We start from the raw sequence: 113,682 nt of genomic DNA, 5'->3' as shown, positions 1-113,682 counted from the left end.
AGAATGGCCTGGGCGATCGGGGTGGAGCAGATGGCGCGCCGGCACGCCCCGGCTGGTCAGGGCATCCGTTCCCGCGCAGAGAGCCGCAAGGGGCCCGGGGGACTGGGAGAGGTGGCTGATGGCGGTGCTGAAACGGCTTTGGGCCTCGATCAGCAGGCCATCGCCAGGCTTTAGCGTGGCCAGCAAGTGTGCTTCCTGGGCAGGTAGTGCACCAGCTTGGCGCCAATCCGGCTGGTGGCCATGCCCATGATACGAAACGGGGTGATAGTTGCCCTAAGACGCGCCGCTCAGCTGGGATCTCGCTGGGCGAACCGGGCGTCGATGGACGGCTTGGCTGGGCCGTGTGACATCAGCTAAAGCAGCCCAGGTGCCGCGGGTGGCGCCGAGAAAGACGAATAGCTGGATCGCCATGCTGCGCGTGTGACCCACTGCGGCGCTTCGACATGGACAATGGCGCGATGGCTCCCAAGACAAGCTCCGTTTCCCCGCTCACCGGCACCGCGTTTGCCATCCTGCTGCTGATCGCTTTCATGATGGGAGCCAATCACGTGGCGGCGCGGCTGGCGTTTGATCATGGCGTGGATGTGGCCACGGCGGTGGCGTTTCGCAGCGGTGCGACCGTGCTGGCGGTGGGCCTGCTGCTTCGGATGTACCGCGTTCCGCTGCGCATCGGGCCGCGGCAGCGCAGGGCTTTGCCGGCGATAGGTGTGCTGGTGGCGGTGCAAAGCCTGTGCCTGTATTCCTCGGTTGCGCGCCTGCCGGTGGCGCTGGCCTTGCTGGCCTTCAACACCTACCCGCTGTGGACAGCGCTGTGGGCGCGCGTGTTGTACCAGCACCGGCCGGCACCGCAAGTGTTGCGCGCCATGCCGGTGATTCTGGTGGGACTGACGCTGGCGCTCGATGTGTTCGGCGCCGCCTCTGGTCTGCAGGCTTCGGCGCACTGGGCACAGATTGGTGTGGGCGTTGCGTTTGCCCTCGCGGCGGCGGCCACCTTTGGCCTGGCGCTGGTGCTGACCCAGCACGAGGCGGGCGACATTGACGGCCGCTGGCGCACCTTCACCACACTGTCCATCGTGGCCGTGCTCGCAATGCTGGGGGTGGCCACCCAGGGCGGCTTTCAGCTGCCGCAGGCGCCGCTGGGCTGGGTCGGACTGCTCGGACTGACGGCGCTGTACGGCACCGCGTTCACCATCATGTTCACCGTGTTGCCGCGCCTGGGCGTGGTGGGCAACTCGGCCATCATGAACGTGGAGCCGATTTTTGCGCTGGTGTTGGCGTGGTTGCTGCTGGGGCAAACGATTGCACCGGTGCAGGTGGCCGGTGGCCTGCTGGTGGTGGCCACCGTGATGTGGCTGGGCACACGGCGCAATTGAGACTTGACCGGTTCAGTCGTCGATTGACGCGCTCCAGCGATCGTTCCAGCCACCGGGTTCGCGCAGGCCTTGCAGGTCGCGCCGATCGCGCTTGGTGGGGCGCCCTTGTACCAGGCTGAGTGCGGGTTCTGGCGCCAGCCGGCGTTGCTCGGCCAGTACCAGCCGCTCGGCAATGGATTCGGGCGTTTCCTCAAAGAGGCCGGCGGCCACCGTGGCCGATCCACGTGTGCTGCTCAGTGCCTTGACCACCACGGTGCGCACCACGGTGCCGGTGTGCAGCTCCAGACGGTCGCCGGGTTTGACGTCGCGAGATGGCTTGGCGGGCTGGCCATTGAGCCGCACGCGGCCCTTGTCGATGGCCTCGGTGCTCAGGCTGCGCGTCTTGTAAAAGCGCGCAGCCCAGAGCCATTTGTCCAGGCGGACCTTGTCGGTGGCGGCGGGTGGGTTCATGACGGAGTCGAGGATGGATTGGCCTGTGGGGTGGAAGGGGCGTTGAGTGCCAGGGGCAGTTGCACACGGGCGTCAAGGCCGTTGGTGTGACCTTGCGAGAGGCGGTTGTCCAGCGAAATGCGCCCCCCCAGCGACTGCACGATCCCGTGGCAGATGGTGAGTCCCAGTCCCACGCTGCCCGAAGCGCTGTCACCAGTTTCGGTGGCAAACGGCTGGAACAGGCGATCGCGCAGGGCCGCCGATACCCCGGGACCGCTGTCGCTCACGGTCAGCGTGCCCTCGACCGAGGTAGCGTGCAGCACAACCGTCAGTGGCGCACCAGGTGGTGAGTGCTTGATCGCGTTGTGCACCAGGTTGCGGCAGAGCTCTCGCAGCGCCCAGGGGTGGGCATGCACGGGAGCCGGCCGACTCTCCAGCGAAAAATCGAGAGATCGTTCTGCGATCAGGGGCGCCAGGTCGAGTGCCACCTGGCGCAGCACATCGTCCCAGTCGGTCACGGGTGGGTCGCGGTCCTCTCGCAGCTGCTCGACCTTGGCCAGTGCCAGCATCTGGTTGGCAAGCTCGGTGGCACGCTCCACCGTGTTTGCGATCTCGTCGAGCGCTTGCGCTGGCTCAACGTCGCCGCGGCGCGCCGACTGCAGCTGGGTCTTGAGTACGGCCAACGGGGTGCGCAGCTGGTGCGAGGTGTCGCGCACAAAACGCTTCTGGTGGTCAAGCAGTTGCGACAAGCGCGCCATGTGCTGGTTGGTCGCTTCCACCAGCGGCAGCAGTTCGCGAGGCGCGTCGGCCACGGGCAGCGGCGACAAATCGTTTTCGCTGCGCGCGGCAAGCGACCGGCTCAGCGCTCGCACCGGCTGGGTGGCGCGCTGAACCACCAGCACCACAACGCCCACAATGACCAGCACCAGCGCCGCCTGGCGCCACAGCGTGTCGACCAGAATCTGGCGCGCCAGTGTCTGCCTCAGTTCCAGGGTTTCGGCCACCTGGATGGTCGCCATGCCCTGGCCCGCCGCGCCGGCCACCGGTTGCAGCAACACCGCCATGCGCACCGGCGTGCCGCGGTAGTCTTCGTCGTAGAAGTGCACCAGCGCGGCGTAGATGTTTTGCTCGGGTAGGCTCGCGCGAGGCGCAGGGAGGTCTTCGAAGCCGGACACCATGTCGCCCGAAAAGCCGTTCACCCGGTAAAACAGCCGGCTGCGGTTGTCGGCCTCAAACGCTTCGAGGGCCGAGTAGAGCAGGGATGACTGAACCTGCGGCGCTTGCGCCGTGCCCACTACCTGCAGCTGTTCGCCCAGCGACTTCGCAGTCGCCAGAAGGGTGCGGTCGTAGGCCGTGTCGGCGGCGATCAGCGCCTGGCGGTACAAGACCGCCGTGTTGATCAGCAGAAAGCCCAGCACCGGCATCAGAATGCCGAGCAGCAGCGTTCGGCGCAGCGACAGCGGGCGGGCGTCGGTGCGCGTCAAGCGGCGGTCCAGCCAGATGGGTGGAGATTCATGCCGGACCGGCCTTGAGCAGGTAACCCAGTCCGCGCAGGGTGACGAGCTGCACGCCTGTGTCGGCAAGCTTCTTGCGCAGCCTGTAGGCGACCACTTCGATGGCCTCGGGCTGGGCTGTGGTGTCGCCCGGAAACACGGCCTCGAACAAGCGCTCCTTGGCGATCGCATGGCCAGGTCGCTGCAGCAAGGCGCGCAGCAAAGCCAGCTCGCGCGGCGGCAGTTCCAGCGGCAGACCCTCTGCATAGACGGCGCCGCTGTCGTGATCCACCCGCAAACCACACCAGTCGACCGACACGGCCAGTGGGTCGCGCGAAGCCTCGTTGGCGCTGGCACTCCGGCGAACCAGGGCGCGAACCCGCGCTTCCAGTTCGTCAAGATCGAACGGTTTGGGGAGGTAGTCGTCGGCCCCGGTGTTCAGCCCGATGATGCGGTCGCCCACGGTGCCGCGGGCCGTGAGGATGATGACAGGCGTGGTGAGGCCAGCGGCGCGCGCATCGCCCAGCACCTGCAACCCGTCGCGACCGGGCAGGCTGAGATCGAGCAGCACCGCATCGGGCAGACAGGCATGCCACACGGCCAGCGCCTTGGCGCCATCGCCACAGGACAGCACCTGCATGCCCCGGCGCTCAAAGCTGCGCTGCAGCGTGGCCTGCATGGTGGGGTTGTCTTCGATGAGGAGCAGTTTCATCCGGTGGTCATTATCGTGAGCGCCGGACGCTTCGTGGTCAGTGGCAACCCGGCCCATGCTTTGTCCATCCGTCCGCTCAGGTGCGAAGCATGGGGAGGTCGGAGCACTAGGGTTTGTCCGTAGCGCACGGACAGCTGTTTGACAGGGCCAGCACGCATCATTCAGGCGCAGACCTCAACACAAGGAGACAGCCATGCGTCGCGACACCTTCCTCAAATCTCTGGCCGCCCTGGCCGCTGCTGGTGCCATGCCCTCCGTGGCCTGGGCCAACGGCAACCTCAAGATGATGATCCCCGCCAACCCGGGCGGTGGCTGGGATAGCACCGGCCGCGCGCTGGGCAAGGCCTTGCAGGACGCCGGTGCAGCGTCTTCGGTGACCTTCGAGAACAAGGGCGGCGCTGCGGGCGCGATTGGCCTGGCGCAGTTCTACAACGCCAGCAAGGGCGATCCGAACGCGCTGATGGTCATGGGCGCCGTCATGTTGGGCGGCATCATCACCGGCAAGCCGCCGGTCTCGGTGACGCAACTCACCCCGATTGCGCGTCTCACCACCGAGTACAACGTGTTCGTGCTGCCGGCCGACTCCCCATTCAAGTCGATGAAGGACGTGGTGGACCAGCTCAAGAAAGATCCGGGCAGCGTGAAATGGGGCGGCGGCTCGCGCGGCTCCACCGAGCACATCGCGGCGGCGCAGATCGCGCAGGCGGTGGGCGTGCAGGCCTCCAAAATCAATTACGTGCCGTTCCGGGGCGGTGGCGAAGCCACGGCAGCCATTCTGGGTGGCAACGTCACCGTGGGCGGCAGCGGTTACAGCGAGTTCCAGCAATACATCGAATCCGGCAAGATGCGCGCCATCGCCGTCACCTCGGCGCAGCGGCTGCCAGGCATCAACATCCCCACGCTGAAAGAGCAGGGCATCAATGTGGAGATCGGCAACTGGCGCGGCGTGTTCGGCGCCGCAGGCATCTCGGCAGCTCAGCGCGATGCACTGACCGCGCTGGTGGTGCGCGCAACCAAGAGCCCGAGCTGGACCGAGTCGCTGACCAAGAACAACTGGACCGCCGCTTTGCTCACCGGCAAGTCGTTCGACGAATTCGTGGATCGCGACTTCTCGTCGCTTCGCGCGACCATGGTGCGCGCGGGCATGGTCTGACCTTGTCCCGCCGCAGGCCCGTTCGCTGACGCGTACCGGGCCCCTTTTTTGTACTGCTGGCTCGCCGGTGCGATCGAGGCGCCGGGTACGGCTGCCGCATGGACTCTTCACATGAATTCCTCACGCCCTCTCGAACCCTCCTCGCCGGGGGCCAGTGAGCCCCCCGTCGCCACGCGAGGCGCGGGTCAGCTGCTGGTGGGTCTGGGCGCGCTGGGGTTGGCCGCGGTGCTGGCGTATGGCGCCACATCCATCTCGTCCGAAGCCGGTTACGCGGGCGTCGGGCCCAACTTCCTGCCCTGGGTCATCAGCGCGGCCATGGCCATTTGTGGCAGCCTGCTGATCTTCGAAGCGCTGACCGGCGGCTATCGACAAATGGAGACGCCCTCTGGCGCACCGCGCGGCGACTGGGTTGCGCTGGCCTGGGTGTCGGCCGGCGTGTTGCTCAACGCCACGCTCATCACCACCATCGGCTTCATCCTGAGCTGTGCTCTGTGCTTCACGCTGGCGGTGCGCGGCCTTCGTGCCAGCGAAGGCAAGCCAGCTGGCAACCTGCGCCAGACGCTGATCGACGCTGTCACCGGCATGCTGATCGCCGCGCCGGTGTACTGGCTGTTCACCAAGCTGCTGGCGGTGAATCTGCCGGGCATCTCCAGCAGCGGCTGGATCTGACGCCATGACCGACATCCTCACCCAACTGCTTGGCGGCTTCGCCACCGCTGCCACGCCGGTCAACTTGCTGTGGGCGCTGGCGGGTTGCGCGCTGGGTACGGCCATTGGAGTGTTGCCGGGCCTGGGTCCGGCGGTGACAGTGGCGATGCTGCTGCCCATCACCGGGCAGGTCGAACCCACCGCGTCGATGATCTTTTTTGCTGGTATCTACTACGGTGCCATGTACGGTGGATCGACCACGTCCATCCTGCTCAACACGCCCGGCGAGACCGGCACCATGGTGACCGCGCTCGAGGGCTTCAAGATGGCCAAACATGGCCGCGCTGGCGCCGCGCTGGCCACGTCGGCCATCGGCTCGTTTGTGGCCGGCAGCATCGCCACGGTGCTGGTCACGCTGTTTGCGCCCATCCTGGCCAAGTTCGCGGTGCAGCTGGGCCCACCGGAGTATTTCTGTCTGATGCTGCTGGCCTTCACCACGGTCAGCGCGGTGCTGGGCAAGAGCACGTTGCGCGGTCTGACCGCGCTGTTCTTCGGCCTGGCACTGGGCCTGGTGGGCATCGACCAGATCACCGCGCAGGTGCGCTACACCGGCGGCGTGATGGAGTTCATGGACGGCGTCGAGGTGGTGCTGGTGGCCGTGGGCCTGTTTGCAGTGGCCGAGGCGCTGTACAACGCGCTCTACGAGGGCCGCAGCGCCAACGACATGAACAAGCTCAACAAGGTGCACATGACACGCACCGAGTGGCGCCGCTCCTGGCCTGCTTGGCTGCGCGGTACCGCCATCGGTTTTCCATTTGGCACCATTCCCGCGGGCGGCTCGGAGATCCCGACCTTCCTCAGCTACGCGGCTGAGCGCAAGCTGGCCAAACCCGAGCACCAGGCCGAGTTCGGCACCACCGGCGCCATCGAAGGCGTGGCCGGCCCCGAGGCGGCGAACAACGCCGCGGTCACCGCCACGCTCGTGCCCCTGCTGACGCTGGGCATTCCGACCTCGGTCACCGCCGCCATCCTGCTCAGCGCCCTGCAGAACTACGGCATCAACGCCGGCCCGCAGCTGTTCCAGACCTCGGGCGACCTGGTCTGGGCGCTGATCGCCTCGCTCTACATCGGCAACGTGATGCTGCTGGTGCTCAACCTGCCGCTGGTGGGCCTGTGGGTCAAGCTGCTCAAGATTCCCAAACCTCAGCTCTACGCCGGTATCCTGATCTTCGCCACCGTGGGCGTGTACGGCATGCGCCAGAGCGCATTTGACCTCTACCTTATGTATGGCCTGGGCATGCTCGGCGTGCTGATGCGGCGCTACGACTTCCCCACCGCACCCGTCATCGTCGGCCTCATCCTCGGGCCACTGGCCGAAGCGCAAATGCGCAACGCCTTGTCGATCGGGGAAGGCAGCTGGCTCGTGTTTGTACAGCGCCCGATGTCGGCCACGCTGCTGGCGGTGGTGGTGCTGGTGCTGGTCACGCCGCGCCTGCTGGCCTGGCACCGACGCGCCTGAGCGCAGGGTTGTCCGGCGCCGCGCGGTTACCATGCCGCCATGACACGGGACGACCGCCTGCCGCGCGACGCACAAAGCATTCTTGAACTCGCTGCCAGGTCGATGTTCGACCTGTTTGCGAACGCCAGCGAGGGCATGATGCTGGTGGACCGCCTGGGCCGCGTGGTCTGGATCAACGACCAGTACCGTCGCTTCCTGCCTGCCCTGGGCTTCGAGCGTGAGAGCGACTTTGTCGGTCATCCGGTCTCCAGCGTGGTGCAGAACACCCAGATGCACCAGGTGCTGGCCACCGGCAAACCGATTCTGATCGACTTGCTGACCAACAAGGCCGGTACGTTTGTGGTCAGCCGCATTCCCTTGCGCGACGAGTCGGGCGACGTGATCGGTGTGCTGGGCATCGTGCTGTTCGACCACCCCGAGACCACGCTGCAACCGCTCATCAGCAAGTTTGCGCGGCTGGAGCAAGACCTGAACGACGCCCGGCGCGAGCTGGCGAATCAGCGCCGCAGCAAATACACCTTTGCCAGCTTCGTCGGCACCTCGGCCGGCGCGCTGGAGGTCAAGCGCCAGGCGCGTCGCGCGGCGCAGTCGAGCAGCCCGGTGCTGCTGCTGGGTGAGACCGGCACCGGCAAGGAGCTGCTGGCCCATGCCATCCACGCCGCTTCGCCGCGCGCCGGGCGGGCGTTCGTCAGCGTGAACATGGCGGCCGTGCCCGACACCTTGCTGGAGGCCGAGTTTTTCGGCGTGGCGCCAGGGGCCTACACCGGGGCCGACAAGAAGGGGCGCGATGGCAAGTTCAAGCTGGCCGACGGCGGCACGCTGTTTCTGGACGAGCTGGGGGACATGCCGCCTTCGGTGCAGGTCAAGCTGCTGCGCGCCTTGCAGGAGGGCGAGGTGGAGCCGCTGGGCTCGAACAAGCTGGTGAGCGTGGATGTGCGCGTGGTTGCCGCCACCTCACGCGACCTGGCGCAGATGGTGCGCGATGGTGACTTCCGGGAAGACCTGTTCTACCGCCTCAATGTGCTGCCGATCAGGGTGCCGCCCTTGCGGGACCGCCAGGGCGACATCACCCTGCTCACCGAAACCCTGTGCGAAGACATCGCGGTGCGCGGAGCGGGTGAGCACATGGAGCTCAGCGCGCCTGCCCTGTCGCTGTTGGCCGCTCAGCCCTGGCGCGGCAACATCCGCGAACTGCGCAACGTGCTGGAGCAGCTGGCCTTGCGCAGCGATTCGGCGCAGATCGACGTCGACCAGGTGCGCACGGTGCTGGCTGCGTCCGGCCAGGTGGCGCCTGCGCCCGCGTTGGTGGCCGAGGCGCCGCGTGATGGGGGCGCGTCGCCGACCGGTAGCACTTCGATCCAGCCGCTGGCCGACCGCATCGCCGCGCTCGAGCAGGCGGCCATCGCCGAGGCATTGGCACACACCGGCGGCAACCGCGCGGCCGCCGCGCGACTGCTGGGGATATCGCGCGCCAGCCTGTACGATCGGTTGGCCCAAACGCCTGAAAAACAGACAGATGTCTGAAAAATAGACATTTTTATCGATGGATGTGTCTGAATTTCAGGCGAGCGACAAGGTGTTGCTTCAAAAAAACCTTTGAAATCAAGGCGCGCGTGTCTGGCATGAAGCCTGCGTAGCTCATGGCACGGCCACCGTGCGGTGACCCATTCAACCAGGAGACAAGACATGACCCAGACCACCCGCCGCTTTGCGGTGATTGCCCTTGCCTGTTCGGCCGCCCTTGCATCCACGGCGGCCCTGGCCCAGGCCGGCGGCGAGATCCGCATCGCCCACGTGCACAGCCTCACCGGTCCCCTGGAGGCCTATGGCAAGCAGACCACCACCGGCTTCCGCATGGGTCTGGAGTACGCGACCGGCGGCACGATGATGGTGGCGGGCAAAAAACTGGTGGTGATCGAGAAAGACGACCAGGGCAAGCCCGATCTGGGCCGCAGCCTGCTGGCCACCGCCTACTCGGACGACAAGGCCGACATCGCCGTGGGCCCCACGTCGTCGGGCGTGGCGCTGGCCATGCTGCCGGTGGCCGAGGAATACAAGAAGATCCTGGTCGTCGAGCCCGCCGTGGCCGATTCGATCACTGGTGAGAAGTGGAACAAATACATCTTCCGCACCGGGCGCAACAGCAGCCAGGACGCGATCTCCAACGCCGTGGCGCTCGACAAGGCCGGCGTGAGCGTGGCCACGCTGGCGCAGGACTACGCGTTTGGTCGTGACGGAGTGAAGGCGTTCAAGGACGCGATCAAAACCGCCAAGATCGTGCACGAGGAGTACCTGCCGACCAGCACGACCGACTTCACGGCCGGTGCCCAGCGCCTGATCGACAAACTCAAGGACCAGCCTGGTCGCAAGGTGATCTTCATCATCTGGGCCGGCGCGGGCAATCCGTTCAAGATCGCCGACCTGGACCTGAAGCGCTACGGCATCGAGATCGCGACGGGCGGCAACATCCTGCCCGCGATGGCGGCGTACAAGAACTTTCCCGGCATGGAAGGCGCGACCTACTACTACTTCGGCCTCCCGAAGAACCCGGTGAACGAGGCCCTGGTCGCCCAGCATTACAAGGAATTCAAGAGCCCACCCGATTTCTTCACCGCGGGTGGCTTCTCGGCGGCAATGGCGGTGGTGACGGCGCTCAAGAAGAGCAACGGCGACACCAACACCAACAAGCTCATCAAGACCATGGAGGGCATGAGCTTCGAGACGCCCAAGGGCACCATGACCTTCCGCAAGGAAGACCATCAGGCGATGCAGAGCATGTACCACTTCAAGATCAAGGTCGATCCGGCGTTTGCCTGGGGTGTGCCTGAGCTGGTGCGCGAGATCAAGCCGGCCGAGATGGACGTGCCGATTCGCAACAAGCGCTGAACTGGGCTACCCCCTGCGCCGCTGACGCAGCTTCCCCCTGGAAGGGGGACCATGCCTGTGGCCTGGCAAAGCCAGATCCTCTGCATGTCTGGTGGGTCGTCGCGCTGCGACGACTGCTTGGGCACTTGCGCTGCGCTCTGTTGGTGTGGCGCTCGGAGACTTCATGCTTGAAACTTCTGATCTCACGGCCCGCTTTGGCGGGCACGTGGCGGTGAATGCCGTGTCCTGCGCGTTCGAGCCGGGCACGCTGACCGCTATCGTGGGCCCCAACGGGGCGGGCAAGACCACGTACTTCAACCTCATCTCGGGCCAGATCAAGGCGTCGGCCGGAAAGGTGAAGCTCAATGGCGTCGACATCTCGACCCTGAGCGCGCCCGCACGCGCCCAGGCCGGTCTGGGCCGGGCGTTCCAGCTCACCAACCTGTTTCCGAATTTGACGGTGCGCGAAAACGTGCGGCTCGCGGTGCAGGCTCGAGCCGGCGCGGGGTTGAATCTCTGGCGCATCTGGAGCGACCGTCGCGACCTCGTGGTGCGGGCCGACGAGGTGCTGGAAGCCGTGGCGCTGGCGGAGAAGGGCGATCAGCTCGCCAGCAGCCTGCCGCACGGCGACCAGCGCAAGCTGGAGGTCGGCATCCTGATGGCACTGGAGCCGCAGGTCTTCATGTTCGACGAACCCACGGCGGGCATGAGCGTCGATGAAGCGCCGGTGATCCTCAACCTCATCCGCAACCTCAAGGCCGACCGGACCAAGACCATTCTGCTGGTGGAACACAAGATGGACGTGGTGCGCGAACTCTCGGACCGCATCATCGTGCTGCACAACGGCGAACTGGTGGCCGATGGCGAGCCCGCGGCTGTGATCGCTTCCCCGGTGGTGCAGCAGGCCTATCTGGGCATCAACCCGGAAGAGGTGGACGCATGAGTGCTCCGTTGCTGACGCTAGAAGGTGTGCACACGCACATCGGCGCGTACCACATCCTGCATGGGGTGGACCTGGTGGTGCCGCAGGGTGAACTCACGCTGCTGCTGGGCCGCAATGGCGCGGGCAAGACCACCACGCTGCGCACCATCATGGGCCTGTGGCAGGCCAGTCAGGGCCGGGTGGTGCTCGACGGACAAGACATCACACACCGCCCGACGCCCGACATCGCACAAGGGGGTGTGGCCTACGTGCCCGAGAGCATGGGCATTTTTTCCGACCTCTCGGTGAGGGAAAACATGCTGTTGGCGGCGCGCGGGGCGAGAACGCTGGACGACATCGACACCACGAGGCTGGAATGGATCTTCGGCCTGTTCCCGGCCATGAAGAAATTCTGGAACCACCCGGCAGGCAAGCTCAGCGGCGGACAGAAGCAGATGCTGGCGGTCTCGCGCGCCATCGTCGAGCCGCGCCAGCTGCTGCTCATCGACGAGCCTAGCAAGGGCCTGGCGCCCGCCATCGTCCAGAACATGATCGAGGCTTTCCGGCAGCTCAAGGCGGCCCAGACCACCATCCTGCTCGTGGAGCAGAACTTCAACTTCGCCAAGCAGCTGGGCGACTCCATGGCGGTGATGGACGACGGCCGCGTGGTTCACAGCGGCTCCATGGCCGAGCTGGCGGCCGACGAATCGATGCAGTCCAGGCTGCTTGGCCTTTCACTGGGAGCGCATCCATGACACCGCACGCCCGTCACGTCGTGATTTCGCGGCCCTTCCAAACCAGGCAGGTCGTCCTCGGGATGGCCCGGTGGGAGACACACGCATGATCACACTCAAAGAACTTGACTGGAAACCGATGGCGCTGGTGCCGGCGCTGGCACTGATCGCCTTGCCGCTGACGGGCAGCGCCTCGACCTGGCTCACGCTGACGGTGGCCGGCCTGGCCATGGGCATGATCATCTTCATCATCGCCTCGGGCCTCACCCTGGTGTTCGGCCTGATGGACGTGCTTAACTTCGGCCACGGCGTGTTCATCGCGCTGGGAGCGTTCGTGGCCACCACGGTGCTGGGCAGCATGGGCAGTTACACCACCGCCGACAGTCTCTGGCTCAACCTCGTGGCGCTGTTTCCCGCCATGCTGGCGGCGATGGCGGTGGCGGGCGCGCTGGGCCTGGTGTTTGAACGGCTGATCATCAGACCGGTGTACGGCATGCACCTCAAGCAGATCCTGATCACCATGGGCGGAATGATCATTGGCGAGGAGCTGATCAAGGTGATCTGGGGTCCGCAGCAGATCCCGCTGCCCCTGCCCGAAGCGCTGCGCGGCTCGTTGATCTTTGGCGACGCGGCGGTGGAGAAATACCGCATCCTGGCCGTGCTGGTCGGCACCGCGGTGTTTGCGGCCATGGTGTGGACGTTGAACCGCACCAAGGTCGGCCTGCTGATCCGCGCCGGCGTGCAGGACCGCGAGATGGTCGAGTCGCTGGGCTACCGCATCAAGCGACTGTTTGTCGGTGTGTTCGTGGCCGGCAGCGCGCTGGCCGGTCTGGGTGGCGTGATGTGGGGCCTGTACCAGCAGAGCGTGATTCCGCAGATGGGGGCGCAGGTCAATGTGCTGATCTTCATCGTCATTATCATCGGTGGCCTGGGCTCCACGCTGGGGGCGCTGATCGGTGCCTTGCTGGTGGGGCTGATGGCGAACTACACCGGTTTCCTGGTGCCTAAGGTCGCGCTGTTTTCCAACATCGCGCTCATGGTCGCCATCTTGCTGTGGCGCCCACAAGGCGTTTATCCGGTGACCTCCAGATGACCCCGCGCGCCGCCTTCGGCGTCATCCCCCTCCAGGAGGGCACAGCCAGTGGCCCGGCGAAGCCGGTTCCACGGCTGCTGCTGCGTGACTTCGATGCATGCCTGCTGCAAGGGCGGAGCGCAGGCATCGCCCTCCCAACCGAGAGACCTTGCCCATGATCCGAAGACTCCTCTCCAACGACCTGCCGCGCAGCCGCTGGCTTGCGTCTTTGCTGGTGGTGCTTTTTCTCGGGCTGGCGTTTGCGCCCTTCCTGTTTCCCGGGGTCAAGGCGCTCAACGTGGCGGCCAAGGTGCTGATCTTCGTGGCGCTGGTGGCCAGCTTCGATCTGCTGCTGGGCTACACCGGCATCGTGAGCTTCGCCCACACCATGTTCTTTGGCATCGGCGCCTACGGCGTGGCGATTTCGCTGTCGTCCACCGAAGAGCCGGGCTGGGGGGTGCTGGCGCTGGGCGTGGGTGCGGCGCTGGTGGCCTCGCTGCTGCTCTCTTTGCTGATCGGCCTCTTTTCGCTTCGGGTGAGGGCCATCTTCTTTGCCATGATCACCTTGGCCGTGGCGTCGGCATTTCTCACGCTGGCCTCGCAGCTTTCGGAATTCACCGGGGGCGAAGACGGGCTGAGTTTTGGTGTGCCCGAGCTGCTCTCGCCCGGGTTCGAGCTCCTTGAAGAACCGTTGAACACGCCGCTGGGCGAGGTCTACCTGGACGGGCGACTGATCAGCTACTACCTGCTGTTTCTGGCCACCTGCGGCATTTTCCTGACCATCCTGCGCATCGTGAATTCGCCGTTTGGCCGGGTGCTGCAGGCGATCCGGGAAAACGACTTCCGCGCTGAGGCGCTGGGTTACCGCACCGTGGTCTACCGCACGCTATCCAACGTGCTGTCGGCGCTGTTCGCCACGCTGGCGGGTTGCCTGCTCGCGCTCTGGCTGCGCTACAACGGGCCCGATACTTCGCTGTCGTTTGAGATCATGCTCGACGTGCTGCTCATCGTCGTGATCGGCGGCATGGGCACGGTCTACGGCGCGCTGATCGGCAGCGTGGTGTTCGTGCTGGCGCAGAGCTACCTGCAAGACCTGCTGCGCGCTGCAGGTCAGGCCGCGGAGGGCATCCCGCTGCTGCCGGCGCTGCTCACGCCCGATCGCTGGCTGCTCTGGCTGGGCCTGCTGTTTGTACTCTCCGTGTACTACTTCCCCAGCGGGGTGGTGGGCAAGCTGCGCGAGCGTGCGGTGCTGGCCCGTCTGAGGAGGCTGTCGTGAGCGACGACCGCGCCCCGGGCGTGCCACGCTCCCGCTACCTGGTCTGTGCGGACCGTGAGATCCACTGCATGGACTGGTCACCCGCGCCGGGAGCGGCAGTGCGTGGCGCCGTCGTCGCGTGGCACGGCCTGGCGCGCACCGGCCGCGACATGGACGCGCTGGCCGCCTACCTGTCAGGCCAGGGCTACCGCGTGCTCTGTCCCGACACCATCGGCCGCGGCCTGTCGCAGTGGAGCCCGTCGCCCGAGGCCGAGTACTGCCTGGCGTTTTACGCGAGGCTGGCGAGCGACCTGGTCGATCAGCTGGGGCTTGACCGCTTCCACTGGGTCGGCACCTCCATGGGCGGCGCCATCGGCATGGTGTGTGCCGCCGGTGCGCTGCAGGGCCGCATCCAGCGGCTGGTGCTCAACGACATCGGCCCGCAGCTGGCCGCACCCGCGGTGGAGCGCATCCGATCCTACGCGGGCAATCCAGCCTCGTTCGCCACGGTGGGCGAGCTGGAGCGCTACTTTCGCACCGTCTACAAGCCCTACGGTCATCTGTCGGATGCGCAGTGGACGCTGCTCACCGAAAGCTCCACGCGCCGCCTGCCCAATGGCCGGGTCACGCCGCACTACGACCCGGCCATGGTGATGCAGTTCATCCACCACCCAGCCGATTACGAGCTTTGGGACGCGTACGATCGCATCGACGCGCCGGTGCTGTGTCTGCGCGGTGCCGAGTCCGACCTGCTGCTGGCCGACACGGCCGAGGCCATGCGCGACCGCGGGCCGCGCGCCCTGGTGGTGACCATCGAAGGCTGCGGCCATGCGCCAGCCCTCAACGTGCCCGAGCAGCTCGATCTGGTGGAGCGTTTTCTGTCCAGGGGCGCGTGACAGGTCGCCTCGGCTGGCCACCGAGAGCGCGACGCTTGCGGCGCTGCACGCTCAGGGGCTGGTCTTGATCGAATCGGATTGCCGCTGGTAGGTGCTGTAAGGCGTGTCGGCCGCATCGAGGCAGCGGCGGCGCTCCTGGGCATCGGCGATCTGCAGGCACTGGCTGCGCTGCCAGGCCTGCGCGCTTGCATAACCCTGCTGCGCGCTGCAGCCGGTGAGCATACCGGCGCAGACCACTCCCATGGCCACCACGCAGTGCCTGGCCCCTGCGGTCATCGCCTCAGTTTTTGGCGCCCAGCGCCAGCGCGCGGTCCCGGCTGGCTTTGAGTTCCATCGGGTCGTCGGCCACCATCGTGGGCCAGCCTTGCAGGTGGCGCTCGGTGAGATCGGTCAGGGCGCGGATCCAGTCGGGGCTGTCGTTCAGGCATTCGATGTACTGAAACTGCTCGCCGCCGGCGTGCATGAAAGCCTCGCGCGCTTCCATGTTGATCTCTTCCAGGGTTTCCAGGCAGTCGCTGGTGAAGCCGGGGCAGACCACGTCCACGCTTTTGGTGCCGGCCTGGGCCAGTGCGATCAGCGAGGGCTCGGTGTAGGGCTCCAGCCACTTGGCCTTGCCAAAGCGCGACTGGAAGGTGACCTTGTAGCGGTCCTTAGAAAGCCCCAGGTGTTCCGCGAGCAGGCGGCCGGTCTTGTGGCATTCGCAGTGGTAGGGGTCACCCAGGTCCAGTGTGCGTTCGGGCACGCCGTGAAAGCTCATCACCAACTGTTCGCTCTGGCCGTGGTGCATCCAGTGGGCGCGGATCTTCTTGGCCAACGCCTCGATGTAGCCGCGCTCGTCGTGGTACCTGTTGATGAAGCGCAGCTCGGGCAACTGGCGGGTGTTGAGGGCCCAGACCGCGACGGCGTCGAACACGCTGGCGGTGGTGGTGCCGCTGTACTGCGGGTAGGCCGAGGCGATCAGGATGCGGGTCACACCCTGGGCCTTGAGCTCGTCGAGCACCTCGGGAATAGACGGGTTGCCGTAGCGCATCGCATAGCGCACCGTGACCTGGTGACCCCGCTCGCCGAGGTAGCCGCGCAGCAGCAAGGCCTGTTTTTCGGTCCAGACCTTGAGCGGCGAGCCCTCCGACGTCCAGACGCTGGCGTACTTGGCAGCCGATTTCTTGGGTCGCACGCGAAGGATGATGCCGTGCAGGATCAGCCACCACAGGGCTTTGGGGATCTCCACCACCCGGTGGTCGCCCAGGAATTCGGCCAGGTAACGGCGCAGGGCCGGTGCGGTGGGCTCGTCGGGCGTGCCGAGGTTGCAGTACACCACGGCCGTGCGCGGCGGCTGGCCATGGGAATAGGGCGGTTCTTTTTGGAAAGGCATGCGCTATTCTCCCGCAGACATGAACATCCCCAACAACACCGCTTTGTCAGGCATGGCACCGACCTCGGAATTTGATCCGCAGCGGGTGCGCGCCATCACCCTGGATCTGGACGACACGCTTTGGCCGATCTGGCCCACCATCACCCGCGCCGAGGGCGTGTTGCAGCAATGGCTGGACGACCATGTGCCGGCCACCGGTGCCCTGGGCCGCGACAAGGGCACGCTGCGCGAGGTGCGCAACCAGATGCAGACCCTGCGCCCTGACCTGGCGCACGACCTGAGCGCGCTGCGCAGGGAATCGATCCGCCTGCTGCTGCAGCGCGCCGGCGACGACCCGGCGCTGGCCGAAACCGCGTTCGAGGTGTTTTTTGCCGAGCGTCAGCGCGTCGAGCTGTTTGACGACGCCTTGCCCGCGCTCACCTTCCTGAGCAGCCGGTTTCCGGTGGTGGCCTTGTCCAACGGCAACGCCGACGTGCGCCGGGTCGGCCTGGGCGAACATTTCCGCGCCAGCATCAGCGCGCGCGAGTTCGGCGTGGGCAAACCCGATGTGCGCATCTTCCACGCCGCTGCCGCTGCGGCCGGCGTGAGCGCAGAGCAGGTGCTGCACATCGGCGACGATGCGCACCTGGATGGCGTGGGGGCGCTCAACGCCGGTATGCAGCTGGCCTGGGTCAACCGCGCGGATCACCCCTGGGAGCATGCGCCGCTGCAGCCCCACCTCACCGTGTCGGACCTGATGGCGCTGTGCCAGGCGTTCGGCTGAATCTACTTCCCATACGTTCATGAGTCTCACCATCTACGGCATTCCCGCTTCGCGCGCCGTGCGCCCCTTGTGGGCCGCGACCGAGCTGGGGCTGACCTTCGAACACGTCAACCTCCCCTACCAGGGTGGCGCCACGCGCAGCCCGGATTTCCTGGCGCTCAATGCCAACGGTCATATTCCGGTGGTCGTGGACCGTCGCGCACCGGGGAAGGAGGTGGTGGTCTGGGAAAGCATGGCCTGTGCGCTCTACATCGCGCGCCACCACGGCCAGCCCGACGGCCGCAGCATCACGCCGGTCGATGCGGGTGAAGACGCAGACGCCTTGCGCTGGAGTTTCTGGGCCGTGACCGAAACCGAGTCCGATGCGCTCACGGTGCTGATGCACCGTATGGTCATGCCGGCCGAGCGGCGAAAACCCGAACTGGCCGAGGCGGCCGAGAGGCGCTTGGCCGCGCCGCTGCGCGTGATCGAGCAGCACCTGAGCCGGCAGAGAGAACAGGGGCATAGCCACCTGGCGGCTGCGCGCTTCACGGTGGCCGATCTTTGTGTGGCCAGTGTGCTGAACTGGGCGCGGCCGGCGCACGAGCTGATGGCGGCGCACCCGCTGACGCACGACTGGATCGTGCGCTGCATCGAGCGGCCCGCCCACGTGGCGGTCAAGGCCAGGGGCATCTGACCGTCAGGGCCTGCAGCACCAGCACGGGCTCACCAGCCCCAGAGCAGCTTCTTGGAGATCCAGCCGCTCTTGCCCTCGTTGCGCTCCACGCGCACCCAGCCGTCACGCTTCTCTCGCGTGCGCATCAACTCGCCGTAGGTCGCCTTGCTCACGATGCGGTGCTGCGTACCGGGCCCGCTGCGCACGTTGGCGTTGTTGACCTTCACGATGTGGTGTGGCGTTCGTCCTGTGAGCGAGGCGGCGACCCAGCCCGAATCGCCCTCGAAGTCTTTCACCTTGAGCCAGCGGTTCTTGCGCTGGGTCACTTGCAGCGGGTAGCCTTTTTGCAGCTCCCACAGAATGGTGTTCTGAGTGCCCGGACCCGATCGCATGTTCAGGATACTGCCCTTGACACTGACCATCTGGCTGGCTGGCTGCGCCTGAGCCAGCGTGGACGCCAGGGCGATGGTGCACCAGGCCAGCAGGGTCGCGATCGTTTGGGTGTGGGCTTTCCTTGTCATCCGCTGAGGTTCCTTTCGATGAAGTGTGTGGGTGTCTTGTGTGGAGTGAGCGACTTTGAGGGCGGTGGTTCCCTTGAGGCAGCGAAGTGGGCGGGCGTTTTCAGCGTGGTCAGCCACTGGCCGCAATCTCGATGGTACTGGCCTCGCTCCGGCGGTCAGGGCAAGTGCCGGCGTAATCGGGGCAGGCCAGCCATGCGCTGATACGCCCGACGGTACACCCGAAGGCTGCGCTCGGCCTGTCCGAGCACGCTCTCGGGCGCATAGCCAGGCCCCTCCTGTCCGCTCGATGGCAGACCAGAGGCTTGCCCGGTGAGCAGCGCCAGGCCGTCGCTGATGTGTGCCGCGGTGTGGATGTGAAACCGGCCCTGCTGCACGGCAGCGACCACGGCCTGATCAAGCATCAGGTGGCGGCGATTGCGCTCGGGGATCAGCACACCTTGCTCACCGTTCAGCCCGGCGACCTCGCAGACGCGGAACCAGCCTTCGATTTTTTCGTTGATGCCGCCCACCGGCAGCACCTCGCCGTGCTGGTTGAGGGCGCCGGTCACCGCGATGCCTTGCCGGAGGGGTACACCCGCCAGCGCTGACAGCACGGCATACAGCTCGGCGCAGGAGGCGGAATCCCCCTCGACACCGTGATACTCCTGCTCGAAGACCAGGGCGGCATTGAGCGCCAGTGGCGCGAGGTGGGCGAACAAATGGGTCAGGTAACTGTGCAGGATCAGCACGCCCTTGTCGTGGATCGGGCCAGACATCGCCACCTCACGCTCGATGTTGAGCAGCCCCTGAGAGCCGGCGTGGGTGTGTGCGGTCACGCGAACCGGCAAGCCGAAGCGCCAGTCCCCCAGATCGATCTGGGTCAAGCCGTTGATCTGGCCGACACGCGCGCCGCGCACATCGATGAGGCGCTCCCTTTCAATGATCGATTCGCGCAGGCGCTGCTCGGGGTAATCGTGACGCAGCCGGTGGGCATCCAGCGCCGAGGCCACATCCACCGCCTCCACGAGGCCGCCGCCGCGCGCATCGCACGCCGCCGCGCTCTCGGACACCAGCGCCTCGATATGGCCAAAGATGGCACTCTGGCGGGACTGGTCGTCGACGCGACGGTGTGCGTCTTCCAGCACGCGCGCGACGGCGGCTGCGCTGAGGTGGCGCAGGCCCAGCTTGCGGCAGGTCTGGGCCACAAACAGGGCGGTGGCCGCGCGCGTGTCTGCGGTGGCAACAAAGCTTTCGGCGAAATCGACCTTGGCGCGGAAGTGTCGTGCGAACTCGGGATCGACTTCCTGCAGCGCGTAGTACTCCTCGGTGGAGCCGATCAGGATGATCTTGGTGTGGACGTCCACCCCCTGTGGCTGCAACGAAACTGCCGTCATCGGCATCAGCATGTTGCTCGGCTCTTCGATCTGCACCTTGCCCGAGCGCATGAAGCGACGCAGCTTTTCCCAGACCAGCGGGTCGGCGACCAGATCGCGCAGGTGCAGCAGCAAAAAGCCACCGTGCGCGCGGATCAGGCTGCCGGCCCGCACGCGGGAGAAGTCGGTCAGAAGCACGTCTTCTTCGGCCTGGTACTCGATGCGCCCGAACAGCGAGTGGTAGACCGGGTTGTCTTCAACGATTACTGGCGCACCGGCGAGTTCGGCGTTGTCCACCACCAGATTGACCCGATAGCCCAGCAGCAGCTGAGACAAGGCTTCCTGGCGCTCAGCATCATCGTCGTCCTGCGGCAGGAAAAGTTCCAGGTGCTCGAGCACATCCTGTGCCACCTGATCGAGGTAGCTGCCGAGCTTGACCGCGTCCTTGATCTGTTTTTTCAGAGGATTGCGAATTGCCTGCAGCTCGTGGTCGATCAGCGGCCTGACGACCTGCCGCCTGAGCGCGGCGAGGCCTTCGTTCATAGTGCGCAGCAGCGGCCGTGTGGTCTCCAGGAACTGCGCTATCTCTTCCCGCAAGGCCTGCTCGGCCTGATCCACCTGGGCGCGGCGTTCCTTGGGCAGGGCACGGGCCTCGTTTTCGGTCAGGGCTCCGCCCTTGGCACCGCGCAGCGTGAACACCAGTCGACCCGATTCCCGGTACAGGTTGAAGCCATGCGCATCGGCGAAGGCGTCGAGCTTGGCATAGGCCTTGGTCTCTTCGGTCTTGTAGACGTTCTCGATGCGTTCGCTGTCGGTCTTGAAGTCCTCGCTGTCCAGGCGCGCCGGGATTTCGTCTTGCAGAAAGCGGACAAAACGCACCATCAGCTGCCGAAGCACGCGCCCTTGCCCGGCCGGCATGCGCAGCGCGCGTGGCCGATCAGGTGACTTGAAGTTGTGCAGGTAACACAGGTCGGGCGGCACGGCCCGCTCGGCAGCGACGGCCTGGGTCAGCTGATGCAACAGCGAAGCGCGTCCGCTGCCCACCTCGCCCAGCACGAACAGGTTGTAGTCTGGCTGCTCCATGGCGAGGCCAAAGCGCGCGGCCTGTTCGGCACGCTCCTGGCCAATCCAGGGCAAGTTGGGTACCTGCAGGTCGGCGGTGGAGGCAAATCCCAGGGAGGATGGGTCAATCTGCAAACGCAGTTGATCAGGGAACAGGGTTTTGGCGGGCATGGTGTGAACGGATACGAGTCACCACCATCATGCGCACATCATCCGAATGCGCAAGCCCCGAAATCAAAGGCGGGTCACAGCATCCAGCCCGCTGCGCACCGCACCTTCCAGCGTGGCGGGGTAAGGGCCTGCCACATAGTCACCCGCTGCCCAGAGGCCGGGTGCGATCGAGGCTTCGGGGCGCTGCAGACCGGGCGTGCAGGCGAAGGTCGCGCGTTTTTCCACCACGGTCTGGATGGCCTGCAGCTGGTGAAGGCCCAGTTGATCACGCGCTTGCTGCAGCACGGACCGCTCCAGGGCCTCGCGCTCACCGCTGCTCGCGCTGATCACAAACGCCAGCACACCTTGCGCGCTCGGGTCAGCCGGATTGAGCTGACCGCGGTCGAACACGAACTGAGCCGGGGCACCGGCCTGACTGCGCAGCGCGAGCATGGCCTGTGTCAGCCGCACGCCGGGGCCCCAGGCGTACACCGTGGTGATGGCGGTGAACTCGAGCGCCGCGGCGGTGGTGGCCCAGGTGTGCAGTGCGCTTGCGGTGGCCTCCGGTGAGCGATCGGAGGCATCTTGCATGGCTCGGCTTGCTGCTGCGGCGCCGGTCGCCCAGATGACCGCATCGAAGGTCCGATCGAATGTCTCACCGTCGCGCTGGCCCATCAGGCGCCAGCCGCTGACCATCGGCTGCAGGGTGGTCACCCTGGCGCCGGTGAGCACCCGGCCAGACGCTGGATGGGTCGTGGCCAGCCAACGCGCCGCTGCGTCTGGAAACAGCGCGCTGAGGTCCAGCCGCGGCAGCAGCAGGCTGGAGGCCGACCATGGCCCCGCCTGCGCGCCGAAGAGCGCATCGCGCATCACCCGCAGGAAGACCTCGGCGCTGGCCTGGCTGGCGGGCAGGTTGAGCGCCGAAACGCACAGGGGCTCGACCAGCTCGTCCATCACCCGCTGAGGCAGACGGCTGCACAAGCCGCTGACGGTGAGCGAAGGGGCACAGGCAAAGCCTGACCGTTGCCAGGCCAGCGACGCCCGCACCAGTGCCAGCCGCTCGCCCCAGGTCCATCCGCGGGCGGTGGCGATGGCGACCAGCGCATCCAGCGGCGCGGGCAGACGGCTTGCCCAGCCGGGCGTCTGCAGTCCCTGGCCATCGGGGTAGGGCAGTGCCAGCGGCAGCGCGGCCAGCACCTTCGGCAGGTCGAGACCAACGCGCCGCATCAGGGCCAGGCTCTGGCTGTAGGCCCCGATCAGAATGTGCTGACCGTTGTCGAGCTGAAGCGCCACGCCGTCGGGCCGGGTGGCGGACATCGCGCGCGCTCGCCCGCCGAGCTGGCGGGTGGCCTCCAGGACTGTGACGTCATTGCCCGCATCCGCTGCCGCCACGGCAGCCGCCATGCCAGCCCAGCCGCCGCCGACGATGGCCACGGTCGTCTTCACAAACGGCCCAGTGCCTGAACCTTCCAAGCCAGCCAGAACTTGCGCAGCGGCGTGAGGCTCACGCGGCGTGTCAGCACCAGCAGGGGGTCGGTGGCGATTTCCTGGAGCAGGGTGCGGTAGATGCTGGCCATCATCAGGCCCGGCTTCTGGCTGCGCCGGTCGACTTCGGGCAGAAGGGCCAGGGCGTCGGCGTAGGTGCTCATGGCGCGTTCACACTGGAAGCGCATCAGGGCCTGGAAGCGCCGTTCGAAGTCGGCCCTGTCCATGCCGGGCGCTTCGCCTCGTTTGAGCAGTTCGTGGGCCTTGACGTCAAAGCGCTGCAGTTCGTTGACCGGCAGGTAGATCCGGCCACGCACCGCGTCTTCACCCACATCGCGCACGATGTTGGTGAGCTGAAAAGCCAGCCCGAGGCGATGGGCGTAAGCGGTGGTCTGGTGATCGGTCTGGCCAAAGATGCGGGCCGCAACCTCGCCCACCACGCCGGCCACCAGATGGCAATACTGCTGAAGGTTGGCGAAGTCGAGGTAGCGGTTCTGCTCCAGATCCATCTGGCAGCCATCGATCACGGCGAGCAGGTGCCGCGCTTCGATGTCGAAACGCTCGGTGTGCGGCATCAGAGCCTGCATCACCGGGTGGTTATTCTCGCCAGCGTAGGCCTGGGCCACCTCGCTGCGCCACCAGGCCAGCTTGGTCTGCGCAATGCCCACATCGGTCACCTCATCCACCACATCGTCCACCTCACGGCAAAAAGCGTAGAAGGCGGTGATGGCGGCGCGGCGCTCAGGGGGCAGGAAAAGAAAGGCGTAGTAAAAGCTGCTGCCCGAAGCGGCGGCTTTTTGCTGAACGTAGTCTTGGGGGGTCATGGCGGCGGCGGGTTGCGCTGAGTGTAAACAGGCCCCGCGGAGGCCCTGCAGGGGCGTGTCGCTGGCGGTCTTTCCATGTCAGCGGGCAAAGCCTGAATGCGGTAATAGGTGACTGGGCCGCTCAAGCTTGTGATTTGTCAGTTTTTCTTAAGACGGGTCGCGGGACAATCAGCGAGCAGTTTCTCATCCACCCTTAAAAGGCTATCCATGTCCGTTTCCAATCGCCGTGTTTTCATGATGCAAGTCGCCGCTGGCGGCGCTGCTTTGGCGGCAGCCAGCGCCCATGCGCAAGCTGCGCCCCTGGTCAACGAGAAAGACGCCCAGGCGATGTCGCTGGGTTATGCCGCCGACAGCACCAAGGTGGACGCCAAGAAGTTCCCCAAGCACACCGCCACCCAGTTGTGCAGCAACTGTGCGCTTTACACCGGCAAGGCCGGTGAGGCATCGGGTCCATGCGGTATTTTCCCCGGCAAGCACGTGGCCGCCAAGGGCTGGTGCTCGGCCTACGCCAAGAAGGCCTGATGCCTTCAGCGCGGCCGTACCGCTCTGCGGTCGGCCGCTTGGCGCCACCTTGACCAGAGGTCGGCGCCATGCAATGCGCCTGAGAGCGCCAGCCACAGGGCAGGCATGGCCCAGCCGGTATCGGCCAGGGTACTGCGCAGGGCGAAGATCAGGCACAGGCCGGAGCCCAGATTGAGCAGGTAGGCGCGAAACCAGAGGTGGCGCCCAGTCATCTGCACCATCCAGGCCACGATCAGCACCTCGGCCAGCACGATGGCCAAGGCCAGATCGATCCAGCGGCCACTGTCCCAGAGCGCCTGCATGGTGGCCATCTCGATCACACCCGGGCCAGTCCGAGCAGGTGGCTCAGGTCTTTGAAGAAGATGCGCACGTGTGCCATCGGTTTCTTGCGGGTCAGGCGCTTGTTCATGTACGAATCGAAGGTCAGCTGCTGCACGTCACGGTCTTCGCAGATCTTCACAAAGCGCTCGCGCCGCTTTTCGCTGCCGTACCAGAACCATTGCAGGATGCCCAGCACCCAGAACACCTGGCCGTGCAGCTTCATGAAGCGCTTGCGCGCCAGCCGCAGTGCCTGGACATCGCCCGTCTTCAGCAAGGCATGCACCGATTCAGCGGCCAGCTGCCCACCCACCATCGCGTAATAAATGCCTTCGCCCGAGGCTGGCGCCACGACACCCGCAGCGTCGCCGGCCAGCACCAGATCGCGTCCGTTGTCCCAGCGCGGCAGCGGTTTCATGGGGATGGGTGCGCCTTCGCGCCTCAGGGTCTCCGCGCCCGCCAGGCCACTGGTCTCGCGCATGCGTTGCACCGAACCCTTGAGCGAGAAGCCCTTGTCGGCACTGCCCGTACCCACGCTCAGCGTGTCGCCGTGCGGGAACACCCAGCCGTAGAAATCGGGTGAAAAACGCCCCTGGTAGTACACATCGCAGCGCGCGTCGTCGTAGCCTGCCGGGCGCTGCGCGCCTTCGGGTGCGCGCACGATCTCGTGGTACGCAAAGACATAGCGCGTGCGTTCAGCGCTGGGCACGCCACCCTGCCGAGCGACACCCGAGCGAGCGCCGTCGGCACCGATGATGCTGCGTGCCCGCACCTGGGCCGGCACGCTCGCGCTGCCGCGCTTTCCCGCGCGCACGTGGTAGTGCACCACGCTCACGCCATCGCTGTCGCGGCTGAGCGAATCGAAGTGACCGGTGCGGCGCACCGCGCCCGCGTGCTCGGCGCGTTCGCGCAACCACTCGTCAAAGGCCTCGCGGTTGACCATGCCGACAAAACCGTTGTCGATTGGAATGTCCACGTGTTTGGAAGAGGGCGCGATCATGCGGGCGCAGCGCGCTTTGGCGACCAGCAGCGCGTCGGGAATCTCGAAGTCCTGGATCAGGCGCGGGGGGATGGCGCCACCGCAGGGTTTGATTCGGCCGCCCCGGTCGAGCAGCAGCACCGAGTGGCCTTGCTTGGCGAGTTCATGGGCAGCCGTGGCTCCGGACGGGCCGCCGCCGACCACCACCACATCGAAGGTTTCCAGAGTGTTCATGACAATTGCCTCGGGTGAAGACCGCCGCTCAGGGACTGGCCGGGGTGGGAAACTGCATGCGCGTGCGCGCTGCTTGCGGGGAGGGCGTGGTCGAGATGCGCCAGGCGAGCACGGCTGACAGCAGGAAGGCAGCACTTTCGAGTGCAAACACCGTGGCGTAAGCGCTGCCAGGCAGCGCGAGCAGGTGGTGCGCCAGATCACTGGCACCGGTGCCGATGAGCCCACCAATGCCGAAGGCCATCGCTTGTGCCGCGCCCCACAGGCCCATGCGGATACCGGCGCGTGCGGGGCCACCTTCGTGAGCCAGGCGCATCATCGAGCCGATGGCACCAATAGAAAACGCGCCGTTGGCCACGCCCAGCGCCAACACGTTGAGCTTGAGCGGCCAGCCGGCACCGTGCAAACCCGCCAGCATCAGGCCCAGCAGCGCGAGCGCCGAGGCGATACAGCCCCCCACCGTCCAGGCCCGCAGGGAGCCGATGTGGCGCAGCACAGGGTGCGCGGCCCAGCGAGCGGCGATGGCGCCCGCGATCGCCACCATCAGCATGCCGGCCAGCACGCCCGCATGCTGCACGCCCGCCAGCTGCGTGGACGCGCCTGGGGTGTAGCCATGTACCGCGCCGGCAAACGGCTCCAGGATCAGGTCCTGCGCGCTGTAGGCCAGCATAGAGATGAACACAAAGATGGTGAAGCGCCGGGCCACAGGTTCGGCCCAGACCTGCGCCAGGGCTTCGCGGAAGCGGGGCTTGTGTGCTGCGGGGCTGGGGATCAGCGCTGCAGAGCCAGTCGTTTCGTGGCCCTCCAGGCCGTGCACCGCCAGCAAGGAAATGATCCACGCCGCGACCGACACGGTGGAAGTCACCAGCAGCAGGCGCTCGGGCGAATACGGGTCGAGGAAGTGGCCAGCGAGCCCCGCGGTGAGCGCAAAGCCAGCGATCATCATCATCCAGACCATGGTCGCGGCGCCGCCGCGCCGGCTCTCGGGCACGCGCTTGGCCAGCAACACCAGCAGCGAGGTGCCGCTGGCGCTCACGCCCAAGCCCACGAGTGAAAAGCCCAGCACCGCTAGCGCCAGGCCGGCGCCAGGCTCACTGGCCATCCAGACCGTGGCCAACGCCGACAGCACGCCGCCCAGCGCCAGCACCGCCATGCCGCCGATGATCCAGGGCGTGCGCCGCCCGCCAACGTCAGAGCCGTGGCCCATGCGTGGGCGTGCGATCTGCACCGCGTAGTGCAGCGCCACCAGCAGACCGGGCAGCAGTGCGGGCAGGGCCAGCTCCACCACCATCACCCTGTTCAGGGTGGACGTGGTCAGCACCACGATCGCGCCCAGGCAGGCCTGCACCACACCCAGGCGGGCCACGCTGCCCCAGCCGAAGGGCCTCATGCGCCAGACCCCAGGCCGCGCAGGGCGAACGCGCTGACCATCATGCCGGCCACGAACAGGGGCACGCCAAAGCCGCTGTACCAGAGCGCACGCGCCGTCGGATCAACCAGGAAGCGTCGCATCATCGCGCCTTGCGCCACCAGCAAGACCGCCACCGCGAACGCGTGCCATGGCTGTCCCCAGGACAGCAGCAGCGCGATCACCGCAAGTTGCGGCAGCGCCATGAACCAGCAGGCCACGCGTGCGGCGCGGTCCACACCGAGCTGCACCGGCAAAGAGCGCACGCCCATCTGGCGATCACCGGCCACGGCCTTGAAGTCGTTGAGCGTCATGATGCCGTGAGTGCCTGCGCTGTAGAGCGCAGCCAGCACCAGCGATTCACCACCTGGCATGGCGCCACCGGCCATGACCGCCGCCCCGGTGACCCAGGCAATGCCTTCGTAGCTGATGCCGCAGGCTGCATTGCCCCACCAGCCGTTTTCCTTCAGTCGCACGGGCGGTGCGCTGTAAGCCCAGGCCAGCAGCAAACCAAGCGCGGCGGCGCCAAAGCCCCAGGGCCCGAGCACTGTGGCCACGGCCAGCGAAACGGCGGTCCAGAGAATGGCGAGGTACAGGCCCCACTGGCCGGGCATGCGGCCCGAGGGAATGGGGCGTTGGGGTTCATTGATGGCGTCGACATGGCGGTCGAACCAGTCGTTTACCGCTTGGCTGGTGGCGCAGACCAGTGGACCAGCCAGTGCAATGCCCACGATGGCCAACAGCCAGCGCCCGTCCATCGAGACGCCTGAGGCCACGACGCCACAGGCAAAGGCCCACATGGGTGGAAACCAGGTGATGGGTTTGAACAGCTCGGTGACGGCTGACAGCGCTGGGCGGGCCATGCGAAGGGTTGTACACCTTACACATGATAGTGTCAATTAAAGATGACAGTTGCTGTCGGCGTGCCAGGGGCTTTCACGTGCATGCCAGCGATCCACTCGCGGAACCCGCGCAGGATGGTTTCGCCAGACAAGCTGGCGGGAGGCTTTGGGTTAGGCGATTGAGCCGATCGAGCGGCTCAGTGCACGTCTTCGCTCGTGCCTTCGAGGATGCCGAAACGGCGCAACTTGATGTAGAGGCTCTGGCGCGACAGACCGAGCATCTCAGCCGCCGAGGCGCGGTTGTCGCCAGTGAGCTCAAGGGCCGCTTCGATGCACAGCTGCTCGATCAGGTCGGTGGTCTCGCGCACGATGTCCTTGAGCGGCAGTCGGCCGACCAACTCGGTCATCTGGCTGGCTGAGCGCGGCAACTCCTTGGCCGAACGGCCTTCGTTGACCAGCCGACGCCCCATGTCGCGGATGGTGAAGCCCAGGCAGCGCTGGCTGCCAGCGTTCACTGCCACCGCGGAGATTTCCACCTCCACCGTCGAGCCATACTCCCCGCGCAGTTGCGTTGCGAACAGTCGAACCACCCCGTGCTGACGCAGGTTGGACAGCAGCACCCGGAAATCCACCCCGGTACGCCCCAGCCACTTGTCGAGCAGCTCACCTCGCGCCTGGTCTTCGCTGCCAAGCTGGCCCAGATCGAGAAACGCACGGTTGGCGCTGAGTACGCGGCCTTCGGGGTCGGTGACCACCAGCGCGTCCGGCGCGCCTTCCATCACCTGGAGCAGCAGTTGGCGGGCGCGCGAGGCACTGATGGCGGTGGCATCCTGGGGCTTGGAGAAGCGCAGCAGGAAATGCTGGGAGTTTTCCTGCCGGAACTGCGAGGCCGACAGGATCAGGTCCTCCGCTCCATCCACCAGGCGGACCATGACGGGTTCGGCCCGGCCGCTGGCACGCAGTCGATCCAGCAAGTCGCGCACCACCTGCTGGCTGGCGGGGTCGAGGCTCTGGTTCAACGTCCAACCCGACACCTGCGCGCGCTCGCCGAAGAGCTCGTAGGCCGCTGGGTTGGCTTCTTCCAGCTTGTCAATCGAGCCCTCGAGGATGAGCACCGGCTCGGAGGCCATCTGGAACAGCAGGCGGTAGCGGGTCTCGACCTGACGGAGCCGCCAGTAATCGCGTTCCATGGACTGCTGGGCATTGACCAGACGCTGCTGCAGCACCACTTGCGGCCGCAAGTCCCGGCCAAACGCCACCGAGTGGCTGGCCTGCCCACCATCGTCTGCGCGGTTGACCGGCACCAGGGCATAAGACAGAGGCAGTTCGCCGCCGTCGCTGAGGATGTGGTTCACATGGCGCCACCGCACACCATCGCTGGTCGGCTCCCCGCGGCTCTTGAGCAGGGCTTCAATCTTGGCGTGGCTCTCGGTGTTGACGGTATCGGTCCAGCGCTGACCCACCCACGCCTCGCACCCGGCGGTCACAAGCTCTTCGTTGGAGAGCGAGATGTCCCGGATGACGCCTTCGGCGTCCAGGATCAACACCACATCAGCCGATGCGGTGATCAGTTCAGCAGCAACATCGGCGCTCAACTGACCAAGGAACTGCCCAGGCATGTCGAAACGCCGCTGGACTGAGACGGGCAGAGCCTGCGTCATGGAGTGCTTTCTGGGTTTGGGCGTGGTCTGGTGGGTGTCAGCAGAACGAACTTTCTATGCTTATATACGTAAATGACCGTCTGTGACCAGCTTTTCCGCCTGTGCCGGCGCCCGAGGACCATCGGTGATGATCGCGTCGGCCGGCACCGTCGTCCCCACTTCCGGCTGCAGGATGAACGCAGGGCCGCCGCAGATTATAGAGATCTGGGGATTGGCGCTGACCTCGCGCACGAGGCGAATGGCGGCCGACAACTTGGGCGCGCCGGCCACGGCGCCGAGGGAAAAGCCAACCACGTCGTACCAGTCTTTCTTCACCATGATGGCCGCGGCATCGGTGGCGAGAAAGCTGGTCACCACGTCCCAGCCAGCGCGGTGAAAAAACTCCGCCACCAGCGACAGGCCAAAGGTGTGCTGCTCGCCCGGGCAAGGCATCAACAGAATGCGTCGGCCTGCTTCTCCTTGGTGCGAGCCATTGAACTGGCCAAAGGACGCGCTGTTTTCACGCAGCACCTTCTGCAGCCGGCCCAGGCCCACCGTCACCTCGGTGAACGTGCAGAGGTCGCGCTCCCACATTTCTCCCAGGTGTCGAGCCACCGGCGCCAGCAGGTCAAGGAAGATGGCCTCGACCGGCACACCGCGGTCGCGCAGTGCGATCACGCAGTCGCGCACCACGTTGTCTTCCTCGTGTAGCACCAGCTCGGCAAACAGGGCCACATCTTCCGGCGTCACGCGCTGGTGGCTGGTCAGGGGGTGTTCGGCGCATTCCTGAGGCACTCGGTGAGCCAGCATCAGGCGCGGGATGATTTCGTATTCGACCGCCTTGGCCAGCAATACGGCGCGCAGGCCGTCGTCGTTGGAGGCCTCCTCGTCCCCGGTTCGAAGCAAGTCACCGATGACGGGCACACCGCCTGGGTCGATGCCGTCGCCAGCCCGCTCGTTCATGGGGGGGGCTAGCGGTATTTCCTCGGGTTGGGGTGAGGAATGCCTTGAAGTAGAGCCCATGTTCCGTGTCTCCTCTGCGCTTTTGCGCGGGTGCCGATTCACGCAGGGGCCACGGTCATTGCCGGTGCTTTCTTACGCCATCAGGTGGTTTGCGTAATGAAATTCTAGGGGCTCAAAGCTGACGGATCTTGTCCGAATCGCATTTGGACCTGCCTGGGTTGTACCTGTGTCAAGCGCAACCGTCAAAACCTATCGGGTATCCCGTACAAAAAACTTTACTATGGTGGCTGAGAATGTCAATAAAAATATACGTCAATAAAAGTTGACACTTTCGTTGGGAAGCTCTAAATTGGGCTCCAGCAAGAACGAAGGAGACCCGTCCGATGCATTCCGAAACGCCGCACACCCCGGTTGTGCGCCCGCTTTACACCCCGCAGGAGCGACAGCGTCGCGACGCCACGGTGTGGACGCTGGTGCAAGGTGTGCTGGCGCCCGTGCAGTTCTTGATCTTCCTGGTCAGCCTCGTCCTGGTGCTGCGGTTTCTGCTGACGGGTGAAGGGCAGGGCGCTGCCATCGCATCGGTGGTGGTCAAGACCCTGGCGCTCTACGCCATCATGGTCACCGGTTGCATCTGGGAAAAGGTGGTGTTCGGCCGCTACCTGTTCGCGCCCGCCTTCTACTGGGAAGATGTCTTCAGCATGGCGGTGCTGGCCTTGCACAGCGCCTACCTGCTGTCGTTGTGGCTGGGGCTGCTTTCGCCGCAGGGCCTGATGCTGCTGGCTCTGGCCGCCTACGCCGCCTACGTGATCAACGCAGCGCAGTTTCTGCTCAAGCTGCGCGCGGCGCGCCTGCAGCAAAGCGATGACATTCGGGCACATGGACCTTCTGGAGCCGCGGCATGAATGCGGTGATCCCGATCCAGCCAGCCCTACCCGGTTGCGCCGACGCGCCGGTGCTGCGCGAGCGTGGTCAGCGTGAGGTGTTCTGCGGACTCACCGGCATCATCTGGCTGCACCGAAAGATCCAGGACGCGTTCTTCCTCGTGGTCGGTTCGCGCACCTGCGCTCATCTGATCCAGAGCGCAGCCGGCGTGATGATCTTTGCCGAGCCGCGTTTTGCCACTGCCATCATCGACGAACGCGACCTCGCCGGCCTGGCCGACTGCAACGACGAACTCGACCGCGTGGTCACGCGCCTGCTGGCGCGGCGCCCTGAAATCAAGCTGCTGTTTCTGGTCGGATCCTGCCCGTCGGAAGTGATCAAACTGGATCTGTCGCGCGCGGCGCAGCGCCTGTCCGGGCGGTTCCTGCCCGATGTGCGCGTGCTGAACTACTCGGGCAGCGGCATCGAAACCACCTTCACCCAGGGCGAAGACGCCTGTCTGGCCTCGATGGTGCCCAGCCTGCCCCCTGCAAAAGCCGAAGCCGCACCAGCGCTGATGGTCGTGGGCGCGCTGGCCGACGTGGTCGAGGACCAGTTCACGCGCCTGTTCCAGGCCATGGGTCTGGGCCCAGTGGCATTTTTCCCGCCGCGCCAGGCCGACCGTCTGCCGGCCGTCGGGCCCAACACCCGCTTCCTGCTGGCCCAACCGTTCCTGGCCGACACCGCCGCTGCGCTGGAGGCACGCGGTGCCGAGCGGCTGGTCGCGCCATTCCCGCTTGGCGTGGAGGGCACAACCGCCTGGCTGCAAGCCGCGGCCAACGCGTTTGGCATTTCTGAATCGTTGTTTCAGGCTGCCATTGGACCCGCGCGCGAGCGCGCCACCGCAGCGCTGTCGAGGCAGCGCACGCAACTGGCTGGCAAGCAGATCTTTTTCTTTCCCGATTCCCAGCTGGAGATTCCGCTGGCGCGGTTTCTGTCGCGCGAACTCGGCATGGTGCTCACCGAAGTCGGCACGCCCTACCTGCACCGCCAGCACATGGCGCCTGAGCTGGCGCTTCTGCCGGCGGGCACGCTGCTGTCCGAAGGCCAGCATGTTGAAAACCAGCTGGACCGCTGCCGCGCCGCCCGGCCTGACATCGTCGTCTGTGGCCTTGGCCTGGCGAACCCGCTGGAAGCCGAAGGCATGACCACCAAGTGGGCCATCGAACTGGTGTTCACGCCCATCCATGGCTACGAGCAGGCCGCCGATCTCGCGGAGTTGTTCTGCCGTCCGTTGCTGCGTCGGCAAAGAATCAACCCTGTGCCAGCTCCGCTGACCCTGGGCGACACGCTGGCAGCCAGCGCGGCGGGAGGCTGACCATGCAACTGACGCTCTGGACTTACGAAGGCCCGCCCCATGTGGGAGCCATGCGGATCGCAACCGCCATGCAAGGTGTGCACTACGTGCTGCATGCACCTCAAGGTGACACCTACGCCGACCTGCTGTTCACCATGATCCAGCGCGACGCCCAGCGTCCGCCAGTGACCTACACCACCTTCCAGGCGCGCGACCTCGGTGGCGACACGGCCGAGCTGTTCAAGACCGCGGCGCGCGAGGCCTTCGAGCGATTCCACCCGCAGGCGATGATGGTCGGCGCCTCGTGTACCGCCGAGCTGATCCAGGACGATCCGGGTGGCCTGTGCAAGGCGCTGGACCTGCCGGTTCCGGTGGTGGCACTGGAGTTGCCGTCGTACCAGCGCAAGGAAAATTGGGGCGCTGCTGAAACCTTCTACCAGATGGTCCGTCACCTCGTTGACACCTCGGTAAGGCGTGCGCCACGTGAACCCGGTCAGCGCGCCCGTTGCAACATCCTGGGGCCGACCGCGCTGGGCTTTCGCCACCGCGACGATCTGCGCGAGATCAGCGACTTGCTCACCCAGATGGGCATTGACATCAATGTCACGGCACCGCAAGGTGCCACACCAGCCGATCTGGCCCGTCTGGGCGATGCGGACTTCAACGTCGTGCTCTACCCCGAGATAGCCAGCGTGGCGGCGGGCTGGCTGCAAAGAACCTTTGGTCAACCGGCCACCACCATCGTGCCGATTGGCTCGGGCGCCACGCGCGATTTCATCCGCGAAGTCTCTGCGCTCGCCGCCGTGGATCCAGCGCCGGTGTTGGCCAATGCGGACGCCCGTGCGCCCTGGTACGCCCGCTCGGTGGACTCCACCTATCTGACGAGCAAGCGGGTGTTCGTGTTTGGCGACGCCACCCACGTGGTCGCCGCAGCGCGCATCGCGCAGGACGAGATGGGCTTCACCGTGGTCGGTCTCGGCACCTACAGCCGCGAGTTTGCGCGCGAAGTGCGCGAAGCGGCCAAGCTGTATGGCGTTGACGCTCTGATCTGCGACGACTACCTGGATGTGGAAGCCCGCATCGCCGAACTGCAGCCCGAGCTGGTGCTCGGCACCCAGATGGAGCGCCACATCGCCAAGCGTCTGGGTATTCCTTGTGCGGTGATTTCGGCGCCAGTGCATGTGCAGGATTTCCCCGCCCGTTACTCGCCCCAGATGGGCTTCGAGGGCGCCAACGTGCTGTTCGATACCTGGGTCCACCCGCTCATGATGGGTCTGGAAGAGCACCTCATCGGCATGTTCCGGGGTGATGCCGAGTTCCATGAAAACGCCGCACCCTCGCACCTTGGTGGCGCGGTGTCGCGCCCCATCACAAGCGGTCAGGCAACGGTGGATGAACCCGCCGACGCGCCAGACGAACTGGCCACCGCAGAAGCCGAACAGGCCATTGCCGCAGCGGCCAGCAGCTCGGCTCAAGCGGTCGCCACCTGGTCGGCCGATGCCGAAAAAGAGCTGCGCAAGATTCCGTTTTTTGTGCGCGGCAAGGCCCGCCGCAACACCGAGCTGTTTGCACGCGACAAAGGTCTGCAGCTCATCACCCTTGAGACACTCTACGATGCCAAAGCCCACTTCAGCCGCTGAAGACCGGGCCACGGCCCTGCGGGTCGTCCTGGTCACCATGGACAGCCACCTGGCGAGTGCCGCGGCGCGTGCGCACCGCCAGCTGGCGCGGGCGATCCCTGGTCTGTCGTTGAGCGTGCACGCCGCCGCTGAATGGACCGACGAGCCCGAGGCGCTGCGCCGCTGTATCGACGACATCGCGCGTGGCGACATCGTGATCTGCACCATGCTGTTCATGGAAGACCACTTCCTACCAGTGCTGCCCGCGCTGCAAGCGCGGCGTGACCAGTGCGACGCCATGGCCTGCCTGATGTCGGCCACCGAGGTCACGCGCCTCACGCGGATGGGCCGCTTCGACATGAGCGGCCCGGTGAGCGCCCCCATGGCCTTCCTGAAAAAGCTGCGCGGCAAGGGCACGGCTGATGCCAACACTTCGCCCGAGGACAAGAGCAGCGCTGGTGCGCGTCAGATGCGCATGCTGCGCCGCCTGCCCAAGATCCTGCGCTTCATACCCGGTACGGCGCAGGACGTGCGCGCCTATTTCCTCGCCATGCAGTACTGGCTGGCTGGCTCCGAGCAGAACATGGTCAGCCTGGTGCAGTTCCTGGTTTCGCGGTACGCCGACGGCCCGCGCCGCGTACTGCGCGAGCGCTGCCAGGTGACTGCACCGATCGACTACCCTGAGGTAGGCGTGTACCACCCGCGCATGGCAGCGCGCCTGTCGTCCGACGTCGCTCACCTGCCCAGCGTCGCCACGACCGGACGCCGCGGCACGGTGGGCCTGCTGGTGATGCGCTCGTACCTGCTGGCCGGCAACACCGGCCACTACGATGGCGTGATCACCGCGCTGGAGGCGCGCGGCCTGCGCGTGATCCCGGCTTTTGCCACCGGGCTCGACAATCGCCCCGCCATCGATGGCTACTTCCTGAAAGAGGGTCGGCCGGTGATCGATGCCCTGGTGTCGCTGACCGGTTTTTCGCTGATTGGCGGCCCGGCTTACAACGACGCCCACGCCGCCGAGGCAGTGCTCGCCAAGCTCGACGTGCCCTACCTCGCGGTGACGCCGGTGGAGTTCCAGACGCTGGACCACTGGGGCGCATCGGCGCGCGGCCTGCTGCCGGTGGAATCCACCATGATGGTAGCCATCCCCGAACTCGATGGCGCCACCGGTTCCATGGTCTATGGCGGTCGTGGCGGTGCGGCGCAAGTGCAGTGCAGCGGCTGCAGCAAAGGCTGCCATTTCGACAACCCGCAGGACGTGCACGACATGCAGACCTGCAGCGAGCGTGCGGACGCCCTGGCCGCGCGCGTGGGCCGCCTTATTGACCTGCGCCGCTCCGAGCGCGCCGAGCGCAAGGTGGCCGCAGTCATTTTCAATTTCCCGCCCAACGCCGGCAATACCGGCACCGCCGCCCACCTCGCGGTGTTCGAGTCGCTTTACAACACGCTGGCAGCGATGCAGCGCGAGGGCTACACGGTGGAACTGCCCGAGAACGTGGACACGCTGCGGGAACGACTCATCGGCGGCAACGCAGCGCAGTACGGTGCGCCGGCCAATGTGCACGCGCTCATCGGCGTGGACGACCACGTGCGGCGCGAGCGCTACCTGCGTGACATCGAGGCCCAGTGGGGACCGGCGCCGGGCCAGCAGCTCAGCGATGGCAGCCGCATCTTCGTGATGGGCGAGCGCTTCGGCAACGTTTTCGTGGGCATCCAGCCCGGCATGGGCTACGAGGGCGATCCGATGCGCCTGCTGTTCGAGCAAGGGTTCGCGCCGACCCACGCGTTTTCCGCCTTTTACCGCTGGATCCGGGAAGACTTCGGCGCCCACGCCGCGCTGCACTTCGGCACCCACGGCGCATTGGAGTTCATGCCCGGCAAACAGAACGGCCTGAGCGCCCTGTGCTGGCCCGATCGCCTGATCGGCGACCTGCCCAACATGTACCTCTATGCGTCGAATAACCCCTCGGAAGGCACAATCGCCAAACGCCGGGCCGCAGCGACGCTCATCAGCTACCTCACGCCACCGGTGGCACAGGCAGGGCTCTACCAGGGTCTGCTCGAAATCAAGGATTTGCTGGAGCGCTTTCGCAGCCTGGAACCCGAGGCCGCCGACGAACGCGACGAGCTGGCCGAACTCATTCATGCGCAAGCGAAGGCGATGGACCTGTGCGGTGAGAACGACGCCTGGGTCAGCGACCGAGACGCCTGCCTGGTGCGGCTCAATGCCGCCGTGCTGGAGCTGGAGTACACGCTCATTCCCTGCGGTCTGCATGTGGTCGGACAGGCGCCGAGTTCGACCGAGCGGGTTGATATGTTGATCTCCTGCGCCGAAGCCAGCCATGGCCTGATAGGTCAGAGCAGCGCGCTGCGCGAAGGCGTGCAGCGGCTGGTGGGTGGCGAAAGCGCCGAGCAGGCGGCCGGGCATACGCTGTCCTGTCTGCAGTCCGCCGGTTCGATGCCTGTTGACGCTGCCACCGTATCGACTCTGATGAGCGAACTCGCCCGCATCGACGGCATGCTGGTGCAGGACCACGAAATCGAGGGCATTCTTCGCGCGCTGGACGGTCGTTTCCTGCGGCCAGCGCCCGGCGGTGACTTGCTGCGCACGCCGGCCATCCTGCCCACAGGCCGCAATGTGCACGGCTTCGACCCATTTCGCATTCCCAGCGCTTACGCTGTCAAGGATGGCGCACGCCAGGCAGAGCGACTGCTGGCTCGTCACATGGCCGACGGCAATGCCTTCCCCGAGTCCATCGCGATGGTGCTCTGGGGCACCGACAACCTCAAGAGCGAGGGCGGTCCGATCGGCCAGGCCTTGGCCCTCATGGGCGCGCGCCCGCGCTTCGACAGCTACGGCCGCCTGGCTGGCGCGGAGCTGATTTCGCTGGCCGAGCTGGGTCGCCCGCGGGTGGATGTGGTGATCTCCCTCTCGGGCATTTTCCGCGACCTGCTGCCGCTGCAGATCCGCCTGCTGGCCGAGGCCGCGTTTCTCGCCGCCAGTGCCGAGGAGCCGCTGGAACACAATGCGATCCGCCGGCACGCTCTGGCCTACCAGAAAGAACACGGCGTTGACCTGGAAACCGCTTCGCTGCGCGTGTTCGGCAATGCCGAAGGTGCCTACGGCTCCAACGTCAACAGCCTGATCGACAACAGCCGCTGGGAAGACCCCGACGAACTGGCCGAAACCTACAGCCGCCGCAAGGGTTTTGCTTATGGCCGCGGTGGCCGCCCGGTGCAGCACAGCCAGCTGCTCAGCAGTGTGCTGGCCGATGTGAACCTGGCTTACCAGAACCTCGATTCGGTGGAGCTGGGCGTGACAACGGTTGACACCTACTTCGACACCCTGGGCGGCGTGAGCCGCGCCATCCAGCGCGCCAAGACGCGCACGCACGGCAGCGCCGCCAGCGTGGCGCCGGTCTACATCGGCGACCAGACGCGCGACAGCCACGGCGGTGGCACGGTGCGCACCCTGGGCGAGCAGGTGGCGCTCGAAACCCGTACCCGAATGCTCAATCCCAAGTGGACCGAAGGCATGCTCAAGCACGGCTTCGAGGGCGTGCGCCAGATCGAGGTGCACCTGACCAACACCATGGGTTGGTCGGCCACCACAGGCCAGGTCCAGCCCTGGGTCTACGAACAGCTGACGCAGGCTTTCGTGCTCGACCCCGCCATGCGCGAGCGCCTGGCCAAGCTCAACCCCACCGCGTCCGCGCGTGTGGCCAGCCGCCTGATCGAGGCGTCGGAGCGCCAGTTCTGGCAACCCGACCCCGAGGTGCTGAAAGCGCTTCGGTTGGCAAGCGAAGAGCTGGAAGACCGGCTAGAAGGCATCTTTGAAGGAGCGCCCGCATGATCACCGAATCCACTGTCCCGCTGACCGACCTGAGGCGCGCCAGCGGCCGCTCGAGTCGAACCGATGGTGAGGGCAGCCTGCAGGTGCAGCTCGACCCCTCGGTCAAGATCGGCAACGCCAAGGTATTTGCCATCTACGGCAAGGGCGGCATCGGCAAGAGCACCACCAGCTCCAACTTGTCCGCGGCATTTTCCCACCTGGGCAAGCGGGTGCTGCAGATCGGATGCGACCCCAAGCACGACAGCACCTTCACCCTGACCAAGAAGATGCTGCCGACCGTGATCGACGTGCTGGAAACGGTGGATTTCCACGCCGAAGAACTGCGCGTAGAAGACTTTGTATTCCCGGGCTACAACGGCGTGATGTGCGTGGAGGCGGGTGGCCCGCCGGCCGGCACCGGTTGCGGCGGCTACGTGGTCGGTCAGACCGTCAAGCTGCTCAAGGAACACCACTTGCTGGAGGACACCGACGTGGTGATCTTTGATGTGCTGGGTGATGTGGTGTGCGGCGGTTTTGCCGCGCCGCTGCAACACGCCGACCGCGCGCTCATCGTGACCGCCAACGACTTCGACTCCATTTTCGCAATGAACCGCATCGTGCAGGCGATCGGCGCCAAGGCCAAGAACTACAACGTCCGCCTGGGCGGCGTGATCGCCAACCGCAGTGCGGGCACCGACCAGATCGACAAGTACAACGACCAGATCGGCCTCAAGCTTGCCGCCCACTTCCCGGATCTGGACGTGATCCGCCGCAGTCGCCTGAAAAAGTCGACCTTGTTCGAGATGGAGACCTCGCCCGAACTCGAAGCGGTGAAGCAGGAATACATGCGCCTGGCTGCGTCGCTCTGGGCTGGCGTGGAGCCGCTGGCGGCTGTGCCCATGAAGGACCGCGACATCTTCGATCTGCTGGGTTTTGACTGAGTCCGAGGCGTGTTGCCTTCCATCCCGAACTGAAGCCATGACCACCCGCACCTACATCACTCGCCGAGGCGAACTCGAGACGTACTTCGACCGCACTGCGGCCGAAGCCTGGGCCCGGTTGACATCCACCGCGCCCGTCGGTCGTGTTCGCGCCACGGTGCGGGCCGGGCGTGATCGCATGCGCAGCACCTTGTTGTCTTGGTTGCCGCAAGACCTGAGGGGTCAACGCATCCTCGACGCCGGATGTGGCACAGGTGCGCTGGCGGTTGAGGCCGCTCGGCGCGGCGCCCATGTGGTGGCCATTGACCTCTCGACTACCTTGGTCGACCTGGCTCGCGAGCGCCTGCCCGAGTCGCTGCTCAGTTCCCCTGGCTGGGGAGCGATCGACTTCCGCAGTGGCGACATGCTGGACCCCGGCCTCGGAGCGTTTGACCACGTGGTAGCGATGGACTCGCTGATCCATTACCGGGATACCGACATCGTGTCTTCGCTGGCGCGCTTGGCCGCACGCACCCGCCATTCGATGGTCTTCACCGCCGCACCGCGTACGCCGGGCAGCCTGCTGATGCTGGGCATCGGTCGCCTGTTTCCCAAAGGGGATCGCTCGCCAGCCATCGAACCGGTGTCGCCACAGGTGCTGCACAGGCTGATGGCCCAAGACCCGGCTTTTGAAGGCTGGAGTCCTGGGCGCTTTGAGCTGGTGACCGGTGGTTTCTACAAGAGCCAGGCCTTGGAGTGGAGGCGGACATGACGGCCAAACTCATCGGCAAGATGGCGCGGTCCCTGCCCGCAGAATGGCTGCCGTTTGCCGACGTGGCCAGTGCCGGTTTGCCGATGTCGCGCCTGCTGCGTCTTTCGCTCTTCAAGGTGACGATGGGTATGACCACCGCGCTGATGGTGGGCACCTTGAATCGCGTGATGATTGTGGAGCTCGGCGTCGCTGCCTGGCTGGTGTCTCTGATGGTCGCCCTGCCGATGTTGGTGGCACCGTTTCGTGCGGTCACCGGGTACCAGTCCGACACCCACCGCTCGGCCTTTGGGTGGCGGCGGGTGCCGTTCATGTGGGGCGGCACGCTGGTGCAATTCTTCGGCCTGGCCGTGATGCCCTTTGCCTTGCTGGTGATGTCGGGTGGCAATGCTGTGGCGGTGCCCGAATGGTTCGGTCCGACTGCTGCTGCTGTCTCCTTCCTGATGGTGGGCGCGGGGCTTCAGACCTCGCAGACGGCTGGCCTTGCTCTGGCCACCGACCAGGCCAGCGAAGAGACCCGGCCGCGCGTGGTGGCGCTGATGTACATCATGCTGTTGCTCGGCGCGGTGGGCGGCAGTCTGGTCTTCAGCTTCTTGCTGGCCGAGTTTTCGCCGCAACGGCTGGTCCAGACCGTGCAGGGTTTTGCGCTGGTCGTGCTGGCGCTCAACTGCGTTGCGCTCTGGAAGCAGGAGCCGCGCGATGTTGTGCGGGCGGCGGCCATGAAGAAGCAGGCACCACCTGCACCATTCCTGGTCGCATGGCGTCAGTTCATCACCCACCAGCGGGCGCGCCGTTTCCTGTGGGCCACCGGGCTGGGCACGATGGCGTTCCAAATGCAGGACATCATCCTTGAGCCTTACGGCGGCGAGATTCTGCATTTGAGCGTGGGAGCCACCAGTGCGCTGACGGCCCTGATGTCTGGTGGTGCACTCATCGGATTCGTGCTGGCAGGACGCCAACTGGCTCGCGGGGCAGATCCCATGCGCCTGGCGGCTTACGGCGCATTGGCAGGGCTGCCAGCCTTTTCGGCAGTTATTTTTGCCGCTCCCCTGGACGCAGCCTGGTTGTTTCGGTCAGGTGCCTGGGGCATAGGCTTCGGTGGCGGGCTGTTTGCGGTGGGCACGTTGTCCGCCGCCATGCGAATGGAAGAGGGGCGCTATATCGGCATGGCTCTGGGCGCCTGGGGCGCAGTGCAGGCCGCCGGTGCCGGCTTAGCCACTTTTTTTGGTGGAGGCTTGCGCGATCTCGTCTCGACCCTCGCAAATCAGGGCACTCTGGGCCTGGCGCTGGCCAACCCAGTCACTGGATACAGCTTTGTGTACCACCTCGAACTGTTGCTGTTGTTCTTGACGCTGGCGGTCATTGGTCCTCTCGTGGGCCGCCGTTCACAAGCCCTGCATCCCCCTCGCAAGTTCGGCCTAGCCGAACTCCCGAGTTAGACCTTCCTCAATAGATTTCCCGACCTTCACCCCAAGAAAGGAGCGTTCCCCATGGAATTCGGCGCCATCACCGGATATGTCGACCTGGCACAGATTCTTCTGTACGTGTTCTGGTTGTTCTTTGCCGGTTTGATCTACTACCTCGTTCGAGAAGGCCATCGAGAGGGCTACCCGATGCAAACTGATGGGCTCAGCCTGGAAGTCAAGGGCTGGCCTGTGCCTTCACCCAAGACCTTCAAGACCGTGCATGGCGATGTGGTCGTGCCCGACCTCAAACGCGGTGAACCCGACTACGCAGCCGCCGGGACCTATGCTTCGCCTGGTTCGCCCATTGAGCCAACTGGCGACCCGCTGCTGGCTGGTGTGGGCGCAGGTGCCTGGTCCAACCGCGCCGACGTGCCCGACATGATGCACGCCGGTGGCCCCAAGATCATTCCGCTGCGGGTAGCCCAGGCTTACAGCATCAGCAAGAACGACACAGACCCCCGCGGCCTGGAAGTCATTGCCGGTGACTTCAAGAGTGCCGGCAAGGTGGTGGACGTCTGGCTCGACCAGGCCGAGATGCTGTTCCGATTCCTGGAGGTGGAAACACCGACCGCGAGCGGGCCGCGTCGCGTGATGGTGCCGATCCCGTTCACGCGCATCGGCAGTGCCAGCGTTCAGGTGTTGTCCCTCTTCTCCCACCAGTTCGCCGATGTGCCGGGTCTGAAGAACCCGGACCAGGTGACCTTCCTGGAAGAGGAGCGCATCAGTGCGTACTTTGGCGCTGGCACCTTGTACGCCGAGCCCAGCCGGGGCGACCCCTGGATCTGAGCGCCGACAGAAAGCTCACAGACGCACATCGCCTGAAGCCCGTTTCTCCATCTCACCAGAGAGCACACCATGCCGATCAAAAGCCACGGCCACGAACATGAGTTTGAACCGCAGTATGGCCTGCCCGAGCTGTTGCCGGCCAACGAAAAAATCCTCTGGCAGGGGTCACCCGACTTCCGTGAGGTGGCGCTGCGCATCTTCCACCTGCGCAAGGTGGCGGTGTACTTCGCGCTGATGCTGGCCTGGAACGTCGCCAGCACCATGGGTGATGGCGGCTCGTTCGCCGATGGCTTGAAGTCGATCGCGTTGCTGGGCTTTCTGTCCGTGATGGGCTTCGCCGCGCTCGCCGGCCTGGCCTGGGCCACAGCGCGCACAGCGGTCTACACACTCACCGACAAACGCATCGTCATGCGGATCGGCATCGCGCTCACGCTGACCTTCAACCTGCCGCTGTGCCTGGTGAAATCGGCCAGCCTGCGCCAGCACAAGGACGGTTGTGGCGACATCCTCATTGCCATGGGCGGTGAGGACCACATTGCCTGGCTGCACCTGTGGCCGCACGTGCGCCCCTGGGTGCTGGCCCGCCCGGAGCCGATGTTGCGCGCGGTGCCGAACGCAGAACATGTGGCAGCGCTCTTGTCCCAGGCCTGGTTTGCCAGCACGGGCGCGACAGTGGCCGCAGAGGCTCCCACCACCGGCGTTGCTGCTGCGCCTGAATTGGCATCCACTGCGCCTGGCCATCGCTGGCAAGTCGGTCTCACCTGAACACCCACTGGGCACACCGCACCATGAACAACGCCGCTCAAGCTACTCAGGCCCAACTTCCCTCAAACGGCCAACCGCTGGCGCCCGACAGCTTCCCGCGCTGGGTGCTGTTGTGTGCAGGCGGTGTCATCGCCTTTTCTTTGATCAGTGTCGGTCTGGTGCGCATCACCGGCAATGGCCCCGACCAGAAGCCGCAGCCCGGCACCATGGAGCGCGCTCTGCGCTTTGTGGACCAACCCGATGGTGGCATCGCCGTCATCGATGGCCGCACCGGCGAGCTGGTGCGCTCGTTCCAGGGTGAGCAGGGCTTTCTGCGTGGCACCTTGCGCGCACTCGCGCGTGAGCGCAAGTCGCGTGGCCTGGGCTCGGAGCAACCCTTTCAGCTGATCGCTCGCACCGATGGCGGGCTGACACTGTTCGATCCGCTGACTCAGCAGCGGGTGGATCTGGAGTCGTTCGGTCCGACGAATGCTGCCGCCTTTGCACCCTTGCTCACCGCGAGCCCGGTGAATGTGCCCAACGTCGTCTCCCATCCCGCCAAGCCCTGAACTTGAAGGACACCATCATGCAAGCCGCCCATTCCGTCACCGCCACCGTTGGTCATGCACCATCAGTTGAAGGTATCCATAGCTCAGATGACGCTGCGCGTAAGGCCAAGTCTGAATCGCTGTTGAGCCCGCGCTTCTACACCACCGACTTCAAGGCCATGGACGCCATCGACGTCTCGCCGTTGCGCGCCGAGTGGGACGCCATGATGGCCGAGTACGAAGGCGACAACAACCATGATCACTTCCAGCGCACGCCGGAGTTCGCCGCGGAAGTGGCGCAGGTATTTTCAAGGGTGTCGCCCGAGCTGCGCGAAGAGTTCCTGGACTTTCTGATCAGCAGCGTGACCAGCGAGTTCAGCGGCTGCATCCTGTACAACGAAATCCAGAAGAACATCACCAATCCCGACATCAAGGCGCTCATGCGCTACATGGCGCGCGACGAGTCGCGCCATGCCGGCTTCATCAACCAGAGCCTGCGCGATTTCGGTATCGGTCTGGACCTGGGCGACCTCAAGCGCACCAAGGCCTACACCTACTTCAAGCCCAAGTACATTTTCTACGCCACCTACCTCAGCGAAAAGATTGGCTACGCGCGCTACATCACCATCTTCCGCCAGCTCGAACGCCATCCCGAGAAGCGCTTTCACCCCATCTTCCGGTGGTTCGAGCGTTGGTGCAATGATGAATTCCGGCACGGCGAGAGCTTCGCGCTGATCATGCGCACCCAGCCGCACCTGCTCAAAGGCGGCAACCTGCTGTGGATCCGCTTCTTTCTGTTGGCGGTGTACGCCACGATGTACGTGCGCGACCACACCCGACCGATGTTGAAAGCAGCGATGGGCCTGGACCCAACGTCCTACGACTACGAGGTGTTTCGCATCACCACCGAAATCACCAAGCAGGTGTTCCCGATTTCTCTGGACACCGACAACCCGGCCTTCCGCGCCGGGTTGGCCAGGCTGTTCATGATCCAGAGCAAGATGGATGCAGCCAAACAGCGCGGCGGCATCGTCGGCAAGCTCCAGCAGCTTTCTTGCGCGGTCGCCGGTGCAGCCACCTTCGCGCGCCTGTACCTGATGCCGGTTCACCGGCACGAGCTGCCGGTGAACGTGCGCGTGGCGCCGAGCTGGTAGACGGTGTTGTTCGAGCCGCGTCCCTTGAGGTCAAGTCCCCACAGGCAAGCGATCCATGTCTGACATCGCCCTGGCCGCGCTGTTCGCCGTATTCATCTGGTGGTTCAGCACGGGCATCGTGCTGTTGCTCAATGGCATGCAAAGACGCGCCTACAAGCTCAGCCTGTTTGCATCCACGGCCCTGGCCGTGGCGGCGCTGGTGGCGTTGAACCACACTGCCGATCTGACCAACACCGCGGCCATCTACTGCGCGTTCACCAGCGCGCTGCTGATCTGGGGCTGGCACGAACTCAGCTTCCTCACCGGCTGGATCACCGGGCCGCGCACCACCGCGCTCCCGGCTGCCTATGCCCAGGGCAGGGAAGGGCGGCGCTTCATCGAGTCGGTGCGCGCCATCCTCTGGCATGAGCTGGGCATTCTGTTGGTGGGTGTGCTGCTCATCGCCATGACCTGGGGCGCGCCCAACCAGGTCGGCACATGGACTTTTGTGGTGCTGTGGTCCATGCGCACCAGCGCCAAGCTCAATCTTTTCCTGGGCGTGCGAAACCTGAGCGAAGAGTTCTTGCCACCGCACCTGGTCTATCTCAGCAGCTTTTTCCGTCGTCGTGCCATGAACCTGCTGTTTCCGTTCGTGGTGGTCGGCGCCAGTCTGGTGCTGGGCTGGATGGTGATGCGCGCGCTGGACCCTGCGGCCGATGCAGCCACCGTGCTGGGTCTGACGTTGGTCGGCACCATGCTGGCGCTGGCCATCATTGAGCACGGGATGCTGGTGCTGCCCGTGTCCACCACAGCGCTGTGGCGCTGGGCCCTGTCCAAACGACAGCCCGCAGCGGGCAGCCTGGCGCCCACGGTTCCTAGCGCAGCCGCCCAAGCACAAACCACCCACGACGGCACAACGGCCGACAGCCATGAACAGCTACTTCACGCCCGCTGATGGCGTCCCGCCCCTGTTCGCCACGGGCACCGGCGCCGGACCGAGGGGTGGGCCGCGTGCGCTCGTCATCGGCAGCGGCTTTGGCGGTCTGGCCGCCGCCATTCGCCTGGCGCTTCGCGGCTGGCGCGTGGAGGTGCTGGAGAAGCTCGACGCCGCCGGGGGCCGCGCCTACGTCTGGCGCCAGGACGGCTACACCTTCGACGCCGGTCCCACCATCATCACCGCGCCGTTCATGTTCGACGAGTTGTGGGCGCTGGCCGGGAAAACCTTCAGCGACGACGTCGAGCTGCGGGCGATGGACCCGTACTACCGGATTCGCTTCGACGACGGCACCTGGTTCGACTACACCGGCGACGCCGAGCGCATGCGCGCCGAAGTGGCCCGCTTCAGCCCCGAAGACCTGGAGAGCTACGAGCGGTTTCTGGAAGAAGCCGCCGTCTGCTACCAGAAGGGATTCATCGAGCTCGGTGGCATTGCCTACAACACGGTCGGTGACCTGCTGCGCGCGGTGCCCAAGATGCTGCAGATGCGCGGCTGGCGCAGCATCCACCAGATGGTGTGCAGCTATTTCAAGAACCCCAAGTTGCGCATCGTGTTCAGTTTTCACCCCTTGCTGATCGGTGGCAATCCGCTGTCGGTGACCTGCATCTACAGCCTCATCAACACGCTGGAACGTCGCTACGGCGTGCACTCGGCCATGGGCGGCACTGGGGCCATCATCACCGCCATGGTCAAGCTGCTCGAGAGCCTGGGCGGGCGCATCCGCTACAACGCGGAGGTCGCGCGTATCGATGTGGAACCGGCCCCGGCGGGCAGCGACAAGCTCGGCCGCACGAACGGCGTCACCTTGGCGGGCGGCGAAAAGGTCAAGGCCGACATCGTGGTCTCCAACGCCGACACCATGTGGACCTACCGCCACCTGATCGAGCCCCAGTACCGTCGCCGCTGGTCCAACCAGCGCATCGAAAACAGCCGCCATTCCATGAGTCTGTTTGTCTGGTACTTCGGCACCAGCAAGCGCTACGACGACGTGCCTCACCACATGATGGTGCTGGGGCCGCGCTACGACGAACTGCTGAAAGACATCTTCAAGCGGCACAAGCTGGCCAAAGACTTCAGCCTCTACCTGCACCGGCCCACCGCCACCGATCCTTCGTTGGCGCCCGCCGGTTGTGATGCCTTCTACGTGCTGAGCCCTGTGCCCCACCTGGCCAGCGGCACCGACTGGGCGGCCCACGCCGAGCCCTACCGCCAGGCTGTGGCCGAGGCGCTGGAGCGCACGGTGCTGCCGGGCCTGCGCCAGCACGTCACCACCTCCCGCGTGACGACGCCGCAAGACTTTCAAGACCGCTTGCTGTCGTATCAGGGCGCGGCCTTTGGGCAAGAGCCCTTGCTGCTGCAAAGCGCGTGGTTCCGCGCGCACAACCGCAGCGAAGACATCGAGAACCTTTTCATGGTGGGTGCAGGCACCCACCCCGGTGCGGGAATCCCAGGTGTGCTCATGTCTGCCAAGACGCTTGAACAGGTGCTCCCCAATGTCAAAGCCTTTGCTTGAAGCCACCCCATCCTCAGCCGACCGTTCTGCGGGCCCGAACGAGGCGCCCGCCCAGATCGGCTACGACCTCGCGGCTTGCCGCGCGCTCATGCGCGGCGGCTCGAAGTCCTTTTTCGCCGCTTCGCTCATGCTGCCTGCGCGCGTGCGTGCGCCCGCCAGTGCGCTGTACGCGTACTGTCGTCTGGCCGACGACGCCATCGACCTGGGCAGCGATCCCTTCGCCGCCATGGCCACTTTACGGGGCAAGCTCGATGCCATCTACGACGGGCGCCCTGGTCCGGACGTCGAAGACCGGGCGCTGTGCCAGGTGGTGCACCGCTTCGCCATTCCACGCGTGTTGCTCGACGCCCTGCTGGAAGGCTTTTTGTGGGACGCACAGGGCCGCCGCTACGAGACCCTGGCCGATGTGCAGGACTATGGCGCCCGCGTGGCGGGTGCCGTCGGCGCCATGATGGCACTGGTGATGGGCGCGAAAGGTGAGCAAGCGCTGGCCCGCGCCTGCGAACTGGGTGTGGCCATGCAGCTGACCAACATCGCCCGCGATGTGGGGGAAGACGCCCGCAACGGCCGCCTGTACCTGCCGCGCGAATGGCTGCGCGAAGCGGGCGTGGACGCGGACGCCTGGTTGCGCGCGCCGGTGTTCAGTCCCGCCATTGCGCAGGTCACCCAGCGCCTGTTGGACGCTGCCGAGGTGCTGTACCTGCGGGCCGAGCAGGGCATTGCCGCGCTGCCGCGCGACTGCCGCCCCGCCATCCACGCGGCGCGGCTGGTGTACGCCGAGATCGGCGAACAGTTGTCGCGCAGCGGGCTGGACTCGATCACCCAGCGAACCGTGGTGCCACCCAGCCGCAAGCTGGCGTTGCTGGCTCGCGCCGCCGGCGCGGCCTTTGTCGCACCGGCGGGTCAGACCCAGGCGATGGCACCGCTGCCCGCGATTGCCTACCTGGTGGAGGCCGCTGAAGCGCCACTGGCCCCTGAGCTGGTGGGTAAGGAGAGCACCGTCTGGCAGCGCTTTGATGAACGCATGGCCCGCCTGATGGAGATGCACGCCCGCCTGGTCGAGCATGACCGCCTCACCCGTTGAGGGTGGATGAAGCGTTTGGCAAACCTGGCCGCCGACCATGTCTCCCAGCCACTGGATCAAGCTGCTGGAGGTGGGCGGGTTGCTGCTGGCGCTGGGCCTTTTTGTTTGGTGGCAGTTTCGCGATCTGGAGCGCGCCCGCCAGGCCACCGCTCGCCAGCGAGCGCTTGAAGCGGCGCAGGCCGCTGACAACGAGACGCCCGAAACAACCGCCACCGATCTGAGAACGCCCCCACCATGAGCACCACGCTCAAGACCATCCACATCCTGAGTGCTTGCCTGTTTCTGGGCAATGTCATCGTCAGTGGCACCTGGGCGGCGCTGGCCGAGCGCACGCGCAACCACCAGATCATCCAGTTCAGCAACCACATGGTGTTGCTCACCGACCTACTGTTCACCGTCACCGGCGCCTTGGGGGTGGTGATCACCGGGCACCTGATGTCGGTTCGGTTCGGTGGCAGTGAGAGCCACAGCTGGATCAGCTGGTCCTACATGCTGTTCGGCCTGTCGGGCCTGATCTGGTTGCTGGTGCTGGTGCCGATTCAGCTCAAGCAACGCCAGCTGCTGCGCCAGTGCGACCACATCACCTCGGAATACCTGCGCCTGTCGCGCATCTGGCAGATTTCGGGCGCGGTGGCCACGGTGCTGCCGCTGCCCATCCTGTACCTGATGATCAACAAGATCGGCTGACAGCCTGGCGCTCATGGCCATTCGTCCTCCGCCCTTGCGCGGTCAAGTCGTCCTGATCACCGGCGCAGGCTCCGGCATTGGTGCGGCGGCCGCCACCGAACTGCAGCGCCGGGGCGCACGGCCCGTCCTGGTGGACTGCAACACCGAGAACGTCCAAGCCGTGGCACGCAGCCTGGGCAATGATGTGCTGGCGCTGACCGCCGATGTGACTTCAATGGAGCAGTGTGAGGCGGCCGTTGCCGCGACCCTTTCCCGCCACGGTCGCATCGACGTCGTCTGGGCCAACGCTGGCATGGCTTCTTTCGGGCCGCTTTCCCACACCGACCCGCAGGCCTGGAAGCGCTGCATGGACATCAACATCCATGGCACGTTCAACACCGTGCGCAGCGCATTGCCCGCGGTGATGGCTGCGCGGGGCTATCTGCTGGCCACCGCCTCGGTGGCGAGCTTTGGACACGCTCCTTTCATGTCGGCCTATGCGGGCTCCAAGGCCGCCATCGAGGCCATGTGCGATGCCTGGCGCATCGAGTTGGCCTCGCACGGTGTCGGGGTCGGCGTCATTCATCCCACCTGGGTGAGCACGCCGCTGGTCACAGAAGGTGTGTTGCACCCGAGCTTTGTGCGCTTGCGCGCCACCATGCCCGGTCCACTGGGCCGCGAGATGCCGGCTGCCCGCGCCGCCACCCTGATGGTCGATGGCATCGAGCGACGCGACCGGCGCCTTTGGGTACCCGGCTGGGTGCGCGTGCTGCATTGGCTGCGCGCGCTGCTGCACACGCCGATGGCCGAACGAGAATTGCTGCGGGCAGTGCCTGAGATGGAGAAGCGCTATGTGGAAGGCTTGGCGCAGGTCGGAGCGCTGGCCTCATCGCTGGGGCCGCGTGATTTGGCGCGGATCCTGGAGCAACCGACCGAATAGTGCGCTGCGGATCAAAGAAGGGCTGTGCGCAAGGCGCGAGACGCGGCTGGGGCATCCCGAGGGCAAGGCCGCACACAGTCTTTTCTTGCGGTAACCCTTAGACGAGCCTTTCGAGGCTATCTTCGTGTGGAGTGCAAGCCCGGACGGCTTTTCCAGACCCGCGTGATCCCCCGGGTTGATCGCAGCAGGGCCGCGATCGTGGCTGCAGCAATGCCGTGTTGGTTGCTGTGGGGCCGAGGCCTTGCGCGGTCAATCGATAAGGCCCAGGCCGCTTTCGGAGGCGGGCGAAGCTGATGACGGTCGTGCTGCCTTCGGTCTTGGGTGAATCTGCCCATTCATTTCATGGGAAGCACTGTAGACGAGGCGATGGTAAGCAGCGATCTCTTGTTGAGCGCACCGACCGACGGGTGAGTGAGCTGGATGCTCGATCGTTTGAGCGGCTCGAAGCGCAGAGACTCGCACAGCGCGAAAGCGTGCAGCGAGTCCACCCTCGGCTGTCTCACTGAGCCTGCGTCCCTTCAGCGCTTGGGGTACACGCAGCGAAAGCCGATATACACCGCGGCGAAGTCGGCGTCTTTCCAGGCGCTGACCTCGGCGCGCATTTGGGAGGCGCCGTACCACCACGAACCGCCCAGCGTGCGCCGCTCGGCGCCGCGCGCATCACTTGCCCATTCCCACGTGTTGGCGCCCATGTCGAGCAGGCCGTTGACGCCGGGTGCGGTGGCACCTGCCGGCGCTGCGCGGGGCCAGGCGTCGTTTGCGCTGGTGTTGGCGCCTTGCGGGTTGTCGCCGGTGGGGTACTCGTAGGTCTTGCCGCGCTGCCAGGGCGATGGCGGTGACGCTCGCTGTTCGGTGAAAGCCGCGCTCAACCACTCGGCGGCGGTCGGCAGTCGCCCGCTCGCCCACTGGCAATAGGCATGCGCCTCGCCGTGCGTGAGGTGCACTGCCGGCAGCTGATCGCTCGCGGTTGTGCTGCCGTCGGGCGTGCGCCAGGTCCAGCCGGCACGTTGTTGCCAGCCGCCCACGTATTCAAAACCACCTCCGTCGCGCTCGGCTCGCGTGCGCAGGCCGGTGGCGGCGGCAAAGCGGGCGAACTGGGCGATCGTGACCTCGGTGCGGTCGATGTCGAATTCGGGCAAGGTCACGCGGTCGACGGGCTGCGCAGCGGCACCGCAGACGGCCGAGAACCACGCAAGCGCCAGTGTTCGTCGAAAAAAGGCGTCGAAAAAAGACATGGCCGTATCGTGCCGCGATCTGATTTTCCTCGCAGCTGCCGAGGTCAAGGACGGCGTGTGGCCATGCACCTGGCCGTGGGCAAGGTCTTGGGCATTGGGGCAACATCGCTGAATGGCTGTGCTCCAACCCGCTCCCCTCACCGTCTACTTTGATGGCAGCTGTCCGCTGTGCCAGCGCGAGATCGGCTTCTATCGCCGCATGCCCGCGGCGCAGGCGCTGGGCTGGGTGGATGTGAGCCAGCCGGCCGAGCTGGGAGCGGGCCTGGACTGTCGATCGGCCATGGCGCGCTTTCATGTGCGCGACGCCCAGGGCCAGCTGTTCAGCGGCGCAGCGGCGTTTTCGCAACTTTGGCGGCAGCTGCCCGGCTGGCGCTGGCTGGGCTGGTTGTCAGCGGCGCCGCCGGTGTCGTGGCTGGCCGAACTCGCCTACCGCGCTTTCTTGCCGGTGCGTCCCTGGATCCAGCGCGGCTTGAACCGCTGGCTTGGTGCAAGCGCTCATGGCCGCTGAAGGCGATCACGATCATTTCGTCGGTGGCGACGAGCTGCGCCAGCGACTTTGGCAGGAGCTGACGCGAGCGACGGTGGACCGACACCACGCGTGGCGCACGCCGGCGCTGGCCACCACGGGCCTTGACGGGCTGGCTCAGGTGCGCACGGTGGTGTTGCGCGAAGTCCGGCAGGCACAAGCGGAGTTGCTGATCTACACCGATGCGCGCAGTCCCAAGGTGGCGGAACTGCTGGCGCAGCCCGTCGCCAGTCTGCTGTGCTGGAGTTCGCGTCTGAGCTGGCAGCTGCGCGTGCAGCTGCGCTTTGCGGTGTTGCAGAACGACGAGGAAGCCAACGCTGCATGGGAACGGGTGCGCCAGTCGCCCTCCGCCAACGACTACCTCGCCGCGCGCGCACCCGGCAGCGCCTTGGCCGTAGCGCATGAGGCCTTGCTGGACACGCCGCAGATCGCGGTGTTGCGAGGTCACGTGATCGCCATGGACTGGCTGGAACTCGCTCGCGCCGGCCACCGCCGCGCTCGTCTGGACGAACAGCGCGTCGAGTGGCTGGTGCCCTGACCGGACTCAGGTGGCCGACGTCAGACCCAGCCCTGGCGCCAGCGACTCGGATCTTTGAGTTCGCGCCATGCGATGCGGTGCAGCGCGCGCGACATCACCGCTTCAATCTCCACCCATTCGATGGCGTCGGCCGGTTGCTCGGGTTTCACCACCACGGTGACGAGAAAGTGCTTGTCCTTGTGCAACGGGGTGACCGCAGTCCATTTGCTCAGCAGCAGTTTCTTGGGATGGATGCGGTTCATGCAGGCGATTGTCCTGCACGCACCGTCATCCACGCCTGGGCATGCGCCATGGCAGCATGGCCTGAACTACGGGTGAGACCAAGCGCGGCACGTGCAGGGTTTCGTGGAAGCTGGTGACGGTCTCGCCCAGCAGTTGCTGGCGCAGCATGGCGCGCTGGTAGAACGGCGTGTCTTCCAGCTGCTCGATGATCTGCGGCGGCGAGTCGCTGCGCTGCCGGCGCGCGATGCGCCAAGCGGTGCGGGGCAGGGCGTGCTGCGGCGGCGCTTCGAACGGCGTGACCTGGCCGTCGCGCTGGAAGCGCAGCGCCAGCAGGCGGCCATGGTCCTGTTCGGGCTCCACGTCATACAGCACGGCGGTGCTGCCGTCGGCGAGGCGGGCGCGTGACCAGTCCCATTCGGTGAAGGCGCGTTCCACCGGCTCATCGCCCTCGTTGCTGTCCAGGTAGGCCGAGCCGCTCCAGCGCTGGGCCGGGTGCTGCAGCTCCACCTCCACGCGTGCCTGCGGCGCCAGTGGCCCCCAGCGGTGGCGGCCGTTGGTGTCCAGCGCGGTGCTGAAACCGAACAGTTGCTCAGGAAACAGGCGGATGCGGCCTTTGATACGCCGTGGGATGGGCGCACCAACTTCGTCGATGTGGATGTCCAGCGAGCTGCCGTTCCAGTGCAGCTGGCTGGGGCCGATGGTGAAGAGAGCGCGTTCGCGGTGGTTGTGGCGCTCACCGCGTTCGGTCATGCTCCAGCGCCTCGCGTGACGGCTGTAGAGCGCGACGTTGAGCGCGCAGTGGTTGTCGGGCCGGGTGGCGGCGCCACCGCGCCGGGCCCAGGCGTAGTAGGGCGAGAAGACACTGCCGACGAAGGCGATCAGGCTCAGGCCGTGCGTGCCGTCGTCGCTGAGGGCGTCGATGTACCACCAGAGGTAGCCGCCGCTGGGCACCGCCTGGTCAAAGCGGGGCTCGCCATCACGGCCGCGGCCGCCAGCTGGCCCGACAGCGCCGCCATCGGCACCCCCGGCCCCGGGTGCACGCTGCCCCCCGCCAGAAACAGCCCCGGCACCGGGCTGCTCGCCCCCGAGCGCGCGAAGGCCGACATCCAGCCGTGGCTGGCCTGACCGTAAAGTGCTCCGCCCGTCGCGGGAAACAGGCGATGAAAGTCCACGGGGGTGGTGCGTATCGGCGTCGTGTGGCCGGGCGTGATCGTCAGGCCACAGCGGCGCAAGAGGTTGAAGCTGCTGGTCTCGCATGTTTCGATGTCCTTGGCGGTGAGGGTTTCGCCGTCGCCGCTGGCGGGGGCGTTGACCAGGCACAGCAGGCGCTCCGGCCCAGTGGGTGTGTGGCCGCTGCCGCGGTCCTGGGCGCAAACGTAGACGGTGGGCGCTTGCGGCAGCTGGTTCCGTTGAAAGATATCGGTGAATTCGCTGGCGTAATCGCGCTGGAAAAACACGTTGTGCCGGTCGAGCGCGAGTCCTTGCGTGGGTGCGTGCATCGACCAGGTGATGGCCGAGAGTGAGCGCGGTGGGGCGCTGGTGGATACCGCGCGCTTCGCGGGTGCGCCGAGCAGTCCGGTGCGCAGTGCAGCGGCATCACCGTTGAACACCACGGCCTCGGCACTCAGGCGCTCGCCGCCCGCCAGCCGAACGCCCACCGCCTGGCCGTTGTGCATTTCGATGGTTTCGCAAGCCGTTTCGTAGCGAAAGCGCGCGCCGCGTGCGATGGCCAGGCGTTCCAGGCAGCGCGCCAGGGCGTGCATGCCGCCGTCGATGGTCCACACGCCCTCGAGTTCCACCTGCGCGATCAGCATCAGGGTGGCGGGCGCCTGCCAGGGGGAGGATCCGGTGTAGGTGGCGTAGCGGCCGAACAGCTGGCGCATGCGTGGGTCGCGGAAATGGCGACCCAGCGTGTACCAGAGGCTGCGCATGGGGCCGAGCTGGGCGAGCGTGGTGAGGCCACCCACGCCGAGTGCGCGGGTCAGGCCCCAGAAGTCCGGTGCGGGTCCGCGGATGTAGTGCGGCTCCAGCGTTCGGTAGACGGTCGCCGCTTCAACGCAGAAAGCGCGGAAGCGGTGTGCCTCGTCGAGCCCAGCAAAATTCGCCACCGCATCAAACGAGCGCGCCGGGTCGGCGTAGAGGTTAAGCGCGGAACCGTCGTCCCACCAATGGCGGGCGAGCACCTCCAGTGGCCGGATGGTGAGCTCGGCTTCCAGCGTGGTACCGACCGAGGCGAGGACCTGGTCGAACACCCAGCGCATGGTGAACACCGTGGGGCCGCTGTCGATGGCGGCGTCGCCCACCGCGAGCTGGCGCAGCTTGCCACCAGGTGCGGCGGCGCTGTCGACCACGGTGACGTCCACACCCTGCTGCGCGAGCTGCAAGGCCGAGACCAGACCACCCATGCCCGCGCCCACCACGACCACCCGGTGCGGCGTCATGGGGGAGGCCCCGGCATCAGCGCCGGCGCAGGACCTTGCTGTGGGTCTTCCGGTGGATTGGCGATCTGGGCTGCGGCTTGCGTCGCAGGGGAAGGCCACTGTCCTTGCTGTTCCAGCAGGCGCATACGCACAAACATCGATTCGGAAAAGTAGTGGTGGCGGTAGGCGGCCTCGATCGCCGCCTGGTGCGCGCCCTGGTGGGCATAGGCCAGCATCGAGGGCGTGTCGTCCCAGACGCTGAAAGTGCATTGCCGGATCAGGGGCGCCTCGCCCAGGCCCACAGCCAGCGAACAGCCTTTGGCGTGCTGCATGGCGTTTTGTGCTGCCGGCGCATTGCGCCAGAAGGCCATGGCCTTGGCGGGCCGGATGCTGGCGCGGGTGAGCGCGGCAAGCGGGCGGGGTGGCTCGGCGTCGTTGGCGGCGCAGGCGTGTGAGCCGAGCTGTGTGGCCGGCGTGGTGCCCCAGGCCTGGCCGTCCCATTGGCCGCGGGCCGAGACCACTTCGAGCATGCCGCTCCAGAATTCGGCGGCGCGTTCCCGGTAGGTATTCGTCAGCGGGCTGGCGAGAAAGGCGCGAGCCTGGTCGGCATGGTCAAAGACCGTGATCAGGCCCTGGTGGGTCGCGCTGGGCCGCAGGCCAAAGCCGCCTTCGTGTCCGCTTCCCATGACCTTGGCGAAGATCAGCCCCGGGGTATCCTTGAGAGCGCCAGGACCCTGCGCCAGCCGCATCCAGGCCCAGGTCTGGTGCTCGCGCAACGTGTTGACCAGTATCACCACCACCACGCCCGAAAGCGTGATGAGGTCGGGATTGGAGGGGCCCATCCGGTGGTGCCTCAGTTGACAGGCTCGCTGATCTCGCCCGGCAGGCGGAATCTGACGTCTTCCTGCACCCCGGGCAGCTGGAGCACTGGCGTTACCGGACCGTTGTGCCGGGACTGAAGAGAATGGACCACTTGCTGCACCAGCAGATCCGGCGTGGAGGCGCCTGACGTCACGCCGATGCGGGCAGCGTCTGAAAGCCACTCGCTACGAATCTCGGTGGCGTCCTGCACCAGGTGGGCGGGAACGCCTGCACGCTCGGCCACCTCCCGCAGGCGATTCGAGTTGGAACTGTTGCGCGCCCCGACCACCAGCACCAGATCAACTTGAGCGGCCAGCGCTCGCACGGCGATCTGGCGGTTTTGCGTGGCGTAGCAGATGTCGTCGACATCGGGGCCAACCAGGTTCACAAAACGCTGCGCAAGGGCATCGATGATGTCGCGCGTGTCGTCGATGCTCAGGGTGGTCTGCGTCACATAGGCCACCGGGGCGTCGGCGGGTAGGCGCAGGGCGCGCGCATCGGCGACGCTGCTAATCAGGTGCACCGGGGTGTTGACTCGACCGATCGTGCCTTGCACTTCCTCGTGCCCGGCGTGGCCGATCATCACCAGCACATGGCCCATGCGCACGAAACGCTGCGCCTGCTGATGCACCTTGCTCACCAGTGGGCAGGTGGCATCGATGATGTTCAGACCGAGCCGCCGCGCCTGCGCCACCACCTGGATGGATACGCCATGGGCACTGAAGACCACGGTGCCACCGACCGGTACGTGTTCGATGCTGTCCACAAACACCGCGCCGCGGGCACGCAGATCGCTCACCACCCACTGGTTGTGAACGATCTCGTGGAACACGTGGACCGGTGCCCCATGCAGGGCGAGTGCGCGCTCAACGATCTCGATTGCGCGCGTCACTCCAGCGCAGAAGCCGCGCGGCTGTGCGAGGACGATTTGATCGGGAAACACATCGGTTGCCTATGCCAGTGGCGCTCAGGGGGTCACTGGGTTGATCTCGACGCGGCGTGCGTCGGCGTCGATACCGCCCACCACAAACTCGGGCTTCTTGAGCTCGATGCGGTCTTCGGCGACACCGGCGGTCTTGAGGGCATCTCGCACCGCAAAGGCGCGCTGCTTGGCGAGCTCCAGATTTTTGTCGGGGTTGCCGGTCTTGTCGGCAAAGCCCGAGAGGCTGATCTTGGTTCCAGGTTGCTCCACCAGCAGCTTGGCTGCGTCGGCAATCACCTGGCGGGCTGCGTCGGTAAGGCCATCCTGGCCCACCTCAAACAGCACCTTGCCGGGCAAGGCTGGCGCGCCCGCGGCTGTCGCCGGCTCTACCACCGCAGGCGCCTTCTTTGCAAAGGCCGCGCGCAAGGTGGCCAGCTCAGGGTGGTCTTTGAGCATAGCGGCCCCGTAAAGGGGCTTTTGCACGCCCTGATGGCAAGTTGCACAGCTCACCTTGGCCACATCGCCATGCACACCTTTTCGGTTGTCAGGGAAGGTGTCGGTCAACGGCAACAAGTACTCGTTGTTGAGGTCGCGCGCCATCCGAATTCCGTGCCAAGCTGTGACGCGTTGCGGCGGTGCATTTGTCCACTCCTGGAAGTTTCGGGTGTTGTGGCAAGTTGTGCAGTTGGCGCCCAGGCTTTGTGACATATGAATCATCAAGGCATAGGTGTGTTCGGCTTGTTTGGTGCTCGTGTTGTTGGCAGCTGCCCCCGTGAACTTGAGCGCCTCATTGCCGTTGACACGGATCGGCTTGTCCTCAAGAAGATAAGGCGTCAGTGGGTCAAATGGCAATGACGACAACCCCACAGACTTTGAGGCCAGATTCTGTCCAGCCAAGTCGCCCATGATCGAGTTCTCGGTGTACTTGCGGTCTCCCGGTTTGAACCAAACAAAGGACGGCACTGGTTCGCCCCTGTGGCAGGTGTAGCAGGTGACGCCGGTCTGGCCGACGTGGCTTTGCCACTTGCTGTTGATGGTTTGTGTCATCTGCACCATCTTGCGCGCTACGACTTTGGTATAGAGGCTGTCGTCGGCGAAGTTGCCGCCCGCGTGGCAGTAAGCACAGCCTTGTTCGGGCGAGACCCAGGCTGTCATGGACACCATCAGGCGGGTGAACTCTCCCACGCTCAAGTCGCCCAGAACCTTGACGTTCTGGTACACCTCGCCAGCTTTGGGTCCATCTGGTGAAGCGGGTGGCTGCGCCTCCGGTGGCTGATTGGCCGCAACTTTCAGCGCCTCAAGGCGGGGATTGATGTTCTGCTCCATGCCCGTGCCGCGATAGCCAAGCTGCTTGGTCACAATAGGTGGCCTCTCACCGCAGCTCGCGAGGACCGTGGCCGCCAGTGCTACAGCTAAGACACGCACGGTGGGCCAGATGAAGTTCATTTGGCGGCTCATGGCTTGGCTCCCAACAAAGCGGGGTCGATGCTCACTGGGAACACCTGCGGGTAAGCAGGCACCACATGGTGTTTCATGGACCAGAGGTACCAGTTGTCGACCACCGGCCCGGTCAACAGAATGCCGATGCCGCCCACCAATGGACACAGCACCGCGAACCACCATGCCCAACGGTGGATGGACTCCATCGTGGCGTTAAAGCCCATGGTCCAACGCCAGAACAGTGCTGCGCGTTCGCTGGCTGTGCCGCGGTCGACGATCTGCTCGATCTCCCGTTCTCCACCGTAGCGGCCCACCGCCAGGATGGTGGCGCCGTGCATCGCGAACAACAGCACCGAGCCGTACAGGAACACGATCGACAGGGCGTGGAACGGGTTGTAGAACAGGTTGCCGTGTCGCAGTGAGAGGGCTGATACCCAGTCCAGGTGCGGGAAGATGCCGAAGGGCACCGCCTCCGACCAGCTGCCCATCATGATGGGACGGAAGAATCCGCACACCAGGTAGAGCCAGATCGCTGCGGCAAAGGCCCAGGCCACGTGGGTACCCATGCCCAGTTGTCTTGCCCGCCGATAGGTGCGAACCCACCACAGCAGGATGGATACGGTCAGCAGAAAACCCACGATCAACCACCAGCCTCCTTGGGCCAGTGGCGGGATGCTCAGACCGTAGGCGGGCGGCGGTGGCTCCAGCGCCAGCCAGAACAACTGTCGGATCAGCTGCATCGGGCTCCAGTCCACCGATGCCAGCATGTTGAATCCGATGATGTTGAAGGCCAGGGTGCCGAACAACAGCGAAGCCACACCCAGGCTGCCCAGGTAGACAGGACCGATCTGCGCATTGCCGAGCCGACCGAGCAGATGGAACAGAAACGGCTTCCCACTGCGCCGCCAGTCGGTGCTGGGCAACGCAGGGCCGTCGTGCATCGGTCCCACGGGTTGCACCGCGGTCAACAGGTTCTGGTTCTCAAGGGAGAACAGGGGTTTGAATTGCGCCATGTTGTGTCTCCAGCGTTCTTGTTACATCCAGACCGGCAGGTTCAGCCACCAGCCCCACCATTCAGGCCAGCCTCTGGTCCAGAACGGGCCGCTGATGACGATGCACAGCGCGGCGAACCAGACCGCCGCCAACGCCAGGAACAAACCCAAGCGGTGAATGCCCAGTGTGCCAACCGAATAGCCGATGAAGTCGCGGAAAAAGGTGTCTTCGTGTTCGGGTGTCTTGACGACTTCGCCCTTCTTGGGATTCACCGCAGAGAGCACCAGACCGCCGTGCATGGACAAGGCCAGCACGGTGGCAAAGAACAGGCTGGCGGCAATCATGTGCGCCGGGTTGTAGTGGAAATGCAGGTACTGGTAGGCGACGTTGCTGACCCAGTCCAGGTGGGAATAAATGCCATAGGGAAAGGCATGCCCCCAGCCGCCCAGCAGGACCGGCCGAATGATTTGTAGCGTCACGTAGGCCAGGATCGCGAACGAAAAGGCGAAGGGCACGTGCAGACCCATACCGAGTTTTCTGCAGATTTCGACCTCGCGCAGCGCCCAGGAGACAAAAGCTCCGAGCGCACAGACCGTGATGATTTGCCACAGCCCACCTTCCATCATCGGCGCCATGCTTAAGCCGTAAGAGAGGTCGGGCGGTGCGACGTTGATTTGCCAGAGGTTCCAGGTCGGACCCATGGCAGCCGACCACACGATCATGGCCGTGCCCAGCAGCGAGAAGAAGGCGGTCGTCACGCCAAAGAACCCGACGTAGAACGGCCCGACCCAGAAATCGAAGAGGTCGCCCCCGATCAAGGTACCTCCCCGCACGCGGTACTTGCGCTCAAAACTTAGCATGGCCATGTGGTTCTCCTCCGTCTGGCTGGCGCGCGGCCAGCGATGTCTGCGGTTTGGATTCTGAAATTGGGATGCGAGATGCAGAAGTGGCAGGCGTACCGTTTCAACGGATACCGGTACGCCTGCCTGCAGAGACGGCCGAGGCCGTTACTTGGGGTTCGGCGCGTTTTGCGCCATCTTGGCTGCGGCCGCCTTCGCGGTGTCGGGATGCCAAGAGTTGATGTTGTATCGGTCGCCACTGACCTGAATCAGATGGATGCTGGTCGACACGAATGCGATCAACAGACCTACGCCAATGATCGCCTTGCGGGGATCGACAATGCGCCAATAACGCCACATGTTGCTTTCCTTTGCATTAACTTAGTTGGGAAATTACGGTGTAGACGGCAGTTCTCACGCCATCCCACATCGACCTCGCACCTTCTGCCCCTGGCAGTAAGTTGCGCCAGTTCTGCGCACACAGCGTCGAAGCCATGGCCAGGCCCAGAAACAACACGAAGAGCACGATGAAGATTCCCTTGAAGCCCTCGAGAGAGCCCTCGCGGTGAAACGTACTCATGCCAGCAGATTCATGTGCCATGGTTAGCCTCTCAGTCGTGTCTTAGAACCAGGGACGCCAGATCCAAACCAGGCTGTGCGCGAAGAACGCCCCAGCAGCCCACAGCAAGTACCCCTGGATGAAGTACTTGTGGAACTCCTGACACTCCTCGTCTGTCAGTCCTGATGGATTCACGTTGGAATTCATAGGTCAAACTCCTTCAGATAACGCCTTGCGGCAGAGTCCGCAACCAAAGTTGCGGGATGGACCATCGTCGCTGTTGATGGCAACGGTGGACAGGCGCTCACAGTTCCTGAGCGCTTGTTCGGCGTAGTTCGACGCGCCATGCATTCATGCCGCGTCGCTCCCCTATTGGTGATTCTTGGAAGAAAATTGATGCCGCTCATGCCGGCTCCTTTTGCGCTGCGGTCATGCCGAGTGCTGCGCCTGCGTCTGCAACGTGGGTGGCCTGCACGGCAGCTGCGCCGGCCTTGCGGGCCTGCTGTTCGGCCGCATCGCGCAGGCGCTTGGCCGCCGAAATCTGCACGAGCACCGGCTGACCGGCGATGAGTGCGTGCAACCGGAGCTGCGCCTCGTCGTCCCAGGGCGTGGCGGCAGTGCTCGTGCCGCGGGCCAGGGTCGGGTCGACCTTGTCCATGTCAGTGCCCAGGGGGAGGATGTGGAACAGCGCGTCAAACAGCGCGTTGCACACTTCCTGAATCAAGTAGGTGGCACCGCTGTAGCCCATGAAGGGAGTGCCGGTGTGGCGTCGGATGATCGCGCCGGGGAACGAGGCCGGAATGAAGGCCGCGCGCATCGGGCCCGTGCTACCGGCTTCGGCCAGGTACATGCGCTCGTTGTAGCTGCCGAACAGGATCAGCGGCGTCTGCGTCTTCACCAGCTCGCGCACTGCCGCGTTGTCGGTTTTCTCACCGGACTTGCGCGAAACGGCGAACTTGCAGGGAAGGCCCATCTCGGTTTCCAGAAAATGCTGCAGGCCGCGGGCGTAGGTTTCGGTAGCCACCACTGCAAAGCTGGCGGTGGCGAAGAAGTCTTGCGTGACCGAGCGCCACAGGTCCCACACCGGTTTGATGGTGGTGTGCTTCTCGCGCTCGATGAAGGGCTCGGGGTCCAATCCCAGCAGCTCGCCCAGCTTGCGCAGAAACTTGGTCGTGCTGTGCAGGCCGATCGGCGCTTGCAGGTACGGCCGGTCCAGCGCTTCGCACAGCATGCGACCGAATTCGCGGTACATGCAGATGTTCACATCGGCTTCCACCAGGCGCGACACCTCTGAGAGGTGCGAGCCGAGCGGGAACACCAGGTTGATTTCGGCGCCGATGCCTTGCACCAGGCGGCGAATTTCGGCGAGGTCGCTCGGGCTGTTGAAGGTGCCGTAGCTCGGACCGATGATGTTGACGCGCGGCTTTTCACCAGCCGGTCGCTCGCTCATGGGTTTGCGGGCCGGCACGGTCTTCATGCCGTACTCGCTCCAGAGCCAGAACATGGCGCGGTTGGCGCACTGCCACTGGTCTTCGTCGATGGTGCGCGGTAGAAAGCGCATCAGGTTGGTGCCCTCGGGCGTCACGCCGCCGCCGATCATCTCGGCAATCGATCCGGTGACCACCACCGCGGGCAGTTCAGGGTCCAGCACCGCATGGGCACGCTTCATCGCACCCTCGGTGCCTTCACGACCGAGCTGTTCTTCCGCCAGCCCGGTGACCACGATGGGCAGCTCGTGCGGGGGCAGGGCGTCGGTGTAGTGCAGCACGCTGGTCACCGGCAGGTTTTCGCAGCCCACCGGGCCGTCGATCACGACCTGCAGGCCTTTGATGGCGGTGAACACATACACGGCACCCCAGTAGCCACCGGCGCGATCGTGGTCTAGAACCAGCATGTCGGCACCTCCATCGGGAGAGTGGAAGTGGTCCAGCACACGCCGCGGAACTGGCTTTGCCAGGCCGCTGGCGTGGCCCCCTCGAGGGGGTGGCGACCGCAGGTCGACGCGAGGGTGGACAGTGCTTTCATGTGCCGATCGCCTCACGCTTCTTCGCTGCTTTTTCGTTCTGCCGCCGCATTTCCTTGCGGAAGTTCGGGAAGGCCTTGGGCACGCCTTCCCACACGCCGGCGCCGTCGCCCTGGCCAACGCCGCCGAAGAAGTCTTTCATCGCGTTGAAACGCGCCTGGTTGCCCATGGCGCCGTTGATCACCTGGATCAGAGAGCCGGCGCCAGCCACACCCATCAGGGGGCGCGCGGAAATGAGGTTGGTGTAGTACAGGGCCGGCACGCGGGCTTCCTTGGCGGCTTGCACCACCGGCGTGGTGCCAATCGCCAGCTGCGGCTGATATTCGTGCAACGCATCGAGGTCGTTTTCAAGCGAGGCGCGGAACTGCACCTGCACACCCTTGGCGCGGAGCCATTCGGCATCCAACGCATTCCACGGCGTGGCCGGGCAGGCCGAGCCGACATAGCGCAGGTCGGCGCCGCACTCCACCAGCAGGCGCCCGACCAGCAACTCCGAGCCTTCGTAACCGCTGAGCGTGATGCGCCCGTTGATCTTCTGCTGTGAGAGCACACCGCGGATCGCACCCAGCGCAGCGTTGCGCGCAGCATCGATGCGATTCTGTGGCACACCCGTGGCCTGTCCGATGGCACCCAGCCAGTCGTGCGTCCCTTCGACGCCCACCGGCGCGGAGCCCACGATGGGCCGGCCGGCAGCCTCGAACTCGCGGATGCTGGCGGTGTAGAAGGGGTGGATGGCGGCCACAGCGCTACCGTCCAGCGCGGCGTACAGCTCGCGCCATTCTCGGGTGGGCGCGACCGTTCCAACGGCCAAGTCCATGGGCGCGATCATTTGAGCGATCAGCATCGGATCGGCTGGGAACATCTCGCCTAAAAGCGTGATGGTGGGCTTGTCGCTGCGGGCTTGGCGCGGTGCGGGCACCGGACCGGCCATGATTTCCTGGCGTGCGTACTTCAGCATCGCGCCGGTGAGCACGTCCTTGGCTTCGGCGTGGGTTGGTACACCGAATCCGGGCACGTCGATGCCGATGATGCGCACACCATTGATGGCGGCAGGCAGCAGCTGCAGAGGCACGCCGCTGGCCGTGGGCACGCACAGGTTGATGATGACGATGGCGTCGAGCTGGCTCGGATCAGCCTGGGCGTGCACCGCCTCGCGGATGTCTTCGAACAGCTTGCCGGTGACCAGCGTCTCGCTGTTGAAAGGCACATAGCCCACGCTGCGGCGAGCACCGTAGAAGTGGCTGGTGAAGGTGAGACCGTAGACGCAGCAGGCCGAGCCGGACAGGATGGTGGCGGTGCGGCGCATGCGCAGACCGACGCGCAGCGAGCCAAACGCGGGGCACATGCTTTGCGGCTGGTCGTGAGGTCCGTTCGCCTCTCGCTTGGGATAGTCACGGGCGTACTGGGCCAGCACCTCGCTCTTGCCAGCAGACTTCGCCGCCGAGAGCAGTGCCTCACCACCTGAATGGCAGCCCATGCCATCGCTGTCGATGGCCTTGGGCACCTTCAGCGGGACGATGGGAATGGTGGTGCCGATCATGGCTCAGACCTCGTCGTAGACCACTTCGAGGGAGGGCTTGGTGGATTCGGTGCGACCACACATGTCGAACTGCGTGGCGGGCTCCAGCACCACGTCTCGACCGACCGAGGCCGCTGAAAACAGGGCGAGCAAATCGTCTTGCGACAGCGGGTTGGGCCTTCTGGGGGTGGACTCGCCGACGTTGAGCGCCAGCTCGGCGAACATCGGGCCCCAGACCGAGTCGGGCCGGCCAATGATTTCGTAGCTGGCGCTCTTGCGGCGGATGTCGTCGTCGGCCGGAATCACCGACAGCACCGGGATACCGACCTGTTCGGCAAAGGCCTTGGCCTCGCCGGTGCCGTCGTCGCGGTTGATCACCATGCCGGCCACGCCGACATTGCCACCGAGCTTGCGGAAGTACTCGACCGCGCTGCACACGTTGTTGGCCACGTACAGGCTCTGCAGGTCGTTGCTCGCCACCACGATCACCTTCTGGCACATGTCGCGGGCGATCGGCAGGCCAAAGCCGCCGCAGACCACGTCGCCCAGGAAGTCGAGCAGCACGTAGTCGAACCCCCACTCGTGGAAGCCCAGTTTTTCCAGCAGCTCGAAGCCGTGGATGATGCCGCGACCGCCGCAGCCGCGGCCCACTTCGGGCCCGCCGAGCTCCATGGCGTAGACGCCGTCACGCTTGAAGCAGACGTCGCCGATGGCCACCGTTTCACCGGCCAGCTTTTTCTTGCTGCTGGTTTCGATGATGGTGGGGCAGGCGCGGCCCCCGAACAGCAGGCTGGTGGTGTCGCTCTTGGGGTCGCAGCCGATCAGCAGAACCTTCTTGCCCTGCTGGGCCATCATGTAGCTGAGGTTGGCCAGCGTGAAGCTTTTGCCGATGCCGCCTTTGCCGTAGATCGCGATGATCTGCGTTTCTTTCTTGACCTCGCCCGTGTGCACCGGATCGGGCTCAATGGCCGCTTCCTGGCGCAACTGGGCCTGGAAGTTGACCGGGTGACTCTTGATTTCGGGTGCGTTCATCAGTGTCTCCAGTCGAGGATCATCTTCAGACAGTCGGAGTCCGCAAAGGCGGTTTCGTAGGCCTGGGCTGCGTGGTCCGGGGTTTGCGAGTGAGTGATCAGGCCGTCGAGCGACAGGCGACCGCTTTGCACCAGCTGGGTCACCGCCAGCAGGTCGGCACGCTTCCATTCGGCGGCAATGCGGATCTGCGCCTCGCGCATGAATGCGGGGGCGTACGCGAACGAGATGTCTTGTTTGTAGAAGCCGGCCAGCACGACCTCGCCGCCTTTGGCCAGACGCGGGATCACGCGGTGCAGGATGGTGGCGTCGCCACTCACGTCGTAGATGGCGCGGTAGTCCTTGCGGTCGTCGTCATCGGGGGCGAGCACGCTGTAACCGTCGGCACCACCCTGGCGCCGAGACTGTGTTTCCCAAACCACTGGTGCAGGCGCGCCAGCGGCGACAGTGAGGCGGGCCAGCAGGCGACCCATGACGCCATGGCCGACGATGAGGTCAGGTGGGGCAGCTGGATCGCGTGCGCCGCCGCAGGCCACGGTGTGGTACGCGGTGGCGGCCAGGGCGAGCAGCACGGCGTCGGCGCCGAGGTCTCGCTCCAGTCGCACCGCACGATCGTGGGGCACGATCAACCGCGAGCCGGCGCCGCCGAACAGGTTGTGCACGCCTTCAAAGCTGTAGGAGCCGGGCACAAACACCCAGTCTCCGACGCGGATGCGACTTTGGCCTTGCCCACAGTTGCCCTGGGTGCTCATCACCCGACCCACGGTTTCGTAGCCGGGAACCAGCGGGTAGCCCATGCCGGGAAAGGGGGGCATGCTGCCGTCCCAGAGAAGGCGCTCGGTGCCAGTGCTGATGCCGCTGTGGCTCACTTCGACTTCCACGTCACCGTCCACCATGGCGCGCAGCGGCAGACTGCGGACCGAGAGCTGGCAAGGCTGCTGGAAAACGATGGCTTCGGCGTTCATGAAATGTATTAAAGAACTGACACTACCAACTGTCAATCTAAATTGACGCTTTCATCTGAATCAGAGGGTAAACCCCTAGATTTGCGGCCCACCAGCAGCTGTGCGTGCAGCGGCATGGGGTTGGGCACCAGTTCGATGTGGGTGAAGCCGGCCTCGCTCATCAGCGCGTTCAGCGCCTGGGGTGTGCGCAGCTGACCAGAGCCCATCGCCATCAGGTAGAAGTGGTAGTAGGGGTCACTGCTGGAGGGCTGGCCATCGCTTTGCGCCATTGGCTCGGCCAGCAACAGGGTGCCTCCCAGCGGCAAGGCCTGGTGGATGGCGCGCAACACGGTGAGTACGGTGCGGTCGTCGTGGTCGTGGGCGACGCGCACCAGGGTGGCGAGATCGGCGCCTCTTGGCAATGCGTCGGTGGTGAAGCTGCCGCCAAAGGTGGTGATGCGCTCGGCCAGGCCCCGGCTGGCAATTTGCGCCTGGGCCAGGGCGGCCACCGGCGGCAGATCGAACAGCTGCAGCGACAGCTGCGGATGGCGCTCTGCCAGCGCGCTGACCCAGCCGCCCATGCCCCCGCCGACATCGAGCACCCGCTGGTGGTGGGCAAACGGGTAGGCTGCGAGCAGCTCGTCGATCACGAAGCGCTGCGAGGTCGCCATCAGTGATGAATAGCGCGCGAATTGCGCTTCGGGAGCGGCCGGTTGGGCTTGTCCCGCCCGTTCGCCAACCTGGTGCTCGGTGTAGGGCCAGTAGCGGTGCATGTGTGCGCCGTCGGGGTCGCGCAGCAGGGCCAGCGGATCGCGCAGGTCTTCGTAGAGCGTGGCATTGTGTTCGACCATGTCGCGGATGCCGGCGTGAGTGGCCACCGGCGCGCCCAGGGCGCCCAGGCCATAGCGCCCCCCGCTGCGTTGGTCGAGCAGCCGCATGGAGACGGCCGACGCAAGCAGGCGCTGCAGGCCGGCGGCGGGCAGCTTGGTGAGGCGGGCCAACTCGTCAAGGCTTCGAGGTTGCTCTCGTACCGATTCCAGCAGGCGCAGTCGCACGCAGGCCAGCAAGACCTGCGAATGCACGAAACCTGCCATGAGTTCGAACAGCTGGGCTGAGCGGCGACGCACCAGCCAGCGGGTGAACGGGTTGTGCTGGGCCCAGCGGTGCAGAGCGGGCCGGGTCATCCAGTCATCCACCTGTGACGCCCAGCGCTCGCGCCAGGACGGTGCGCTGAGCAGGCGGGGCAAAGGCTCGGGGGTGTGCAGTGTGGACATGGGCGGCGTGCTCAGGCGGCGATTCGAAGGGGCGCTGGGGCACTGGCGATGCGGCCTTCGAGCACTGCGCGCTCGCAGGTGCTCTGGGGCATCAGGCGCTCGGATTCGCGCAGGACGATCTGGCGCATGGCGGTGCGGCTGGGACAGTCGGGCACGGAGTCGATGGCGTTCTGCATCAGCCGTCGAAACAGGTGAATGGCATCGGCCAGGCCGAGATCGTGCGCGGCGCTGGGCCGGCCGTGTTGCACGTCCTGGCCGGCGGGCTTGCCCAGCTGGTCCGACTGCAAGAGCACATCGCGGATATCGTCGGCAACTTGGTAGGCCTCACCCAGGCATTCGCCCAGGCCGCGCCAGGGCATGGGGTCCGCCCCAGCCGCCTGCGCGCCTGCGCAGGTGGAAGCGACGAAAAGGGCGCCGGTTTTGGCGCGCTGGTACTGGCTGAGCGAGACCTTGGTTTCGCATTCCCAGGCCTGCCCGGCCACGATGCCGTCGGGTGCGCCCACCCCATCGCTGATGGTTTGCAGCAGACCGGCCAGGCGTGTCGGGTGCGCGCTGCCCGCGCGCGCCAGCACCTGGTAGGCGAGGACGATGAGGGCGTCGCCGGTCAGCAGAGCAAGTGGCTCGCCGTAGACCGCATGCACCGCGGCCTGGCCGCGGCGGGTGGCGGCGTCGTCGAAGCAGGGCATGTCGTCGTGCACCAGCGAGGCGCAGTGCAACAACTCGATGGCACTGGCGGCGGCGTTGGTCAGTTCGGGCGCATCTTCACCGCAGGCCTGGGCAACTGCCAGACACAGCTGGGGCCGGATGCGTGCGCCGCCGGGAAACACGGCGTGGCGCATGGCGGCGATCAATCGAGGCGGGGCGGAGGCGGCGCCGGCTCGCTGGAGCTGGTCGTCGAGCGCTTGCTGGATGCGTGACATCATGACGTGGGTTCCCTCACCGGCCGGTGTGACGTCATCAAAATGTGACATGCACAAGTGTCAATTTAACATGACACATGGCTTTGTCAACGAACTTTTGGGTCGTAGACATGCCGCGGCATCCCTGCAGCAAGGAAGGGAAGGCGCCATTTGGAGGAGAGCCGGTGCCTGCAAAAGGCGGGTCGGCGCAGAGGGGGGAAGTCAGTCCGCCGAGGTTGCCGGTGGTGCTGCGGTGGAAGGGAGGGGACGGGCGCGACTGGCTAGCCCGTAGGGCCGTACCAGGTGCACCACATGCTCGGGCACCATGGTCTTGAGGCGGGCAGGCGATTCGCGTTCCAGATGCACCACCGTCTCGACCGCCTTCATCTCTACCCGGGCACGCGCGAACTCCAGCCCGCGTGGCCCCAATCGCGGCATCAGCCAGCCCACGATGGGGCGCAGCCAGTCGGGCATGCGCCGCAGTGGCAGTCCGCCGGCGGCGCGTTCCACGTTGTTCAGGAACCCTTTCACGGCCCCGGCGCGCTGTCCTGCGGTGGTGGGTGGCTGGGTCACCACGTCGTCGCCAAGGGTTTCCAGCAGCGCTTGTCCGCGCGCATTGCGCACCAGCAACCACTGATCGCCGCGTCCACCCATGTAGCCCACGGTGATGTCCGACAACGCGTTGGTGTAATCCACACAGGTGCGGCAGGTCATGGGGAAAAAATCGGGCGGCAGGGTCGAGAGCGGCAGCTGCAGAAACGGGATGGTGCGAACGGCGCCGCTTTTCATGCGGATTTCAACGTGGTAATCGGCACGAAACTCCAGGTAAGTCACGTCTTCTGGCTTGGGCGATACCAGCGCCAGAAACTGGTGGAAGCGTTCGGTGGTGGTGTTATCGGAGCAGGGCGTGCCGATCACCAGCAGTTTTTCCAGGCCGTGCTCGCGTTCCAGCTGGGGCTGAATCGCGCGCAACGCGTAGATCTGGCACGGGATCCCGATCACGGCCAGCCGCTTGTGGCCTTGTGCCAGAGCGGGCTCCACCAGCGCCACCAGCGGCGCGTAGCCCATGCGCATGCCACGGCAGCGCGCCATGTCCTCCGCGCGCGTCACCACCACCGGAAGAGGGCGCCAGGGGTCGTCCGGGTGTGGCGCCATGGCGATCACCGCATCGACTTCGCCGCGCGCCAACAGCCGCTCGGCGATTCGGGTGGTGATGCCGGTCCACTGCGCACCCACCAGCGGCGTTTTCAGCCGCGCTTGCAGCATCTGCTGGTGTGGTCCGAAGAACAGCTCGTCGTCCGCCGCGCCATCGGCCCCAGACAGTCGCCGCGCGCGGCCATGCACCTGCTGCTCCAGGCGCGGGTAGTCGGGCGCGATGAACTGACAAGCCTGGCCGCAGCGCTTGGGTTCTTGTGTGCGCGAGAGGCCGCAGTCGGTGCAGAAATGGCGCGGTGGTGCGTCGGGCAGCGCAGGTGTCCAGGGCTCGCGAGCAGAGGTCATGCTACCTGCTCCGCGTCCAGCAGGTCGTCGGCCACACGCGCCGGATCTTCTTCGTGCGCCAGGTGACCCAGCCGGTCGAGCACAGTCAGGTGGCCGCGCGCTGCAGCGCTCAGGCGAGCCCACACGCGCTGCGCCTGCTCCGGCGGTACGGTGCGGTCCCACGAGCCCACCAGCAGATCAAGCGGCACCGCCAGGCGCGGCAGGTCGGTGGCCAGCGTGGGCAGGTCCCAGTTGGCCATCATGCCGAGCGCGCCGGTGGCGTGCGCCGGGCAGGTGACCAGGCGCCGGTACAGCGCGGTGCCTGCGGGATCGAGGGTGGAGCCGGTGCTTTGCAGCAGGCGCTGCAGCACGGCCGGCTCGCCCGCGCGCCAGGCAAACAGGCGCGGCACCATCGGCACCGATGCCATCAGCTTGGCGGCTGGCGAGAACACCGCACCCGCCAGTCCGCCCAGCGGCAGCAGCGCGGCGTTCAGCCCGCTCAGGCGCTGCGGGTGGATGAGTCCGTCGAGACACATGCGCACCGCGATCGCCGCGCCTGCTGAATGACCCACCACGCGGGCTGGCTGCTGGCCTAGGGCTTGCAGCAAACCCTTTAGCGCAGCGGCCATACCGGGCAAAGTGAGCTGGGGCGAGCCCACCCCGCCGGGTGGCAGGCCGGTGAAGGCGTGGCCGGGCAGATCGGGTGCGATGACCTGATAGCGCTTGGCCAGCAGCGGTGCCAGGTCCCGCCAGGAGTGCGTGGAGGCGCCGGTGCCGTGCAAAAGCAGCATGCAGGGCGCATCAGGCGCTGGTCCGGTGAAATGCTGCACGTGCCAGCGCAGGCCGGCTGCCTGAACAAACCGGCTGTGCTGTGCGTGCGGCCAGTCCGGGCCGTCGCGCGCCCAGTCCAGCGCGACCGATCTGCTCACCGCACCGCCGCCGGCGAGGCCGCCAGCGACACCACTTGGTTCAGGCCCTGGGCGCCGGCATGCGGCAGGGGCACATACGAAGCGCCCATTTCAAGCGACAGCAGGCGCGCGGCGTCACTGGGTTGGGGTGAGGTGTCGATCAGGAGGGTGCTGAGCGCCTGCATCCTGAATTCGGCCGCCGCCTGCAGCGCATCGGCTGCAGCCTGGGTCCGGCCAGGCGTGCCGTCGGCGGCGATGTTGGCGCGGCCGTCAGTGAGAAACACCACCAGTGGCGAATCACCTTGCCGCGCCAGCTGCTCAGCCAGTTCGCGCGCGGCGCGAATGCCTGCGGCCAGCGGTGTACCACCGCCACCGGGCAGGGCGGCCAGCGAGCGTTTGGCGCGCGCCAGTGAGCGCGTGGGCGGCAGCAGCAGTTCCACGCCCGAGCCTCGAAATGCCAGCACCGCGACCCGGTCGCGCCTCACATAACACTCGGCCAGCAGCAGCTCCACCGCGCCCTTGGCCTCGGCCAGCCGGTGCAGTGCTGCAGAGCCGGAAGCGTCGACCACAAACACGGTGGTGGTCGGGCGGTGCTGTCGGAACCGCCGCACATGAAAGTCCTGGCGCCGCACCTCGATGCGCTTCGCCGGTGTGTCGGCCCGGCGCCGCAGGCGTTGCCAGGGCGCGGCAGCGCGCAGCGTGTCGAGCACATGCAGCCGTGCCCCGTGGCGCGGTTCGCCTCGTCGCGTGCCCACCGGGCGACCGCGGTGCGCGTGCTTTTGCTGAGCACCTGCGGTACCGGCGGTTTTGGCTTGGGCCTGGCGCTGCTGGCCCAGCTGCAGCGCGGCGAGCAGGCCGGGCGGCAGGGCGGCCTGCATGGCTTCGATGAGCTTGTCCTCCAGCGCCTGGGGCTCGGGTGGCGGTGGCGTTTCGGCGTCGTCTTCAGCCGCAGGCGGATCGTCGGCCGGTGGATCCTGATCGGGTGGGCTTTCAGCCTCTGGCGGCTCCTGAGCTGGCTCGGGCGCTTCGTCCGACGACGGCAAGCGGGTGGCCCGAGGCGCCAGCACCAGGCGAGCGGCCAGGGTCGCGTGGTCTTCGTTGGCTTCACTCAAGCCTGCCAGTGCGGCCAGCGCGCGGGCGGCGCGAACCGCCATCACGGGCGCGCGCATCGATGGCACCCCCCAGGCCATGGCGGCGGCGCACAAGGCCTGCACCAGCGTATCGGGCACGGTGATGCTGGGCCATGCGGCGCGGGCGGCGGTGATGTCGGCAAGGTCGAACACTGGCGCATCCTGTTGCTCGCTCACCGACGCGAGCGACAGCCAGAATGCGAGTCGGTCCAGCAGGGTGGCGGGGAGGCGCTCGTCGTCTGCCTGTCCTTCGTCCAGTGCGATCAACGCGAGCCGCGCTGGCGCGGCATGCGACAGTCCATCGCGCTGCAGATGCACTTCGTGTTGATCCAGTGCGGCGCTCAGGTGGGCGGCGACACCGGGGCCGCAGCGCTCGGCCATGGCCAGCAGCAGCACCCCGCCATCGGCCCGCGCCAGCAGCCCGGGCAGGGCCACCGGCCGACCCGCGCTCAAGGTGGCAGCCAGATCGAGTCCACCCAGCAAGGCGCTGTCGCTGGCGTGGTGTGGCACGCGCAGCCAGGGTGTCGACGTGGGCAACAAGGATTTGGCCAAGGCCAGCCAGTCGCTGCGCAGCTCGCTGGCCGGCGCCCGAAGCGCCACGCCGCCCAGACCCACCGGGTCCACCGCGAGCAGCGCCGCGGCGATCACCGCGTCAGGTGCCAGCGCGGGACGCTGGCTCATGCTCATGCCGGCAGCAGCTCGGCCACGGCCCGTTCCACGCGGGTGGACGAGCCGGCGTTGTCCAGCGGGTTACGGCGCAGGCGGTGGCGCAGGGCGGGTGCGGCGATGCGGCGGATGTGCTCGTCGGCGACGGCCTTGGCACCATCCAGCGCGGCCAGCGCGCGCGCCGCTCGCAACAAGGTGAGGTCGCCGCGCAAGCCGTCGGTGCCCAGGGTGGCGCACAGGCTGGAAATGCGCTCGCGCACGCCGTCGCTCACGCTCACCGCCGGCAGGCGCTTGCGGGCCGCGACGATCTGCTTGCGGATGCGCTCATCCTCGGGTTGCCACTGCGCGATGAAGGCGCCGCGGTCTTGCTCGAAGGCGTCCCTTCGCTTGACGACTTCCACCCGATCGGCCAGCTGGTCGGGCGTTTTCACCTCGACGGACAGGCCAAACCTGTCCAGCAACTGGGGCCGCAGTTCGCCTTCTTCCGGGTTGCCGCTGCCCACCAGCACAAAGCGCGCCGGGTGCCGCACCGAAAGGCCCTCGCGCTCGACCACGTTTTCGCCCGAGGCGGCCACGTCGATCAGCAGGTCGACCAGATGGTCCTCCAGCAAGTTCACTTCATCGATGTAGAGAAAACCGCGGTGCGCCTGGGCCAGCAGGCCGGGCTCAAATGCCTTCACGCCTTGCGACAGGGCGCGCTCCAGATCCAGCGCACCGACCACGCGGTCTTCGGTGGCGCCCAGCGGCAGGTCGACCACGGGGACCGGGATGAGGTGGGTCTTGGGTGTGCTGCCCGTGGGCCGAAGGGTGGCGCATTCGGTGCAGCCGCCAGCCGCTTCGGCTGGGTCGCAGCCGTAGCGGCAGCCTTGCACCGCCTTCATCTTGGGCAACAGCGCGGCCAGTGCGCGCACCGCGGTCGATTTTCCGGTTCCCCGGTCGCCCAGCACCAGGATGCCACCGATGCTCGAGTCAATCGCGGCGATCAGGATCGCCGTCTTCATTTCTTCCTGGCCGACGATGGCCGAAAAGGGGAATGCCTGTGCCATGGATCTTTGCGTTGTCTGCGTTGAAATTCAGTATGGCACAGCCCGGGCGCATTCCCTCAGGATGACAATTCGCGATGTCTAGGTTCCGGTACACATTCTGCCGGATCACGTGTTCCTCAGCGCATCCAGAGCGCGCGCCAAAGCAGCACTGGCACATCCCAGACCCGCAGGCGTGGTCGTACCTTCCAGCTTCGGTGGCCGCAGTCGGCCAGCTTTTCCAATGTCCGCAGTCCGCCCTGAACCACCAGGCGCAGCTCCCAGCCAGCTCGGCCTGGTACGCGTCGGGCCAGCGGCGCGCCTTCCAGCATCAGCCCGTGCGCCTGCAGACACAGCGCGGCCACGGCACGCGCCATGCGCACCTGGGTCGCTGGTTCGGGCTGGGCATCGGCGGCGAAGTCGACCAGCTGGACACCGTGGCGGGCCAGCGCATCGGTCGGCAGGTAGTGGCGACCCCGCGCATGGTCGACCCGGATGTCTTGCCAGAAGTTGATCAGTTGCAGGGCGCTGCAAATCTGGTCGCTTCGCTTCAAGGACGCTGCATCGCTGACACCGTACAGGTGCAGCAGCAGGCGACCCACCGGGTTGGCCGAGCGGCGCGCGTAGTCGAGCAGCTCGGTGGTGTCGGCATAGCGATGGCCGCTAGCGGTATGACGCACATCTTGCTCAAAGGCGCTGATGAGGTCATGCAGCAGCGGGCCGGGTAGGTGGTGCTGCGTGACCGCGGCGCGCAGCGGCTTGAAGATGCCCGGCCAGCGGGTGTCAACCGGCGGGTTGCCGGTCAGGCAGCGGTCCAGCTCATGTCGGTAGGTGTCCAGGTCCAACAGTCGCTGCTCCGCGGCCGCGTCGCCCTCGTCGGCGAGGTCATCGGCGGTGCGGGCGAAGTGGTACAGGGCCTGCACGGCGGAGCGCAGCGCGGGCGGGCACAGCCAGGATGCGACGGGAAAGTTCTCGTAATGCCCGACGCCCGCACTCGGAGAAGGCAAGGACGCATCGGTGTTGGGGTTGGGGGCGGTCATCAGCAGATCCGATGGCGGGGGACCTTGAAGCGAGACGCGCCTGTCAGCCTTGCCAGCGCTAGCCCCTGCGGTCGGATGCGTGCGTGCGACAGTGCGCCCCATGCAGGCCAGTTGGCTTCTGGCGATTGCACTACAATTTTGCTTACTAACCGGTCAGTCATTAATTTTCTGGTTGCTGATTTGACTTCCATCCCGCCGCACCCGCTGCCGCGGCGGCTTCCCCAGACCCTCGATGCCCATGAGAACTTTGCCCATTGTCTTCGCCTTCTCGGTCGCCCTGGCGCTGGGAGCCTGCAGCAAGCCCGAGCCACCGATGGAACCCATTCGCTCGGTGAAGTTGCTCACGGTGCAGGCCGATGGCCTCAACCTGTCCTCCGAATATGCGGGTGAGGTGCGGGCGCGGGTGGAATCGCGGTTGGGCTTTCGGGTCGGCGGCAAGCTGCTGCAGCGCCCGGCCGAGGTCGGCCAGCGCGTGAAAGCAGGACAGCTGCTGGCCGAACTGGATGCGAAAGATCTGAACCTGGCGAGCCAGGCGGCGCAGGCGCAGGTAGCCTCTGCGCGCACGCAGCGCGATCTGGCGGCCGCCGATCTCAGGCGCTTCACCGATTTGCAGACGCAGGGTTTTGTCAGCGGCGCCGAAATTGAACGCCGCCAGGCCACGTTGCAGGCAGCCGAAGCCAGTCTGAATCAGGCCATGGCGCAGGGCTCCGTGCAGGGCAATCAGGCAGGTTACGCGCGGCTGCTGGCCGATGGCCCCGGCGTGGTGCTGGCGGTCGAGGCCGAGGTGGGGCAGGTGGTGGCTGCCGGCGCGCCAGTGGTGCGCGTTGCCCGCGATGGCGCGCGCGACGTGGTGTTTGCTGTGCCCGAAGACCGGCTGGCGCAGTTGCGCGTGGGCTTGACCGCGCAAGTGCGTTTGTGGGCGACCACAGGCGCAGCGTCAGCCCCCGCGCTGAGCGGTACGGTCCGTGAAGTCGCTGCGGCCGCCGACCCGCAGACCCGCACCTACCAGGTGCGCCTGGCCTTGCCCGATGACGCGCCCGTATCCCTGGGCGCGACGGCCTACGTGACGCTGCCGGCGCCCGCAGGGGCCGTCGCCCAGGCAATCAAGTTGCCCACCAGTGCACTCATGAGCGACGCGGCCAAGGGGCCCTCAGCCAGCGCTGTGTGGGTTTTCGACGCCGCCAGCGGCACGGTGCAGTCGCGTCCCGTGGTGGTGGCAGGTGCAGACGGCAACTTGGCAGTGATTGCCGATGGGCTGAAGCCGGGCGAAGAGGTGGTGGCCACTGGCGTGCATGTGCTGTCTCCGGGGCAGCAGGTGGTTCGCTTTGCCACTCCCTCGCAGTGAGGTCGGCATGAACCCACATTCCCCCGAAGAAGCATCGTCATGGGTGTCGCGGTTCAACCTGTCGCAATGGGCGCTGAACCACCAGGCCTTCACCCGCTACCTGATGATCGTGCTCATGCTGCTGGGCGCGGCTGCGTACTTTCAGCTCGGTCAGGATGAAGATCCACCGTTCACTTTTCGCGCCATGGTGGTGCGTGTTTTCTGGCCGGGCGCCACGGCGCAGCAGATGGCCGAGCAGGTCACCGACCGCATCGAGAAGACGCTGCAGGAAGTGCCTTACGCCGACAAGATCCGCAGCTACTCCAAGCCGGGTGAGTCGCTGATCATTTTCCAGCTCAAGGACTCATCACCACCGGGCGAGGTGCCACAGATCTGGTACACCGTGCGCAAGAAAGTGGGCGACATGCGCGGCACCCTGCCGCAGGGAGTGGTCGGGCCGTTTTTCAACGACGAGTTCGGCGATGTGTACGGCGTCATCTACGCGCTGCAGGGTGAAGGTTTTACGCCCGCCGACAAGAAGCAGGTCGCGGATGACGTGCGCCAGCAGCTGCTGCGCGTGAAAGATGTGAACAAGGTCGAGCTGTTTGGCGCGCAGGACCAGAAGCTGTACATCGAAATCTCGCAAAGGCGCCTTGCGGTGCTGGGACTGGACCTCCAGCAAGTCTTGGCCTCACTCGGTCAGCAGAACGCAGTCGAGTCGGCCGGCACGGTGCAGACGCCGCTGGATGCGGTGCAAGTGCGCGTGGCCGGTGCCTTCAACGATGTGGAGCAGTTGCGCGCGATGCCGATCCGTGCCGCCAACGGCCGACAGATCCGCCTGGGTGACATCGCCGAGATCGGCCTGGGCTACGCCGATCCGCCGCAGGTGCAGGTGCGGCACAACGGTTTGGAGAGCATCGCCCTGGGCATTTCCATGGCCAAGGGCGGCGACATCATCGCGCTGGGCAAGGCGCTCGAGGTGGCCGTGGCGGGAATCGAGCGCGACCTGCCTGCGGGCATGCAGCTGGTGCAGGTGCAGGACCAGCCGAGTGCGGTGACGAAGTCGGTCAACGAATTCGTCAAGGTGCTGATCGAAGCGGTGGTGATCGTGCTGGCGGTGAGCTTTCTGGCGCTGGGCCTGCACCGACGCGAAGGCGGTCGAGGTTTCAAGCGCTATGTGCTCGACATCCGACCCGGGCTGGTGGTGTTTGTCACCATTCCGCTTGTGCTGGCCATGACCTTTCTGGCCATGCAGTACTGGGGTATCGGCCTGCACAAGATTTCGCTCGGCTCGCTCATCATCGCGCTCGGGCTGCTGGTGGACGACGCCATCATTGCGGTGGAGATGATGGTGCGCAAGCTCGAAGAGGGCTACACCATGATGCGCGCGGCCACCTTCACCTGGGACGCCACCGCCATGCCCATGCTCACCGGCACTCTGATCACGGCCGCCGGCTTCCTGCCCATCGGGCTGGCCAACTCGACCGTGGGCGAATACACCTTTGCCATTTTCGCGGTGACGGTCATCGCGCTGGTGCTGTCCTGGATCGTGGCAGTGATGTTTGTGCCTTACCTGGGCGTCAAGCTGCTCAAGGTGAAGCCGCATGTGGGACAGGTGCATGAGGTGTTCGACGGGCCGTTTTACGTGCGCTTTCGTTCCCTGGTGAATTGGTGTGTGCTGCACCGCTGGATCACCATCGGCCTGACCATCGCCACCTTTGTGCTGGGCATCGTCGGCATGGGCAAGGTGCAGCAGCAGTTCTTTCCCGACTCCAGCCGCCCTGAAATACTGGTCGACATCTGGCTGCCCGAAGGCGCCAGCTTTGCGGCCACGGATGCCATCAGCCGGCAGGTGGAGGCGCGGTTGGCCAAAGAAGATGGTGTGACCAGCGTGAGCACCTGGGTCGGCTCAGGCGTGCCGCGGTTCTACCTGCCGCTGGACCAGATCTTTCCGCAGACCAACGTGTCGCAATTCATCGTCTTACCGCAAGACCTCAAGACACGCGAGTCGCTGCGCAAACGGCTGCCGGCCTTGCTGGCGACCGAGTTTCCCGAGGTGCGTGGCCGCGTCAAGCTGCTGCCCAACGGACCACCGGTGCCGTACCCGGTGCAGTTCCGCGTGGTGGGAGACGACCCGGTGGTACTTCGCGGGCTGGCCGACGAGGTCAAGACCACGATGCGCCAGAGCCCGAACACCCGAGGTGTGAACGACAACTGGAACGAATCGGTCAAGGTGCTGCGCCTGGAAGTGGACCAGGCCAAGGCGCGCGCGCTCGGGGTGTCCAGCCAGTCGATATCCCAGGCCGCGCGCACCATCCTGGTGGGCAGCACGGTGGGGCAATACCGCGAGGGTGACCGACTGATCGACATCGTGCTGCGCCAGCCGCTGGCCGAACGCGACGCGATCAGCAGCCTGCGCAACGCCTACCTGCCCACGGCCAGCGGCCAGAGCATTCCGCTGGCGCAGATTGCGCGCCCGGTGTTCGACTGGGAGCCAGGCGTGATCTGGCGCGAAAACCGCAATTTCGCCATCACAGTGCAAAGCGATGTCGTCGAAGGTCTGCAGGGCGCTACCGTCACCGCCGAGCTGTTGCCAGCCATGAACGCGATCAGCGCGGGCTGGGCCGCCCGGGGGCTGTCGGGCTACCGGGTGGAAGTGGCGGGCGCGGTGGAGGAAAGCAGCAAGGGCTCGTCGTCGATCGCCGCCGGCGTGCCGCTGATGTTGTTCATCACCTTCACCCTGCTGATGATCCAGTTGCAGAGTTTCAGCCGGTCCTTGCTCGTGTTCCTGACCGGACCGCTGGGCCTGGCTGGCGTGGCCGCGGCGCTGCTGCTGCTGAACCGACCCTTTGGCTTTGTGGCGCTGCTGGGCGTGATCGCGCTCATGGGCATGATCATGCGCAACTCGGTGATCCTGATCGATCAAATCGAGCAGGATCGGCGCCGGGGGATACCAGCATGGGATGCGATCGTGGAGTCGGCCGTGCGACGCATGCGGCCGATCGTGCTCACCGCGGCGGCTGCGGTGTTGGCCATGATCCCACTGTCTCGCAGCGTGTTCTGGGGCCCGATGGCGGTGGCCATCATGGGCGGCCTGATCGTTGCCACGGTGCTCACGCTGCTCGCGTTGCCGGCGATGTATGCCGCCTGGTTCAGGGTTCAGCGGGAGCCGACGCCCAGCTGATTCGGCGCAGCGAACAGCTGGACATGAAACAGATGAATCACTAGAATGTTAATGATTCATCTGTTTCATTTCCTCGCCGCTTGCCCTACCGCCACCTCACCCAGCTGCTGGACGCGCGCTTTGCCGCGCTGAGCCCTGAGCTTCAGCGCGCCGCGCGCTGGGTGCGCGAGCATCCGGCCGAGCTCGGTCTTCAGTCCATGCGCCAGTCGGCCCGATCGGCTGGCGTGGCCCCGGCCACCATGACGCGCCTAGCGCAGGCCCTGGGCCTGGACGGCTTTGACGCGATGCGCCGCCCCGCCATCGCTGCGCTGGCGAGATCGGCGGCCCAGGCCGGCACTGAAAAGGCCTCACCCGGTGTTGCGCCCATCAGCGCACTGCAGCAGGCCCAGTCTCTCAACGTCACCTCGGTGGCGTTGCGCAACAACACCGACCAGCTGCAGGCCGCGGCGATGGCCATCTTGGCAGCACGCCAGGTGGCCTTTCTGGGGCAACGCGCCAGCTTCGGCATTGCCCACCACCTGCGCTACACCTGCGACTGGCTGAGAGCAGGCACCCAGCTGGTGACCAATCTGGCCGGCGCAGGCAGCGATGAACTGGCCGAGCTGACGCAGGCTGACCTGCTGGTGGCGGTCAGCCAGGCGCCCTACAGCGTGCAGACAGTGCAGTGCGCGCAGCAGTCGCAGTCGCGCGGTGTGCCGGTGCTGGCACTGACCGACAGCGCGCTTTCGCCACTGGCCCGCACGGCCTCGATCGTGTTGCTGTTTGACGCGGCCTCACCTTCTTTTTTCCATTCCATGACCGGCGTCCAGGCGCTGGCCGAAATCCTGATGGCCACCGTGGCCGAGCAGGGAGGATCTGCTGTGGTCAAGCGCCTCGGCGATCGCCAGCAGCGGCTGCAAAGCGACCGCGTGTACTGGGACAAGCCCAACCGCCAGCGCCGTGCCACTGCCTGAGCTACGCACTTTTCTTTTCTCTTTAAGCCGACTCCAGCAAGGACCACCCATGAACGCCCGACTCCCCGCCGCGATACCCCAGGACACGACCCATGTGTTCCACCGACAGCTGCACCATGACCTGCCGATGGCGGTGAGCGGGCAGGGCATCACAATCACCGACGCCGCGGGCAAGACCTACCTCGATGCGTCGGGTGGCGCGGCGGTGTCCTGCCTGGGCCACGGCCACCCCGACGTGATCGCCGCGATGCACGCGCAGATCGACCGCCTGGCCTACGCCCACACCAGTTTCTTCACCACCGAAGTGGCCGAGGAACTGGCCGATGTGTTGATCCAGACTGCGCCTGCTGGCATGAGCCACGTGTATTTCGTCAGTGGCGGCTCTGAGGCGATGGAGGCCGCGCTCAAGATGGCGCGCCAGTACTTCGTGGAAATCGGCCAGTCGCAGCGCCGCCATTTCATCGCACGCCACCAGAGTTACCACGGCAACACGCTGGGCGCGCTGGCGGTTGGCGGCAATGCCTGGCGCCGCGAGCAGTTCAAACCGCTTTTGATCGATGTGACCCACGTGTCGCCCTGCTACGCCTACCGCCATCAGCGCGACGCTGAAACCCCCGAACAGTACGGTCAGCGGCTTGTGCAGGAACTGGCCGACACCATCGAGCAACTGGGTGGCGAAAACGTGATGGCGTTTGTGGCCGAGACCATTGGTGGCGCCACCGCTGGCGTGCTCACGCCGGTACCCGGCTACTTCAAGGGTGTGCGCGAGCTGTGTGACCGCCACGGCATCCTGCTCATCCTCGACGAGGTGATGTGCGGCATGGGCCGCTGCGGGACGTTGCACGCCTGCGAAGCCGAAGGCGTGGTGCCCGATCTGCTGGCGATCGCCAAGGGCCTGGGCGGCGGCTACCAGCCGATTGGCGCGGTGCTGGCGCAGGGCAAGCTGGTCGACGCCTTTCGCCAGGGCAGCGGGTTGTTCCAGCATGGCCACACCTACCTTGGCCATGCGGTGGCCTGCGCGGCGGCGCTGGCGGTGCAGCGCGTGATCGTGCGCGACGACCTGCTGGCGCAGGTGCAGTCGCGCGGGCGCTTTCTGCAGTCTGTGTTGACACAGACCTTTGGGGAGCACCCTCATGTGGGTGACATCCGCGGCCGCGGCCTGTTCTGGGGCATCGAGCTGGTGGCCGATCGCGCGAGCAAGCAGTGGTTCGACCCGGCCCGGAAGTTGCATGCCAAGATCAAGCGGGCGGCCATGGCCGAGGGAGTCATGGTCTATCCCATGGGGGGCACCGTGGACGGGCGCAGCGGCGACCATGTGCTGCTGGCACCACCCTTCATCAGCAGCGAAGACGAGTTGAGTCAGATGGTGGCGCGCCTGGGACGTGCGATCGGCGTGGCGCTGAGCAATTGATCTTGCAGCACTGTCTTGGAATTCGGTGACCGAAGTCAGGCTCGGGTAAGTACGTAGGACCCCGAATCAATTGACCTGCCGATTTCCAGTAGGATAAAAAGTTACCTAATTGGCCCACAAGGCTTGTGTCGACAGTCCTCAAAAGCAGGACCCAACCAGGAGATTCCATGAAGAAGTTGTCTGCTTGCATCACCGCCATCGCTGCGGCCACCGCCATGCTCGCGCCGGTCACCAGCGTCCAGGCCCAGCAAAAATTCATGACCATCGGCACCGGTGGCGTGACGGGCGTGTACTACGCGGCCGGCGGCTCCATCTGCCGCCTCGTGAACAAGGACCGCGCCAAACATGGCTTCCGCTGCACGGTGGAGTCCACTGGCGGCTCGGTGGCCAACATCAACACCATCAAGGCCGGCGATCTCGATTTTGGCGTGGCCCAGTCCGACTGGAACTACCACGGTTACAAAGGCACCAAGGCTTTCGAAAGCAGCGGCCCCTTCACCGACCTGCGCTCGGTGTTTTCCATCCACCCCGAGCCCTTCACCGTGTTGGCGCGCGCCGATGCCAACATCAAGACCTTCGCTGACCTTAAAGGCAAGCGTGTCAACGTGGGCAATCCCGGTTCGGGCACTCGCGCCTCCATGGATGAGCTGTTGGCCGCCCAGGGCATGAAGCTGTCCGACTTCGGTCTGGCCTCGGAGCTCAAGGCCGACGAACATGGCGCGGCACTGTGCGACAACAAGATCGACGCATTCTTCTACGGCGTGGGTCACCCCAGTGCCAACATCCAGGACCCGGTGACCACCTGCGGTGCCAAGCTGGTGAGCATCACCGGCCCAGCCGTTGACAAGCTGGTGGCAGCCAACTCTTATTACGCCAAGGCCAACATCCCGGGCGGTCTGTACAAGGGCAACGATGCCCCAACACCCACCTACGGCGTGCTGGCCACCTTCGTCACCTCGGCCAAGGCTTCGGACGACATGGTCTACACCCTGGTGAAGGCGGTGTTCGAGAACTTTGACGATTTCAAGAAGTTGCACCCAGCGTTCGCCAACCTGAACCCCGAGAACATGGTGAAGGATGGCTTGTCGGCACCCCTGCACAACGGCGCCGCCAAGTACTACAAGGAAAAGGGCTGGATCAAGTAAACCGATCCCCCCGCCTGATCGACCACCCCATGCGCGGCCAGTCCGCCCATGGGGTGTTTTGATTCAGGCATTTGATTTTCGCTTGTCAGGCGGGCCGAACACGTCCGCGGAAACATGGAGTTGCCCTCATGAGCACAGACAATCCAAAAATTTCACCGGCTGAGGTCGACGTCAACCAATTGGTGGCCGACAACGATTCGGGCGGACGCCAGCCGGGCCCGTTGGTGGCCAGGCTGCTCCTTTTGGTAGCAGTAGCCTGGTCGCTGTTCCAGCTCTGGATCGCCTCGCCACTGCCGTTCAGCCTGGGCATTTTTGTGCTCAACGACACCGAGAGCCGTGCGATCCACCTCGCGTTCGCGGTGTTCCTTGGCTACATGGCCTACCCGGCCAGCAAGCGTTCGCCGCGCGACCGGGTGCCGATCACAGACTGGCTGCTGGCATTGGTCGGCGCCTATTGCGCGGCCTACCTGTTCATCTTCTACCGCGAACTGGCCACCCGACCGGGACAACCCACACCCATGGACGTGTGGACCGCCGCCGTCGGCATCCTGCTGCTGCTGGAGGCCACGCGCCGGGTGCTGGGCCTGCCCATGGTCATCGTGGCCGTGGTGTTCCTGATCTACACCTTCGCCGGCCCCTACATGCCCGAGCTGGTGGCGCACCGCGGGGCTTCGCTGGACCGAGCCATGACCCACCAGTGGCTGACCACGGAGGGTGTCTTTGGTGTCGCGCTGGGGGTTTCCAGCGGATTCATTTTTCTGTTCGTGCTGTTTGGCTCGCTGCTCGACAAGGCGGGTGCGGGCAACTACTTCATCAAGTCGGCGTTTGCGCTCCTGGGTCACATGCGCGGTGGCCCGGCCAAGGCGGCCGTGGTGGCCTCGGCCGCTACCGGCATCATCTCCGGCTCGTCGATCGCCAACGTGGTCACCACCGGCACCTTCACCATCCCGCTCATGAAGCGCGTGGGCTATCGAGGTGACCAGGCCGGCGCGGTCGAGGTCTCGTCGTCCGTCAACGGGCAGATCATGCCGCCCGTGATGGGTGCGGCGGCTTTCCTCATGGTCGAGTACGTCGGCATTCCCTACATTGAGGTCATGAAGCACGCCTTCCTGCCAGCGATCATTTCCTACATCGCGCTGTTCTACATCGTTCACCTCGAAGCCCTCAAGGCCGACATGCAAGGCCTGCCGCGGCGCGTGCAGTCCACGGGCATGCAGCGACTGATCTCGTTCGTGACCACGGTCACGGGTTTCATCGTGCTTGCCGGCATCACCTACTACACGATCAGCTTCATCAAGGCCTCGCTCGGTGCAGCGGCCATTCCGACCATTGGCGTGCTGCTGATGGCAGCCTACCTTGGCTTGCTGTGGGTGAGCTCGCGCCAGCCCGAGCTGCAGCTGGATGACCCCAACGCTCCCGTCTTTGAGTTGCCGGAAACCGGGCCCACTGTGCGCTCGGGCCTGCATTACCTGCTGGCCGTGGTGGTGCTGGTGTGGTGCCTGATGGTGGAGCAGCTGTCGCCTGCGCTGTCGGCGTTCTGGGCGACCATGTTCATGGTCTTCATCATCCTCACGCAAAAACCCATCATCGGCGTGATGCGCGGCGCGCACAACATCGCGGCCGACCTCAAGGCCGGCGTTGCCGACCTGATTTCGGGCCTGGAGACTGGCGCGCGCAACATGATCGGCATTGGCGTGGCCACGGCGGCGGCGGGCATCATCGTCGGCACGGTCTCGCTCACCGGCGTTGGCCTGGTCATGACCGAGATCGTGGAGATTCTCTCGGGCGGCAACCTCATGCTGATGCTGGTGCTGGTGGCGGTGATCAGTCTGATCCTGGGCATGGGCCTGCCGACCACGGCCAATTACATCGTCGTGTCCACGTTGATGGCGCCGGTGGTGGTGGAGCTGGGCGCGCAGAGCGGCCTGATCGTGCCGCTGATCGCGGTGCATCTTTTCGTTTTCTACTTCGGCCTCATGGCCGACGTGACGCCGCCAGTGGGGCTGGCCTCGTTCGCTGCCGCTGCCATCGCGCGCCACGACCCGATCCAGACCGGTGTCACTGCCTTTTTCTACAGCATGCGCACCGCCATCCTGCCGTTCCTGTTCATCTTCAACACCCAGTTGCTGCTGATCGGGCTGGACGGGCCCCTGCACCTGATCATGACCGTTGGAACAGCGGTGATCGCGATGCTGGTCTTTGCGGCGGCCACGCAAGGTTTCTTCATCGTCAAGAGCCGCTGGTACGAGAGCGTGGCCATGTTGCTGGTGTGTTTCACGCTGTTTCGCCCCGGATTCTGGATGGACATGGTTCAGCCACCATTTGACGAGATCAAGGGCGAGCAGATGTCTCAGATCATTGCCGAGGCGCCCGCTGGCACCAGCAAGCGCGTCTGGATCGAGGGGCTGAACCTCAATGGCGATGAGATCCGCAAGGGGGTTTTGCTGCCGCTGGGTGACGTGGCCGATGCCAAGACGCGCCTGGGTACCGCAGGGCTGACGGTGATGGCCGATGGCGACGCGCTCATGGTCGCCGCAGTGAAGTTTGGCAGCCAGGCGGAAAAGCTCGGCATTGAGCAGAGCTTCCGCATCACCGCGATCGAGGTGCCAGCCGATCGTCCCGCCAAGGAATGGCTGTTCTTGCCGGCGTTTGTGCTGCTGGGGCTGGTGGTCTGGCTGCAGCGGACTCGTCGTCCAGCGTCTAAGTTGACACCCGCGTGAACCGATCTGCCCCATCAGCGCCACCGCGCGTGGCGCTGATCCACGCGCTGTCGCATTCGGTGGACCCGATCAACCAGGCGCTGCAGAGCACCTGGCCGCAGGCGATCCGCATGAACCTGCTGGACGACAGCCTGTCGGCCGATCTTGCACGCAGCGGCGCGGGCCTGGACGCGGCCATGCACCATCGCTTCGAATCGCTGGCGGCTTACGCTGAAGGCACGGGTGTGCAAGCCATTCTGTTCACCTGCTCGGCTTTCGGTGCCTGTATCGAGGCAGTGGCGACCCGGCGCCCGCACATGCCGGTGCTCAAGCCCAACGAGGCCATGGTGGTCGAGGCGGTGGCGCTTTCGGGGCCGAAGGGGCGCATCGGTCTGATCGCGTCGTTTGCACCCACTCTGGCATCCATGCCGGCCGAGTTTCCTGGCGGTGTGGATCTGCTCACCGAGCTGGCCGACGGCGCCCTTGAGGCGCTGAACGCAGGCGATGAAGGGCAGCACGACGCGATGGTGGTGGAGGCGGCCACGAAGCTGAAGGGCCAGGGTTGCGGTGTGATCGCCCTGGCCCAGTTCAGCATGGCGCGGTCGCGTCGCGCCGTTGCGGAGGCGACAGACCTGCCGGTGCTGACCACGCCCGAGAGCGCGGTGCGCTTGCTGCGTCGCCGGCTCGGCGCCTGAGCGGGGCCGCACCACTTGCTCGCCCTGAACAGGCGAGTCAATGCCAGCGGCTACAATTGAAGGTTGCCGTGAAGCGGGTCGAATTCGCATGAACACCTTGTGTGCAGCGCCTCGACCCGACGTGTCGGGCGCGCGGGTGGCGAAATTGGTAGACGCACCAGGTTTAGGTCCTGACGCCAGCAATGGTGTGGGGGTTCGAGTCCCCCCCCGCGCACCACAACAATGCACAGATTCATCCCCCGTTGGCCGGAATGGCTGGCTGACGGCCCATCTTCTGGAGAATGCCATGACCGTGACCGTTGAAACCCTGGAAAAGCTCGAACGCAAGATCACGCTGACCTTGCCTGCCGATGTGATCCAGAACGAAGTGACCCGCCGCCTCAAAGACGTGGCACGCAAGGTCAAGATGGACGGTTTCCGTCCCGGCAAGGTGCCGCTGAACGTGGTGGCACAGCAGTACGGCTATTCGGTGCACTACGAGGTGATGAACGACAAGGTCGGTGAGGCCTTTTCCATGGCGGCCAACGAAGCCAAGTTGCGCGTGGCCGGTCAGCCCAAGATCACCGAAAAGGAAGGTGCACCCGAAGGCCAGATCGCCTTTGACGCGGTTTTTGAGGTCTACCCGGAGGTCAAGCTCGGCGATCTGAGCACGGCCGAGATCGAAAAAGCGTCTACCGAAGTCAGCGACGCGGCCATCGACCGCACACTGGACATCCTGCGCAAGCAGCGTCGTACCTTCGCCCAGCGAGCCCAGGACCAGGCCGCGGTGGACGGCGACCGCGTCACCATCGATTTCGCCGGGAAAATCGATGGCGAGCCCTTTGAAGGTGGCAAGGCCGAGGCTTTCCAGTTCATCGTGGGCGACGGCCAGATGCTCAAGGAATTCGAAGACGCGGTGCGCGGCATGAAGTCGGGTGAGTCCAAGACCTTTCCGCTGGCCTTTCCGGCCGACTACCACGGCAAGGACGTAGCCGGGAAGACCGCCGACTTCTTGGTCACGGTCAACAAGATCGAAGCGGCGCACCTGCCCGAGGTGGACGGTGCGCTGGCCAAATCGCTCGGCATCGCCGAAGGCACGGTGGAGGGCCTGCGTGCCGACATCAAGAAGAACCTGGAGCGCGAAGTGAAGTTCCGCGTGCAGGCGCGCAACAAGCAGGCCGCCATGGATGCGCTAGCCGCCAAGGCCGAACTCGACCTGCCGAAGTCGGTGGTGCAGGCCGAGCTGGAGCGCTTGGTTGAGGGCGCCCGCGCCGATCTGAAGCAGCGCGGTGTCAAGGACGCCGACAAGGCACCGATCCCCGACGACCTGTTTCGGCCTCAAGCCGAACGCCGCGTGCGTCTGGGCCTGGTGGTGGCCGAGCTGGTTCGTGAGAAGTCGCTGCAAGCCAAGCCCGAACAGATCAAGGCACACATCGAGGAGCTGTCGGCGTCGTACGAGAAGCCGGCCGACGTGGTGCGCTGGTACACCGGCGACAACCGCCGCATGGCCGAGGTAGAGGCCATCGTGATCGAAAACAATGTCACCGAGTACGTACTGGCGCAAGCCAAGGTCACGGAGAAGGCGATTGACTTCGACGAACTGATGGGCCAGTCCTGATCATCTTGCTTCGCAGGATCGAAGAGGGCGGAGCAATCCGCCCTTTTTTTTGTGGCGCAGACCTTGCCTTTGGCGGCAAGCGCGCCATATCCCCCAGAGCGCCATGTCCTCCCGCGCTGATTGGCAAGGCAGGTTGGTTACAGTAAGGGCATGGCGCACACACCACCCTCGCGCCACCACACGGAGAACCGCATGAGCGTAATGGACATTCAAGGCCTGGGCATGGTGCCCATGGTGATCGAACAATCTGGCCGCGGCGAGCGCGCCTACGACATTTATTCGCGCCTGCTCAAAGAGCGCGTCATCTTTCTGGTCGGTGAAGTCAACGACCATTCGGCCAATCTGCTTGTGGCGCAGCTGCTCTTTCTGGAGAGCGAGAACCCCGACAAAGACATCTCCTTCTACATCAACTCGCCTGGAGGTTCAGTCACGGCGGGCATGGCGATTTTTGACACGATGAACTTCATCAAGCCCGATGTATCGACCCTTTGCGTGGGTTTTGCCGCCAGCATGGGCGCTTTCCTTTTGGCTGCCGGCGCCAAAGGCAAGCGTTTCTCGCTGCCCAACTCCAAGATCATGATCCACCAGCCCTCGGGCGGAAGCCGGGGCCAGGCCACCGAGATCGAGATCCAGGCGCGCGAGATCCTCAAGACCCGCGAACAGCTCAACAAGATCCTGGCCGAGCGCACCGGGCAGCCCCTGGAGCGCATTGCCCGCGACACCGAGCGCGACTACTACATGACGGCAGCCGAGTCGGCGGAGTACGGCCTGATCGACAAGGTGATCGACAAGCGCCCCTCGACAGCCTGATGGCGCGGTTTTGCACAAAAAAGCCACCTCAAACCCAGTAAAGAGTGCTGAATCTGCCCAAATCCAGCGCTTTTCCCGGGTATGGGCGCATCCTCGCTTGAACTATCATCAACGTCACGGCATCAACTCGTTACAACTGAACCACGCAACCCATGGCCGATAAAAAAGCCGCCTCTGGCGAAAAAGCGCTCTACTGCTCCTTCTGCGGTAAGAGCCAGCACGAGGTCAAGAAGCTGATTGCCGGTCCGTCGGTGTTCATCTGCGACGAGTGCATCGAGCTCTGTAACGACATCATCCGCGACGAGTTGCCTGGTCTCGAATCGGTCAAGCCCTCGGGAGACGAGGTGCCCACGCCAGCCGAGCTCAAGGCGAACCTGGACCAGTATGTGATCGGACAGGACACCGCCAAGCGGGCCCTGGCGGTGGCCGTCTACAACCACTACAAGCGCCTTCGCCACAAGCAGACAGCCCGCAAGGACGAAGTGGAGCTGGCCAAGAGCAACATCCTGCTGCTCGGACCCACCGGCTCGGGCAAGACCCTGCTGGCGCAGACCATGGCGCGCATGCTCAATGTGCCGTTTGTGATGGCCGACGCCACCACGCTGACCGAAGCCGGCTACGTGGGCGAGGATGTGGAAAACATCGTGGCCAAGTTGCTGCAGAGCTGCAATTACGATGTGGAGCGCGCCCAGCAGGGCATCGTCTACATCGACGAGATCGACAAGATCACCCGCAAGTCGGACAACCCGTCCATCACCCGCGACGTGTCGGGCGAAGGAGTGCAACAAGCGCTGCTCAAGCTGATCGAAGGCACCATGGCGAGCGTTCCGCCCCAGGGCGGTCGCAAACACCCCAATCAGGACTTCCTGCAGGTCGATACGACCAACATCCTGTTCATCTGCGGCGGCGCATTCGCGGGGCTGGAGAAGATCATCGAGAACCGCACCGAGGCCTCGGGCATGGGGTTCGGCGCGGTGGTCAAGAGCAAGAAGCAGCGCAGCCTGACCGATGCCTTCAAGGAAATCGAACCCGAAGACCTGATCAAGTTTGGTCTTATCCCCGAGTTGGTGGGTCGCGTACCGGTGATTGCCGCGCTGTCGGAGCTGAGCGAAGACGCCCTGGTCGAAATTCTGACCGCGCCCAAGAATGCCGTGGTCAAGCAGTTCTCCCGCCTGCTGTCGATGGAAGGCGCTGAGCTGGAGGTGCGCCCGGCCGCACTCAAGGCCATCGCCCGCAAGGCGCTGGCGCGCAAGACCGGAGCGCGCGGACTGCGCTCGATTCTGGAAAACGCGCTGATCGATACCATGTTCGATTTGCCCGGTATGAGCAACGTGGAGAAGGTCGTGGTGGATGAGTCCACAATCGACGAGAACAAGCCGCCTCTGCTCGTTTACCGCGAAGCGGCCAAGCAGGCTTGAACGACCCTGGCGCGGTACCTGAGCCGCGCACCGAGAATGACGTGCGTCCGGTTGAATTCGCCCGCATCCGCCCCACCTGTCCATTTTGTTGAGGTTCAGAAATGTCCGGACAAACCCCTTTGCCAAGTACCCCCGTGGAACTGCCCCTGTTGCCCTTGCGCGATGTGGTGGTGTTCCCGCACATGGTCATTCCGCTTTTCGTCGGCCGTCCCAAGAGCATCAAAGCCCTGGAGTCCGCGATGGAGTCTGAGCGCCGCATCATGCTGGTGGCGCAAAAGGCTGCGGCCAAAGACGAGCCGTCGACCGATGACATGTTTGAGATGGGTTGCGTGGCCACCATCCTGCAAATGCTCAAGCTGCCCGATGGCACCGTGAAGGTGCTGGTCGAAGGCGTGCAGCGAGCCAAGGTCTTGTCCGTCACCGAAGGTGAAAGCCATTTTGTGGCCAGTGTGAGCCCGGTGGATCCGGCGGTCGAGCGTGCCGAAATGCTGTCGACCGAGCTCGAAGCGCTGCGCCGCGCGGTGATGCAGCAGTTTGACCAGTACGTCAAACTCAACAAGAAAATTCCCTCAGAAATCCTGACCTCGATTTCCAGCATCGACGATCCTGGCCGGCTGGCCGACACCATCGCGGCGCACCTGCCGCTCAAGCTCGAGTCCAAGCAGGTCGTGCTCGATCTCGATCCGGTCAACAAGCGGCTAGAAAACCTGTTCGAGCAACTGGAACGCGAAGTCGACATCCTGAACGTCGACAAGAAAATCCGGGGCCGCGTGAAGCGGCAGATGGAAAAGAACCAGCGCGACTTTTACCTGAACGAGCAGGTCAAGGCCATCCAGAAGGAGCTGGGCGAAGGCGAAGAGGGCGCCGACATCGAAGAGATCGAAAAGAAGATCAAGGCAGCCCGCATGCCGGCCGAGGCGCGCAAGAAGGCCGAAGCCGAGTTCAAGAAACTCAAGCTGATGTCACCCATGTCGGCCGAAGCCACTGTGGTGCGCAATTACATCGATGCGTTGGTCGCCTTGCCCTGGAGCAAGAAGACCAAGATCAAGCACGACCTGTCTTACGCCGAGGCCGTGCTCAATGAGGATCACTACGGGCTTGAGAAGGTCAAGGACCGGATTCTTGAGTACCTCGCAGTGCAGCAGCGCGTGGACAAGGTCAAGGCGCCCATCCTGTGTCTGGTAGGCCCGCCGGGCGTGGGCAAGACCTCGCTCGGTCAGTCGGTCGCCAAGGCTACCGGCCGCAAGTACGTGCGCATGGCCCTGGGTGGCATGCGCGACGAAGCCGAGATCCGTGGCCACCGCCGCACCTACATCGGCGCCATGCCGGGCAAGGTGCTGCAAAGCCTGTCCAAGATCGGCACCCGCAATCCGCTGTTCCTGCTCGACGAGATCGACAAGCTGGGTACCGATTTCCGCGGCGACCCTTCCAGTGCGCTGCTGGAGGTGCTGGACCCGGAGCAGAACCACACCTTTGGCGACCACTACGTCGAGGTGGACTTCGACCTCTCTGACGTGATGTTCGTCGCCACGTCAAACTCGATGAACATCCCGCCGGCACTGCTGGACCGCATGGAGGTGATTCGCCTCTCGGGTTATACGGAAGAAGAGAAAACCAACATTGCCATCCGTTATTTGTTGCCCAAGCAGCTGAAGAACAACGGCATCCTGGAAGCTGAACTGGAGGTGAAGGAGTCGGCGGTGCGCGACATCGTGCGCTACTACACCCGTGAGGCCGGCGTGCGCTCGCTGGAACGCGAGCTTTCCAAGATCTGCCGCAAGGTGGTCAAGGGCCTGCTGCTGAAGAAGTACACGCCGACGGTGGTCGTCGATGAGGACAACCTGAGCGAATTCCTGGGAGTGCGCAAGTACTCCTACGGCCGTGCCGAAGCGCAGAACCAGGTCGGTCAGGTGGTTGGTCTGGCATGGACCGAGGTGGGTGGTGATCTGCTGACCATCGAAGTGGCGATCATGCCGGGCAAAGGTGTGATCACCCGCACTGGTTCGCTGGGTGACGTGATGAAGGAGTCGGTCGAGGCCGCGCGGACCGTGGTGCGCAGCCGCGCTCGCGCGCTGGGCATCAAAGACGAGCGATTCGACAAACGTGACATCCATATCCACGTGCCTGACGGCGCCACGCCCAAGGATGGTCCAAGTGCTGGTGCGGCCATGACCACGGCCCTCGTGTCAGCCTTGACCGGGATTCCGGTGCGCGCCGATGTCGCGATGACCGGTGAAATCACGTTGCGTGGCGAGGTCACCGCCATTGGTGGCCTGAAAGAGAAGCTGCTCGCGGCTTTGCGCGGAGGCATCAAGACCGTGATCATTCCCGAGGAAAACGTCAAGGACCTCGCCGAAATTCCCGACAACGTGAAGCAAGGTCTGGAGATCGTGCCTGTGAAGTGGATCGACAAGGTGCTCTCGATTGCGCTGGAACGCAGTCCAGTGGCTCTGACCGATGAAGAGGTGGCCGAGCAAGTGGCGGCCGCGTCTGTGGCGCCTTCTGCTCCAGCGACGGACACGGTCAAGCACTGAGCGGAGAATTTTTCGCGCCTCAACCAGGGGCACCATTTTTTCTGGCTATAATTCTGGTTTTCGACGAACACACCAATACGTCGAAGCGATGCGGGAATAGCTCAGTTGGTAGAGCGCAACCTTGCCAAGGTTGAGGTCGCGAGTTCGAGTCTCGTTTCCCGCTCCAGGATCTAGAAAAAAGGGAAGCGCTGGCTTCCCTTTTTTGTCGGTGAGTGGGGCTTCAGATGGCTGCGGCCCACTGCCCAAGGTTTTGCGGCGCGATAGCAAAGCGGTTATGCAACGGATTGCAAATCCGTCTAGCCCGGTTCGACTCCGGGTCGCGCCTCCAGTCTTTCCATGCCCCGCCCCGAGCGGGGCATTTTGTTGCCTGCTGGTGCCATGCCGACCCTGCCACAATGGATGCGGGCCTCGATGGTGAAATTGGTAGACACAGCGGACTTAAAATCCGCCGCTTTCCCGTGAGGGGGCGTACCGGTTCGACCCCGGTTCGAGGCACCAGCCAGGCTTGCAACCCCTAGGCGTTTTCCGTCTTCAACGGTACAGTGAGTTTCATGACCCGATACAACGCGCCCTTCGAAATCCATCTGCATGGCGAAGTGCCGCTGCGCGACGACGTCGTGTTTGCCCAGATCCAGGACGCGCTCAAGCCGCTGTGGAAATACGCGGGTGCCAAGTCGCTCGCAGCTGCCGCTGAGAGCGCCTACGAAGATGAGCCCGGCATTCGTTTTGATGCCGAGACCCATGTGCTCAGCATCTGCTGGACTGTGCCCGGCGATGAGGATTTTCGTCAGGTGATGGAAGAAACCTGCATGGGCCTCAATGAAATCGCTTCGGCGGGAGCGCCGCTGGAGGTGTCGTTCTACGACACCGAGTACGACGAGGAAGAGGCGCCGGAGTCTGAGGAGGAGGGCGAGGCTCGAGACGATTTCATGATGTGTTTCGTGGGTCCGACGCCTGCGGCGATTCTTCAGGTGCAGCGCGATCTGCTGGTGCAGGACGTGGTGCATATCATGGAGCGCCATTTCGACGCTTCTGAGCTCGGCGGCGTGGTCGGCGCGATCGATCAATTGTTCACCGAGCGTTTTGACGCGCTGGTGAGCTCCATGCACCTGGGCAAACCCCCGCGTGGTCACGGTGGCTCGTCGGGCCACGGCGGCGGCCGCAAGCCGCGCCATCTGCACTGATTCCTCTGCGCCACTGCGCTGACCGGCGCGCGCGCTAGACTCCCGGCGTACCGGCGCTGTTCGCCGGCCTGGAGCGCGCATGGCCCTGTTCAGCAACGAAGCCCTCAACCCTGGCGTGCGCAAGCGCGAGGTGTTTGGCTGGGCGATGTACGACTTCGCCAACTCGGGCTACACGACCGTGGTGCTCACCGCCGTGTTTGCCGCCTACTTCGTGGGTGCGGTGGCGGGAGGGGCGGCCTGGGCCACTTTTGTCTGGACGCTGGCGCTCAGTGTCTCTCATGCCCTGGTCATGCTCACCATGCCCGCCCTGGGCGCGTGGGCGGACCGCCACGGGGCGAAGAAGCGCTTGCTGATGCTGAGTACCATCGGCTGTGTGCTTGCCACGGCTGGTCTGGCTTCGGTGGGACCAGGCGCGGTCTGGCTGGCGGTAGGCCTGGTGATCCTGTCCAATGTGTGTTTCGCCTGGGGCGAGTCGCTGATCGCGGCCTTTCTGCCTGAGCTGGCCAGACCGTCGGCCATGGGGCGGGTGAGTGGCTGGGGCTGGAGCTTTGGCTACTTCGGCGGCATGCTGGCGCTCGGCCTGAGCCTGGCCTACGTGCTATGGGCCCAGGCGCAAGGTCAGAAGGCGGCTGAGTTTGTGCCTGTCACCATGCTGATCACCGCGGTGATCTTTGCGCTGGCGGCCTCGGTCACCCTCTCGTTGCTCAACGAGCGTGCCCAGCCCAACCCCCAAGTTGGCGTCAGCGGCGTGCGCGATTCGCTGCGCCAGTTGCGCAACACCTTTCATCATGCACGCCGTTATACCGACTACATGTGGTTGCTGGCTTGCGCCGTGGCCTACCAGGGCGGGGTCGCGGTGGCGATCACCCTGGCCGCGATCTACGCCGAACAGGTGATCGGCTTCGTGCAGCAGGAAACCATGCTGCTGATCTTCGTGCTCAACATCGCTGCCGCCGTCGGTGCCTTCGCCTTTGGTTACTGGCAGGACCGGCTGGGTCACAAGCTGGCACTGGGCATCACGCTGGTGGGGTGGATGGCCACCTGCATCATCGCTGCGCTCACCACCACCAAAGGCGGCTTCTGGTACGCCGCGGCCATCGCCGGCCTGTGTATGGGCAGCAGCCAGTCGTCGGGCCGGGCCATGGCAGGCCTGTTTGCTCCGCCTGCGCAGCTGGCCGAGTTCTACGGCCTGTGGACCTTTGCCACGCGGCTGGCGAGCATCATCGGACCCCTGAGCTATGGCGCCATCACCTGGATGACCGATGGCAATCAGCGGTTGGCGATCGGCTTCACAGCCGTGCTGTTTCTGGTTGGCCTGGTTTTGCTGCAGCCGGTGAACATGGCGCGCGGACGAGCGGCGGCGCTGGCGGAAGTGAGCCCGCCCGCGCGGACAGGCTGAGTTCAGGTCGCTGCAACCTGGGCCGACATGCCCAGCCAGCGGGCTGCGGCCTGCTCCAGAGGGTGGTGGTCTCCGGTGCTCAGCAGGGTGACGGAGCCAGGTCCGGTGCCGGCTGCAGGCGCTTCCAAACTCAACACCGCGCGTGTTCGGCGGGCCACCGCTTCGCCGGTGTCCACCAGCTGCACGCCGGCCCCGCAGAGCGCTTGCAGGATGTTGCTCGCGAACGGGTAGTGGGTGCATCCGAGCACCAGGGTGTCGATGGGTGGGCGATGTGGTTCTTGTGCATGCAGCTGCGACAGGTGAAACCTAGCGCGCTCGCGAATGGCGACAGGGTCCGCACGCTCGATGGCGTGCGCCAATCCATCGCAAGGCTGGATGCGCACATGCAGCGGCCGCTGTGGTTCATCCGTCACGCGATGCAGCAGCTGCGCGAAGCGGGTGCTGTGCACCGTGCCGCGTGTGGCCAGCACACCGATGTGGCTGTTGCGCGTCAAGGCCGCTGCGGGCTTGAGCGCAGGCTCCACGCCAATGAACGGGAGATCGCGGTGGGTGTGGCGCAGCTCGTCGATGGCGAGCGCGGTTGCGGTGTTGCAGGCAACCACCAGCCCGTCAATCTTGTATTCGGACCGCAACCGCTCGGTGAGCCGAAGGGCTCGATCGAGCACCGTCTGGGAAGCTTGTTCGCCGTAGGGTGCGTGGGCGTTGTCTGCGAGATAGACAAAATGCACCTGAGGCAGCTCGGCGCGCAGCGCGCGCAGCACGCTGAGTCCACCGACGCCGCTGTCGAAAACACCGACGGTGGTCAAGTGAAGTCGCTCATGCGCCGGCGACGGCGATGCCCTTGAATTCGCCCGAGGCGATACGCTGGCTCCATTCGGCCGGGCCGGTGGTGTGCACGCTGGTGCCCGCCGAGTCGACAGCCACCGTCACCGGCATGTCGACCACATCGAACTCGTAGATGGCTTCCATGCCCAGGTCGGCAAAGCCCACGACCTTGGCGGTCTTGATGGCTTTGGACACGAGGTAGGCCGCGCCACCGACTGCCATGAGGTAGGCGCTCTGGTGGTTCTTGATCGATTCGATGGCTGCCGGGCCGCGCTCGGCCTTGCCGATCATGGCGATCAGGCCGGTCTTCTCCAGCATGGTGTCGGTGAATTTGTCCATGCGGGTTGCGGTGGTCGGACCGGCCGGGCCAACCGCTTCGTCGCCGACCGGATCGACCGGGCCCACGTAGTAGATGACGCGGTTGGTGAAGTCCACTGGCAGTGGCTCGCCCTTGGCCAGCATGTCCTGGATGCGCTTGTGTGCGGCGTCTCGTCCGGTGAGCATCTTGCCGTTGAGCAGCAGGGTCTGGCCCGGCTTCCAGGCGGCCACCTGCGCCTTGGTCAGTGTGTTGAGGTCGACCCGCTGGCTCTTTTGCGTGTCGGGCGTCCAGTTGACGTTGGGCCAGAGGTCAAGGCTGGGTGCTTCCAGGTACACCGGGCCGCTGCCGTCCATCACAAAATGGGCGTGGCGCGTGGCGGCGCAGTTGGGGATCATGGCCACCGGCTTGCTGGCTGCGTGGGTCGGGTAGAGCTTGATCTTGATGTCGAGCACAGTGGTCAGGCCACCCAGGCCCTGAGCGCCGATACCCAGTGCGTTGACTTTATCGAACAGCTCCAGGCGCAGCTCTTCGACCTGGCTGAGCTTGTCGCCCTTGCTGGCTTTGGCCTGCAGCTCGTACATGTCGATGTCGTCCATCAGGCTCTGCTTGGCCAGCAGCACCGACTTTTCGGCCGTACCGCCGATGCCAATGCCCAGCATGCCCGGCGGGCACCAGCCGGCACCCATGGTCGGCACGGTCTTGAGCACCCAGTCGACCACACTGTCGCTGGGGTTGAGCATCATCATCTTGCTTTTGTTCTCGCTGCCGCCGCCTTTGGCGGCCACGGTCACGTCCACCTTGTTTCCGGGAACGATCTCGGCGTAGATCACGGCGGGCGTGTTGTCGCCGGTGTTCTTGCGGGCGAACAGCGGGTCGGCAACCACGCTGGCGCGCAGCTTGTTGTCGGCATTGTTGTAGCCCTGGCGCACCCCTTCGTTGATGGCGTCCTCCAGGCTGCCGGTGAAGCCTTCCCAGCGCACATCCATGCCCACTTTCAGGAACACGTTGACGATGCCGGTGTCTTGACAGATTGGGCGGTGGCCGGTGGCGCTCATCTTGCTGTTGGTCAGGATCTGCGCGATCGCGTCCTTGGCGGCGGCGCTTTGTTCGCGCTCGTAGGCGCGTGCGAGGTGGGCGATGTAGTCGGCTGGGTGGTAGTAGCTGATGTACTGCAGGGCGGCGGCAACCGATTCAATCAGGTCGGCCTGGCGGATCGTGGTGGTCATGGCGATGGGTTCTCTCTTGGGGTGGAAATCGGCCCTGCCTGGGCCAGCAGGGCCTTGAGTTCTCGGATGTCCTGGCGAAGGGATTGCACTTCGGCGTGCAGCTCGTGTTCCATCGAAAGGCCGACATTTTCGACCAGGGCTTCGGTGGCCTTGTGTTCGCTCTCCGTGAAGGTCTGCATCGCATTGACGATGATCGCGATGAACAGGTTGAGCATGGTGAAGGTGGCAAACAGGATGAAGGTGATGAAGAACACCCAGGCAAATGGTGACTCCTCCATCACCGGGCGCGCAATGCCCATGGACCAGCTCTCGAGCGTCATCACCTGGAACAGTGTGTAAAGTGAGCGCCCCAGGTGGCCGAACCAGTCGGGGAAGGCCTGGCCAAACAGGTGTGTGGCGATGACGCCGAATACGTAGAAAACCAGCAGCAGCACCATGGCGATCGAGCCCAGCCCGGGCAACGCCGAGAGCAGGGCGCCGACAACCCTGCGCATCGAGGGCACGATGGTGAGGACCCGCAGCACCCGCAGCACCCGTAGCGCGCGAAGTACCGCCAGCGGTCCGCTGGCCGGGATCAGCGCGATCGCCACCACGGTGAAGTCGAACACGCTCCAGGGGTCCCGGAAAAACGCACTGCGGTGCGCGTAGATGCGCAGGAGAATCTCGACGACAAACACGCCTAGGATGACCCGGTCCAGGGCGAGGATCCAGTGACCCGCCTGCGCCATCACACCGGCCGAGGTTTCCAGGCCCATCAGAGCCGCATTGACGATGATCAGTGCCAGCACGAACTGCTGCACGCGCGGGTTTGCCAGCCAGGCGCTCAGCCGTGCGCGCGGATCGGGGGGTGTTTCGTGGGCGGCGAGGCGCATGGCTGGCGGGTGTTGTGGCACTTTGGACGGTGCCGTATTCTAAGAAGTCGCCCAACGCCGTGGCGTACGCAGGGCCGCTGCTGCCCGTGTGTAAGTGGCTCGTAAGAGCCTTTGCGCACATTGTGAGAGATTCTCGATACCGCAAAACCTCAGGAGACAAGCCATGTCAGCACCGTCCAACGCCATCCAGTCCACCCTGGTCGAAAACCGGGTCTTCGAGCCATCGGACGCCATGCGCAAGTCCGCGCGCATCTCCGGCATGGACGCTTATCAGGCACTGTGTGACGAGGCCGACACGGACTTCGAAGGCTTCTGGGCCAAGCGCGCTCGTGAGACGCTGGCCTGGCACAAGCCGTTCACCAAGACGCTGGACTCGTCCAATGCGCCGTTCTACAAGTGGTTTGAAGATGGCGAGTTGAACGCCTCCTACAACTGCCTTGATCGGCACATGGGTACGCCAGTCGAGAACAAGACCGCGATCATTTTTGAAGCGGACGGGGGTGAAGTCACCAAGGTCACCTACAAGGAGTTGCTGGCCAAGGTGTCACAGTTCGCCAATGCACTCAAGGCCAAGGGCGTGAAGAAGGGTGACCGTGTCGTCATCTACATGCCCATGACCATCGAGGGCGTTGTGGCTATGCAGGCCTGCGCCCGAATTGGGGCCACGCACAGTGTGGTGTTCGGCGGCTTTTCGGCCAAGGCGGTGCAAGAGCGGATCCACGACGCAGGCGCGGTGGCCGTCATCACGGCGAACTACCAGTTGCGCGGTGGCAAGGAGCTGCCGCTCAAGTCCATCGTCGATGAAGGCATTGCGCTGGGTGGCTGTGAGTCGGTCAAGAACGTGGTCGTGTTCCAGCGCACCCAGACCGCGGTCAACATGGTGGCTGGGCGCGACAGTTTCATGCATGAGGTGATGGCCGAGCAGTCCGCCGACTGCCCGGCCGAAATGGTGGGTGCCGAACACCCGCTGTTCGTGCTCTACACCTCAGGCTCCACCGGAAAGCCCAAGGGCGTCGTGCACAGCACGGGCGGTTACCTGCTGTGGGCCAACCTGACGATGAACTGGACCTTCGACCTGAAGGACAGCGACGTCTTCTGGTGCACAGCCGACATCGGCTGGATCACCGGCCACACCTATGTGGCCTATGGCCCGCTCGCTGCGGGTGCCACGCAGATCGTGTTCGAAGGCGTGCCGACCTACCCGAACGCAGGGCGTTTCTGGCAGATGATCGAGCGCCACAAGTGCACCATCTTCTACACCGCGCCGACCGCGATCCGCTCGCTGATCAAGGCCGCCGAGGCCGATGAAAAAGTGCACCCGGCGCGCTCAGACCTGAGCAGCCTGCGCATCATGGGTTCGGTGGGTGAGCCCATCAACCCAGAAGCCTGGATGTGGTACTACAAAAACGTGGGCGGGGAGCGCTGCCCGATCGTGGACACCTTCTGGCAGACCGAGACCGGTGGTCACATGATCACGCCGCTGCCAGGCGCCACACCGCTGGTGCCGGGCTCGTGCACGCTGCCATTGCCTGGCATCACCACGGCCATCGTGGACGAAGCGGGCATGGACGTACCCAACGGCTCGGGCGGCATCCTGGTGGTGAAGAAGCCCTGGCCATCGATGATCCGCACCATCTGGGGCGATCCTGAGCGATTCAAGAAGAGCTACTTCCCAGAAGAGCTCAAGGGCTATTACCTGGCTGGCGACGGCGCGGTGCGGAGCGCTGACCGCGGCTATTTCCGGATCACTGGTCGCATCGACGATGTGCTCAACGTCTCGGGTCACCGGATGGGCACGATGGAGATCGAGTCGGCGCTGGTCGGTAAGTCTGACCTGGTGGCTGAAGCGGCCGTGGTGGGGCGGCCCGACGACCTGACCGGAGAGGCCATCGTGGCCTTTGTGGTGCTCAAGCGCTCACGCCCGATCGGCGACGAAGCCAAGGCCATTGCCAAGGAGCTGCGCGACTGGGTGGGCAAGGAGATCGGCCCGATCGCCAAGCCCAAGGACATCCGCTTCGGTGACAACCTGCCCAAGACGCGCTCGGGCAAGATCATGCGCCGCCTGCTGCGCTCGATCGCCAAAGGCGAAAAGATCACCCAGGACACCAGCACTCTGGAGAACCCCGCGATTCTGGATCAGCTGTCGGAGAACAACTGATCGACTTCCCAGCCATGGCCGGGATGCTGCGCGCGGCAGGAGGCTGAGGGGCGCCGCGATCGCGAAGCGATGTGATGCCATCACCAGTGCCTTGCGATCCTCGAACGGCCGTCGGAGGGCAATGTGTCAAGAGGGTGCTGAACGAACAACAAAAAGCCCGCTGGGACCCCAGCGGGCTTTTCTTATTCCGGACAACGGGAACTTACTTCACGCTCAATACCCAGGCAGCCAGCTTCTTGGCGTCGGCCTCGCTGACCTGCGGGTTGGCAGGCATGGGAATCGCACCCCAGACGCCGGAGCCGCCTTTGATGATCTTGGTCGCCAGCAGGTCGACCGCCTTTGCGTCGCCAGCGTATTTCTGGGCCACCGACTTGTAGGACGGACCCACCAGTTTTTTGTCTGCGGCGTGACAAGCCATGCAATTCTTGCTCTTGGCCAGGGCTTCGTCGGCCAGCACGGGGGCGGAGAGAGTGGCCATCGCGGCCATAATCAGCAGAGCACGTTTCATTGGGAAATCCTCGAAAGGGGGATGAAAAAGGAACGGTTGGATTTTATCTGTCGGTCGGGCCGAGGATACGGAAAGTTACAGTTTCTTGCCCGCTTCATCTGCGGTTTACCGGAGGGTGTGATGTATTTGTTGATTCTGGGCATTGCCCTGATGCTGCTGAAGTATCTCGAGGTAGGTTTTGTCGCTGGGCTGTCGTGGTGGTGGGTTTTGTCACCGTTTGCGCTGGCTGTGGCGTGGTGGGCCTGGGCCGACGCAACAGGCTACACCAAGCGCAAGGCGATGGAGAAGATGGACCAGAAAAAGCAGGAGCGCATCGACCGCCAGCGCGAGGCCTTGGGCATCAAGACCAAGCGCCGCTGAGCGGGTGGTGGTGGCCCACTGGCCACGGGTGTGTCCGGCCCATCAATCACTTCCATCGAGTACCGCTCCGTTGCTTGATGGTGGACGAAGGTGTGCCCTCTCGATGAACCCAGACTTTGTCGGTACGGTGTTGCTCTCTCAGAGTATTTGCTGGTTGCCATTGCGGGCGCTTGCCAACGGCTCGTATGACCTTACCGGGAGCCAAGCCTCACTGGCGAACGAACTCCATGACCCAATTGGTCTCCCAGCTTCTACCTTCGTCGTCTGAGAATGCCTGTTCCCAGACCGGGTTTTTGCCCGGGTTCTTTCGCCAGGTAAACCGGACGGTGATCGGCTTTCCCTCCCAGGTGTCTCGCGCGAAAAAGGTGCCCACCGCTCCGGAGAATCGTCCAACAACCGGAGTGTCCAAGTGGTGGGGAGCCCGGCCATCGAGCCACCAGATTGCCCACTCCTGCGAGTCTTGATTGAAAGAGCGCAAGGCTGCCGCCTTGACTTCACCTTCTGGGAAATTCAGAACGTTGTCCTCCACGTTGCCACAACCACCCAGAATTTTTCGCGTGGACGATGTACCTTGAAACTCCGTCCATTCTGTGCACCCTGCAAGGCGCGAACTGAGGCGGCGATGTGTCACCCGCCACTCGCCAAGCATGAAGTCGAAGTCGGTCGGTGAAGCTTGTGAAGTGAGGGTTGGCATTGGCACAAGGCTGAAACAGCGTCAGGTGAAGTTTTGTTTGGATCGAACAGTGAATCCGAACCGCGGGCGGTAGGGATGGGCGCACTCGATGCACCAGGGCGGTTGATCAGACTGTTTCGTACGCGCTCGCTCGTTCTTCCGCGGACAGCACATTGACCTCGACCCTCGGTGAACCTGAAGGAGGCAGGAAGAACGGTGTTTGCTTGTAGGCGCCGTTGATGCCACTCGCCATCACCCGCGGCATGAAGCCCAGAAGCGAGATCGTTGTTCCAAGCTTCATGCCAGGCGGCTCCTGCCGGGCACTGCCCGTATTCACGCGCATCTGCACCTTCGGAAATGCCTGTTCGTACAAAGCGGACTCTGCCTTCATGCAGGTGTGCAGGAGGCCGACGTAGGGGAACTTCCAGTTTCTCGTCGTGTTGGCAATCGGCGTGTTGCAGCACTTCGCGTACCACCGCAGAAGGCCATTTTTTGACAAGGACAGGCACGCAAGTTGTTGCGTATTTCCCTCAAAGCTGACATGCATGCCCTGCGTGGCCACGAACTCGACTCCCCCGGCGCTGTCGTGCGAGGCGTCCAGCTGGCCCAGGTGCCGGGAGTAGGCCCGACAGTCCTTGCAGTAGCAGACGCCGCGAACGGCAAGATGGATGTTGCCGACATGCCCGCGCAGGGCGCCACATTGGCATTGGAGACGATGATTCATGGCGATCGGTGCAAAGGCAAACATTTGAAAAGGCAAGAGACTGAAGCTTAGCGCGTGGCCAGAAAGACCAGCGCTTCACTGCGCAGCGGCCAGCTTGTGGATCAGAGCGCGCCGGTAGGAGGCGACAGGATTCTCCGGCTTGGGCGCAGATGCCGTGGCGATGGCTTGCAGCCACTCGGCCGATGACAGCACCGCTGCGAAGTTCGACTCGAAGACCACTGAAAAGACCCCGCGTTTGTCCTTCGCACTGGTGGTGCCCGCCCGGTTGGCGTGAGGCAACGAGACTGTGGCGTCTGACAGAAGCTCGGCATTCAGCCCACGATGGTGCGCCTCGAAAACCGTTGATGGATTGCAGTTGTGGGTCATGTAGCCAACGCTCGACATTGTGTCGATGCGGTGCGCCTGCGGCCAGTCCGCTAGGTCCGTGTTTGTGAAGACGTTGGGCTTCTGTTTGTCGATTCGGTGGTCATCCGCAGGACGGGTGACCACCGGATGCAGTTGCTGGTCATCACTGTCTTGGCCAAATCCTTTGTGCTGAACGACGATGATGGGAAGACCGGCCTCGCGGGCAGCATTCACTGCCCGGCCTCTGTTGGGCACCTACTGAGCTGCGGTCGCGTAATCGATCAGGAAGTTGTCGCTGACACAGGCGTTCTGAATCTCGAGAGTCTTCACCATCGTGGCCGGGTGAAAACGGCTGATTGCGCGGTCCGCCCTTGGCGTGCCGGGTGTGAGACGCGCTCAGGTCCAGGCGGTAGACGCTGTCTAGGGTGAAGTACGCCAGCTGAACTTCGGGCAGCCAGTCTTGCCGTGCGTCGGGCAGCAGTCGCTGCGGTTGGGGTTCAACAGGCTTGGTCAATTGCGGCCATGCCCGCAATTGACCAAGCCTTCGCGACCTTATTGCGCTTCTGCCGCGCAGACTCCTAGGGCACCGCCCACACCCGGTCTCCTCCCACCGCATGAAACCGCCTGCCGGGCACGGTGGGCATGGGGTGGCCGCCGGTGAAGGCACCGAAAGCGGGCAGGATGGCCTGGTCCGGTTCGCTGACGAAGCAGGGCAGGCGCATGGTGTCGCGCGCGGGGCCGCTGAGTTGGCAGACCGGGTGCAGGTGGCCGGCGAGCACGAAGTGGGTGGTGAGGCGCTGGGTTGGCGGCAGTGGGTGGTGGCAGCAGGCGAAGGGGCCAAGCAGCCAGGGTTCGTCCACCACCTCGATGTCGGCCTCGGGCGGTGGGTCGCCGGCGCGGTCGTCGTGGTTGCCGCGCACCAGGGTGATGGTGACGTTGGCGTGCCGCTGGCGCCAGTCGAGCAGGGCGCTGAGCACGGCCGGGGTGCGGCCGCTGGCGGCGTGCAGGAAGTCGCCCAGGCACACCAGGCGCCGGGGCTGGTGGGTGGCGATCAGCGCGTCCAGCCGCGCGAGGTTGTCTTGTGTGGTGCCGCCGGGCACCGGCTGGCCTTGGGCGCGGTAGCTGGCGGCTTTGCCGAGGTGCAGGTCTGCGATGAAGAGCGTCTGCGCCGCCGGCCACCAGATGGCGTGCGCGGGCAGCAGGTGCAGCAGCTCACCGCCCCAGTGGACGGTGGCGTGGGGCGTCATGCGATCCGGCGCCGGGCCGCCCCAAGCCGGATCAGCCCCCGGACCCGGCGAAGACCGGGGCCCTTCCCGGTCATGGGGCAGCGACCCGCGCAGCGGCGGAGCGTGGGGGCGTACTCAGGCATAGGCGTACTCGCCACCTTTTTTCAACGCGGCCTGGTACGCCGGTCGCGCGTGGATTTTTTTGATCCAGGCCATGGTGGCGGGGTGCGAGGGGCCGAGGCCGGCGCGTGAGACGGCGGCTTCGAGCGGGAAGCTCATCATGATGTCGGCGGCGGTCATGGCTTGGCCGGCGAACCAGGGGCGCGAGGCCAGCACCTGTTCCACGTAGTCCAGGTGCACGTCCACCATGGGTTGCACCTTCTTCACCGCGATGCCGCCGATCAGCGGCACCTTGCTCATGGCCAGCATGAGCAGCAGGTTGGGCATGAGCGAGCCTTCGGCGTAGTGCATGAACTGGCGGTAGCTGCGCAGGCCTTCGCCCTGGTCGGTGGGGCCGAGGCGACCGGTCTTGTCGACCAGGTATTCGCAGATGGCGCCGGTTTCCACCAGCTTGAGCGGGCCGTCTTCCAGCACCGGCGACTTGCCCAGCGGGTGCACTTTTTTCAGCTCGGGCGGCGCGAGCATGGTGGCTTTGTCGCGCTCGTAGAAGCGGATTTCGTAGGGCAGTTCCAGCTCTTCGAGCAGCCACAGCAGGCGCTGCGAGCGGGAGTTGTTGAGGTGGTGGACGATGAGGGTCATGGGCGTGGCCAGGCGTGGTTTTGCGGTGGGGGAGGCGAGCATTGTGCTGCCTGGGCAGCAAGCGTGCTGGCTAGCGCGGCAGGCGGAGCCGGCGTGGGCGCCGTTCGCGTTGTGTGGTGGCGGGGGTTTTGTCTGCGGCGCCTTCGCGCCCGAATGAGAGCGACTGGCGCACCGTGACGGCGTCATGGCCCGCCGCACCGCCCGCTGCTTTTTCCAGCGGCGCTAGCATGCGCGCAATGCGGTCGGCCACGCTTTCGTTGCTGAGCTTTTCGCGCAGGCGTTCGATCATCAGCGGGAAGGCAAACGGGGTGGGCCGCTCCAGGTTCTTGAGCACCAGTGCCTGCTGCGCCATGCGGCGCAGCGCTTCGCGCAGGCGGCCCAGCTCCAGTTCCTGGGTCAGCAGCTCGGCCTCGGCCTGCTGCAGCAGGCGGTTGCCCGGGTCGTACTTGCGAAAGACTTCCCAAAACAGGCTGCTGGAGGCCTGCAGCTGGCGGCTGCTGCGCTTTTCGCCCGGGTGGCTCTGGAAGATCAGGCCCGAGACGCGGGCGATCTCGCGAAAGCGGCGCTGCGCGAGTTCGCTGGCGTTCAGGCTGTGCAGCACTTCGTGCATCAACCGGGCTGGGTCGGTCTGTTCCTGCAGCATGTTCGGCAGCAGCGTCGGCCAGTCGATGTCGGTGGCGCTCAGCAGTTCGAAGCCGTAGTCGTTGACGGCGATGGAGAAGGTGTTGGGCGCGTGCTGCGCCACCCGCCAGGCGATCAGGTTGGCCAGGCCCAGGTGCGCGTGGCGCCCGGCGAAGGGGTAGAGGAACAGGTGCGTGCCTTCGCGCGAGTGCATCACCTCGGCCAGCAGGGTGTGCGGCGAGGGCAGAGCAGACCACTGGGCCTGCAGTTCCAGCAAGGGCTTGGCGGCGAGCAAGGCCGGGTCGTCGATGTCGGCCCAACCTGCACCGGATTGCACCCGCGCGAGCTGCGCCACCACCGCGTCGGCCAGCGTGGTGGAGAGCGGCATCTTGCCGCCGTTCCAGCGCGGCACGGCCGGCTTGCGGCCGGTGGCGCGTTTCACCCACGCGGTCATGTCGTGGATACGCACCAGCTCCAGCAGGCGCCCGCCGAAGGTGAAACAGTCGCCGGGTTTCAGGCGAGCGGCAAAGCTTTCTTCCACGTGGCCGATCTTGCCGCCACCCAGGTACTGCACAGCCATGCTGGCGTCGCTGACGATGGTGCCGATGTTCATGCGGTGGCGCCGCGCCAGGCGCGCGTCGGGCACGCGCCAGACGCCGTGTTCGTCGGCCACCACGCGGTGGTAGTCGGGGTAGGCCGCGAGCGAGGCGCCGCCTTGCGAGACGAAGTCCAGGCACCAGCGCCAATGGTCGTCGGGCAGGTCGGCGTAGGCGGCGGTGCTACGGATTTCGGCCAGCAACGCATCGGGTGTGAAGCCGCCGCCGAGCGCGACGGTGACCAGGTGCTGCACCAGCACGTCCAACGGCTGCTTCGGTGTGTCGCGCGCTTCGATCTGCCCGACCAACACCGCCGCGCGCGCGGCCGCGCCTTCGACCAGTTCCAGGCTGTGCGTGGGCACGATGCTCACGCGCGAAGGCCGGCCCGGCGCGTGGCCCGAGCGGCCCGCGCGCTGCAGCAGCCGCGCAATGCCTTTGGGCGAACCGATCTGAAGCACGCGCTCAACCGGCAGGAAGTCCACGCCCAGGTCCAGGCTGCTGGTGCAAACCACGGCGCGCAGCTCGCCCGCCTTCAAACCGGCTTCAACCCATTCGCGCACCGAACGGTCGAGCGAGCCGTGGTGCAGCGCAATCTGCCCGGCCCAGTCGGGCCGCGCATCGAGCAGCGCCTGGTACCAGATCTCGGCCTGCGAGCGGGTGTTGGTGAAGACCAGCGTACTGCCGCTGCCTTCGATCTCGTTCACCACCGTCGGCAGCATGGCCAGGCCCAGGTGGCCGCCCCAGGGGAAGCGGTCCACGCGCGGCGGCAACAAAGTGTCCACTGTCAGCCGCTTGGGCGTCTGGCCGCGCACCATGCAGCCTTGGGCAGCCGCTGGCGGACCGAGCAGGCTGTGCATCGCTTCGTCCAGATTCCCCAGCGTGGCCGACATGCCCCAGACCATCAGGCCCGGGTTCCATCGCTTCAGGCGCGCCAGCGCCAGCTGCACCTGCACGCCGCGCTTGTTGCCCATGAGTTCGTGCCACTCGTCCACCACCACCAGCGCCATGCGGCCCAGCGTCTCAGGTGCGTCGGCGCGGGCGATCTGCAGGCTCAGGCTCTCGGGCGTGGTCACCAGCACCGTGGGCAGGCGCTGCGTCTGCTTCGCGCGTTCGCCGCTGCGGGCACCGGCGGTCCACGCCGGGGCCAGGTCGGGCAGCGGGGTTTGCAGCGCGAGCAACGTGTCGGCCGCGAGCGCGCGCATCGGTGTGAGCCAGACGACGGTGAGCGGCGGTGTGCGCTTGGCCTCGGCATCGGCCAGCACCTGGAGCGCACCCAGCCACACGGCAAAGGTTTTGCCCGCGCCGGTGGTGGCGTGCAGCAGGCCGCTCTCGCCGCGCGCCATCGCTTCCCAGACCTCGCGCTGAAACGGAAAAGGCGACCAGCCGCGCGCCGCCAGCCAGGCGTCGGCGTTGGGCTCTGCGCGGCGAGTGGGCGAGGAAAGCGCAGCGGGTTTGATCAAGCGGGAAGGCCTTCGAGCTGCCGCCGTTCGGTGATCCACATCGGGTCGAAGCTGAGCTTGCGCATCAAGGGCGAGTCGGGCTCGATGACACGCCAGACTGGGGTCACGCTGCCGATGTCTTCACCCGACTGGAAGCGCTCGAAAGCGTGTTCGGCGACGATCTTCAGAAAAATAGAGGTCGATACCGGACAGGCCGCGTCGACGCCATGGCGCGTCGCCAGTTCGCGCCGCAGTTGCTGGATCGGCAGGCTGCGCCCAGCCGAGAGTGTGCGCACAAATTCGTCGATCTCCTGCGGGCTGGAAATGAGCAGGCGGGCGCCCTGCGGCACGCCGGCAAACGCTTTGTCCAGCACGACGGTGTGGGGCGGTTTGGCGCACATCTTCTGTGCCCAGGTTTTGGGTTGGCGGGGCATGGCTGTTCTCCGGTGGCTGAAGGTGTCAGGAGCTTTCCATGCTTTGGCTTTGGTGCAAATAATCCCCAGGAAAACCCTGATCGGTTCCTGCGGCGCCACCCTCGGGCAGCAGCGCCGCCAGCGTCTGCAGCGAGTCGGCTTCTTCCACCGGCTTGTCTTCGCGCCAGCGCAGCATGCGCGGAAAGCGCACCGCGATGCCGCTCTTGTGGCGCGGGCTGCGGCCGATGCCTTCGAAGCCCAGCTCGAACACCAGCGTGGGCCGCACGCTGCGCACTGGGCCGAAGCTCTCGATGGTGGTCGCGCGGATGATCGCATCCACCTTGGCCATCTCGGCGTCGGTGAGGCCTGAGTACGCCTTGGCGAAGGGCACTAGGGCGCGGCCTTTGGTACCCGGCGGTGCGTTCCAGACGGCGAAGGTGTAGTCGCTGTAAACGCTGGCGCGGCGGCCGTGGCCGCGCTGGGCGTAGATCAGCACCGCGTCCACGCTCATGGGGTCGGTCTTCCACTTCCACCAGGTGCCCGCGGCCTTGGTGCGGCCCACTCCGTAGGCGCTGCTGCGCTGCTTGAGCATGAAGCCTTCGGTGCCGCGTGTACGCGCTTCTTCGCGCAGCGTGGACAGCTCGGCCCAGGTGGCGCCGGTCAGCAGCGGGCTGGCGATCAGCAGCGGATGGTTGAGGTCCTGCACCAACGCGTCCAGCGCCGCGCGTCGCGCGTGCAGGGGTTGCTCGCGCAGGTCCTGGCCGTGTTGTTCCAGCAGGTCGTAGGCCAGCAGGGCTACCGGCAGTTCGCGCAGGATCTTGAGGCCCAGCGTCTTGCGGGCTATGCGTTTCTGCAGATCGGCGAAGGGCTGCGGTTTACCGTCTCTCCACACCACGATCTCGCCGTCGAGCACGGTGCCGTCGGGCAGGGCGTCGCCCAGCGCGGCGAGTTCTGGGAAGCGCTCGGTCACCAGCTCTTCGCCGCGCGACCACAGCCAGACCTGGCCCGCCCGCTTCACGAGTTGTGCGCGGATGCCGTCCCACTTCCATTCCACCTGCCAGTCGGCGGGCGGGCCCAGCAGTTCGTCAAAGCGTTCGAGCGCTTCGTTGAACGGGTGCGCGAGGAAGAAGGGGTAGGGCTGGCCGCTGGTTTGCTGGTTCTGTTCGGTGGGGCTTTCGGCTGCCACCAGCGCTGCGTAGTCGGCGGCGGTGGGCTGCGCGCCGATGTGGGTGTAGCCCATGAGCCGCTGCGCCACGCGCTGAGGCGCAACACCCGCCACCGCCGCGAGCGCCTGCGTCACCTGCAACTTGGACACGCCGACACGAAACCCGCCGGTGATGAGCTTGAAGTAGACGAAGCGCTGGTCGTCGGGCGCCGCGTCCCATTGTTCGCGCAGGCGTTCGGCCAGCGCCTCGGGCGCCAGACCGCGCAGCGGCAGCAGGTGCTGCGTCAGCCACTCGGCCAGACCACGCTCTACCGGCGCGCTGGCCGGTGGCAGCAGCAGCGACACGGTCTCGGCCAGGTCGCCCACCGTCTGGTAGCTCTCTTCAAACAGCCATTCGGGCAAGCGCGTGGCCGCCAGCGCCTGTTCGCGCAGCGCGCGCGTGGGCACGGTCTGGCGCGGCTTGCCGCCGGCCAGGAAGTAAACCGCCCAGGCTGCGTCCTCGGCCGGTGCTTCGGCAAAGTAGCGCTGCAGCGCGGCCTGCTTCTCGCGCGTGGCGGTGCTCGCGTCCAGCTCGCGGTAGAGGGCGGCGAAGCGCCGCATCAGAAAGCCTCCGTCCAGCGGACTGCGGCGCGAGCCCCTTCGGGCGGCCGTGCGGGGCTCATGCAGTGGGTTCCGAGGGAACAGCTTCCGTGGCCTTGTCCGCCACATCCTCGTCGCCGTACTCGGTCTCGAAGGCCTGCGCATCCAGCCCCTGTTCGGTGAGGTAGCGCACCAGCACCGGCACGCTGCCGTGCGTCACGCGGATGTGTTCGGCCCCGGTGGCTTTGATGGCACTCATCAGCCCTGGCCAATCCGCATGGTCTGACATCACGAAACCCCGGTCCACGCCGCGCCGCCGCCGTGTGCCGCGCACCAGCATCCAGCCGCTGGCGAAGGCGTCCACCGCGTCGGCGCCGAAGCGCTTCATCCACGGCGTGCCCTGGGCCGAGGGCGGGGCGAGCACCAGCGCGTGTGCGAGCGCCGTCTTCTCGATGTCTGTGACGCGGTGCGTGGGCGGCAACTCAACGCCCGCTGCGCGATACACCGCGTTCAGCGGCTCCACAGCGCCGTGCACGACGATGGGGCCGATGCTGGCGTCCACCCCGTGCAGCAGGCGCTGTGCCTTGCCGAAGGCGTAACAGAGCAGCACCGAGGCGCGGCCCTCGTCGGCGTTGCAGCGCCACCAGGCGTTGATCTGATCGAACAGCACCGCCTGCGTGGGCCAGCGGTAGACCGGCAGACCGAAGGTGGATTCGGTGATGAAGGTGTCGCAGCGCACCGGCTCGAACGGCGCACAGGTGCCGTCGGCCTCGGTCTTGTAGTCGCCCGAGGCGACCCACACACGCCCCGCATGCTCCAGCCGCACCTGGGCCGAGCCGAGGACATGCCCGGCCGGGTGCAGCGACAGCCGCACGCCGTGGTGCTCGATGACTTCGCCGTAGTCCAGCGTCTGCAGGTTGATGTCTGTTCCAAGCCGCTGGCGCAACGTGCCCGCGCTGTGCGTGTGCGCCAGGTAGTGCGCATGGCCCCAGCGCGCGTGGTCCGAATGGCCGTGGGTGATCACGGCCCGCTCCACCGGCCGCCAGGGGTCGATGAAGAAGTCACCGGCCGGGCAGTACAGGCCTTCGGGGCGGGCGACGATGAGGTCTTGGCTGGGCGTGGCCATGGGAGCCACGAGTGTGCCGCAGGGCCGCGGCCGCTCAGGGCTGCAGGGTCTTGCGTGCGGGCGACAACATCTGCGCGGTGAGCCCACAAGCCGCGATGTGTGCCGGCAGCGGCAGCCCACGCGCCAGCGCCGCGCAGGCCTCGCCCATGGCGGCGCTGGTCTGGATGCCGTAGCCGCCCTGCGCGGCGCACCAGAAGAAGCCCGGGGCTTGTGCGTCGAAGCCGCCCACCAGGTCACCGTCGGCCACGAAGGAGCGCAGGCCAGCCCAGGTGTGGGTGGGGCGCGGTGTGAGCGTGGACCAGGTTTCCAGCGCATGCATCGCCTTCGCGATATCGAGCTCTTCGGGCTGCACGTCTTGCGGGTGCGTGGGGTCTTCGTTCACCGGCGAGGCGAGCAGGGCGCCGGCGTCGGGTTTGAAGTACACCGACTCGTCCGCCGCGAGCACCAGCGGCCAGTCGCGCGTGTCCATACCCGTGGGCGCCGCGAAGGTGAGCGCGCTGCGCCGTTTCGGCACCAGGCCGAGGGGTGCGACGCCCGCCAGTTGCGCGACAGCGTCGCACCAGGCGCCAGCCGCGTTGACCAGCACCGACGCTTCGAACACGGTCGCGGCGGCGGTGGTCACGCGCCAGACATCGCCCACACGTTCGATGCTGACCACCTCAGCACCCGTCACCAGCTCGCCACCCGCGCGCCGGTACCCGCGCAGGTAGCCCTGGTGGATGGCGTGCACGTTCATGTCGAAACTGTCGGGCTCGTAGAGGGCTGCGCTCACCTTCTCTGCCCGCAGCGCCGGCACCATGGCCAGGGCTTCGGCAGCAGTCAGACGGCGTCCGCGCGGGCTGGTCTGCTGCAGGGTCGCCCAGGCTTCATCGAGGTGGTGCACCTCGTCCGGCCCGGCCACGGTCAGCAGGCCGCGCGGCGTGAGCAGTGGGGCATCGGCGAAACCGGGCGGCGGGTTCAGAAAGAAGGGCTCACTGGCCCGCGAGAGCGCCCGCACCTGCGGCGGCCCGTAGCTGGCGATGAACTGCGCCGCCGAGCGCCCGGTGCTGTGGTAACCCGGCTGGCTCTCGCGCTCCAGCATGACGCAGCGGGCGTGTGGAGCCAGAAAGTGGCCGACGGAGGCACCCGCGATGCCGGCGCCGAGGATGAGGAAGTCGGTCTGGTGCATGGTGCGCATTGTGGCGGGCCACGTCGCTCATGTCAGCATGGCTTGCCAAATTTTGCCAAGCTGCCTAAAGTGTGGGCATGAGCACCATGAACATCTCCTTGCCGGAAAGCATGAAAGCCTTTGTGGACGAACAGGTCGGCCAGCGCGGTTACGGCACCAGCAGCGAATACCTGCGCGAACTCATCCGCCGCGACCAGGACCGCGTGCAACTGTGCGGCCTGCTGCTGGCCGGGGCTGCGTCCGAACCCACACAGCCCGTCGATGCAGCCTACTTCGACGCCCTGCGCGCGCAGGTGCACCAGCCCCGCCGCGCAGCGAAACGCAAGGTGTGAAATGCCGGCCGGTGATTCCCCGGGCGCAGGCCCGCGCGGATGTGGACGAAGCCATCGCCTGGTACATGAAGGAGGGCGGCGAAGCCGTGGCGCTGGGCTTTGTGGACGCGCTGGAACAGGCCTTCACCCACATCGGCCGCCAACCCGCCACCGGCTCGCCGCGTTATGCCCACGCGCTCAACCTGCCGGGTGTGCGGCATTGGGGCCTGAACAAGTACCCCTATTTGGTCTTCTACGTCGAGCGCCCGGACCACATTGACGTCTGGCGCGTCCTGCACGCCGAGCGGGACATTCCGGCCTGGATGTCTGAGCTGGATGCTTTGTGAAACGGCACCAGTGAGAGACACAACCCATGATTCACTCGGCCGTGATGTGCGCGCAGTTTCAGGACGGACCGCTGGTCGGGAAGCTGTGGGGCAAAGGTGGAGGGCCGGAGGCGGTGAAGGGGGATGGGGAGTCGATGGCAGCTGCAATCACCTTGTTCTCTGGACAATTGGCTGCTGGTATAGAAGTTCAACAAGGAGAGGGTGAAGTTTATGTTCCATGTCTTTTGGGGCTTGTGTGTCTTGATTCTCCTGACCAGCGATGAGACGTTTAGATCTCTCGGAATCTCCCCCGCTATAAAGTTTTTTCTCGTTTTGGTTTGCGGGGCTGCAGCAGTCATCTCCAACTTCAGTGGGATTGGTCGAGCCTTTTACGCAATGATTCATCCAGTCAAGGCCATGGAGTCGGTGTTCGGACGGCGCAAAAACGCGCAAGAAGATGCGAAGCAGGCGGACCACCACGAAAACTGATGGCTGATGATTTGTAGGGAAATGCAAAAGGGGCGACGGTCACCCATCGCCCCTTCTCATTTCTGAACCCCTCAGCGCCAATCAGCTGAAGAAACTCTTCGCCTTCTCAAACCACCCCTTGTCGTTCGGGCTGTGCTTGTGGCCGCCCTTTTTGAACGACTCGTCGAGTTCCTTGAGCAGCTTGCGCTGGTGTTCGGTGAGCTTGACTGGCGTTTCCACCGCCACGTGGCAATACAGGTCGCCCGGGTAGCTGCTGCGCACGCCTTTGATGCCTTTGCCGCGGAGGCGGAAGGTCTTGCCGCTCTGCGTGCCTTCGGGCAGGTCGATGGTGGCCTTGCCTTGCAGCGTGGGCACGTCGATCTCGCCGCCGAGTGAGGCGGTGGTCATGGGCACGGGCACCTGGCAATGCAAGTCGTCGCCCTCGCGCTCGAAGATATCGTGTTTGCGCAGGCGGATCTCGATGTAGAGGTCGCCCGATGGCCCGCCGTTCTGGCCTGGCTCGCCGTTGCCGCTGGAGCGGATGCGCTGGCCGTCGTCAATACCGGCAGGGATCTTGATTTCCAGCGTCTTCTGCTTCTTGATCTTGCCCTGGCCGCTGCAGGCAGTGCAGGGCTCGGGGATGACCTTGCCGGTACCGTGGCAGTGCGGGCAGTTCTGCTGCACGCTGAAGAAGCCCTGGCGCATTTGCACCACACCCTGCCCATGGCAGGTGGAGCAGGTCTTGACGCTGGTGCCGGGCTTGGCGCCAGTGCCTTTGCAGGTGTCGCAGTTGTCCCAGGAGGGAATGCGGATCTGGCTTTCCTTGCCGGCCGCCGCCTCTTCCAGGTCGATCTCCATCGCGTAAGACAGGTCGGCACCGCGGTAGACCTGGCGGCCGCCACGCTGGCCGCCGCGCGCGCCACCAAAGATGTCGCCAAAGATATCGCCGAACGCACCCGAGAAGCCTTCGAAGCCTTCGGGTCCGCCTGCGCCGCCGCGCATGTTGGGGTCCACTCCAGCGTGGCCATACTGGTCGTAGGCCGCCTTTTTCTGCGGGTCCGAGAGCATTTCGTAGGCCTCTTTGGCCTCCTTGAACCGGTCTTCGGCACCCTTGGCCGCATCGCCCTGGTTGCGGTCGGGGTGGTGCTTCATCGCAAGCTTGCGATAGGCCTTCTTGATCTCGTCGTCTGAGGCGTTCTTGGGCACGCCCAGTACTTCGTAAAAATCGCGTTTGGTTGCCA

General features: G+C 65.4%; 104 protein-coding genes, 4 tRNA genes and 1 pseudogene (1 of these 109 running past the window's edge). 55 read left to right on the top strand and 54 right to left on the bottom strand.

Translation table 11 applies throughout. The features are described 5' to 3' along the window. The first annotated feature begins 458 nt into the window (after positions 1–458). Positions 459–1,373 (top strand): DMT family transporter, encoded by a 915-nt coding sequence (locus QUV25_RS09665; RefSeq protein WP_300863433.1) that lies wholly within the window; start codon positions 459–461, stop codon positions 1,371–1,373. Positions 1,374–1,385: 12 nt separating this feature from the next. Here the strand turns inward: QUV25_RS09665 and QUV25_RS09660 are convergent, their stop codons facing one another. The 3 genes from QUV25_RS09660 to QUV25_RS09650 form a co-directional block, all read right to left on the bottom strand. After that, positions 1,386–1,823 carry an RNA-binding S4 domain-containing protein gene (locus QUV25_RS09660; RefSeq protein WP_300863432.1) on the bottom strand — a complete coding sequence of 146 codons (438 nt, stop codon included), beginning with the start codon at positions 1,821–1,823 and terminating at the stop codon, positions 1,386–1,388. After that, positions 1,820–3,226 (bottom strand): sensor histidine kinase, encoded by a 1,407-nt coding sequence (locus QUV25_RS09655; RefSeq protein ID WP_300863580.1) that lies wholly within the window; start codon positions 3,224–3,226, stop codon positions 1,820–1,822. Before QUV25_RS09655 ends, QUV25_RS09660 begins: the two co-directional genes overlap by 4 nt. Positions 3,227–3,314: 88 nt before the next feature. Continuing rightward, positions 3,315–4,007, bottom strand: coding sequence for a response regulator transcription factor (locus QUV25_RS09650; RefSeq protein ID WP_300863431.1), 693 nt, complete (start codon positions 4,005–4,007; stop codon positions 3,315–3,317). Positions 4,008–4,200: 193 nt separating this feature from the next. On the opposite strand from QUV25_RS09650, the gene QUV25_RS09645 reads away from it, so the two are divergent. The 10 genes from QUV25_RS09645 to QUV25_RS09600 all read left to right on the top strand — a co-directional run bounded on the left by QUV25_RS09645 (position 4,201) and on the right by QUV25_RS09600 (position 15,071). Beyond that, positions 4,201–5,160 carry a tripartite tricarboxylate transporter substrate-binding protein gene (locus QUV25_RS09645; protein ID WP_300863430.1) on the top strand — a complete coding sequence of 320 codons (960 nt, stop codon included), beginning with the start codon at positions 4,201–4,203 and terminating at the stop codon, positions 5,158–5,160. A 111-nt stretch (positions 5,161–5,271) separates the two neighbouring features. Continuing rightward, positions 5,272–5,829 (top strand): tripartite tricarboxylate transporter TctB family protein, encoded by a 558-nt coding sequence (locus QUV25_RS09640; protein ID WP_300863429.1) that lies wholly within the window; start codon positions 5,272–5,274, stop codon positions 5,827–5,829. A gap of 4 nt (positions 5,830–5,833) precedes the next feature. Further along, positions 5,834–7,327 carry a tripartite tricarboxylate transporter permease gene (locus QUV25_RS09635; protein WP_300863428.1) on the top strand — a complete coding sequence of 498 codons (1,494 nt, stop codon included), beginning with the start codon at positions 5,834–5,836 and terminating at the stop codon, positions 7,325–7,327. A gap of 39 nt (positions 7,328–7,366) precedes the next feature. After that, positions 7,367–8,851 carry a sigma 54-interacting transcriptional regulator gene (locus QUV25_RS09630; protein WP_300863427.1) on the top strand — a complete coding sequence of 495 codons (1,485 nt, stop codon included), beginning with the start codon at positions 7,367–7,369 and terminating at the stop codon, positions 8,849–8,851. A 162-nt stretch (positions 8,852–9,013) separates the two neighbouring features. After that, a complete protein-coding gene (locus QUV25_RS09625; protein WP_300863426.1) occupies positions 9,014–10,213 on the top strand; it encodes a substrate-binding domain-containing protein in 1,200 nt (399 codons plus the stop codon). Between the two features lie 163 nt (positions 10,214–10,376). Continuing rightward, positions 10,377–11,135 carry an ABC transporter ATP-binding protein gene (locus tag QUV25_RS09620; protein ID WP_300863425.1) on the top strand — a complete coding sequence of 253 codons (759 nt, stop codon included), beginning with the start codon at positions 10,377–10,379 and terminating at the stop codon, positions 11,133–11,135. Continuing rightward, on the top strand, positions 11,132–11,869 hold the full coding sequence (locus QUV25_RS09615) for an ABC transporter ATP-binding protein (protein WP_300863424.1): 738 nt from the start codon (positions 11,132–11,134) through the stop codon (positions 11,867–11,869). The genes QUV25_RS09620 and QUV25_RS09615 overlap by 4 nt, the downstream gene beginning before the upstream one ends. A gap of 85 nt (positions 11,870–11,954) precedes the next feature. Beyond that, positions 11,955–12,941, top strand: a complete 987-nt coding sequence (locus QUV25_RS09610) for a branched-chain amino acid ABC transporter permease (RefSeq protein WP_300863423.1) — start codon at positions 11,955–11,957, stop codon at positions 12,939–12,941. A gap of 154 nt (positions 12,942–13,095) precedes the next feature. Continuing rightward, positions 13,096–14,196, top strand: a complete 1,101-nt coding sequence (locus QUV25_RS09605; RefSeq protein WP_300863422.1) for a branched-chain amino acid ABC transporter permease — start codon at positions 13,096–13,098, stop codon at positions 14,194–14,196. A gap of 68 nt (positions 14,197–14,264) precedes the next feature. Beyond that, positions 14,265–15,071, top strand: coding sequence for an alpha/beta hydrolase (locus QUV25_RS09600; protein WP_300863578.1), 807 nt, complete (start codon positions 14,265–14,267; stop codon positions 15,069–15,071). Between the two features lie 51 nt (positions 15,072–15,122). Here the strand turns inward: QUV25_RS09600 and QUV25_RS09595 are convergent, their stop codons facing one another. Then, positions 15,123–15,347: a hypothetical protein gene (locus QUV25_RS09595; protein WP_300863421.1), complete on the bottom strand. Its 225-nt coding sequence runs from the start codon at positions 15,345–15,347 to the stop codon at positions 15,123–15,125. 4 nt (positions 15,348–15,351) lie between these two features. Continuing rightward, positions 15,352–16,443, bottom strand: a complete 1,092-nt coding sequence (gene hemH / locus QUV25_RS09590; RefSeq protein ID WP_300863420.1) for a ferrochelatase — start codon at positions 16,441–16,443, stop codon at positions 15,352–15,354. A gap of 52 nt (positions 16,444–16,495) precedes the next feature. Here hemH and QUV25_RS09585 point away from each other — a divergent pair, with 52 nt between their 5' ends. Together QUV25_RS09585 and QUV25_RS09580 are read left to right on the top strand one after the other, a co-directional pair. Next, positions 16,496–17,206 (top strand): HAD family hydrolase, encoded by a 711-nt coding sequence (locus tag QUV25_RS09585; protein WP_300863576.1) that lies wholly within the window; start codon positions 16,496–16,498, stop codon positions 17,204–17,206. 19 nt (positions 17,207–17,225) lie between these two features. Continuing rightward, entirely contained in the window at positions 17,226–17,882 is a 657-nt protein-coding gene (locus QUV25_RS09580) for a glutathione S-transferase family protein (protein ID WP_300863419.1), read from the top strand. A 29-nt stretch (positions 17,883–17,911) separates the two neighbouring features. Here QUV25_RS09580 and QUV25_RS09575 read toward each other — a convergent pair whose 3' ends face one another. From QUV25_RS09575 to hpnD, 4 genes are all read right to left on the bottom strand, one after another. Continuing rightward, complete coding sequence (locus QUV25_RS09575; protein WP_300863418.1) at positions 17,912–18,382, bottom strand: SH3 domain-containing protein; 471 nt, start codon at positions 18,380–18,382, stop codon at positions 17,912–17,914. Between the two features lie 155 nt (positions 18,383–18,537). Beyond that, positions 18,538–20,967, bottom strand: coding sequence for a Lon protease family protein (locus QUV25_RS09570; protein WP_300863417.1), 2,430 nt, complete (start codon positions 20,965–20,967; stop codon positions 18,538–18,540). Between the two features lie 63 nt (positions 20,968–21,030). Continuing rightward, positions 21,031–22,392, bottom strand: coding sequence for a hydroxysqualene dehydroxylase HpnE (gene hpnE, locus QUV25_RS09565; protein WP_300863415.1), 1,362 nt, complete (start codon positions 22,390–22,392; stop codon positions 21,031–21,033). Further along, a complete protein-coding gene (gene hpnD / locus QUV25_RS09560; RefSeq protein ID WP_300863413.1) occupies positions 22,389–23,255 on the bottom strand; it encodes a presqualene diphosphate synthase HpnD in 867 nt (288 codons plus the stop codon). The genes hpnE and hpnD overlap by 4 nt, the downstream gene beginning before the upstream one ends. 207 nt (positions 23,256–23,462) lie before the next feature. Here hpnD and QUV25_RS09555 point away from each other — a divergent pair, with 207 nt between their 5' ends. Further along, positions 23,463–23,777 carry a high-potential iron-sulfur protein gene (locus QUV25_RS09555; protein ID WP_300863412.1) on the top strand — a complete coding sequence of 105 codons (315 nt, stop codon included), beginning with the start codon at positions 23,463–23,465 and terminating at the stop codon, positions 23,775–23,777. A 5-nt stretch (positions 23,778–23,782) separates the two neighbouring features. Here the strand turns inward: QUV25_RS09555 and QUV25_RS09550 are convergent, their stop codons facing one another. The 6 genes from QUV25_RS09550 to QUV25_RS09525 form a co-directional block, all read right to left on the bottom strand. After that, entirely contained in the window at positions 23,783–24,088 is a 306-nt protein-coding gene (locus QUV25_RS09550; RefSeq protein ID WP_300863411.1) for a hypothetical protein, read from the bottom strand. A gap of 5 nt (positions 24,089–24,093) precedes the next feature. Beyond that, the gene (locus tag QUV25_RS09545) at positions 24,094–25,308 is read right to left on the bottom strand and encodes a geranylgeranyl diphosphate reductase (protein ID WP_300863410.1); all 1,215 of its coding nucleotides are present in this window, start codon (positions 25,306–25,308) and stop codon (positions 24,094–24,096) included. A gap of 28 nt (positions 25,309–25,336) precedes the next feature. Continuing rightward, complete coding sequence (locus QUV25_RS09540; protein ID WP_300863409.1) at positions 25,337–26,695, bottom strand: BCD family MFS transporter; 1,359 nt, start codon at positions 26,693–26,695, stop codon at positions 25,337–25,339. Beyond that, positions 26,692–27,576, bottom strand: a complete 885-nt coding sequence (gene chlG / locus QUV25_RS09535) for a chlorophyll synthase ChlG (RefSeq protein ID WP_300863408.1) — start codon at positions 27,574–27,576, stop codon at positions 26,692–26,694. Before chlG ends, QUV25_RS09540 begins: the two co-directional genes overlap by 4 nt. Positions 27,577–27,752: 176 nt before the next feature. Continuing rightward, entirely contained in the window at positions 27,753–29,216 is a 1,464-nt protein-coding gene (gene ppsR, locus QUV25_RS09530) for a transcriptional regulator PpsR (protein ID WP_300863407.1), read from the bottom strand. 60 nt (positions 29,217–29,276) lie between these two features. Beyond that, positions 29,277–30,158, bottom strand: a complete 882-nt coding sequence (locus QUV25_RS09525) for a B12-binding domain-containing protein (RefSeq protein ID WP_300863406.1) — start codon at positions 30,156–30,158, stop codon at positions 29,277–29,279. 383 nt (positions 30,159–30,541) lie between these two features. Here QUV25_RS09525 and bchF point away from each other — a divergent pair, with 383 nt between their 5' ends. The 17 genes from bchF to QUV25_RS09440 all read left to right on the top strand — a co-directional run bounded on the left by bchF (position 30,542) and on the right by QUV25_RS09440 (position 49,393). After that, a complete protein-coding gene (gene bchF, locus QUV25_RS09520; RefSeq protein ID WP_300863405.1) occupies positions 30,542–31,060 on the top strand; it encodes a 2-vinyl bacteriochlorophyllide hydratase in 519 nt (172 codons plus the stop codon). Then, positions 31,057–32,397 carry a ferredoxin:protochlorophyllide reductase (ATP-dependent) subunit N gene (locus tag QUV25_RS09515; RefSeq protein WP_300863404.1) on the top strand — a complete coding sequence of 447 codons (1,341 nt, stop codon included), beginning with the start codon at positions 31,057–31,059 and terminating at the stop codon, positions 32,395–32,397. The genes bchF and QUV25_RS09515 overlap by 4 nt, the downstream gene beginning before the upstream one ends. Before the next feature lie 2 nt (positions 32,398–32,399). Continuing rightward, on the top strand, positions 32,400–34,016 hold the full coding sequence (gene bchB / locus QUV25_RS09510) for a ferredoxin:protochlorophyllide reductase (ATP-dependent) subunit B (protein WP_300863403.1): 1,617 nt from the start codon (positions 32,400–32,402) through the stop codon (positions 34,014–34,016). Beyond that, positions 33,991–37,848, top strand: a complete 3,858-nt coding sequence (locus tag QUV25_RS09505) for a magnesium chelatase subunit H (protein WP_300863402.1) — start codon at positions 33,991–33,993, stop codon at positions 37,846–37,848. Before bchB ends, QUV25_RS09505 begins: the two co-directional genes overlap by 26 nt. Then, a complete protein-coding gene (bchL, locus tag QUV25_RS09500; protein WP_300863401.1) occupies positions 37,845–38,768 on the top strand; it encodes a ferredoxin:protochlorophyllide reductase (ATP-dependent) iron-sulfur ATP-binding protein in 924 nt (307 codons plus the stop codon). Before QUV25_RS09505 ends, bchL begins: the two co-directional genes overlap by 4 nt. Positions 38,769–38,805: 37 nt before the next feature. Next, positions 38,806–39,519: a magnesium protoporphyrin IX methyltransferase gene (gene bchM, locus QUV25_RS09495; protein WP_300863400.1), complete on the top strand. Its 714-nt coding sequence runs from the start codon at positions 38,806–38,808 to the stop codon at positions 39,517–39,519. Further along, complete coding sequence (locus tag QUV25_RS09490) at positions 39,516–40,955, top strand: BCD family MFS transporter (protein WP_300863399.1); 1,440 nt, start codon at positions 39,516–39,518, stop codon at positions 40,953–40,955. The genes bchM and QUV25_RS09490 overlap by 4 nt, the downstream gene beginning before the upstream one ends. A 51-nt stretch (positions 40,956–41,006) precedes the next feature. Continuing rightward, positions 41,007–41,768 (top strand): photosynthetic reaction center subunit H, encoded by a 762-nt coding sequence (gene puhA / locus QUV25_RS09485; protein ID WP_300863397.1) that lies wholly within the window; start codon positions 41,007–41,009, stop codon positions 41,766–41,768. Positions 41,769–41,837: 69 nt separating this feature from the next. Further along, positions 41,838–42,533: a photosynthetic complex putative assembly protein PuhB gene (gene puhB / locus QUV25_RS09480; protein WP_300863396.1), complete on the top strand. Its 696-nt coding sequence runs from the start codon at positions 41,838–41,840 to the stop codon at positions 42,531–42,533. A 23-nt stretch (positions 42,534–42,556) separates the two neighbouring features. Continuing rightward, entirely contained in the window at positions 42,557–43,081 is a 525-nt protein-coding gene (puhC, locus tag QUV25_RS09475; RefSeq protein ID WP_300863395.1) for a photosynthetic complex assembly protein PuhC, read from the top strand. 17 nt (positions 43,082–43,098) lie between these two features. Continuing rightward, positions 43,099–44,214, top strand: coding sequence for a magnesium-protoporphyrin IX monomethyl ester (oxidative) cyclase (acsF, locus tag QUV25_RS09470; protein WP_300863393.1), 1,116 nt, complete (start codon positions 43,099–43,101; stop codon positions 44,212–44,214). 55 nt (positions 44,215–44,269) lie between these two features. Further along, the gene (gene puhE, locus QUV25_RS09465) at positions 44,270–45,148 is read left to right on the top strand and encodes a putative photosynthetic complex assembly protein PuhE (protein WP_300863392.1); all 879 of its coding nucleotides are present in this window, start codon (positions 44,270–44,272) and stop codon (positions 45,146–45,148) included. After that, positions 45,123–46,703, top strand: coding sequence for a phytoene desaturase (locus QUV25_RS09460; protein ID WP_300863391.1), 1,581 nt, complete (start codon positions 45,123–45,125; stop codon positions 46,701–46,703). The genes puhE and QUV25_RS09460 overlap by 26 nt, the downstream gene beginning before the upstream one ends. After that, the gene (locus QUV25_RS09455) at positions 46,684–47,787 is read left to right on the top strand and encodes a phytoene/squalene synthase family protein (protein ID WP_300863390.1); all 1,104 of its coding nucleotides are present in this window, start codon (positions 46,684–46,686) and stop codon (positions 47,785–47,787) included. Before QUV25_RS09460 ends, QUV25_RS09455 begins: the two co-directional genes overlap by 20 nt. 37 nt (positions 47,788–47,824) lie before the next feature. Continuing rightward, the gene (locus QUV25_RS09450; RefSeq protein WP_300863388.1) at positions 47,825–48,025 is read left to right on the top strand and encodes a hypothetical protein; all 201 of its coding nucleotides are present in this window, start codon (positions 47,825–47,827) and stop codon (positions 48,023–48,025) included. Then, positions 48,022–48,474 carry a DUF2269 domain-containing protein gene (locus tag QUV25_RS09445; RefSeq protein WP_300863387.1) on the top strand — a complete coding sequence of 151 codons (453 nt, stop codon included), beginning with the start codon at positions 48,022–48,024 and terminating at the stop codon, positions 48,472–48,474. The genes QUV25_RS09450 and QUV25_RS09445 overlap by 4 nt, the downstream gene beginning before the upstream one ends. Before the next feature lie 13 nt (positions 48,475–48,487). Beyond that, positions 48,488–49,393, top strand: coding sequence for a short-chain dehydrogenase/reductase (locus QUV25_RS09440; protein ID WP_300863386.1), 906 nt, complete (start codon positions 48,488–48,490; stop codon positions 49,391–49,393). Positions 49,394–49,911: 518 nt separating this feature from the next. Here QUV25_RS09440 and QUV25_RS09435 read toward each other — a convergent pair. After that, the gene (locus QUV25_RS09435) at positions 49,912–50,628 is read right to left on the bottom strand and encodes an SUMF1/EgtB/PvdO family nonheme iron enzyme (protein WP_300863385.1); all 717 of its coding nucleotides are present in this window, start codon (positions 50,626–50,628) and stop codon (positions 49,912–49,914) included. Positions 50,629–50,740: 112 nt separating this feature from the next. Here QUV25_RS09435 and QUV25_RS09430 point away from each other — a divergent pair, with 112 nt between their 5' ends. Together QUV25_RS09430 and QUV25_RS09425 are read left to right on the top strand one after the other, a co-directional pair. Beyond that, complete coding sequence (locus QUV25_RS09430; RefSeq protein WP_300863383.1) at positions 50,741–51,136, top strand: thiol-disulfide oxidoreductase DCC family protein; 396 nt, start codon at positions 50,741–50,743, stop codon at positions 51,134–51,136. After that, positions 51,126–51,692 carry a pyridoxamine 5'-phosphate oxidase family protein gene (locus QUV25_RS09425; protein WP_300863382.1) on the top strand — a complete coding sequence of 189 codons (567 nt, stop codon included), beginning with the start codon at positions 51,126–51,128 and terminating at the stop codon, positions 51,690–51,692. Before QUV25_RS09430 ends, QUV25_RS09425 begins: the two co-directional genes overlap by 11 nt. 20 nt (positions 51,693–51,712) lie before the next feature. Here the strand turns inward: QUV25_RS09425 and QUV25_RS09420 are convergent, their stop codons facing one another. From QUV25_RS09420 to hpnC, 22 genes are all read right to left on the bottom strand, one after another. Further along, on the bottom strand, positions 51,713–51,934 hold the full coding sequence (locus tag QUV25_RS09420; protein WP_300863381.1) for a TIGR02450 family Trp-rich protein: 222 nt from the start codon (positions 51,932–51,934) through the stop codon (positions 51,713–51,715). 25 nt (positions 51,935–51,959) lie between these two features. Then, positions 51,960–52,865 (bottom strand): carotenoid 1,2-hydratase, encoded by a 906-nt coding sequence (locus QUV25_RS09415; RefSeq protein ID WP_300863380.1) that lies wholly within the window; start codon positions 52,863–52,865, stop codon positions 51,960–51,962. After that, positions 52,799–54,355 (bottom strand): 1-hydroxycarotenoid 3,4-desaturase CrtD, encoded by a 1,557-nt coding sequence (crtD, locus tag QUV25_RS09410; RefSeq protein WP_300863379.1) that lies wholly within the window; start codon positions 54,353–54,355, stop codon positions 52,799–52,801. The genes QUV25_RS09415 and crtD overlap by 67 nt, the downstream gene beginning before the upstream one ends. Further along, positions 54,352–55,176 carry a hypothetical protein gene (locus QUV25_RS09405; RefSeq protein WP_300863378.1) on the bottom strand — a complete coding sequence of 275 codons (825 nt, stop codon included), beginning with the start codon at positions 55,174–55,176 and terminating at the stop codon, positions 54,352–54,354. The genes crtD and QUV25_RS09405 overlap by 4 nt, the downstream gene beginning before the upstream one ends. 11 nt (positions 55,177–55,187) lie before the next feature. Further along, entirely contained in the window at positions 55,188–56,138 is a 951-nt protein-coding gene (gene ispH / locus QUV25_RS09400; protein ID WP_300863376.1) for a 4-hydroxy-3-methylbut-2-enyl diphosphate reductase, read from the bottom strand. 24 nt (positions 56,139–56,162) lie between these two features. Further along, on the bottom strand, positions 56,163–57,575 hold the full coding sequence (gene pufC / locus QUV25_RS09395; protein WP_300863375.1) for a photosynthetic reaction center cytochrome PufC: 1,413 nt from the start codon (positions 57,573–57,575) through the stop codon (positions 56,163–56,165). Further along, positions 57,572–58,570, bottom strand: a complete 999-nt coding sequence (gene pufM, locus QUV25_RS09390) for a photosynthetic reaction center subunit M (RefSeq protein ID WP_300863374.1) — start codon at positions 58,568–58,570, stop codon at positions 57,572–57,574. The genes pufC and pufM overlap by 4 nt, the downstream gene beginning before the upstream one ends. A 21-nt stretch (positions 58,571–58,591) precedes the next feature. Beyond that, on the bottom strand, positions 58,592–59,416 hold the full coding sequence (pufL, locus tag QUV25_RS09385) for a photosynthetic reaction center subunit L (protein WP_300863373.1): 825 nt from the start codon (positions 59,414–59,416) through the stop codon (positions 58,592–58,594). Positions 59,417–59,557: 141 nt separating this feature from the next. Next, positions 59,558–59,749, bottom strand: a complete 192-nt coding sequence (locus QUV25_RS09380) for a light-harvesting protein (protein WP_300863372.1) — start codon at positions 59,747–59,749, stop codon at positions 59,558–59,560. A 16-nt stretch (positions 59,750–59,765) separates the two neighbouring features. Further along, the gene (locus QUV25_RS09375) at positions 59,766–59,969 is read right to left on the bottom strand and encodes a hypothetical protein (protein ID WP_300863371.1); all 204 of its coding nucleotides are present in this window, start codon (positions 59,967–59,969) and stop codon (positions 59,766–59,768) included. Between the two features lie 42 nt (positions 59,970–60,011). Next, positions 60,012–60,155 (bottom strand): light-harvesting antenna LH1, beta subunit, encoded by a 144-nt coding sequence (gene pufB / locus QUV25_RS09370; protein ID WP_300863369.1) that lies wholly within the window; start codon positions 60,153–60,155, stop codon positions 60,012–60,014. A gap of 196 nt (positions 60,156–60,351) precedes the next feature. Further along, entirely contained in the window at positions 60,352–61,842 is a 1,491-nt protein-coding gene (gene bchZ / locus QUV25_RS09365; protein WP_300863368.1) for a chlorophyllide a reductase subunit Z, read from the bottom strand. 127 nt (positions 61,843–61,969) lie between these two features. Next, the gene (gene bchY, locus QUV25_RS09360; protein ID WP_300863367.1) at positions 61,970–63,511 is read right to left on the bottom strand and encodes a chlorophyllide a reductase subunit Y; all 1,542 of its coding nucleotides are present in this window, start codon (positions 63,509–63,511) and stop codon (positions 61,970–61,972) included. Positions 63,512–63,514: 3 nt separating this feature from the next. Next, positions 63,515–64,522, bottom strand: a complete 1,008-nt coding sequence (locus QUV25_RS09355) for a chlorophyllide a reductase iron protein subunit X (protein WP_300863366.1) — start codon at positions 64,520–64,522, stop codon at positions 63,515–63,517. After that, positions 64,522–65,484 (bottom strand): chlorophyll synthesis pathway protein BchC, encoded by a 963-nt coding sequence (gene bchC, locus QUV25_RS09350; RefSeq protein WP_300863365.1) that lies wholly within the window; start codon positions 65,482–65,484, stop codon positions 64,522–64,524. The genes QUV25_RS09355 and bchC overlap by 1 nt, the downstream gene beginning before the upstream one ends. A 32-nt stretch (positions 65,485–65,516) precedes the next feature. Further along, on the bottom strand, positions 65,517–66,737 hold the full coding sequence (locus QUV25_RS09345; RefSeq protein ID WP_300863363.1) for a methyltransferase: 1,221 nt from the start codon (positions 66,735–66,737) through the stop codon (positions 65,517–65,519). 11 nt (positions 66,738–66,748) lie between these two features. Continuing rightward, complete coding sequence (locus tag QUV25_RS09340; RefSeq protein WP_300863362.1) at positions 66,749–67,708, bottom strand: polyprenyl synthetase family protein; 960 nt, start codon at positions 67,706–67,708, stop codon at positions 66,749–66,751. Positions 67,709–67,858: 150 nt separating this feature from the next. Beyond that, positions 67,859–69,136 carry a Coenzyme F420 hydrogenase/dehydrogenase, beta subunit C-terminal domain gene (locus tag QUV25_RS09335; protein WP_300863360.1) on the bottom strand — a complete coding sequence of 426 codons (1,278 nt, stop codon included), beginning with the start codon at positions 69,134–69,136 and terminating at the stop codon, positions 67,859–67,861. Beyond that, on the bottom strand, positions 69,133–70,044 hold the full coding sequence (gene bchO / locus QUV25_RS09330; protein WP_300863359.1) for an alpha/beta fold hydrolase BchO: 912 nt from the start codon (positions 70,042–70,044) through the stop codon (positions 69,133–69,135). Before bchO ends, QUV25_RS09335 begins: the two co-directional genes overlap by 4 nt. Continuing rightward, entirely contained in the window at positions 70,041–71,834 is a 1,794-nt protein-coding gene (locus QUV25_RS09325) for a magnesium chelatase subunit D (RefSeq protein ID WP_300863358.1), read from the bottom strand. Before QUV25_RS09325 ends, bchO begins: the two co-directional genes overlap by 4 nt. 2 nt (positions 71,835–71,836) lie before the next feature. Then, complete coding sequence (gene bchI, locus QUV25_RS09320; protein ID WP_300863357.1) at positions 71,837–72,865, bottom strand: magnesium chelatase ATPase subunit I; 1,029 nt, start codon at positions 72,863–72,865, stop codon at positions 71,837–71,839. Between the two features lie 116 nt (positions 72,866–72,981). Next, complete coding sequence (hpnC, locus tag QUV25_RS09315) at positions 72,982–73,881, bottom strand: squalene synthase HpnC (protein WP_300863356.1); 900 nt, start codon at positions 73,879–73,881, stop codon at positions 72,982–72,984. 238 nt (positions 73,882–74,119) lie between these two features. On the opposite strand from hpnC, the gene QUV25_RS09310 reads away from it, so the two are divergent. From QUV25_RS09310 to QUV25_RS09230, 17 genes are all read left to right on the top strand, one after another. Beyond that, entirely contained in the window at positions 74,120–75,226 is a 1,107-nt protein-coding gene (locus QUV25_RS09310) for an efflux RND transporter periplasmic adaptor subunit (protein ID WP_300863355.1), read from the top strand. A 7-nt stretch (positions 75,227–75,233) separates the two neighbouring features. Further along, positions 75,234–78,389, top strand: a complete 3,156-nt coding sequence (locus QUV25_RS09305) for an efflux RND transporter permease subunit (protein ID WP_300863354.1) — start codon at positions 75,234–75,236, stop codon at positions 78,387–78,389. An 80-nt stretch (positions 78,390–78,469) separates the two neighbouring features. Further along, the gene (locus tag QUV25_RS09300) at positions 78,470–79,342 is read left to right on the top strand and encodes a MurR/RpiR family transcriptional regulator (RefSeq protein WP_300863352.1); all 873 of its coding nucleotides are present in this window, start codon (positions 78,470–78,472) and stop codon (positions 79,340–79,342) included. Between the two features lie 49 nt (positions 79,343–79,391). Further along, positions 79,392–80,753, top strand: coding sequence for an aspartate aminotransferase family protein (locus tag QUV25_RS09295; protein WP_300863351.1), 1,362 nt, complete (start codon positions 79,392–79,394; stop codon positions 80,751–80,753). Positions 80,754–80,920: 167 nt separating this feature from the next. Beyond that, complete coding sequence (locus tag QUV25_RS09290) at positions 80,921–81,898, top strand: TAXI family TRAP transporter solute-binding subunit (RefSeq protein ID WP_300863349.1); 978 nt, start codon at positions 80,921–80,923, stop codon at positions 81,896–81,898. Positions 81,899–82,026: 128 nt separating this feature from the next. Next, positions 82,027–84,618, top strand: coding sequence for a TRAP transporter permease (locus tag QUV25_RS09285; RefSeq protein WP_300863348.1), 2,592 nt, complete (start codon positions 82,027–82,029; stop codon positions 84,616–84,618). After that, positions 84,615–85,292 carry an AroM family protein gene (locus QUV25_RS09280; protein ID WP_300863347.1) on the top strand — a complete coding sequence of 226 codons (678 nt, stop codon included), beginning with the start codon at positions 84,615–84,617 and terminating at the stop codon, positions 85,290–85,292. The genes QUV25_RS09285 and QUV25_RS09280 overlap by 4 nt, the downstream gene beginning before the upstream one ends. A 130-nt stretch (positions 85,293–85,422) precedes the next feature. Then, positions 85,423–85,509: transfer RNA gene (locus tag QUV25_RS09275), tRNA-Leu, on the top strand. A gap of 69 nt (positions 85,510–85,578) precedes the next feature. Then, positions 85,579–86,889: a trigger factor gene (tig, locus tag QUV25_RS09270; protein WP_300863345.1), complete on the top strand. Its 1,311-nt coding sequence runs from the start codon at positions 85,579–85,581 to the stop codon at positions 86,887–86,889. 192 nt (positions 86,890–87,081) lie between these two features. After that, on the top strand, positions 87,082–87,699 hold the full coding sequence (gene clpP, locus QUV25_RS09265) for an ATP-dependent Clp endopeptidase proteolytic subunit ClpP (RefSeq protein ID WP_300863344.1): 618 nt from the start codon (positions 87,082–87,084) through the stop codon (positions 87,697–87,699). Between the two features lie 152 nt (positions 87,700–87,851). Further along, entirely contained in the window at positions 87,852–89,117 is a 1,266-nt protein-coding gene (gene clpX / locus QUV25_RS09260; protein WP_300863343.1) for an ATP-dependent Clp protease ATP-binding subunit ClpX, read from the top strand. Positions 89,118–89,218: 101 nt separating this feature from the next. Further along, the gene (lon, locus tag QUV25_RS09255; protein WP_300863342.1) at positions 89,219–91,651 is read left to right on the top strand and encodes an endopeptidase La; all 2,433 of its coding nucleotides are present in this window, start codon (positions 89,219–89,221) and stop codon (positions 91,649–91,651) included. Positions 91,652–91,741: 90 nt separating this feature from the next. Further along, a tRNA-Gly gene (locus QUV25_RS09250) sits at positions 91,742–91,817 on the top strand. An 88-nt stretch (positions 91,818–91,905) separates the two neighbouring features. Continuing rightward, positions 91,906–91,979, top strand: a tRNA-Cys gene (locus tag QUV25_RS09245). A 77-nt stretch (positions 91,980–92,056) separates the two neighbouring features. Next, a tRNA-Leu gene (locus QUV25_RS09240) sits at positions 92,057–92,149 on the top strand. Positions 92,150–92,202: 53 nt separating this feature from the next. Continuing rightward, a complete protein-coding gene (locus QUV25_RS09235; RefSeq protein WP_300863341.1) occupies positions 92,203–92,835 on the top strand; it encodes a DUF6806 family protein in 633 nt (210 codons plus the stop codon). A gap of 79 nt (positions 92,836–92,914) precedes the next feature. Continuing rightward, entirely contained in the window at positions 92,915–94,234 is a 1,320-nt protein-coding gene (locus QUV25_RS09230) for an MFS transporter (RefSeq protein WP_300863339.1), read from the top strand. A gap of 2 nt (positions 94,235–94,236) precedes the next feature. Here QUV25_RS09230 and murI read toward each other — a convergent pair whose 3' ends face one another. Genes murI through QUV25_RS09215 form a run of 3 tightly spaced genes read right to left on the bottom strand, consistent with a single transcriptional unit; the run spans position 94,237 to position 97,476 of the window. Further along, positions 94,237–95,040: a glutamate racemase gene (murI, locus tag QUV25_RS09225; RefSeq protein WP_300863338.1), complete on the bottom strand. Its 804-nt coding sequence runs from the start codon at positions 95,038–95,040 to the stop codon at positions 94,237–94,239. Between the two features lie 10 nt (positions 95,041–95,050). After that, positions 95,051–96,604 (bottom strand): fumarate hydratase, encoded by a 1,554-nt coding sequence (locus QUV25_RS09220; protein ID WP_300863337.1) that lies wholly within the window; start codon positions 96,602–96,604, stop codon positions 95,051–95,053. Continuing rightward, positions 96,601–97,476: an ion transporter gene (locus QUV25_RS09215; protein WP_300863336.1), complete on the bottom strand. Its 876-nt coding sequence runs from the start codon at positions 97,474–97,476 to the stop codon at positions 96,601–96,603. The genes QUV25_RS09220 and QUV25_RS09215 overlap by 4 nt, the downstream gene beginning before the upstream one ends. Positions 97,477–97,639: 163 nt before the next feature. Here QUV25_RS09215 and acs point away from each other — a divergent pair, with 163 nt between their 5' ends. Beyond that, the gene (acs, locus tag QUV25_RS09210; RefSeq protein WP_300863335.1) at positions 97,640–99,634 is read left to right on the top strand and encodes an acetate--CoA ligase; all 1,995 of its coding nucleotides are present in this window, start codon (positions 97,640–97,642) and stop codon (positions 99,632–99,634) included. 202 nt (positions 99,635–99,836) lie between these two features. Here the strand turns inward: acs and QUV25_RS09205 are convergent, their stop codons facing one another. Next, positions 99,837–100,142, bottom strand: a complete 306-nt coding sequence (locus QUV25_RS09205) for a c-type cytochrome (RefSeq protein WP_300863333.1) — start codon at positions 100,140–100,142, stop codon at positions 99,837–99,839. A gap of 120 nt (positions 100,143–100,262) precedes the next feature. On the opposite strand from QUV25_RS09205, the gene QUV25_RS09200 reads away from it, so the two are divergent. Continuing rightward, the gene (locus QUV25_RS09200) at positions 100,263–100,502 is read left to right on the top strand and encodes a TIGR04438 family Trp-rich protein (protein WP_300863575.1); all 240 of its coding nucleotides are present in this window, start codon (positions 100,263–100,265) and stop codon (positions 100,500–100,502) included. A 208-nt stretch (positions 100,503–100,710) separates the two neighbouring features. Here the strand turns inward: QUV25_RS09200 and QUV25_RS09195 are convergent, their stop codons facing one another. The 11 genes and pseudogenes from QUV25_RS09195 to QUV25_RS09145 all read right to left on the bottom strand — a co-directional run bounded on the left by QUV25_RS09195 (position 100,711) and on the right by QUV25_RS09145 (position 111,336). Further along, positions 100,711–101,196, bottom strand: coding sequence for a DUF1579 domain-containing protein (locus tag QUV25_RS09195; protein ID WP_300863332.1), 486 nt, complete (start codon positions 101,194–101,196; stop codon positions 100,711–100,713). Positions 101,197–101,302: 106 nt separating this feature from the next. Continuing rightward, positions 101,303–101,923, bottom strand: coding sequence for a DUF6151 family protein (locus QUV25_RS09190; protein WP_300863331.1), 621 nt, complete (start codon positions 101,921–101,923; stop codon positions 101,303–101,305). Positions 101,924–101,974: 51 nt separating this feature from the next. Then, the gene (locus tag QUV25_RS09185; protein ID WP_300863330.1) at positions 101,975–102,499 is read right to left on the bottom strand and encodes an isochorismatase family protein; all 525 of its coding nucleotides are present in this window, start codon (positions 102,497–102,499) and stop codon (positions 101,975–101,977) included. Between the two features lie 63 nt (positions 102,500–102,562). Beyond that, a pseudogene (locus QUV25_RS09180) lies at positions 102,563–102,758 on the bottom strand (IS5/IS1182 family transposase); the annotation flags it as partial. A 64-nt stretch (positions 102,759–102,822) separates the two neighbouring features. After that, a complete protein-coding gene (gene pdeM / locus QUV25_RS09175) occupies positions 102,823–103,491 on the bottom strand; it encodes a ligase-associated DNA damage response endonuclease PdeM (protein WP_300863329.1) in 669 nt (222 codons plus the stop codon). A 114-nt stretch (positions 103,492–103,605) separates the two neighbouring features. Next, positions 103,606–104,229: a glutathione S-transferase family protein gene (locus tag QUV25_RS09170; RefSeq protein WP_300863328.1), complete on the bottom strand. Its 624-nt coding sequence runs from the start codon at positions 104,227–104,229 to the stop codon at positions 103,606–103,608. Positions 104,230–104,299: 70 nt separating this feature from the next. Continuing rightward, positions 104,300–106,906, bottom strand: coding sequence for a ligase-associated DNA damage response DEXH box helicase (locus tag QUV25_RS09165; RefSeq protein WP_366945649.1), 2,607 nt, complete (start codon positions 106,904–106,906; stop codon positions 104,300–104,302). Then, complete coding sequence (locus tag QUV25_RS09160; RefSeq protein WP_300863327.1) at positions 106,903–107,319, bottom strand: hypothetical protein; 417 nt, start codon at positions 107,317–107,319, stop codon at positions 106,903–106,905. Before QUV25_RS09160 ends, QUV25_RS09165 begins: the two co-directional genes overlap by 4 nt. Before the next feature lie 25 nt (positions 107,320–107,344). Next, on the bottom strand, positions 107,345–109,063 hold the full coding sequence (locus tag QUV25_RS09155) for an ATP-dependent DNA ligase (protein WP_300863326.1): 1,719 nt from the start codon (positions 109,061–109,063) through the stop codon (positions 107,345–107,347). Between the two features lie 58 nt (positions 109,064–109,121). Next, entirely contained in the window at positions 109,122–110,168 is a 1,047-nt protein-coding gene (locus tag QUV25_RS09150; RefSeq protein ID WP_300863325.1) for a ligase-associated DNA damage response exonuclease, read from the bottom strand. 34 nt (positions 110,169–110,202) lie between these two features. Then, the gene (locus QUV25_RS09145; protein WP_300863324.1) at positions 110,203–111,336 is read right to left on the bottom strand and encodes an FAD-dependent oxidoreductase; all 1,134 of its coding nucleotides are present in this window, start codon (positions 111,334–111,336) and stop codon (positions 110,203–110,205) included. Positions 111,337–111,413: 77 nt separating this feature from the next. Between QUV25_RS09145 and QUV25_RS09140 the strand changes: the two genes are divergently transcribed. The 3 genes from QUV25_RS09140 to QUV25_RS09130 all read left to right on the top strand — a co-directional run bounded on the left by QUV25_RS09140 (position 111,414) and on the right by QUV25_RS09130 (position 112,462). After that, a complete protein-coding gene (locus tag QUV25_RS09140; RefSeq protein ID WP_300863322.1) occupies positions 111,414–111,668 on the top strand; it encodes a type II toxin-antitoxin system ParD family antitoxin in 255 nt (84 codons plus the stop codon). Next, the gene (locus QUV25_RS09135; RefSeq protein WP_300863321.1) at positions 111,665–111,994 is read left to right on the top strand and encodes a type II toxin-antitoxin system RelE/ParE family toxin; all 330 of its coding nucleotides are present in this window, start codon (positions 111,665–111,667) and stop codon (positions 111,992–111,994) included. Before QUV25_RS09140 ends, QUV25_RS09135 begins: the two co-directional genes overlap by 4 nt. A gap of 210 nt (positions 111,995–112,204) precedes the next feature. Continuing rightward, complete coding sequence (locus QUV25_RS09130) at positions 112,205–112,462, top strand: hypothetical protein (RefSeq protein ID WP_300863320.1); 258 nt, start codon at positions 112,205–112,207, stop codon at positions 112,460–112,462. Positions 112,463–112,543: 81 nt separating this feature from the next. On the opposite strand, the gene dnaJ is transcribed toward QUV25_RS09130, so the two are convergent. Then, on the bottom strand, positions 112,544–113,682 hold the 3' portion of the coding sequence (gene dnaJ, locus QUV25_RS09125; RefSeq protein WP_300863319.1) for a molecular chaperone DnaJ. It continues 1 nt past the right edge of the window; 1,139 of the gene's 1,140 nt are visible here — the last part of the coding sequence; only part of the start codon is in view: it crosses the right edge, with 2 bases visible at positions 113,681–113,682; the stop codon is at positions 112,544–112,546.

This window comes from Hydrogenophaga sp., from assembly GCF_030373245.1.
In the GTDB taxonomy this organism is placed as follows: domain Bacteria; phylum Pseudomonadota; class Gammaproteobacteria; order Burkholderiales; family Burkholderiaceae_C; genus Hydrogenophaga.
Note: the sequence above shows the minus strand (reverse complement) of the source record. Positions and strands in the feature narration are given on the sequence as shown.

Coding starts and splice junctions, on each gene's coding strand:
- QUV25_RS09505 (WP_300863402.1), top strand. CDS start 33,991: ATGCCAAAGCCCACTTCAGCCGCTGAAGACCGGGCCACGGCCCTGCGG.
- acs (WP_300863335.1), top strand. CDS start 97,640: ATGTCAGCACCGTCCAACGCCATCCAGTCCACCCTGGTCGAAAACCGG.
- QUV25_RS09295 (WP_300863351.1), top strand. CDS start 79,392: ATGAACGCCCGACTCCCCGCCGCGATACCCCAGGACACGACCCATGTG.
- QUV25_RS09570 (WP_300863417.1), bottom strand. CDS start 20,967: ATGCCCGCCAAAACCCTGTTCCCTGATCAACTGCGTTTGCAGATTGAC.
- QUV25_RS09600 (WP_300863578.1), top strand. CDS start 14,265: ATGGACTGGTCACCCGCGCCGGGAGCGGCAGTGCGTGGCGCCGTCGTC.
- QUV25_RS09405 (WP_300863378.1), bottom strand. CDS start 55,176: ATGGGCCCCTCCAATCCCGACCTCATCACGCTTTCGGGCGTGGTGGTG.
- QUV25_RS09635 (WP_300863428.1), top strand. CDS start 5,834: ATGACCGACATCCTCACCCAACTGCTTGGCGGCTTCGCCACCGCTGCC.
- QUV25_RS09575 (WP_300863418.1), bottom strand. CDS start 18,382: ATGACAAGGAAAGCCCACACCCAAACGATCGCGACCCTGCTGGCCTGG.
- QUV25_RS09310 (WP_300863355.1), top strand. CDS start 74,120: ATGAGAACTTTGCCCATTGTCTTCGCCTTCTCGGTCGCCCTGGCGCTG.
- QUV25_RS09630 (WP_300863427.1), top strand. CDS start 7,367: ATGACACGGGACGACCGCCTGCCGCGCGACGCACAAAGCATTCTTGAA.
- bchL (WP_300863401.1), top strand. CDS start 37,845: ATGATCACCGAATCCACTGTCCCGCTGACCGACCTGAGGCGCGCCAGC.
- hemH (WP_300863420.1), bottom strand. CDS start 16,443: ATGCCTTTCCAAAAAGAACCGCCCTATTCCCATGGCCAGCCGCCGCGC.
- puhB (WP_300863396.1), top strand. CDS start 41,838: ATGCCGATCAAAAGCCACGGCCACGAACATGAGTTTGAACCGCAGTAT.
- QUV25_RS09305 (WP_300863354.1), top strand. CDS start 75,234: ATGAACCCACATTCCCCCGAAGAAGCATCGTCATGGGTGTCGCGGTTC.
- QUV25_RS09335 (WP_300863360.1), bottom strand. CDS start 69,136: ATGACCTCTGCTCGCGAGCCCTGGACACCTGCGCTGCCCGACGCACCA.
- lon (WP_300863342.1), top strand. CDS start 89,219: ATGTCCGGACAAACCCCTTTGCCAAGTACCCCCGTGGAACTGCCCCTG.
- QUV25_RS09140 (WP_300863322.1), top strand. CDS start 111,414: ATGAGCACCATGAACATCTCCTTGCCGGAAAGCATGAAAGCCTTTGTG.
- QUV25_RS09155 (WP_300863326.1), bottom strand. CDS start 109,063: ATGCGGCGCTTCGCCGCCCTCTACCGCGAGCTGGACGCGAGCACCGCC.
- QUV25_RS09130 (WP_300863320.1), top strand. CDS start 112,205: ATGTTCCATGTCTTTTGGGGCTTGTGTGTCTTGATTCTCCTGACCAGC.
- QUV25_RS09150 (WP_300863325.1), bottom strand. CDS start 110,168: ATGGCCACGCCCAGCCAAGACCTCATCGTCGCCCGCCCCGAAGGCCTG.
- QUV25_RS09235 (WP_300863341.1), top strand. CDS start 92,203: ATGACCCGATACAACGCGCCCTTCGAAATCCATCTGCATGGCGAAGTG.
- QUV25_RS09220 (WP_300863337.1), bottom strand. CDS start 96,604: ATGACCACCACGATCCGCCAGGCCGACCTGATTGAATCGGTTGCCGCC.
- QUV25_RS09375 (WP_300863371.1), bottom strand. CDS start 59,969: ATGAGTACGTTTCACCGCGAGGGCTCTCTCGAGGGCTTCAAGGGAATC.
- QUV25_RS09455 (WP_300863390.1), top strand. CDS start 46,684: ATGTCAAAGCCTTTGCTTGAAGCCACCCCATCCTCAGCCGACCGTTCT.
- tig (WP_300863345.1), top strand. CDS start 85,579: ATGACCGTGACCGTTGAAACCCTGGAAAAGCTCGAACGCAAGATCACG.
- puhE (WP_300863392.1), top strand. CDS start 44,270: ATGTCTGACATCGCCCTGGCCGCGCTGTTCGCCGTATTCATCTGGTGG.
- crtD (WP_300863379.1), bottom strand. CDS start 54,355: ATGACGCCGCACCGGGTGGTCGTGGTGGGCGCGGGCATGGGTGGTCTG.
- QUV25_RS09585 (WP_300863576.1), top strand. CDS start 16,496: ATGGCACCGACCTCGGAATTTGATCCGCAGCGGGTGCGCGCCATCACC.
- QUV25_RS09540 (WP_300863409.1), bottom strand. CDS start 26,695: ATGAGGCCCTTCGGCTGGGGCAGCGTGGCCCGCCTGGGTGTGGTGCAG.
- QUV25_RS09190 (WP_300863331.1), bottom strand. CDS start 101,923: ATGTTTGCCTTTGCACCGATCGCCATGAATCATCGTCTCCAATGCCAA.
- QUV25_RS09325 (WP_300863358.1), bottom strand. CDS start 71,834: ATGAGCCAGCGTCCCGCGCTGGCACCTGACGCGGTGATCGCCGCGGCG.
- chlG (WP_300863408.1), bottom strand. CDS start 27,576: ATGGCCCGCCCAGCGCTGTCAGCCGTCACCGAGCTGTTCAAACCCATC.
- QUV25_RS09640 (WP_300863429.1), top strand. CDS start 5,272: ATGAATTCCTCACGCCCTCTCGAACCCTCCTCGCCGGGGGCCAGTGAG.
- QUV25_RS09525 (WP_300863406.1), bottom strand. CDS start 30,158: ATGAACGAGCGGGCTGGCGACGGCATCGACCCAGGCGGTGTGCCCGTC.
- QUV25_RS09170 (WP_300863328.1), bottom strand. CDS start 104,229: ATGACCCTCATCGTCCACCACCTCAACAACTCCCGCTCGCAGCGCCTG.
- acsF (WP_300863393.1), top strand. CDS start 43,099: ATGCAAGCCGCCCATTCCGTCACCGCCACCGTTGGTCATGCACCATCA.
- bchZ (WP_300863368.1), bottom strand. CDS start 61,842: ATGCTGGTTCTAGACCACGATCGCGCCGGTGGCTACTGGGGTGCCGTG.
- pufL (WP_300863373.1), bottom strand. CDS start 59,416: ATGGCCATGCTAAGTTTTGAGCGCAAGTACCGCGTGCGGGGAGGTACC.
- QUV25_RS09460 (WP_300863391.1), top strand. CDS start 45,123: ATGAACAGCTACTTCACGCCCGCTGATGGCGTCCCGCCCCTGTTCGCC.
- QUV25_RS09215 (WP_300863336.1), bottom strand. CDS start 97,476: ATGCGCCTCGCCGCCCACGAAACACCCCCCGATCCGCGCGCACGGCTG.
- bchB (WP_300863403.1), top strand. CDS start 32,400: ATGCAACTGACGCTCTGGACTTACGAAGGCCCGCCCCATGTGGGAGCC.
- clpP (WP_300863344.1), top strand. CDS start 87,082: ATGAGCGTAATGGACATTCAAGGCCTGGGCATGGTGCCCATGGTGATC.
- QUV25_RS09355 (WP_300863366.1), bottom strand. CDS start 64,522: ATGAACGCACCCGAAATCAAGAGTCACCCGGTCAACTTCCAGGCCCAG.
- bchC (WP_300863365.1), bottom strand. CDS start 65,484: ATGAACGCCGAAGCCATCGTTTTCCAGCAGCCTTGCCAGCTCTCGGTC.
- QUV25_RS09580 (WP_300863419.1), top strand. CDS start 17,226: ATGAGTCTCACCATCTACGGCATTCCCGCTTCGCGCGCCGTGCGCCCC.
- QUV25_RS09430 (WP_300863383.1), top strand. CDS start 50,741: ATGGCTGTGCTCCAACCCGCTCCCCTCACCGTCTACTTTGATGGCAGC.
- pufM (WP_300863374.1), bottom strand. CDS start 58,570: ATGGCGCAATTCAAACCCCTGTTCTCCCTTGAGAACCAGAACCTGTTG.
- QUV25_RS09655 (WP_300863580.1), bottom strand. CDS start 3,226: ATGCCGGTGCTGGGCTTTCTGCTGATCAACACGGCGGTCTTGTACCGC.
- QUV25_RS09420 (WP_300863381.1), bottom strand. CDS start 51,934: ATGAACCGCATCCATCCCAAGAAACTGCTGCTGAGCAAATGGACTGCG.
- QUV25_RS09595 (WP_300863421.1), bottom strand. CDS start 15,347: ATGACCGCAGGGGCCAGGCACTGCGTGGTGGCCATGGGAGTGGTCTGC.
- QUV25_RS09425 (WP_300863382.1), top strand. CDS start 51,126: ATGGCCGCTGAAGGCGATCACGATCATTTCGTCGGTGGCGACGAGCTG.
- QUV25_RS09645 (WP_300863430.1), top strand. CDS start 4,201: ATGCGTCGCGACACCTTCCTCAAATCTCTGGCCGCCCTGGCCGCTGCT.
- QUV25_RS09435 (WP_300863385.1), bottom strand. CDS start 50,628: ATGTCTTTTTTCGACGCCTTTTTTCGACGAACACTGGCGCTTGCGTGG.
- pufB (WP_300863369.1), bottom strand. CDS start 60,155: ATGAATTCCAACGTGAATCCATCAGGACTGACAGACGAGGAGTGTCAG.
- QUV25_RS09620 (WP_300863425.1), top strand. CDS start 10,377: ATGCTTGAAACTTCTGATCTCACGGCCCGCTTTGGCGGGCACGTGGCG.
- pdeM (WP_300863329.1), bottom strand. CDS start 103,491: ATGACGCCCCACGCCACCGTCCACTGGGGCGGTGAGCTGCTGCACCTG.
- QUV25_RS09290 (WP_300863349.1), top strand. CDS start 80,921: ATGAAGAAGTTGTCTGCTTGCATCACCGCCATCGCTGCGGCCACCGCC.
- hpnD (WP_300863413.1), bottom strand. CDS start 23,255: ATGACCCCCCAAGACTACGTTCAGCAAAAAGCCGCCGCTTCGGGCAGC.
- QUV25_RS09285 (WP_300863348.1), top strand. CDS start 82,027: ATGAGCACAGACAATCCAAAAATTTCACCGGCTGAGGTCGACGTCAAC.
- hpnC (WP_300863356.1), bottom strand. CDS start 73,881: ATGACCGCCCCCAACCCCAACACCGATGCGTCCTTGCCTTCTCCGAGT.
- QUV25_RS09555 (WP_300863412.1), top strand. CDS start 23,463: ATGTCCGTTTCCAATCGCCGTGTTTTCATGATGCAAGTCGCCGCTGGC.
- puhA (WP_300863397.1), top strand. CDS start 41,007: ATGGAATTCGGCGCCATCACCGGATATGTCGACCTGGCACAGATTCTT.
- puhC (WP_300863395.1), top strand. CDS start 42,557: ATGAACAACGCCGCTCAAGCTACTCAGGCCCAACTTCCCTCAAACGGC.
- QUV25_RS09345 (WP_300863363.1), bottom strand. CDS start 66,737: ATGTCCACACTGCACACCCCCGAGCCTTTGCCCCGCCTGCTCAGCGCA.
- bchF (WP_300863405.1), top strand. CDS start 30,542: ATGCATTCCGAAACGCCGCACACCCCGGTTGTGCGCCCGCTTTACACC.
- QUV25_RS09660 (WP_300863432.1), bottom strand. CDS start 1,823: ATGAACCCACCCGCCGCCACCGACAAGGTCCGCCTGGACAAATGGCTC.
- bchI (WP_300863357.1), bottom strand. CDS start 72,865: ATGGCACAGGCATTCCCCTTTTCGGCCATCGTCGGCCAGGAAGAAATG.
- QUV25_RS09445 (WP_300863387.1), top strand. CDS start 48,022: ATGAGCACCACGCTCAAGACCATCCACATCCTGAGTGCTTGCCTGTTT.
- ppsR (WP_300863407.1), bottom strand. CDS start 29,216: ATGACGCAGGCTCTGCCCGTCTCAGTCCAGCGGCGTTTCGACATGCCT.
- QUV25_RS09515 (WP_300863404.1), top strand. CDS start 31,057: ATGAATGCGGTGATCCCGATCCAGCCAGCCCTACCCGGTTGCGCCGAC.
- QUV25_RS09145 (WP_300863324.1), bottom strand. CDS start 111,336: ATGCACCAGACCGACTTCCTCATCCTCGGCGCCGGCATCGCGGGTGCC.
- QUV25_RS09440 (WP_300863386.1), top strand. CDS start 48,488: ATGGCCATTCGTCCTCCGCCCTTGCGCGGTCAAGTCGTCCTGATCACC.
- QUV25_RS09550 (WP_300863411.1), bottom strand. CDS start 24,088: ATGGCCACCATGCAGGCGCTCTGGGACAGTGGCCGCTGGATCGATCTG.
- QUV25_RS09195 (WP_300863332.1), bottom strand. CDS start 101,196: ATGCCAACCCTCACTTCACAAGCTTCACCGACCGACTTCGACTTCATG.
- QUV25_RS09230 (WP_300863339.1), top strand. CDS start 92,915: ATGGCCCTGTTCAGCAACGAAGCCCTCAACCCTGGCGTGCGCAAGCGC.
- bchM (WP_300863400.1), top strand. CDS start 38,806: ATGACCACCCGCACCTACATCACTCGCCGAGGCGAACTCGAGACGTAC.
- QUV25_RS09625 (WP_300863426.1), top strand. CDS start 9,014: ATGACCCAGACCACCCGCCGCTTTGCGGTGATTGCCCTTGCCTGTTCG.
- QUV25_RS09610 (WP_300863423.1), top strand. CDS start 11,955: ATGATCACACTCAAAGAACTTGACTGGAAACCGATGGCGCTGGTGCCG.
- QUV25_RS09545 (WP_300863410.1), bottom strand. CDS start 25,308: ATGAACACTCTGGAAACCTTCGATGTGGTGGTGGTCGGCGGCGGCCCG.
- bchY (WP_300863367.1), bottom strand. CDS start 63,511: ATGATCGGCACCACCATTCCCATCGTCCCGCTGAAGGTGCCCAAGGCC.
- clpX (WP_300863343.1), top strand. CDS start 87,852: ATGGCCGATAAAAAAGCCGCCTCTGGCGAAAAAGCGCTCTACTGCTCC.
- QUV25_RS09450 (WP_300863388.1), top strand. CDS start 47,825: ATGTCTCCCAGCCACTGGATCAAGCTGCTGGAGGTGGGCGGGTTGCTG.
- QUV25_RS09380 (WP_300863372.1), bottom strand. CDS start 59,749: ATGTGGCGTTATTGGCGCATTGTCGATCCCCGCAAGGCGATCATTGGC.
- QUV25_RS09650 (WP_300863431.1), bottom strand. CDS start 4,007: ATGAAACTGCTCCTCATCGAAGACAACCCCACCATGCAGGCCACGCTG.
- QUV25_RS09200 (WP_300863575.1), top strand. CDS start 100,263: ATGTATTTGTTGATTCTGGGCATTGCCCTGATGCTGCTGAAGTATCTC.
- pufC (WP_300863375.1), bottom strand. CDS start 57,575: ATGAGCCGCCAAATGAACTTCATCTGGCCCACCGTGCGTGTCTTAGCT.
- QUV25_RS09665 (WP_300863433.1), top strand. CDS start 459: ATGGCTCCCAAGACAAGCTCCGTTTCCCCGCTCACCGGCACCGCGTTT.
- QUV25_RS09205 (WP_300863333.1), bottom strand. CDS start 100,142: ATGAAACGTGCTCTGCTGATTATGGCCGCGATGGCCACTCTCTCCGCC.
- QUV25_RS09160 (WP_300863327.1), bottom strand. CDS start 107,319: ATGCCCCGCCAACCCAAAACCTGGGCACAGAAGATGTGCGCCAAACCG.
- QUV25_RS09605 (WP_300863422.1), top strand. CDS start 13,096: ATGATCCGAAGACTCCTCTCCAACGACCTGCCGCGCAGCCGCTGGCTT.
- QUV25_RS09615 (WP_300863424.1), top strand. CDS start 11,132: ATGAGTGCTCCGTTGCTGACGCTAGAAGGTGTGCACACGCACATCGGC.
- QUV25_RS09490 (WP_300863399.1), top strand. CDS start 39,516: ATGACGGCCAAACTCATCGGCAAGATGGCGCGGTCCCTGCCCGCAGAA.
- QUV25_RS09340 (WP_300863362.1), bottom strand. CDS start 67,708: ATGTCACATTTTGATGACGTCACACCGGCCGGTGAGGGAACCCACGTC.